Consider the following 113,584-nt stretch of genomic DNA (forward strand, 5'->3'; position numbering starts at 1 on the left):
TGTGGAAGCGCAGTAATGCGTTAAGCTAACCGATACTAATTGCCCGTGAGGCTTGATCCTATAACACTGATGGTTATTGACCTGGTGATGTAGCGTTCCAAGTGTCGTTCAATACAAAATCTGGCTGCACCGTCGGCAGCCAGCCAACACCAATTACACCCCATCGTGCGTGATCATCGAGTCTGACTCTGATCGCCACGCGTTGTGTTTCTTCCAAGATTGGAGCCGTTGCCTCACCGCAGCCGCTCAACCAGTTACGCTTGACGACCATAGCGAGTTGGTCCCACTCCTTCCCATCCCGAACAGGACAGTGAAACGACTTTGCGCCGATGATAGTGGACGGACGTCTGTGAAAGTAGGTCATCGTCAAGCTTTTATTCCGCAGAACCCCACAGGTAACCCCTGTGGGGTTTTGTCTTTGTGAGAGCCCATGGCGGCCGCCTGTCGAGACTTGCTCCAGGCGCATTCATCGGTCTCTCGACAGGATTGGAGCGTTTGCCCAGGCAGGGCAGGCACTCAAGCAGTTACGCCTGACAACCATAGCAAGGTGGTCCCACTCCTTCCCATCCCGAACAGGACAGTGAAACGCCTTTGCGCCGATGATAGTGGACGGACGTCCGTGAAAGTAGGTCATTGTCAGGCTTTGATTCCAGGAACCCCGCAGCTCGCGCTGCGGGGTTTTTTCTTTGTCGCGGGCGCTGCTGCCAGGCGTGCGCACTGTCTGACGGTGGCAGACGCGTGAGCGCGTGGCACGGGCTTTTGCTTGGTGCTTGCGCACCGTCAATCAGGCTGCAAGCCGCGCCAGCATTGAATGTGCACAAATAACAACGGCCGTGGGCGGGGTGGCTTTGTGCGGTAAGATTGACCGAGTCAATTCGTTGGAGCGTTATCGTGAGTGATCCCCAGACCCCCGTGCCCGGAACGACGTTAGACCTGCGCACGCTGACCCACGTGGCCTATGGCTTGTACGCCCTGGGCTTCCTGACGAGTGGATTCCTGGGCATCGCCACGCTGGCGGCCGTTGTGCTGATGTATTTGAAGCGCTCGGACGCCGCAGGCACCGTCTATGCCGCTCATTTTGACTGGCTGCTGCGTACTTTCTGGTGGGCCTTGCTGTGGCTGGCCATCAGCGGTATTGCGACCTTGATCTTCATCGGCTGGATCGGCTTGGCCGCGACCGTGATCTGGGTGCTGTATCGCTTGATCAAGGGCTGGCTGTCGCTGCTGGAAGGCTCCGCGCCGACCACCTACGCCTGAAGGCGTGCGTTCAAGCAAAAGGCCGGCACATGCCGGCCTTTTGTTTTGCTGGGCTTGCACCACGGCTGCGCGCCTATCGTGCGCGTGCGTGCAGCAGCGAACAAGAGACAGGCGCGCGGTTCAGGACCTTGCGTGAGCCTGCAGGCGCAGGAGCTTGCCCGTGCATGGCGCCGCGCATGTGGATGCTCGTGACGCCGCCGAGCCTGGGGTTGTCCGCGCAGCTACCAGCCGCTAGATGCAAGCTTGCAAGAAGCGCTGCCAACTGCCTGAAGAGGCGCGCCAGGCTTGGCTTTCGGGGAATGCTGGTGTGGGGAATCGGGCCATGCCGGTGAGGTGGCGGCGTGGCTGTCGCGATGCTTGAAAGCTGCGCTGGGGAGGCGAGCTCGCCCAGGAATGAACCGGGGCGTCGCGACGATATGTAGGCAGGGACGTACGGGGTACGCCCTTTGCCTGCTTACTTCAGATGTGCGTTGACCAGCTTGGTCAGTTCGAACATCGTGACCTGATCTTTGCCGAAGATCGGGCGCAGCTTGGCATCGGCGTTGATGTTGCGCTTGTTGCTGGCATCTTGCAGGTTGTGCTTCTTGATGTATTCCCAGATCTTTTTGGTGACCTCGGTACGCGGCACGGCTTCCGAGCCGATGACAGCAGCCAGTTCGGCGCTGGGGGTCAGGGGCTTCATGAATGCAGCGTTCGGCTTGCGCGCGGTCGCGGGTTTGGAGGTTGTGGCCATAATGCGGCGCTCCTTCTCTGGCTGTTGGAAAAATTGTCCTGCGGCCGGAGCATAACGTGTCTCTCCCGTAAAGACAAAGGCATTTATCCTCTGTAGCAACTAAAATGCACGGACTGTCCTCCCTACATCGTCATTCTGTAACCTCCTATGTACGCACGATCTCCTTTGGAATCAATTCGCCTTTTTCATGACGAATTGACGGCGCTGCGGCGCGATTTGCACGCGCACCCCGAACTGGGCTTCGAGGAGGTACGGACTTCCGGCATCGTGGCCGGCGCGCTGGAGGCGCTGGGGATCGAGGTGCATCGCGGCATCGGCAAGACTGGCGTGGTGGGTGTCATCCGCGGCAAACGCTGCGACAGCGGGCGCATGATAGGCCTGCGCGCCGACATGGATGCCTTGCCCATGACCGAGGACAACGACTTCGGCCACAAGTCGACCAAGCCCGGCCTGATGCACGGCTGCGGCCACGACGGCCACACCGCGGTGCTTATTGGCGCGGCCAAGTACCTGTCGCAGACGCGCAATTTCGACGGAACGGCAGTGCTGATTTTCCAGCCCGCCGAAGAGGGCCGCGGCGGCGCGCGCGCCATGCTGGAAGACGGACTGTTCGATACCTTTCCGTGCGATGCGATCTATGCGCTGCACAACTGGCCGGGCTTGAAGCCGGGCACGATAGGCATCAATCCCGGGCCGATGATGGCCGCGGCGGACCGCTTCGAGATCCTGATCACCGGGCGCGGCGGCCACGGCGCGCATCCTTACCAGACTATCGATCCCGTCACGATCGCCGGGCAGATCATCACGGCCTTGCAGACCATCGTGTCGCGCAACGTGAATCCGCTGGATTCGGCGGTGGTGTCCATTGGATCCTTGCAGGCGGGCCATCCCGGCGCGATGAGCGTGATTCCGCGCGAAGCGCGGATGGTGGGCACGGTGCGCACCTTCCGCAAATCCGTCCAGGAAATGGTGGAGAGCCGCATGCGCGAACTGGTGTCAGCTATCGCGAGCGCCTTCGGCGGCAGCGCCGAGGTGACTTACGAACGGATCTATCCGGCGACCTTGAACACGCCGCAGCATGCCAATCTGGTGGCCGACATCGCCACCGAGATGATAGGCAAGGAGAACGTCGTGCGCGATCTGACGCCATCGATGGGCTCCGAGGATTTCTCTTTCATGTTGCAGAGCAAGCCTGGCGCATACTTCCGGCTGGGCCAGGGCGGAGCCGATTCCGGCTGCGTGCTGCACAACTCGCATTTCGATTTCAACGATGCCGTCATTCCCTTGGGCAGCGCGATGTTCAGCGCGCTGGCCGAACGGGGCATGCCGCTGGCAGATTAAGAAGCCTAACCATGTCTACTCAAAATACGACTCAGCTCACCATTACCCGCCCGGACGACTGGCATCTGCACCTGCGCGACGGCGCTGCCCTGGAGGCCGTGGTGGCGGACAGCGCGCGCCAGTTCGCGCGGGCCATCATCATGCCCAACCTGAAGCCGCCGGTCACGACCACCGAGCAGGCGCTGGCTTATCGCGGCCGCATCCTGGAGGCCTTGAAGAAGGCGGGTGGCAACCCCGACGCCTTCACGCCGCTGATGACGCTGTACCTGACCGACAACACCACGTCGGAAGAGATCTTCCGCGCTTACGAGTCGGGCCAGGTCTACGCCGTGAAGCTCTATCCCGCAGGCGCCACCACCAACTCGGACGCCGGCGTGACCGATCTGCTGGGCAAGTGCGCCAAGGCGCTGGAAGCGCTTGAAAAATGCGGCATGCCGTTGTTGGTGCATGGCGAGGTCACGGACCCGTCGATCGACCTGTTTGACCGTGAGGCGATCTTCGTCGAGCGCGTGATGAAACCTCTGCGCCGCGCCTTTCCCGCCTTGAAAGTGGTGTTCGAACACATCACGACGAAAGAGGGTGCCGAGTACGTGCGAGACGCCGAAGGCCCGATTGCCGCCACTATCACGCCGCAGCACTTGCTGTACAACCGCAACGCGATTTTCCAGGGCGGGGTGCGGCCGCACTTCTACTGTCTGCCCGTCCTCAAGCGCGAAACCCACCGCCTCGCTCTGGTCGAAGCGGCCACTAGCGGCAGCCCGCGCTTTTTCCTGGGAACCGACAGCGCCCCGCATGCGCGCGGCCTGAAGGAGCATGCCTGCGGCTGCGCCGGCTGCTATACGGGCTTGCATGCCATGGAGCTGTACGCGACGGCTTTCGACGCCGTCGGCAAGCTGGACAAGCTGGAAGGTTTCGCCAGTTTCCATGGCCCGGACTTTTACGGCCTGCCGCGCAACACCGGCACGCTGACGCTGGTGCGCGAGGCCTATGTGGTGCCCGAGGAGATCCCGTTCGGCAACACGACGCTGGTTCCGCTGGCGGCAGGCGAGGCGCTGGCCTGGCGCGCACGCGGCTAGGCGGCAGGTCCGAGACGTGAAAATGCCCCCGAATTTTCGGGGGCATTTTTTACGCGCCTCTATATGTATATAGAGACAAGCTGATTACAGCGCGCCTTCGCGCCGTGCTTCCAGCAGTTCCCAGCGGGCGAAGCGCTCTTCGAGTTCGCTTTCCAGCTTGGCCAGTTCGCCGTTGATGCGTTCGACCTCGGCCGGCGCGTCGCGGTACAGGCTGCCGTCGGCGAGCTTGCCGGCGAGCTCGGCCTGTTGCGCCTCGAGCGCGGCGATGGCGTCGGGCAGCCCCTCCAGTTCGCGCAGTTCCCAGGAGTTCATCTTGGAGGACTTAGCGGGTTTGGGGCGGGCTGCCTTGGCGCGCGCGGCGGCGTCATCGGCAAGCCGGGCGGCAGGGGCGGTCTCTTCGGCGGGGGCCGCCGGCGCGGGCCGCTGGGCGACCCACTCGTCGTAGCCGCCTACGTAGTCGCGCCAGCGGCCGTCACCTTCGTAGGCGATGGTTTGCGTGACGACGTTGTTCAGGAAGGCGCGGTCGTGGCTGACCAGCAGCACCGTGCCTTGGTATTCCTGCAGCAACTCTTCCAGCAGTTCCAGCGTTTCGATGTCGAGATCGTTGGTGGGCTCATCCAGCACCAGCACGTTGGCGGGACGGGCGAACAGCCGTGCCAGCAGCAGGCGCGCGCGCTCGCCGCCGGACAGGCTGCGCACCGGCGAGCCGGCGCGGGCGGGCGAGAACAGGAAGTCGCCGAGGTAGCTCATGACGTGCTTGCGGGCGCCGCCGATTTCGACCCATTCGCTGCCCGGGCTGATGATGTCGACGAGTGTGGCGTTTTCGTCCAGCTGCGCGCGCATCTGGTCGAAATACGCGACCGCGACATTGGTGCCCAGGCGGGTCGTACCGCTGTCCGGCTGTATTTCGCCCAGGATCAGTTTGAGCAGGGTGGTCTTGCCGGCGCCGTTGGGGCCGATGATGCCGATGCGGTCGCCGCGCAGGATGGTGGTGGAGTAGTCGTCCACCACGATTTTGTCGCCAAAGGCCTTATTCACATGATCGAGTTCGGCGACCAGCTTGCCGGAGCGTTGGCCTTCGGCAAGCGCCAGCGAGACGTCGCCGACGCGCTCGCGGCGTTCGGCGCGATCGACGCGCAGCTGTTCGAGGCGGCGCACGCGGCCCTCATTGCGGGTGCGGCGGGCTTCCACGCCCTTGCGGATCCAGATTTCTTCCTGCGCCAGCAGCTTGTCGAAGCGGGCTTGTTCCAGGCGCTCGGATTCCAGCCACTGGGCCTTGCGCTCCTGCCACTGCGAGAAGTTGCCGGGGAAACTCAGCAGCCGCCCGCGGTCGAGTTCCACGATGCGGGTGGCGACGGAATCCAGGAAGCGGCGGTCGTGGGTGATGATGACCGCAGCGCCTTTCCAGGAGCGCAGCATGTCCTCCAGCCAGGCAATGCCTTCGAAGTCCAGGTGGTTGGTGGGTTCGTCCAGCAGCAGCAGATCCGGCTCATCGACCAGGGCGCGCGCCAGCGCGACCCGCTTGCGGGTGCCGCCAGACAAGCCGGCGATCTGCACGTCGGCCGGCAGGCCGAGTTTTTCGAGCACCGAGCGCACGCGCGACGGGCGTTGCCAGTCTTCATGATCGCCCTCGACATTGCAGACGACATCGAAGACGGTGGCGTTTTCGTCCAGCTCAGGTTCCTGCTCGACGGTGGCCACGCGCAGTCCGGAGCTGCGGGCGATATCGCCGTCGTCCGGCTGGGTCCTGCCGTCCAGCAGTCTCAACAGGGAGGACTTGCCGGCGCCATTGCGGCCGATGAGGCCAATGCGCTCGCCAGCCTGGATGGCGAAATCGGCGTGATCCAGCAGCGGATGGTGGCCATAGGCCAGCTGGATGTCGGTAAGGGTGATGAGCGTAGCAAGGGCCATGTGATGGGTAGTGTCTGCGGCGTCTGACTGAATCAAGGCGTATTGTCGCAGGAACCCCGCAACGCCGTTTACACGGCGCGCGCCGCAGCCGCTTCGGGGACAGAGCCGGCGGGTGTAATAGAATACGCACCGCAAGGCGGGTCGGGCGATCGCGGTGGATGCGAATCCATCGAGGAAGGTCCGGACTCCACAGGGCAGGGTAACGGCTAACGGCCGTCCGGCCGCGTCTTCGGGCGCGGTTGAGGAATAGGGCCACAGAGACGAGTCTGCGGGGTGGGCGCGCATCGCGCGCACAGATACGGCCATCTCCGTATCGCGCCGTCCGGCAACGGGCGGCGGCATCGCAGGGTGAAACGCGGCAACCTCTACCCGGAGCAACATCAAATAGGCATGCGTGCGGTCTTCGGATCGCGAAGGGCGGCTCCGTCCGAGCATGCGGGTAGATGGCTAGAGCGGCTCAGCAATGATCCGCGCAGAGGAATGATCGTCCGCCAGGGAAACCTGGTGTACAGAATCCGGCCTATAGACCCGTCTTGCAACTCATTCTCAACGCGAGCGAGGTTCGAACCGGAGCCTGGCATCGCGTGGGCCGGGTCGGCCACTTTTTCGATCGTCACAATCCCGGAGTCCGGCGGAAAGCCTCGCCAATCGGAGCAATCGACCGATCGTAAAACAATGCAAAGCCATTGTTAGCTGCCACTTCTGAAGAAGGACTTTTAGATAGTGCCGCAACCTCCTGATTTATTGGGAGGTTTTTCTTTTTGCGGATTTACATATTGATCTAAGTCCTTGTTGTGATTGAAAAAATTGCAACCACGCGCTTGACCGCCCTGATCCCATACCGTAGAGTGGGAAATAGTAGGAAATTGTGCAATTAAGTGGGGTAAAAGTGGTGTTTCAGGGAAGCAGCGCGCTCACGCTGGATGCCAAGGGACGGATCTCGATTCCGACCCGGCATCGTGACGCGCTCATGTCGCAGGCCGATGGCCGGCTGACCCTGACACGCCACCCTGACGGCTGCTTGCTGGTCTACCCGCGGCCGGAGTGGGAAAAGAAGCGCGAGCAGATTGCCGCCTTTCCCATGACGGCGCGCGCGTTGCAGCGGCTGTTGCTGGGCAACGCTCAGGACGTGGAACTGGACGGCTCCGGCCGGGTCCTGATCGCTCCTGAACTGCGCAACGCTTCCGGTATGACGCGCGATGTGATGCTGCTCGGTCTGGGCGCGCACTTCGAGCTGTGGGACGCCGCTACCCTGGCCAGCCGCGAGGCTGAGGACCTGGCCAAGGGTATGCCGGATGTGTTGAATCAGTTTTCGTTCTGAAAAAGTTATGGAATTCGAACATCGGCCCGTTCTGCTGGAGCCGACGGTGGACGCGTTATTGCTGCCCGACTTCGGCGGCAAGGGCGCGACACGGTCGCATCAGCAGGCCGGGCCGGCTACGGCTACGCGAGCGGAGGACGGCGTCTTCGTCGACGGCACCTTCGGGCGTGGCGGGCACAGCCGCGAACTTTTGGGCCGTCTGGGCAAGGCTGCCAGGCTGGTGGTGTTCGACAAGGACCCGGAGGCGATCGCCGTAGCCAATGCGTTGGCGGCAGCGGACCCGAGGGTCACCGTGGTGCATGGCGGCTTTGCCACCATGGCCGAAGAATTGGAGCAGCTCGGCATCGGCAAGGTCGATGGCGTGATGCTGGATCTGGGCGTTTCCTCGCCTCAGATCGACGATGCCGAGCGCGGTTTCTCGTTCATGCGAGACGGCCCGCTCGATATGCGGATGGACACCACTCGTGGTCCCACGGTGGCGGATTGGCTGGCGCAAGCCAGTGTGGATGAGATGCGGGAGGTCATAGCGGATTATGGCGAAGAACGGTTTGCTTTTCAGGTTGCAAAGGCGATTGCTGCTCGCCGCGCAACAAGGCCGCTGCGCACCACGCTCGAACTTGCCGAGTGCGTCGCCAGCGCCGTCCGCACGCGCGAAAAGGGGCAGCATCCGGCCACACGCACCTTTCAAGCTCTACGGATTTACATCAATCGGGAACTCGAAGAGCTCGCGCGCACCCTCGCGGCAGCTCTAGACCTGCTCGCCCCGGGAGGGAGGTTGGCGGTGATCAGCTTTCATTCGCTTGAAGACCGCATGGTCAAGCAGTGCATCGCGGCGGCGGCTCGTCCGGCTGCCGCGCATGCGCGCCTGCCCCTGCGGGAAAGCGAAATGCCGCAGCCGGTCCTGCGTTCCCTGGGGCGCGTGCTGGCCGAAGACGATGAGGTCTCGGCCAACGCCCGCGCCCGCTCCGCCGTCCTGCGCGTTGCCGAACGCACCGAAACGCCGCTGCCCGCCGAGGGCGGCTTTGCGTTCGTGAAGATCGGCTCGCTGCCGGGCAGCGACCTGGCTCCCGCGCCGCGCCGCGGCAAGGGGGGGCGTCGCTAATGGGTCGCGTCAACCTGATCGTTGCGGCTTTACTGATGCTGTCGGCCATTTCCCTGGTCACCAGCCGGTATCAGTCGCGCCAGCTCTTTATCGAGCTGGGCCGCGATCAGGCGCACGCACGCGACCTTGAAACCAGTTGGCGGCGTCTGCAGCTGGACCGCGCCGAACTCGCCCGCAACGCGCGGGTGGACGCGATTGCGCGTGACGGCCTGAAGATGATTTCCATCGTTCCGGACCGCACGCTGTACATGAATCAGGCGCCTGTCTCCGCCAGCGGAGGCGCGCAATGAAACGCGTCCCCTTCTTCGACAACCCCGTGCTGCGCGGGCAATTGCCCACGTGGCGCGCGCGCCTGGTGCTGATCCTGCTGTTCGGCGGGTTCACCGTGCTGGCCGGCCGCGCGCTGTTCCTGCAGGGGCTGTCCACCGAATTCCTGCAGCAGCAGGGCGAGCGACGCTATGAGCGCACGCTGACCCTGGCCGCCACGCGCGGCAAGATCATGGACCGCAATGGTGCGGTGCTGGCCTCCAGCGTGCCGGCGCGCGCCATCTGGGCGATTCCCGAAGACGCCAAGCAGGCCACCCCGGCGCAGATGGATACTTTGGCGAAGCTGCTGGAAACGCCCTTGGCCGATCTGCGCCACCGCCTGGTCGACGAAGACAAGAACTTCGTCTACCTGAAGCGCCAGGTCTCGATGGACGTGGCCGACAAGATCAAGCAATTGGGCATGCCGGGCGTGCACCAGCAGCCGGAGACCCGCCGCTATTACCCGGACGGCGACGTGATGGCCCACGTGGTGGGCTTCAACAGCGTCGAGGACCAGGGACAGGAAGGCGTCGAATTGACGTTCAACCAGCAGTTGTCCGGCCGCCCCGGCAGCCGCCGCGTCATCAAGGACCGGCTGGGCCGCGTGATCGAGGACGTGCAGGCCGTGACCCTGCCAGTGGATGGCCGCGACCTGCGCCTGTCCATCGACACGCGCTTGCAGTACCTGGTGTTCAAGGCGTTGAAGGACGCCATGGACAAGCACCAGGCCAAGGGCGCGACCGCCGTGGTGGTGGACGTGCACACGGGCGAGATCCTGGCCCTGGCCAACGTGCCTACCTTCGATCCGAACAAGCGCGAAACCTTTCATGGTTCCAAGCTGCGCAACCAGGCCATTACCGACACGTTCGAACCTGGCTCGATCATGAAGCCCTTCACCGCCGCGCTGGCGCTGGACCTGGGTCGCATCAGCACCAAGACGCTGTTTGAAACCGGCAATGGCCGCTTCCAATACCAAGGCAGCACGATCAGCGACGTGAGCCGCAACGGCACGCTGGACGTGGCCGGCGTGTTGCGCAAGTCCAGCAACATCGGCATGACCATGATTTCCGAGAAGCTGGAATCCCGCGAGATGTGGGACCGCTTCACCGAATTGGGCCTGGGCCAGGCGCCCCAGGTGGGATTTCCCGGCGCGGCGCCCGGCCGCCTGCGCCCCTGGGACCGCTGGCGCCTGATCGAAAAGGCCACGATGGCGTACGGTTACGGCCTGTCGGTGTCGCTGCTGCAGGTGGCGCGCGCCTATACCGTTTTCGCCCGCAATGGCGACATGGTGTCGCTGACGCTGGTCAAGCGCGACAGCGACCCTACCAGCGTCAAGATCTATACGCCCAAGACCACCGAAATGGTGCGCGGCATGCTGGAAGCAGCCGCTGGTCCTGAAGGCACCAAGGCTGCCCAGGTGCAGGGCTATCGCGTGGCCGGCAAGAGCGGCACGGCGCGCAAGATCGTCGACGGTAAGTACAGCATGCAGCGCTATCGGAGCTCCTACGTGGGCTTTGCTCCGGTGTCGGATCCGAAGATCGTCGTGGCCGTGTCCATCGACGAGCCGACGGTTGGCGGCTATTACGGCGGCGCTATCGCCGCGCCCGTGTTCTCCCAGATCGTGGGGGGGAGCTTGCGGCTGATGGGGGTGCGCCCGGACGCGCCCTTCGAATCCACAATTGTTGCTGGTCTTAAGGAGCCAGGCAGATGAGCGCCAAAGGCTTCCTCTTCAACCCTGTCGCCACGGTTGCCGAAACCGTGGCGTGGTTGCATTCGCGCGTGTCGTTGACCGCGCACCTCAAGCTGGACTCCCGTGATATCGAGCCGGGCGATGTTTTCGTCGCCTGCCCGGGTCTGTCCAGCGACGGACGTCTCTATATAGAGAAGGCGTTGGCGCTGGGCGCCAGCGCGGTGTTGTTCGAAGCCCCCGCCAACGATGCCGTCGCGGCCGTGGCGGACCAGGCCCCGATGCTGCCGGTGACCGGCCTGCGCGCCCTGCTGGGCGAGCTGGCCGACACCTGGTATGGCCGGCCGTCGGCCGAGCTGGCAGTCGTGGCGGTGACTGGCACCAACGGCAAGACCTCATCGGTGCAGTGGATCGCCCACGCGCTGAGCCGCAATGACAAGCCCTGCGGCACCATCGGCACCCTGGGCGCCGTGCTGCCCGACGGGCGCACGCTGGGCGGCGACCTGACCACGCCTGACGTGCTGACCGTGCATCGCACGCTGGCCGCCATGCGCGACGCCGGCGCCAAGGCCGTGGCGATGGAGGCATCCTCCATCGGCATCGAGCAGGGCCGGATGGACGGCGTGCGCGTTGCGCTGGCCGCCTTCACCAATCTGACCCGTGATCATCTGGACTATCACGGCACGATGGAACGGTACGAGGCCGCCAAGGCGCGCCTGTTCCGTTGGCCGGGGCTGACCGCTGCCGTGATCAACGCCGACGACGAAGCCGGACGCCGCCTGATCGCCGGTCTGCCCGCGGGCATGGCGATGGGCTACAGCCTGAGCGCCGACCCGGAGATTCCCGCCGGCATGCGCGCGCGTGATCTCCAGGCCACCGCCCAGGGCCAGATCTTCACGTTGGTGTCGCCGCATGGCGAGGCCCAGATCGTGACCCGCCTGCTGGGCGCGCACAACGTGTCGAACCTGTTGTTGGTGGCGGGTGTGCTGTATCAACTGGGCTTGCCGTTTGCGCAGATCGCGCGCGAACTGGCCGCGACGGATCCCGTCGACGGCCGCCTGCAGACCGTCGAGCCGGTGGCGCACAGCACCCAGGCCGCCACGGGCCGCGGCGCGTTGGTGGTGGTGGACTATGCGCATACGCCCGACGCGCTGGCGCGTGCGCTGTCCGCCCTGCGCGCCGTCGCGACCGCACGCTCGGGCCGGCTGATCTGCCTGTTCGGTTGCGGCGGCGAGCGCGATCCGGGCAAGCGTCCCGAGATGGGCCGTATCGCCGCCGACCTGGCCGACCACGTGGTCGTGTCCAGCGACAACCCGCGCACCGAATCGCCCGAAGCCATCGTCGAACAGATCCTGGCCGGTATTCCCGACAGCGTGCGCCCCGACGTGCAGGTGGACCGCGCGCGCGCCATCATGCAGACCATCTGGGCGGCAGCACCCGATGACGTGGTGCTGCTGGCCGGCAAGGGACATGAAACCTATCAGGACATCGGGGGCGAGAAGCTGCCCTTCGATGACCGCGAATGGGCGCGGCTGGCGCTGCTGGTGCCGCAGGTCAAGGGCGTGTCCACCGACACCCGCCGCATCGGCCAGGGCGAATTGTTCGTGGCGTTGGTGGGCGAGAACTTCGACGCTCACAACTATCTGGACCAGGCCGAGGCGCGCGGCGCCTGCGCGGCCGTGGTGGCGCATGCCGTGCCCGATGCCAAGCTGCCGCAACTGGTGCTGGGCGACACGCGCATCGCGTTGATGCGCATCGGCGCCGCCTGGCGTGCGCAGTTCGCGCTGCCCGTGGTGGCGGTGACCGGCAGCAACGGCAAGACCACCACCAAGGAAATGATCTCGGCCATGCTGGCTGAGTGGCAGGGCGAGGCGGGCCGCCTGGCGACCGCCGGCAACCTGAACAACGACATCGGCGTGCCGCTGACTCTGCTGCGCCTGCGGCCGGAGCACCGCGCAGCCGTATTCGAGCTGGGCATGAACCACCCCGGCGAGATCGCGCAATTGGCCGCCATCGCCGCGCCCACGGTGGCGCTGGTGACCAACGCCCAGCGCGAGCACCAGGAATTCATGCACAGCGTGGAAGCCGTGGCCCATGAGAACGGCGCGGCCATCGCGGCGCTGCCCGAGGATGGTGTCGCGGTTTATCCCGGCGACGAACCCTATTCGGCGATCTGGGACGCCTTGGCCGAGCCGCGCCGGGTGCTGCGCTTCGGCCTGCAGCCCGGCCTGGACGTGTATGCCGAACAGATCCTCGCGGACGTCCACGCTACGCGGTGCCGCGTGGTCACGCCGATGGGCGTCGCCGACTTGACGCTGCCGGTGCCGGGCCTGCACAACCTGCGCAACGCGCTGGCGGCCATCGCCAGCGCGATCGCCGCGGGGGCGCCGCTGGAAGGCGCGGTGCGCGCCCTGTCCGGTTTCAGCCCGGTCGCGGGCCGCATGCAGCACAAGCATATGAGTGACGGAACGTTGCTCATCGATGACACCTACAATGCCAACCCCGACTCGGTGCGCGTGGCCGTGGACGTGCTGGCCCGCATGGCCGGCAAGCGCGTCCTGGTGCTGGGCGACATGGGCGAGGTCGGGGACAACGGCCCCGCCATGCATGTCGAGGTGGGCAATTACGCGCGCGAGCAAGGGCTCGACGCGTTCATCACGCTAGGCGAAGCCAGCCGGGCGGCCGCGGCCGCATTCGGAGTGGGCGCGCACGCCTGCGCATCGGTAGACGAAGTGGTTGCCGCCTTGCGCGGCTTGCGCGCGTCCTGCGTATTGATAAAGGGATCGCGCTTTATGCGCATGGAGCGGGTAGTGACGGCTTTTTCTACGAATGAAGGTGTGACGGCCAAGGGGCAGGGAGAGCAGAATGCTGCTTGAAATCGCCCGCATGCTGTCTGACGATGTGCGCGCGCTGGGGGTGTTCGAATACATCACCTTGCGCGCCGTGCTGGCGTGCGCGACCGCGCTTTTGATCGGCCTGGTGGCGGGTCCGCGCGTGATCCGCAAACTGACCGAGATGAAGATCGGCCAGGCCGTGCGTTCCTACGGTCCGGAAACCCATCTGGTCAAGACTGGCACGCCCACCATGGGCGGCGTGCTGATCCTTATCTCCATCGCCATCAGCACGCTGCTGTGGGCGGATTGGACCAACCGCTTCGTGTGGGTGGTGCTGCTGGTGACCTTCGGCTTCGGCTGGATCGGCTGGATGGACGATTACCGCAAGGTGGTTTATCGCGATCCGGAAGGCATGCCCGCGCGGCAGAAATTCTTCTGGCAGGCGACCATCGGCATCGTGGCTGCGGTGTATCTGGCGTTCGCCGTGTCGGCGCCCGCCAATACCGAACTGTGGCCCCTGTTCAAGGCCTGGGTCGGCAGCGGCTTCACGATGCCCCTGCCGACGCGCGCCGACCTGATCGTGCCGTTCTTCAAGAGCGTGAGCTACCCGTTGGGCGTGCTGGGCTTCGTGGCGCTGACCTGGGCTGTCATCGTCGGCACCAGCAATGCCGTGAACCTGACCGACGGCCTGGACGGCCTGGCCATCATGCCCACCGTCATGGTGGGCAGCGCGCTGGGCATCTTCGCGTACGTGGTCGGCCGCGTGGACTATTCCAAGTACCTGTTATTCCCCTATATCCCGGGCGCATCGGAATTGATGGTGCTGTGCGCCGCGATCGGCGGCGCCGGCCTGGCGTTTTTGTGGTTCAACGCGTATCCGGCGCAGGTCTTCATGGGCGACGTCGGCGCGCTGGCGCTGGGCGGCGCATTGGGCACCATCGCGGTCATCGTGCGCCAGGAAATCGTGCTGTTCATCATGGGCGGCGTGTTCGTGGTCGAGACCCTTTCCGTGATGATGCAAGTGACTTGGTTCAAGTACACCAAGCGACGTTATGGAACAGGTAGACGCATTTTCCGCATGGCCCCGTTGCATCATCACTTTGAAGTGGGTGGCTGGAAAGAAACCCAGGTGGTCGTGCGTTTCTGGATCATCAGCATGATGCTGGTGCTGATTGGCCTCTCTACCCTGAAGTTGCGATGAATACGATGGAAACCTCCCGCGCAGACGCGCCGCTCGTCCTGATCCTCGGATTGGGCGAGACGGGTGTCGCCGCCGCTCGCTGGTGCGCCCGCCTGGGCGCCCGCTTGCGCGTGGCCGACACGCGCGCCGAACCGGGCGGGCTGGCCGCTTTGCGCGAGTCGCTGGCGCAATGCGAAGTGGAATACCGCCTGGGCTGCGATCAGTCCTTCGATACGGCGCTGCTGGACGGCGTGAGCCAACTGGTGCTGAGCCCCGGCCTGGCGCCCGCCCAGCCTCCTGCGGCGGATCTGCTGCGCGAGGCCGAGGCCCGCGGCATCGAGATCGTTGGCGAAATCGAATTGTTTGCGCGCGCGCTGGCCGACCTGGCCGAAACGCGCGAGTACCGGCCGCGCCTGTTGACCGTGACCGGCACCAACGGCAAAACCACCGTCACTGCGCTGACGCGTCAACTGATCGAGGCCAGCGGCCTGTCGGTCGTGGCGGCGGGCAACATCAGCCCCGCGGCGCTGGCCGCGCTGATGGATGCGCTGGATGCGGAATCGCTGCCACAAGTCTGGGTGCTGGAGTTGTCCAGTTTCCAGCTGGAAACCACGCGCTCGCTGATGGCCGACGCAGGTGTCGTGCTGAACGTCACCCAGGACCACCTGGACTGGCATGGCAGCATGGAAGCCTACGCCCAGGCCAAGGCCCGTCTGCTGAAGATGGCGCGCGTGGCCATCGTCAACCGCGACGATCCCTACACCGTGGACATGGTAGCCACCCTGAACGCGCTGAACGTGCGCAGCTTCGGCCGCGACGTGCCGGAGCTGGTCGGCGACATGGGCCTGGAACTGGGCCAGGGCGTGGCCTGGCTGGTGGCCTGCGAACCGAACGATTTCGATGAGCCCGCGCCGCCGGTGCGCCGCAAGAAGGACGCGCCTGAACCTGTGCGCGCCAAGGGCCGCATGAGCCGCCTGATGCCGGTGGACGCCTTGCGGATCCGCGGCATCCATAATGCCTTGAACGCGCTGGCCGCGTTGCAACTGGCCCGCTGTCTGGATCTGGGCTGGGGCGCGATGCTGCGCGCGCTGCGCGAATACACGGGCGAACCGCATCGCGCGGCCTTCGTCCGCACGATCGGCGGCGTTGACTACATCAATGACAGCAAGGGCACCAACGTGGGCGCCACTGTCGCCGCGCTGGAGGGCCTGGGCCAGCAGGTCGTGCTGATCGCCGGCGGCCAGGGCAAGGGCCAGGATTTCTCGCCGCTGATTCCGGGGGTGACGCAGCATGCGCGCGCCGTGATGCTGATCGGCCAGGACGGTCCCGAAATTGGCCGCGTGCTGGCGTCGACCGGGGTGCAGTGCGTCATGGTTGAAACGTTGCGCGACGCGGTGCGCGGCGCCGCCGAACTGGCCCAGCCCGGCGATGCCGTGCTGCTGTCGCCCGCCTGCGCCAGCCTGGACATGTTCCGCAACTATCCGCATCGCGGACAGGTGTTCGTGGAAGAGGTCGAAGACCTGGCCCGCGACCGTGGAGAGGTCGCATGAGCCTGATCGCCGATCTCACCGCCAGCGTCAACGCCGTACGGCCCGGCCGTACCCGCATGCGCAATTTCGATCTGCCGCTGGTCATCGCGGCGTCGACCTTGCTGCTGCTCGGCCTGCTGATGGTGTATTCGGCATCGATCGCGCTGGCCGACGGCCCGCGCTATGCGTCCTATGGCCGCTACTACTTCGTGATCCGCCACGGCCTGTTCATCAGTGCCGGGCTGCTTGCCGCCGCCGTGGTGCTGGCGGTGCCGATCCGTGTGTGGCAGCGTCTGGCCGTGCCCCTGTTCGTGGTCGCCAACGTGCTGCTGGTGGCTGTGCTGATTCCCGGCATCGGCCGCGAAGTCAACGGCGCGCACCGCTGGATTCCGCTGGGTCCGCTCAACTTCCAGCCTTCCGAGCTGATGAAGTTGGCCGCGCTGCTCTACGCCGCCGATTACACCGTGCGCAAGCAGGAACACATGCAGGCGTTCGCGCGGGGCTTCCTGCCCATGGCGTTCGCGCTGGCCGGCGTCGGCATGTTGCTGCTGCTCGAGCCCGACCTGGGCGCTTTCATGGTGATCGTGGCGATCGCCATCGGCATCCTGTTCCTGGGCGGCATCAACGGCAAGTACTTCAGCAGCCTGCTGGCGGTGCTGGTCAGCACATTTCTGATGCTGATCTGGCTGTCGCCGTGGCGCCGCGCACGCCTGTTCGCCTACCTGGATCCCTGGAACGAAGACAATGCCTACGGCAGCGCCTACCAGTTGTCGCATTCGCTGATTGCCCTGGGCCGCGGCGAATGGCTGGGCGTGGGCCTGGGCGCCAGCGTCGAAAAGTTGCACTACCTGCCGGAAGCGCACACCGACTTCCTGATGGCGGTGGTGGGCGAGGAACTGGGCTTTGCCGGCGTGATGCTGGTCATCACCCTGTTCGCCATCATCGTCTACCGCGGATTCGACATCGGCCGCCAGGCCATCGCCATGGAACGCACCTTCGCGGGCCTGGTGGCGCACGGCGTGGCGATGTGGTTCGGCGTGCAGGCCTTCATCAATATGGGCGTCTGCCTGGGCCTGCTGCCCACCAAGGGCCTGACGCTGCCCCTGATGAGCTACGGCGGTTCGGGCGTGGTGATGAACCTGTGCGCCCTGGCCATGTTGATCCGGGTCGACGTGGAAAACCGCATCATGATGCGTGGGGGGCGGGTATGACGGCCTCGCGCACCATCCTGATCATGGCCGGCGGCACAGGCGGCCACATCATGCCGGGCCTGGCCGTGGCCGATGTGCTGCGCGAGCGCGGCTGGCGCGTGCTGTGGCTGGGCAATCCCGAAAAGATGGAAGGCCGGCTGGTGCCGCCGCGCGGCATCGAGCTGGTTCCGTTGCGCTTCCAGGGCGTGCGCGGCAAGGGCGCCTCGGCGCTTCTGAAGCTGCCGTTCCTGCTGCTGCGCGCGTTCGGGCAAGCCTGGTCGCGTTTGTCCGATGTGCGGCCCGACGTGGTGCTGGGCATGGGCGGCTACGTGGCTTTCCCGGGTGGCGTCATCGCGGCGCTGCGCGGCACGCCGCTGGTCGTGCATGAACAGAATGCCGTCGCAGGCACCGCGAACAAATGGCTGGCCCGGATGGCCCGCCGCGTGCTCAGCGGCTTTCCCGGCGTATTGCCCAAGGGCGAGGCCATGGGCAATCCGGTGCGCGCGGACCTGTGCGCGCTGCCGGACCCGACGGCGCGTTACGCCGGCCGCAGCGGTCCGCTGCGGGTGCTGATCGTGGGCGGCAGCCTGGGCGCCCAGGCGCTGAACACGACTTTGCCGCAGGCGCTGGCGCGCCTGCCGCAGGAAAGCCGGCCGGTGGTGGTGCATCAGGCTGGCGAACAACATTTGCCCGCGCTGCAGCAGGCCTACGCCCAGGCGGGCGTGGAAGCCGACTGCCGCGCATTCATCGATGACATGGCGGGCGCCATGGGCGATGCCGACCTGCTGATCTGCCGCGCGGGCGCCATGACGGTGTCCGAAGTGGCCGCGGCAGGCGTGGCGGCCTTGTTCGTGCCGTTCCCGCATGCCATCGATGACCACCAGACCGCCAACGCGCGCTTCCTGAGCGATGCGCAGGCCGCCTGGCTGCAGCCGCAGACCGGCCTGACGCCCGAATGGCTGGCGCAGTGGCTGGGCCAGCGCTCCCGACAAGAACTCCAAGCCGTGGCCGAACGGGCCCGCGCGCATGCGCGTCCCGAAGCCGCGGCTCATATCGCCGACGTCTGTGAACAAGCAGCGGGGCGTTCATCATGAAACACAGAATTCAACACATCCATTTCGTAGGCATAGGCGGCTCGGGCATGAGCGGCATTGCCGAGGTGCTGCTCAACCTGGGCTACACCATCAGCGGTTCCGACCTGAACGAGTCGGCGGTGACGCGCCGCCTGGCCGGCCTGGGCATGAAGATCGCGATCGGCCACGTGGCCAGCAACGTCACCGGCGCCGCCGCCATCGTCACGTCCACGGCAGTGGCGGGCGACAACCCTGAAGTGATCGCCGCCCGCGCGGCGCGCATTCCGGTGGTGCCGCGCGCCCTCATGCTGGCCGAGCTGATGCGCCTGAAGCGCGGCATCGCCGTTGCCGGCACGCATGGCAAGACGACCACGACCAGCCTGGTGGCCAGCGTGCTCGCCGCCGGCGACCTGGATCCGACCTTCGTGATCGGCGGCCGCCTGAATTCCGCGGGTGCCAATGCGCGCCTGGGGCAGGGCGACTACATCGTGGTCGAAGCCGACGAATCCGACGCCTCGTTCCTGAATCTGCTGCCGGTGATGGCCATCGTGACCAACATCGACGCCGATCACATGGACACCTACGGGCACGACGTGGCGCGCCTGAAGAGCGCCTTCATCGAGTTCACGCAGCGCCTGCCGTTCTACGGCAGCGCCGTGCTGTGCTCGGACGACGCCAATGTGCGTGAAATCATGCCCTTCGTGTCGCGGCCGATCACGACCTATGGCCTGAACGAAGAGGCGCAGGTGCGCGCCTACGAAGTGCAGCCGGCAGGCACGCGCATGCGCTTCAACGTGCAGCGCACGCATCGCGACACCTTGCTGCCGCCGCTGCAGGTCGAACTGAACCTGCCGGGCCTGCACAACGTGCGCAACGCGCTGGCCGCGATCGCCGTGGCGACCGAGCTGGGCGTGGCCGACGAGGCCATCTGCGAGGCATTGTCTTCCTTCCACGGCGTGGGCCGTCGCTTCACGCAAACGGGCGATTTCCCCGTGCCGGCCAACCATGGCGGCGGCACCTTCACGGTGATTGACGACTACGGCCATCACCCGGTGGAAATGGCCGCCACGCTGGCCGCCGCGCGCGGCGCCTGGCCCGATCGCCGCATCGTGCTGGCCTTCCAGCCGCATCGCTACACGCGCACCCGGGATTGTTTTGAAGACTTCGTGCGCGTGCTGGGCACCGCCGATGCCGTGCTGCTGACCGAGGTTTACGCCGCGGGCGAACCGCCTTTGGTGGCGGCGGACGGCCGGGCCTTGTCGCGCGCTTTGCGCGTGGCCGGCAAGGTCGAGCCGGTGTTCGTCGAGGACGTGGCGGAGCTGCCGCAGGCCGTGGTCGATTTCGTGCGCGACGGCGACGTGGTGATTGTTATGGGAGCGGGTTCGATCAGCAAGGTCCCCGCCCAAGTTGGAGAACTGGCATGAGCACGCAATTCGGCAAAGTGGGTGTGTTGTACGGCGGGCGCTCCGCCGAACGCGAAGTGTCCTTGATGTCGGGCGCGGGCGTGCACCAGGCGCTGCTCAGCGCCGGCGTGGACGCGCACCTGTTCGACACGGGCGAGCGCAGCCTGTCCGAGCTGGCCGCCCAAGGCTTCGACCGCGTGTTCATCGCTTTGCACGGCCGCTATGGCGAAGACGGCACCATCCAGGGGGCGCTGGAACTGCTGGGCATCCCCTACACCGGCAGCGGCCCGCTGGCGTCCGCGCTCGCCATGGACAAGACCATGACCAAGCGCGTGTGGCTGCAGCACGGCCTGCCCACGCCCGACTTTGAATTGCTGGATGCCGACACCGAACTGCGCCTGGTGCCGGACCGCCTGAGCCTGCCGCTGATCATCAAGCCACCGCACGAAGGATCGACGGTGGGCATTACCAAGGTGGTGGGCTATTCCGACATGAAGGAAGCCTACGCCGCAGCGGCCCGTTTCGACGCCGAAGTGCTGGCCGAGCAGTTCATCACCGGCCGCGAGCTGACCGTGGCGGTGCTGGGCGGCGGCAAGACCGCGCGCGCGCTGCCCGTCATCGAGATCGCCGCGCCTGGCGGCAATTACGACTACGAGCACAAGTACTTCTCCGATGACACGCAGTACTTCTGCCCGGCCACGCTGCCGCCCGAAGTGGCCGCGGAAGTCGCCGAGATCGCGGTCCAGGCTTACCAGGCGCTGGGCTGCGAAGGCTGGGGCCGCGCCGATTTCATCCTCGACCGCGACAACCGGCCGTGGCTGCTTGAAATGAATACCTCGCCTGGCATGACCAGCCATTCACTCGTTCCCATGGCCGCCAAGGCGGTGGGAATCAGCTACGCCGACCTGTGCGTGGCGATCTTGTCCGAGGCCGCGTGCAAAGTGCGCAGCCCGGCCCGTAACGCTTGACCCGGATACTCTGTGTGGAACGACGCTCGCACCACCAACCTGATCGCCAACACGCTGGCCGTGCTGGCGGTTTGCGCCATGCTCGTCGCGGGCGTGGTGTGGGTGGTGCAACGCCCGTTCTTCACGCTCTCGGCCATCGAGCTGGAATCGATGCCGGACACCGAGCTGCACTACGTCTCCACGGGGGCGGTGCGGTCGGCGATCGCGGGCCGCTTCAAGGGCAATTTCTTCACGGTCGACCTGGACGACGCGCGCGAGATCTTCGAGTCGGTGCCGTGGGTCCGGCACGCCACCGTGCGGCGGATCTGGCCCAATGTGCTGCGCGTGCGGATCGAGGAACAGCAGCCTCTGGCGCTGTGGAACGAGAACCAGATGATCAACACCTGGGGCGAAGCGTTCACGGCCAATACGGGCGAGGTGGACGACGAGACCGTGCTGCCGCAGTTCTCCGGTCCGGAGGGCACCGAATCGCTGGTCGTGCAACGCTACGCCGAACTGGCCCGCTGGTTCGCGCCGCTCGATATGCACGTGACGCAGCTGGATCTGAGTCCGCGCTACGCCTGGCGCGTGGTGCTGTCCAACGGCATGTCGCTGGACCTGGGCCGAGATCCGGGCGCGGACGCGCCGGATCCGCATGGCCTGCCGGGCGCTCTGCCGTTCGCGGCCCGAATTCAACGTTTTGTGCAGGCGTGGCCCGCCGTGTCGGGGCGCCTGGAAGGGCGCACCGTGACGCAGGCCGACCTGCGCTATCCCAATGGTTTCGCCCTGGCGCTGGCCCCGTTGCCGCCGTCGGAAACCAAATCCAAATCCATACCGAAACCTCCCAAGAAACGCTAACGCCATGACCCGTGACATCAAGGACCTTATCGTCGCCCTCGATATCGGCACCAGCAAGGTGGTGGCTGTGGTGGCTGAAATTTTGCCTGAAGGGCGATTCGAAGTGCTAGGCCTGGGCCAGCACGAATCGCGCGGCATGCGCAAGGGCGTGGTCGTAAACATCGAGACCACTGTGAATTCCATCCAGCGCGCGCTTGAAGAAGCCGAGCTGATGGCAGATTGCAAGATTCGCGACGTCTACACCGGCATTGCCGGCAGCCATATCCGCAGCTTCAACTCCAGCGGCATGGTCGCCGTGAAAGACAAGGAAGTCACCGCCACCGACGTTGCCCGCGTCATCGAGACCGCCAAGGCGGTGAACATCCCGACCGACCAGCAGGTGCTGCACGTGCTGACGCAGGAGTTCATCGTCGACGGCCAGGAAGACATCCGCGAGCCCATCGGCATGAGCGGCCTGCGCCTGGAAGTGCGCGTGCACATCGTGACGGGCGCGGTCAGCGCCGCCCAGAACATCGTCAAGTGCGTGCGCCGCTGCGGCTTGGAAGTGCAAGACCTGATCCTGCAGCCCCTGGCGTCCAGCCTGGCCGTGCTGACCGCCGATGAAAAAGAACTCGGCGTGGTGCTGGTCGACATCGGCGGCGGCACCACCGACGTTGCCATCTTCACCGGCGGCGCGATCCGTCACACCGCCGTGCTGCCGATTGCCGGCGACCAGATCACCAACGACATCGCCGCGATGCTGCGCACGCCCACGCCCGATGCCGAGGAAATCAAGCTGCGCTACGGCGTGGCCAAGCAGGTGCTGGCCAGCCCGGACGAGTCCGTGGAAGTGCCGGGCCTGGGCGACCGCGGTCCGCGCCAGGTCAAGCGCCAGGCGCTGGGCGCCGTGATCGAACCGCGCGTGGAAGAACTGTTCACGCTGGTGCAGCAGGTCGTGCGCGATTCCGGCTACGAGGACCTGCTGGCGTCCGGCGTGGTCCTGACCGGCGGCTCGGCGCAACTGCCGGGCATGATCGAACTGGCCGAGGACGTGTTCCTCAAGCCGGTGCGCGTGGCAGTGCCCGAATACGAAGGCAGCCTGGCCGACGTGATGCGCAATCCGCGCTTCTCGACGGTGATGGGCTTGTTGCAGGAAGCACGGATGCAGCGCGTGCGCGGCCGCAAGGTCGCCGCCCAGACCGGCAATTTCAAGAGCCTGCTGGCGCGCATGAAGGAATGGTTCATGAACTGAGTTTCAAGGGGCAGGTTGGGGCCTGTCCTTGGTGCGGTTCGCAGCGGTAACGCGGATCGGGCCAGAAGAGGGGAGGCGCTTCAAACCCGTTGCGGGCCCGTCCGGCGACGAGTTTGAGGCGATTCACAAAACATAGGTTGGTTGGGGAATTTTTGTGATTTGCGAAATCGGACTTGTGAGGGAGTCATCATGATGAACTTTGAGATGCTTGAGAACAACACCAAAGGGACCGTTATCAAGGTCGTTGGTGTGGGCGGTGCGGGCGGCAATGCCGTGGCGCACATGATTCGCAGCGGTGTGCACGGGGTGGATTTCATCTGCGCCAACACCGATGCGCAGGCACTGGCGGCGACCAACGCCCCGGTGCAGATCCGTCTGGGCCGTACCGGCCTGGGCGCGGGCGCCAAGCCCGAGCAGGGACGTGCGTCGGCTGAAACCGCGCGCGAGGAGATCCGTGCCGCGCTGAATGGCGCGCACATGGTCTTCATCACCGCCGGCATGGGCGGTGGCACCGGCACCGGCGCAGGTCCGGTCGTGGCCGAAGTCGCGAAGGAACTGGGCATTCTGACGGTGGGCGTGGTCACCAAGCCTTTCACCTTCGAAGGCAACAAGCGCCTGAAGATGGCCGAGGACGGTATCTCGGAACTGGCCAAGCACGTGCATTCGCTCATCGTGGTGCTCAACGAGAACCTCTATGAACTGATGGACGAGGACGCGACGCAGGAAGACTGCTTCCGTTCGGCCGACGACATCCTGCACAACGCTTGCGCGGGCATCGCCGAAATCATCAACGTCGAAGGCAACGTCAACGTCGACTTCGAAGACGTCAAGACGATCATGGGCGAGCAGGGTCAGGCCATGATGGGCACGGCGTCGGCTTCGGGTGCGGACCGCGCCCGCGTGGCCGCCGAGCACGCCATTGCTTGCCCGCTGCTGGAAGGCGTGGACCTGAACGGCGCTCGCGGCGTGCTGGTCAACATTACCGCCAGCCGCTCGCTGAAGATGCGCGAAACGCGCGAAATCATGGAAACGATCCGCAGCTACGCTTCGGACGACGCGACCGTGATCTTCGGCACCGCCTACGACGAATCCATGGGCGAAAACCTGCGCGTGACCGTGGTGGCAACTGGCTTGGGCCGTGCGCAAGCGCGTCCGCAGCTGGTGCAGAACACCGCTGAAGTGCTGCGTACCGGCACCGACAACATGCCCATGGGCGCGATGCCGGCTGGCGGTCAAGGCGATTACCGCAATCTGGACATGCCGTCTGTCATGCGCAACCCGCGCAGCCAGGCGTCGGCCCAGGTGCGTGCTCTGGAAAGCTCGGGCATGGATCATTTCGACATCCCGGCATTCCTGCGCAAGCAAGCGGATTGAACCTAGGAGCCGATTTCTGGCTCTAATTGCACTCCCTCATCTCCGGCCTGCCTGTCCCCACAGGCAAGCCGGAGGCAGAGCGGTCCGTGTTTCCCTTGCACGGTTTCAATAAGGGACGGAGGTATCGGTCGATCCGGACGCCAAATGGCGCCAGGGATCGGACAGAGTTACAATACGTCAGTTACGCCGGCAATCTGCTCGTCTTCTTGCCGGCTTCCTGGCTCAAAACACCCAAGTCTCATGTTCCGACAGCGCAGCATTCAGAATCTCGTCCGCACGACAGGCGTCGGCGTCCACTCCGGACGGCGGGTCGAGCTCACCTTGCGCCCGGCACAACCGAATACGGGCATCGTGTTCCATCGCGTCGATCTGCCGCAGGTCGTGGATCTGCCCGCACAGGCCACCGGCGTGGGCGATACGCGCATGGCATCGGTGCTGCAGCAGGGCAATGTCCGCGTGTCCACGGTGGAACACCTGATGTCGGCGCTGGCCGGCCTGGGTATCGACAACCTGCATATCGACCTCACTGCCGAAGAAGTCCCCATCATGGACGGCAGTGCGGCTACGTTTGTCTATCTGCTGCGCTCGGCAGGCATCGTTGAACAGAACGCGCCCAAGCAATTCATCCGCGTGTTGAAGCCGGTGGAAGTGCGCGAAGGCGAAGGCCGCAACGAGAAATGGGCCCGCCTCGAACCCCATGAGGGCTACGCGCTGGCGTTCTCGATCGATTTCCGCCACCCCGCCATCGACTCCACGGCCAATTTTGCCGAGATCGATTTCGCCACGCACTCGTATGTGCGTGAAATCGCTCGCGCGCGCACCTTCGGTTTCGTCAATGAAGTCGAGGCCTTGCGCTCCATGGGCCTGGCCCGCGGCGGCAGCCTGGACAACGCCATCGTCATGGACGAGTACCGCGTGCTCAATAGCGACGGACTGCGCTACGACGACGAATTTGTAAAACACAAGATCCTGGACGCTATCGGCGATCTGTATCTGCTGGGCAAGCCCCTGGTGGCGCGCTACGTCGCGTGCAAGTCCGGCCATGGCCTGAACAACCAGCTAGCCCGTGCGCTGCTGGAGCAACGCGACGCCTGGGAACTGATTACCTACGAATCCCAGACTGAAGCACCGCAGGCGTTCCGCCAAGAGTGGCAGCTGGCCTAGAGCCACGCCCACTCCCTACCCGCTGACGCGGGCCCCCTCCAGGGGCGACGTCTGCGGACCGGCAAAGCCGGCTCCGCGACGTCCGCGCTATCATCTTGCGCGGCTAGGTCCCTGAGGACTCCCAGAGGATGTGACGGTCGTCATCCTCTAGCGCTTTAGGCGCAAACCGGCGGCAAACCATAGGATGGATCCGTCCGAGAACTTGGTTTCGCTTCGTTTCCGGGAGGCCCGGATCACGGACAACCCGGCTGGCTTCAGCTACTCTTGTGGTGCTTCAGCAGCTTGGCGACCGCGTCGGCCAGAGGGCCTGGCCGCAGGTTGTCGTGCAGGGTCTCGAACGCGCCCAGGGCGGTGTCGCCCAGTGGTTGCGCCTCTTTGGGAGGGCGCGGCTGGCGGGCGCCAGGTTTGGGCAAACCCGCTTGTACCTTGACGGCGATTTCGTTAAGGTTCCAGCCTTGGTCTGCCAAGGTCCGCGCGATGCGCGGTGCCAATTGACGCATCTTGGCCGCATGCGCGGCACTCGGCACCACCAGGTGCAGGCACTGGTTTTCCAGCTTGCCCACCTGGCATACGGCGCCCAGCGGGGCGGGCAGAACCGCCGCCACCGCGTACTGGATTTGCAAGTGCTTGCGGGCGGTCGCCAGAACGCCGGCGCCCCGCATGTCATGACCCAGCCATCCCAGGGCGGTATCTTCTTTCCGCCGGCTGGAACTGGAACGTTGACGGTATGAAGTGGGTCTATTCATGCCGGCTCTAAGAATTAGGAAGCAAACCTTGAAAATCGTGATTATGCACGCCCGCGACGGGCGGGACGGGCATTTCACCCTGGGCGGCGCGCGCCTCGCGCTGTTTCTGGGGGGCGCCTTGATCACGGCCGCCATCTTTGGCGCCGCGTTACAACGATACCTTACTCCGATCCTGCCGGCCGTACATACCGTGGGCTGGCCGCTGGCGGGCCAACCCGGGCGCGACGCCGATTTCCTGCGCGGAAACATGAATCTGCTGGCCGCCAAGGTGGGGGCGCTGCAGGCCAAGCTGGTAAGCATCGACGGCCTGGGCCAGCGCGTGGCCAAGGTGGCCGGCGTGGCTTACACCGATCCCGAGCTGGCCAAGCAACTGGCCGTGGCGCAGCCCGAGGCGCTGACCCAGCCCGAAGCCACCCAGGTCATGGACGATCTGTTCACCGACCACCCGCCGCCCAGCGCGGCCTCGGCCGAGGCGCTAGGCCGCCAGCTCGACGAGATCCAGGCCAGGCTGGCCCAGCAGTCGGACAATCTGAAGCTGCTGGACGCGGCGCTGACCAAGCGGTCGGCGGACCAGGCGCGCATGCCGACCGCCATGCCCATCACCGATTACCCCTATCTCAGTTCCTCGTACGGTTGGCGCCGCAACCCCGTGACCGGCCGCAGCGCCATGCACGAGGGCCTGGACTTCGCCGCGCCTCCGGGTACGCCCATCCTGGCGGCCTCGGGCGGGGTGGTGCTGGAGTCCAAGTTCCAGCCGGGCTACGGCAATATGGTCGAGATCGATCATGGGGACGGTTTGATCACCCGTTATGCCCACGCTTCCTCCCTGATGGTGAAGCAGGGGCAACTGGTCGAACGCGGCCAGCAGGTGGCCCGCGTAGGCAGTTCCGGCCGTTCCACTGGCCCGCATCTGCACTTCGAGGTCCGCCTGGCCGGGCAGCCGCTGGACCCGCGCCTGTTCCTGGGACCGCATCAGACTGCGCCGCCTTCCGCGGTGGCCCACGCCGGGCAGTGAACCTGGGCGGTCCGCGCCGGTCAAACCGGCCGGCAGTGCTACCCTGTCCATAGGTTCAGGCTATTGCGCTCCAGGTGCGTTAAACTGGTTCGTTTTCCAGCGGACCCCCGCTCAACCAATAACATCAAGTCACGGGTGACGCTGCTCCGGCCTTTTGCGGGCGCGGCGTGGCTCGTGCGGCCGACATACGCATGGTTTCTCTGCTCAAAAAACTCATAGGCAGCCGCAACGACCGGCTGCTTAAGCAGTATCGCAAGCTGGTAACCCAGATCAATGGGCTCGAACCCAAGATCTCCGCGCTCTCCGATGCGGAGCTGGCGGCCAAAACCGAGGAATTCCGTTCCCGCCACGCCCAGGGCACATCCCTGGACGATCTGCTGCCCGAAGCGTTCGCGGTTGTGCGCGAAGCGGGCAAGCGGGTGTTCGGCATGCGCCACTTCGACGTGCAGATGCTGGGCGGCATCGCCCTGCACAGCGGCAAGATCGCCGAAATGCGCACGGGCGAAGGCAAGACGCTCATGGCGACCTTGCCGGTCTACCTGAATGCGATCGCCGGCAAGGGCGTGCACGTGGTCACGGTGAACGACTACCTGGCCCGCCGCGACGCCGAATGGATGGGACGCCTGTACCACTTCCTGGGCCTGAGCACGGGCGTGGTGGTGCCGCAGCAGCCCAACGAGGAAAAGAAGGCGGCTTACCTCGCCGACATCACCTACGGCACCAACAACGAATTCGGCTTTGACTACCTGCGCGACAACATGGAATACCGTGTTGAAGACCGTCGCCAGCGCGGGCTGTTCTACGCCATCGTCGACGAAGTGGACTCGATCCTGATCGACGAAGCTCGCACGCCGCTGATCATCTCCGGCCAGGCCGAAGACCACACCGAACTCTACGTCCGCATGAACGCGGTGCCGCCGCTGCTCAAGCGCATGGCCCACGAGCCCAAGCCGCAGGAGCCGGAACCCGAAGGCGACTACTGGGTCGACGAAAAGAGCCAGCAGGTCTACCTGTCCGAAGCCGGGCACGAGAACGCCGAAGGCATCCTGTCGCGCCTGGGCATCCTGCCCGAGGGCGAATCGCTGTACGACCCGCGCCATATCGCGCTGATGCACCACCTGATGGTGGCGCTGCGCGCCAACACGCTGTTCTTCCGCGACCAGCAGTACGTGGTGCAGGACGGCGAAGTGGTGATCGTCGACGAATTCACCGGCCGCCTGATGGTGGGCCGCCGCTGGTCCGATGGCCTGCACCAGGCGGTCGAGGCCAAGGAAGGCGTGAAGATCCAGCACGAGAACCAGACGCTGGCGTCGATCACGTTCCAGAACTACTTCCGCATGTACGAAAAGCTGTCCGGCATGACCGGCACGGCCGATACGGAAGCCTACGAATTCCAGGAAATCTACGGGCTCGAAACGGTCATCATCCCGACCAACAAGCCCATGGTCCGCAAGGATCAGAACGACCAGGTCTTCAAGACCGACGGCGAAAAGTACAACGCCATTCTCGAAGACATCCGCGACTGCCACGAACGCGGCCAGCCGGTGCTGGTGGGTACCACCAGCATCGAAAACTCCGAGCTGCTGTCGGGCCTGCTGAAGAAGGCCAAGCTGCCGCACGAAGTGCTGAACGCCAAGCAGCACGCCCGCGAAGCCGAGATCGTTGCCGAAGCCGGCAAGCCTGGCCACATCACCATCGCCACCAACATGGCGGGCCGCGGCACCGACATCGTGCTGGGCGGCAGCGTCGACAAGCAGGTCGATCTGATCCGCGCCGACGAGTCGCTGTCCGAAGCCGAAAAGGAAGCCCGCATCGCGAAGGTGCGCGCCGACTGGAAGCCGCTGAACGAGCAGGTCAAGGCCGCCGGCGGCCTGCGCATCATCGGCACCGAACGCCACGAATCGCGCCGTATCGACAACCAGCTGCGCGGCCGTGCCGGCCGCCAGGGCGATCCGGGCTCGTCGCGCTTCTATTTGTCGCTGGAAGACTCGCTGATGCGCATCTTCGCGGGCGACCGCGTGCGCGCCATCATGGAACGCCTGAAGCTGCCCGAGGGCGAGCCCATCGAGGCCGGCATGGTGACGCGTTCGATCGAGACCGCGCAGCGCAAGGTGGAAGGCCGAAACTTCGACATCCGCAAGCAATTGCTGGAGTACGACGACGTCGCCAACGACCAGCGCAAGGTGCTGTATTCGCAGCGCAATGACGTGCTGGAAGCCGCCAGCGTGGGCGCCACCGTGCAGAACCTGCGCGATGCCGCCGTGGCCGAGATGGTCAACACCTACGTGCCGCCGGAATCGGTGGAAGAACAGTGGGACGTGCCGGCGCTGCAAAAGGCGCTGGAAGCCGACTGGCACGTGCAGTTGCCGCTGACCGAAATGCTGGAAAAGGAAGCCAGCCTGACCGACGACGACCTGCGCGAGCGTGTCGTTGGCGCGGCGCGCGACGCCTACCAGGCCAAGGTCGACCAGGTGGGCACGGAATCGTGGTCGCAGTTCGAGCGTTCGATCATGCTGCAGGCGATCGACACGCATTGGCGCGAGCACCTGTCGGCGCTGGATTACCTGCGCCAGGGCATCCATCTGCGCGGCTATGCGCAGAAGAATCCCAAGCAGGAGTACAAGCGCGAAGCCTTCGAACTGTTCTCGGGCATGCTGGACCGCATCCGCGACGACGTGGTCCGGGTGCTGATGACGGTGCGCGTGCAGTCGCAGGAACAGGTCGAACAGGCCGAGGCCGAAGCGGCGCAGCCGCACGTGCAGAACGTGCAGTATCACCATTCCGATTACGACGAAGCGCTGGCCCAGTCCGAACCGGAAAGCGGCGCCCAGCCCGTGCGCAATGCCTTGCCCAAGGTCGGCCGCAACGACCCGTGCCCTTGCGGCAGTGGCAAGAAGTACAAGCAGTGCCACGGCAAGCTCGTCTGATCCAGGAGCCATCATGCTGCATTCCGTCGGCCGCACTGAATTCGACCATGCCGTGGTCATGGTGCGCGACCGGCTGGATGCGCTGGCCCCGCATTTCGAACGCCAGGGGTTCCACCTCAGCGACAAGGCGGTGCACAACCTGGGGTCGTGCAACCGGCTGATCGTGCTGGAAGGCACGTATGTCGAACTGCTGGGCTGGCCGGCCGGCGCGCCGCCCGCCCGCAAGGAAATCGCCGATTCGCCATTCGGGCTGGAAGCGCTGGTGTTCCGCACCTATGATGCCGAAGCCACTCGCGAGCGCCTGCTGGCCGCCGGGTTTGCCGTCAACCCGGTCCAGGAACTGAGCCGTCCCGCCATGCTGGACGGCCAGGAAGTCCAGGCCCGTTTCCATACCGTGCGCTTCGCCGAGCAGCCCTTGCCCGGCATCCGCATGTATTTCTGCCGCCATCTGACGCCCGAGTGCGTGTGGTCGCCTGAACTCATGGCGCACCCCAACGGCGCCCGCAGCCTGGTGCGCATCGATGCCCGGGCGCAGGATGCGCGCGCGGTCGCACAGCGGCTGGCGCTGGTGGCTGGCGTGGATGCCGAGGCCGCAAACGGCGGCTGGGACGTGCCGCTGGCGAATCTGCGCATCCACGTGAGCCAGGATGCGGCAGCAGCAGCGCCCACGCTCTCGACATTGACCCTGGAAAACAAGGACGGCGCCCACTACACGCTGGACACCGGCCTGTAAGCGCCAGGCGGCAGGCGCCGCCGCAGGAACGAATGGCCCGCAATGTCCGCATTGCGGGCTTTTTTTCGCCCTGCGTTTGCCTCGCTCAGGGGCGGGTAGGGAGGTCGGCTTACGGGGAAACCCGGGTTGTTGCGCCAACTGTATGCACTTTAGTATGCATTTCATTCCCGGCCATCCAACCGAGCGCAGGTGAGCAGGCATGACCCAATCCTCAATCGCAATCCGGCCCGCGGCGCGCACCAAGGAAGCGCAGGCGGAGCTGTATAACGCGGTCAAGGCGATGGCAGTGCGCTTTGACTTCAAACCCGGCGAACGCATCAACGAGGTGGAGCTGGCCCGCAGGCTGAACGTCAGCCGCACGCCGCTGCGCGAAGTCCTGAACCAGCTGATGGTCGAGGGCTTCCTGACCCGCTCGGTCAATCGCGGTTTCATTGCCCGCCTGCTCGACGCCAAGCAGATCCACAGTCTCTACGAGTACCGCGCCGTGCTGGAGGCGGGCATCGTGCGCGCGGCCTGCGAGCGCGCCAGCGACGAAGAGCTGGCCAGCCTGCGGGAGTTCGTCGAGCGGTCCCGCGACCTGCCCGAGGACAGCGACGCCACCCGCCTGCTGGAACTCGATGAGGCTTTCCATCTGACGCTGGCGCGCTACTCGCGCAACGAGGAGTTCGTGCGCGCGCTGGAAAGCGTCAACGCCCGCATTCACTTCGTGCGCTGGATCGACATGCAGCAGGGGCGCCGCAGCCACACGCAGAGCGAGCACCTTCGCATCGTCGAGGCGCTGGAACGGCGCGACATCGATGCCTTGCCGGACCTGATGGGCGCGCATATCGGCCGCCGCCTGGATCAGATCACCGACGTCATACGCACCGGTTTTTCCACGATCTACATGCGGGACCAGGTCGAACCCGCCACGGCAGCGCCGGCCAACACCATACAAGCAGGGGAAAATCTATGAATCACGGGATCAAGCGCGGACTGGCTGCGCTATGCATGTTGTCCGCCACGGCAGGTGCTTTCGTCACGTCGCCGGCTACCGCCGCAGAGGAACGGCCGCTGATACTGGTCGTGCCGTATCCCCCCGGAGGCAGTACCGACATCCTGGCGCGTATCCTGCAGCCGCGCCTGTCGCAGCAATTGGGCGGCCGCGCGGTGGTGGTCGAAAACCGGCCGGGGGCGGCCAGCCAGATCGCCACCGCCTTCGTGGCGCGCGCCGAACCGGACGGCAACACCTTGCTGGTCAGCTTCGACAACCACGGCATCAACCCCGCCGTGAAGCCCAAGCTGCCCTACGACACGTTCAAGGACTTCGTCGCCATTTCGCAGACGGTGCGCTTCCCGCTGGTGCTGGGCGCCAATCCCGGCGTGCCTGGGGATAACCTGAAGGAATTCCTCGCCGCCGCGGCCAAGCAGCCGCCCAACAAGTTCAACTACGCCTCGACCGGCGTGGGCTCGTTGAACCATTTGGCGCCCGAAGAGCTCAAGCGCCTGTCGAAGGTCGAACTGCTGCATGTGCCGTACGGCGGCGGCGGACCGGCCATCCAGGCGGTGGTGGGCGGCCAGGCCAGCATGACCTGGTTGAGCTTCGCCGCCCTGCGCGGCCAGATCCAGGCCGGCAAGATCAAGCCGCTGGCGGTGGCGGGCGACAAGCGCCTGGCCGACCTGCCCAATGTGCCGACGGTGGCGGAATCCGGCTTCCCGGGCTTTGTCGCCTATTCCTGGAGCGGCATGTTCGCGCCCAAGGGCACGCCGGACGCAACGGTAAAAAAGCTGACCGCTGATTTCAAGGCCGTGCTGGCCGATCCGGAAATCCGCAAGAAGGTCACGGACGCGGGCTTCGAAATCGTGGCCTCCGACGGTCCGGCGCTGGACGCCTACGTGAAGTCGGAATACGACCGCTGGAGCGCCTTCATCAAGAGCAGCAACATCAATCTGGACAACTGAACCACGCGCGGCCGGCGGAGTGCCGCCCGGCCGCGGCGCGTGCAACACAAGTGGAGATGACATGGAAAATATGACCGGCGCCGAAGCCATGGTGCGCATGCTGCAGCACAACGGCGTCAAGCACATATTCGGCCTGTGCGGCGATACCAGCCTGCCGTTCTACGACGCGCTGTACCGGCTGGACCACGGCATGCAGCACATCCTGACGCGCGATGAGCGCAGCGCCGGCTACATGGCGGACGCCTATGCCCGCGTGACCGGCAAGGTCGGCGTGTGCGAAGGCCCCAGCGGCGGCGGCGCGACCTATCTGCTGCCCGGCCTGGTGGAGGCCAACGAATCGTCGATCCCGGTGCTGGGCATTACCTCGGACGTGGCGGTGGGCTCGCGCGGCAAGTATCCGCTGACCGAACTGGACCAGGAAGCGCTGTACCGTCCGCTGACCAAATGGAACCGCACCATCGACCGCGCGGACCAGATCCCCGGTATGGTGCGCGCCGCCTTCCGCGCCATGACGACCGGCAAGCCCGGCGCCGCCCATCTGTGCTTTCCGTATGACGTGATGAAGCAGCAGGTGGAGGCGTCCGATGTCTGGGCCCAGCCCGAGCACGGACGTTTCCCGGCCATGCGCTATGCGCCGGATCCGCTGGACGTCGCGCGCGCCGCGCAGCGGCTGGTCAGCGCGCGGGCGCCGGTGATCATCTGCGGCGGCGGCGTGGTCATCGCCGGCGCCAGCGGCGCCTTGCAGGAATTGGCCGAATCGCTCAAGGCCGCGGTCTGCGTGACCGTGAGCGGGCAGGGCAGCCTGGCCGACAACCATCCCTTGAATGCGGGCGTGGTCGGCTCCAACGGCGGCGTGATGGCGACGCGCGACGTGGTGGCCGCGGCCGACGTGGTGCTGTTCGTCGGCTGCCGCGCCGGTTCGACCTCCACCGAGCACTGGCGCTTTCCGAACCGCGACGTGCCCATCCTGCATATCGACATCGATCCCATGGTGATCGGCGCCAACTACCTGACCGAAGTCGGCATGGTGGGCGACGCCAAGCTGGCGCTGGAGGCCCTGGGCGTGGAGGTCGCGGCGCGCCTGGCGCACCGTCCCGCGGATGCCGCCGACGGCGCGGTGCTGGCTGGCCGCGCCAAGGAGGCCCGCCGGGCGCAGCTGGAGCCGCTGGCCCACAGCCTGGACGCACCCATCCGCCCGGAGCGCGTGGTGCAGTCCCTGAACCGCCTGCTGCCGGACGACGCGGTGGTCTGCGCCGACCCCGGCACGCCTTGCCCGTATTTCTCCGCCTACTACGACGTGTCGCGCCCCGGCCGTCATTTCATCACCAACCGCGCGCACGGCGCGCTGGGCTTCTCCATGTCGGCCGCGCTGGGCGCCTGGGTCGGCCGGCCGCAGTCCAAGTGTGTGTCGGTGATGGGCGACGGCAGCTTCGGCTTCACCGTGGGCGAACTGGAAACCATCGTGCGGCACAAGGCGCCGCTGCTGATGGTGGTGTTCTCCAACTCGGTCTATGGCTGGATCAAGGCCAGCCAGAAGGCGGGCTACGACAAGCGCTACTACAGCGTGGACTTCAACCGCACCGACCATGCCCGCATCGCCGAAGCCTATGGCGTCAAGGCCTGGCGCGTGGAGGATCCGGCCAAGCTGGACGCCGCCATCAAGGCGGCAATGGAGCATGACGGCCCGGCGCTGATCGACGTGGTGGCGCAGCCCTTGCAGGATGCGGCGGCGCCGGTCAGCCAGTGGATGGGCTGATACAGCAGTCCTATACTGGTCCGCTTTGGCGGAGTGCTCCGCCAAAGCGCAATGACAGGAGAGTCGGGCATGGATCTGGGGATCGGCGGCAAGACGGCACTGGTATTCGGCGGCAGCCGCGGCATGGGTCGGGCGTGCGCTCTGCAATTGGCGCGGGAAGGCGTGGCGGTCACGATAGCCGCCCGCAACCCGGCCACGCTGGAGCAGGCCGCGGCCGAGATATCGCATGAAACCGGAATCGGGGTGGGCTGGGTGTCGGCCGACCTGACGCAGGCGCCGGGCCGGGACGCGGCCATGGCCGCCTGTCCGCATCCCGACATCCTGATCAACAATGCGGACGGCCCGCTGCCGGGCGACTTCCGCAACTGGAGCCATGACGACTGGATCGCCGCGCTGGACGCCATGATGCTGGGCCCCATCGACATGATCCGCCGGGTGGTGGACGGGATGATGGAGCGGCGCTTCGGGCGCATCGTGAACATCGTGTCGCGCAGCGTCAAGGCGCCGCATGCCGAGCTTGGCCTGTCCAATGGCGCGCGTTCGGGCCTGATCGGCTTCGTCAGCGGACTCGCGCGGCAGACCGTGCGCCACAACGTCACCATCAACAACCTGCTGCCCGGCGCCTTCGCCACGGATGCGCAGGTCAGGCACATACAAGGCATGCTGGATCAGTCCGGCGGCAAGAGCTTCGAGCAGCTCTGGGACGAGCGCGGACGCGCGAATCCAGCCGGCCGCTACGGCCAGCCCGAGGAGCTGGGCGCGCTATGCGCCTATGTCTGTTCCGCGCAGGCCGGCTACATGACGGCGCAGAACATCCTGATCGACGGCGGCGGCTACCCCGGGACCTACTGAAGTCCGGCGCCCGGCGGGCGCAAGCTGGACGCGGGCAGGCGGAACAGGCAACATTGGGGCCGATCCAGCCGAGGAAACCCATGGACCAGACGGACATCAAGATACTGGCCTTGCTGCAGAAGGACGCCACCTGTTCAGTCGCCGAGATCGCCGAGCAGGTGCACCTGTCCGTCACACCCTGCTGGCGCCGCATCCAGAAGCTGAAGGATGACGGCGTCATCGCCCGCAATGCCATCTTGCTGGATCCCTGCGCGCTGGGCCTGAACCTGACGGTCTTCGTGTCCATCAAGACCAGCCAGCACAACGAGAAATGGACCCAGAGCCTGATCAACGCCGTGATGGCCCTGCCCAACGTGGTGGAGTTCCACCGCATGGCGGGTGACGTCGATTATCTGCTCAAGGTCGTAGTCGAGGACATGGCGGCCTACGACCGCTTCTACCGCCGCCTGATCGGCGCCGTGGATCTGCTGGATGTCAGCGCCAGCTTCTCGATGGAAGTCATCAAAAGCACCACCGAATTGCCGCTGGACGCGGTGTAGGCGGGCGCGCGCAATTTTTTTTCCATGGCGGGGGCTGCCGGGGATGCAAATTCCATTCGGCCCGCCGGCCGGCCTCCATCACGCAATTCTTTTGCGCGGGCTACGGCGTAGGATATCCCCACTCCCATTATGGGATGAATCGGGATATCAGAGGACCCTATGTCGTTGGCAGTACCCGCCGGCTGCGCCGGTACGGAAACTTCGCGGCGCGCGCTTTCGGTGGATGACCTGCTGGTCGGCTGGAACGGCGTCGACGATCTGTGGGTGTTCGCCTATGGATCCCTGATATGGCACCCCGGCTTCACCTGGCGCGAGCGCCGGCTGGCGACGGTGCGCGGCTACCACCGGTCCCTGTGTCTGTGGTCGCACGATCATCGCGGTTCGCCCGACAATCCCGGCCTGGTGTTCGGCCTGGACCGCGGCGGCTGCTGCCGCGGCGTGGCTTTCCAGATCGCCGCCTGCGACGTGCCCGCGGTATTCCAGGCGCTATGGCGCCGCGAGATGATCACGGGCGCGTACTCGCCGCGCTGGCTCACCTGCCATACCGAAGCCGCGCCGGTGCGCGGGCTGGTGTTCCTGTTGAACCGGGCTTGCCAGGAGTACGCGGCAGGCCTCAGCGACGATCGTCTGCTGGCGTCGGTGCGCAATGCCGTCGGCCATTCGGGGCCTTGCCTGGACTATGTCGTGGAGACCGAGCGTGCGCTGCGTGCGCACGGCATCGACGACTGGCGCTTGGGCGATCTGGTGCGCAGGCTGGGCCAGGCCTTCTGAGGCCTGCGAGCGCTTCAGAAGCTCCAGCGGCCGAACATGAACAGCACGTTGCCCGCGCCGGCGGAACCCGGGATGTAGGTCGCGTATAGCATCGCGTCCTTGTAGCCCGCGCTCACCAGCGGCAGGATGCCCGGAAACGGCACGTAGCTCATGATGTCGTGGCGCGCCGTCAGGAAGACGGTATAGCCCGCGCCCAGGCGAAAGTTCTCGCTGACCCGCCCGATCTTCAGGAAGCCGTAGCCGGCGATCGGTTCGACCTTGCTATGCGAATCGAGAAAGGCCATGGCGTACAGGCCCTGCCAGTCGCCGTCTTCGTCGTAGATGCTGCGGCCGTAGCCGCCGCCCCAGGCCAGCTCGTTGAAGCTGTCGATCTTCTCTTTGCTGTAGGTGGCCCGGTTGTGCCACGAGTAGCCGGTGAAGTACAGGTCGTTGCCGCCCTCGTTCCAGATCTGGTCAAGGCGGTTGCAGGCCGACTGGGCCCATGAGGGCATGCTGTCACAGGCTTGGGCGGTGGCGGCGAAGGTGGCGAGCAGCAGGCAAAGCATTGCCGCCCGGAATCTTGCAGTCATTGTGGATGCAGAAAGGGTAGAGATGACAATTCCATTACTGTAATGGAACGATCGTTATCTACCCTGTCAGCTAGCTGTCAACCGGGCGCCGCCAGAGGGAAGCCGATTTTCTTGACCGTTGTATCCGGGCTACAGCAGGAAAATCGTCGCCAGGCCCAGAAAGATGAAGAACCCCAACGAATCGGTGGCAAAGGTCAGGAGCACTGACGAGCCCATCGCCGGATCCTTGCCGAAGCGGGCGCGCACCATCGGCACCAGCACGCCCACCGACGCGCCGACCAGCATATTGCAGATCATGGCGGCCATCATCACCAGCGCGATGGACAGCGAATGCGAAATCGCCCAGGCGAACAATGCGGCGACCAGGCTGCCGCACAGCCCCACCATCAGGGTGACGAGGAGTTCGCGCTTGACCAGCTGCCACAGGTTGCGGCCCGTGATCCGGCCCATGGCCAAGGCCCGGATGATCAGGGTCATGGTCTGGTTGCCGGAGTTGCCGCCGATGCCGGCCACGATGGACATCAGGAACGCCAGGATGACGATCTGGCTGACCGTGCCCTCGAACTGGGAGGCCACGAAGGACGCCGTGGCGGCGGTACAGAGGTTGAACAGCAGCCAGGGGGCGCGGTTGCGCAGGGCCGTGGCGACGGGCGCAAAAATGTCTTCTTCCTGCAGGCCGGCGCGCGACAGCGCCTGTTCCTGGGAGTCTTCGCGCATCACGTCCACCACGTCGGCAATGGTGACCCGGCCAATCAGGCGGCCCTGGTCGTCCATGACCGGCGCGGAGACCAGGTCGTAGCGTTCGAAGGCGCCGGCGGCATCGGCGTCGGAATCCAGCGGGTTGAGCGCCAGGAAATCCGAGTTCATGACCGCGCTCACTTCGGTTTCGGGCTCGCTGACCAGCAGCTTGGACAGGGGCAGGATGCCTTGCAGCTTGTCCTGGCGGTCCACCACGAAGATCTGGTCGGTGTGGTCGGGTAGTTCGTGCAGCCGGCGCAGATAGCGCAGCACCACTTCCAGCGTCACGTCCTCGCGCACCCGGACCATCTCGAAGTCCATGATCGCGCCCACGCTGTCTTCCGGATAGCCCATGGCTTCCAGCAGCTGCGCGCGTTCCTCTTCGGTCAGGCCTTTCTGGACTTCGGCCACCACGTCGGGCGGCAGGTCGGGCGCCAGGTCGGCCAGCTCGTCGGCGTCCATGTTGCCGGTGGCGGCAACCAGGTCCTGGCGGTCCATCGCCTCGATCAGCGATTCCCGCACCCAGTCTTCGACTTCCAGCAGCACGTCCGCGTCGTGCTCGGGGCTGACCAGTTTCCAGATGGCCTGCCGTTCGTCCTTGGGCAGCGATTCCAGGATGAAGGCGATGTCGGCCGGATGCAGGCCGTCCAGCAGGGTCTTGAGTTCGGCTTCGTGCTGGCGGTGCACCAGGTCCTCGACCAGCGAGGCCTTGGAATCGCCTTCTTCCTGGCGATGCACCAGGTCGGCGACCAGTTGTTGGCGGCGCAGGCGTTCCTGCACTTCCGCCAGCGCGTGTTGGGCGTCTTCCGGGTCGAGGCGGCGGGGCGTCGCGGGCGGTTTCTGCGCGGCGGCGGACTGCGTCATGCGTTACGGCTCAAAGAGTAGGAAGGGGACGGCGCCGGCGGGCTTCGTCGGTGGCGACGTAGGTCAGCGTGGCCTCGGTGACCTTGACGATCTCGGCGTCCAGCCGCTGACGCTCCGCGTAGACCTCGACGGACACCGTGACCGAGGTCGTGCCGGTCTTGGTGATGGCTGCGTAGAAACTGAGCAAATCGCCCACGAACACCGGCTCTTTGAACTGGAAGGCATTGACCGCGACGGTGGCCACGCGCCCGGCGGCGCGGCGCGCGGCGGGGATCGATCCGGCGATGTCGACCTGGGACATGATCCAGCCGCCAAAGACGTCCCCGTGGATATTCGCGTCCGCCGGCATCGGCATGACGCGCAACACCGCATCGCGATCGGCGGGCAAAGTCGTAAACGGGGTTTTGGTGCTGGAGGTCATGCGGCCGACTCCACTGCTAGGGAACCAGCCGATTATGCAGGAAAAACGCGACAGCGGCGTGCATGCGCAAAGCCCGCCGCGCCTCTGGGCGCGGCGGGCCGGGGATCAGGACGCCAGCTTGACGATGCCGTAGCCGCCGACCAACAGCCAGAGGTACAGGATCAGGCCCAGCGCCATCACCCGGGGACCGGCCTTGCGGATCTGGGCGAAGCGGGTTTCGATGCCCAGCGCGGTCATGGCCATGGTCAGGGCGAAGACGTCCAGGCGGCGGATGGCGGCCACCGCGTCGGCGGGGATGATGTTCAGCGAATTGATGATGGCCAGCACCAGGAAGCCCACCGCGAACCAGGGGATCGGCAGCTTGCCGCCTTTGCCCTGGCCGCCGGCATGCGAGGCTGCGCTGCGCAGATACATGCCCAGGATCAGCAGGACCGGCACCAGCAGGGCCACGCGGGTCATCTTCACGATGGTGGCGACTTCGGTGGTGGCGGGGTCGACGTTGCTGGCCGCGCCGACGACCTGGGCCACTTCATGGATGGTGCCGCCGATATAGATGCCCAGGGCCTGGGTGTCGAAGTTCAGCCAGCCCGCGTGGTAGAGCACCGGGTACAGGAACATGGACAGGGTGCCGAACAGCACCACGGTGGCCACGGCCACGGCGCTCTTGTGGGGAGCGGCCCGCAATGTGGGTTCGAAGGCCAGCACGGCGGCGGCGCCGCAGATGGCGCTGCCGGCGGCCGTCAGCATGGCGGTGTCGCGGTCCAGGCCCAACAGACGCTGGCCCACCACCGTGCCGAGCACCAGGGTGCCCACCACCACCGCCACCGAGACCGCCAGCCCGGGCAGGCCCACGGCGGCGATCTGCTGGATGCTGATGTTCAGGCCGTAGAAGGCCACGGCGATGCGCAGCAGGCGCCGCGCGGTGAAATTCACGCCCGCGCTCCAGTCGGCGGGCATGGTGCCGCGCAGGAAGTTGCCGTAGAGCATGCCGCAGACAATGCCCACGACCAGCGGCGAGAAACCCAGCTGGCGGATGGCGGGCAGGTCCGCGAGCTGCATCACCGCGGCGGCCATCAGGCCGACGAACAGCACGCCGTTGAGCTTGTCGCGCCAGGGTGTGGCGGCGGGAGACGCCGTCGGCGTGGCGGGGAGGGGGACGGCGGTGCTGGTAGATGTACTCATGGCTGGCCTTTTGGGGGAGGCATATCTAAATAACTTCCCGAAATATTAATTTCCCGCCTACTATTTGAAAAATCTTTATTTCAGATATGTAATATCAGGAATTCTGATATTTAGGCGATCATGACTCCCGATCAGCTGCTTACCTTCGCCAGCGTGGCCGATGCCGGCAATATCAGCCGCGCCGCGCAGCTGCTGAACCTGTCCCAGCCCGCCGTCTCCGGCCAGCTACGGATGTTGCAGGAATGGTTCGGCGAACCCCTGTACCGCCGCAGCGGCCACGGCATCGCGCTGACCGAAGCCGGTGAGCGCCTGGCCGAGCAGGCACGCCAGTTGCGCCAGGTGTACCGGCAGGCGCAGGCGGTGCGCGAATCCTGGCGCGGACTGGAAACCGGCGATCTGCGCCTGGGCGCCAGCACCACCCCCGCCAGCTATCTGCTGCCCAGCCTGGTGGCCGATTTCCGCCATGCCTTTCCGGCGGTCAGCCTGCATCTGTCCGATGGCAACACGCGTGAGATCGTCGAGCGCCTGCCGGCCCTGGATCTGGCGTTCATCGAAGGCGACGTGCCTACGGGCTTGCCCGCGGACACGGCCGTGCATGCCTGGCGCCAGGACGAAGTGGTGGCGGTGGTGCGCGCGGACCACGCGCTGGCGGGAAAAGGGGCGGTGACGCTGCGCGACCTGGCGGCGTCAGCGCTGATCATGCGCGAGCCCGGTTCGGGCGTGCGCCGGCTGGTGGAGCGCGCTTTCGCGGACGCCGGCCTGGCGCCGTCGGTGGGCCTGGAGCTGGCTGGCGTGGAGGGGGTGAAGCAGGCGGTGCGGGCCGGACTGGGCGTGGGCTTCGTGTCGGTCATGTCGATGCGGCACGAGGATGGCGCCCTGGCGGCCTTGCGCCTCTTGCCCAGGCCGCTGACGCGGACCCTGAGCATCCTGGTGCCGCATGCCGACGCCGCCGCCCGCGCCGCCGAGCGCTTCCTGGCGATGTGCCTGGCGGTCGGGATGGCGGACGGCGTTTGAGGGTCAGACCTTGGCCAGGCGCTTGAGCGCCAGCTGGACCCAGTAGGTGCCGCCCAGCGGCAGCAGTTCGTCGTTGAAGTCGTAGCTGCCGTTATGCAGCATGCAGGGGCCCAGACCGTGGCCGCTGTCGCGATGGTCGCCGGTGCCGTTGCCGATCCAGACATAACAGCCCGGCAGTTCCTGCAGCATGAAGGCGAAGTCTTCCGCGCCCATGGTGGGTTGCACGTGGTCGTTGACGTTGGCCTCGCCCACGATGTCGCGCAGCACGTCGGCGCAGAACGCGGCTTCCTCGGCGTGGTTGATGGTGGGCGGATAGTTGCGCTGGAACGTGAATTCGACTTCGCAGTCCATCGCCGCGCAGGTGTGGCGCGCGATCTCTTCCATACGGCGTTCGATCAGGTCCAGCACGTCCAGCGTGAAGGTGCGCACGGTGCCGCGCAATTCGGCGTGGTTGGGCACGACGTTGTCGGCGCTACCGGCGTGGATCTGCGTGATGCTGAGCACGGCCGCATCCAGCGGATTGCGGTTGCGCGTGATGATGGTCTGCAGCGATTGCGCCAGTTGCACGGCCGCCATGACCGGATCGATGCCCAGGTTGGGCATGCCGGCGTGCGTGCCCTTGCCCTTCACGATGATGGAGAACTCGTTGCTGGAGGCCATGATGGGACCGGCGGTCAGGCCGAACTGGCCGGGCTTCATGCCGGGCCAGTTGTGCATGCCGAACACCGCTTCCATGGGAAAGCGTTTGAACAGGCCGTCGTCGATCATGCGCTTGGCGCCGCCGCCGCCTTCTTCCGCAGGCTGGAAGATCACGTAGACCGTGCCGGCGTAATCGCGGTGCTGCGACAGGTATTGCGCGGCCGCCAGCAGCATGGCCGTGTGGCCGTCGTGGCCGCAGGCGTGCATCTTGCCGGCGTTGGTGCTGGCGTGCGCGAAGGTGTTGACCTCCTGCATGGGCAGCGCGTCCATGTCGGCGCGCAGGCCCACGGCGCGGTCGCCCGGCAGATTGCCGCGGATGATGCCGACCACGCCGGTGCCGCCTAGGCCGCGGTCGATTTCAATGCCCCATTCCTCGAGTTTCGCCGCCACCACGTCGGCGGTGCGGAACTCTTCGAAAGCCAGTTCGGGATGCGCGTGGATGTCGCGGCGGATCTTGGAAATGTCGTGATGCCACGCGACGATGGGTTCGAGCAGTTTCATGGAGCTCTCGGGCGAAAAAAGGGAACGCAACAAGGGTATCATCAATCAAAAACCAATTTAATGGAGACAAATACCATGACGCGTCCGTGGCTTGCCCATTATCCGCAGGGGGTTCCGGCGGAGATATCCACAGAGGGTTATGCCTCCCTGACTGACTTGCTGGATCGGGCCTGCAAGCAGTACGCCTCGCGCATCGCCTGCACCGCGATGGGCAGCAACATTACCTATGCGCAGCTCGACGCCCATGCGCAAGCGTTCGCCGGCTGGCTGCAAAGCATGGGCCTGGCCAAGGGCGAGCGGGTGGCATTGATGATGCCGAACGTGCCTGCCTATCTGGTCAGCATGCTGGGCACGCTGCGCGCGGGTCTGGTCGTGGTGAACGTGAATCCGCTTTACACCGCTGAAGAGCTGCAGCGACAGCTGCAGGACAGCGGCGCGTCGGCCATCGTCATCCTGGAAAATTTCGCGCACACCTTGCAGCGCGTCACGGACCGCGGACAGCTCAAGCACATCATCGTGACCGGCCCCGGCGATCTGCTCGGCGGGCTGAAGGCGCCGCTGGTGAATCTGGCTGCGCGCTACGTCAAGAAGATCGTGCCCGCATGGCAGATCGATGGCGCCCGCATGCTGCCCGACGTGCTGCGCGACGGCGCGCGCCAGCGCTTTGCGCCGCCGCCGCTGTCGATGGACGACGTGGCGGTGCTGCAATACACCGGCGGCACCACCGGCGTGCCCAAGGGCGCGATGCTGTCGCATCGCAATCTGGTGGCCAATGTGCTGCAGACGGAAGCGGTGGCCCAGCCCGTGGTGCATGACCTCGCGGACCAGCAGCTCACCATCATCAGCGCGCTGCCGCTCTACCACGTGTTCGCGATGACCGTGTGCGGGCTGTATGGGCTGCATGCCGGCATGCGCAACGTGCTTATCATCAACCCGCGCGACCAGCCTTCGCTCATCAACGCGTGGCGCAAGGTGCCGATCAATGTGTTCCCCGGCGTTAATACGCTGTTTAACGCACTGGCGCACAACGACGACTTCGCCCGCCTGGACTTTTCTGCCTTGCGGCTGACCTTGGGCGGCGGCATGGCGGTGCAGCAGCAGGTCGCCGAACGTTGGCTGAAGATTACGGGCAGGCCGCTGATAGAAGGCTATGGCCTGTCGGAAACCTCGCCGGTGGCGACCGTGAATCCCACCAACGCGACCGCGTACTCCGGCTCCATCGGCCTGCCGCTGCCGTCCACCGACGTGGCCATCCTGGACGACGAAGGCCATGAAGTGCCGCTGGGCGAGCGTGGCGAAGTGGGTATCCGCGGGCCGCAGGTCATGCTGGGATACTGGCAGAAGCCCGAGGAAACCCGCCACTCCATGACCGCCGACGGCTACTTCCGCACCGGCGACATCGGCATCATGGATGAGCAGGGCTATACCCGCATCGTCGATCGCAAGAAAGACATGATCGCGGTGTCGGGCTTCAAGGTCTATCCGAACGAGGTCGAGGCCGCAGTGGCGCAGCACCCCGGCGTGCTGGAATGCGCGGCGATCGGCGTGCCGGACGAGCACTCGGGCGAGGCCGTCAAGGTATTCGTGGTGCGGCGGGACCCGACGCTGACCGAGGCGCAGATCCAGGATTGGTGCCGCGAAAAGCTCACGGGCTACAAGCGTCCACGCTACGTGGAATTCCGCGACGAGCTGCCCAAGAGCAACGTGGGCAAGATACTGCGCCGGGAGCTGCGTCCCGATGCGGTTGCGGGCGCACCCACGGGCACCGCGGCGTAAGGGCCGTCAGTCCTTTTTGTCCAGGTGCGGCGCGATCATTTCGTGCAAGGCGCGCTCGATGGCCTTGTTGCCGGCCACGACGCGTCCGCCGATGGGCCAGGGATCCTGCCGGTGCATGTCCGAACACGCGCCGCCCGCTTCGCGCAGGATCAGCGTGCCGGCGGCCACGTCCCAGGGCGCCAGGCCCATTTCCCAATAGCCGTCATAGCGGCCGCAGGCGGTCCATGCCAGGTCCAACGCGGCCGCGCCCATGCGGCGCACACCGCGGGCGCGGTTGATGGCGTCGTGCAGCATGGGCATATATTGCGCGGCGAATGAAAAGTCGCGGAACGGAAACCCGGTGGCCAGAACGGCGTCTTCGATGGTCGGCGTGCGCGAACACTTGATGCGCCGGCCGTTGAGCCAGGCGCCCAGGCCGTGGACCGCGGTAAAGAGTTCCTCGCGGCAGGGGTCGTACACCACGCCGACCACAGGCGTGTCCTCGGCCAGCGTTTCGGTGGCTGATATGGCGGTGCCGGCGTGCGCGATCAGCGCGATCGACACCGCGTAATGCGGAATGTCGTGCAGGAAGTTGGTGGTGCCGTCCAGCGGATCGATATACCAGGTGGCGCTGCCCTGCGGCTTGCCGCCGGTCTCTTCGGCGACGATGCCGAATTTGGGCGTGCGCGCTTGCAGCTCCTGGATAATGGCAGCCTCCGCCTCGCGGTCCGCCTGGGACACGAGATCGTTGCGCGCCTTGCGGTCGATCACGAGATCCGCGCGGTGATGCGCGTAGGATTGCAGTATGGCCGCGCCGGCATGGGCCGCCGTGACTGCCGCGTCGATCGCGGCGCACAGGTCGATGGGCGAGGTCTGCGAGCGGGGCTGATCGTAGGTATCCATGAAACCAGTGTAAGCCCATGTATGCGTCAACTCCGTGGCTGCGCCCCTAAACCGCCGCGCCGCGTGTGGCGTCCGCCCAACGCAGCCGCATCCGATAATCCGCGCTGAGTCCCATTCTCCATTTCGTCCGCCGTCGCCGTTTCCATGTCCTCTAGCTATGCTCCCCTGATCCCCGCCAAGGCTGAGTTCGACGCCGACGGCCGGCTCGACAGTCCCGCTTATGGCGATGTCTACCATTCGCCATCGGGTGCGTTGGGCCAGGCGGAACACGTGTTCCTGCGAGGCAACGGCCTGCCCGAGCGTTGGCGTGGTCGCCGCGGTTTCACCGTTTGCGAAACGGGCTTCGGGTTGGGGCTGAACTTCCTGGCCCTCTGGAAAGCATGGCGCGACGATCCCCTGCGCAGCGCCGCGCTGCACGTGGTGTCGCTTGAAGGGCATCCCTTCGAACGCGAAGACCTGGCGGCTTTGCTGGCCCGCTACGCGCCCGAGTCCCTGGCCGGCCTGGGACGGCAGCTGGCAGAGCGATGGCCGGTCCTGTTGCCCGGATTGCATCGCCTGGAGTTCGAGGGCGGCGCCGTCACGCTGACGCTGGGCTTCGGCGATGCCCAGGTCCTGGCGCCCCGCCTGAACGCGAGCGTGGACGCATTCTTCCTGGACGGCTTCGCGCCGGAGCGCAATCCGCGGATGTGGGAGCTTTCCCTGCTGCGCGACCTGGCCAAGCTGGCCGCACCCGGCGCCACGCTGGCTACCTGGGCCTGCACCGGCGAATTGCGCCAGACCTTGCGGACGGCGGGTTTCGAGGCGCGGCGGGCGCCCGGCTACGGCGGCAAATGGCATATGACCGTGGCGGCTGCCATCGCGCCGGGCTGCGCGGCCCCGAGCGCCCCGGACGAGGATTCCCGCCACGCCGTGGTGGTGGGGGCGGGGCTGGCGGGCGCAGGCATTGCCCAAGCATTGGCCGCGCGCGGGTGGCGTGTGACGGTGCTCGACGCAGGCCTGGCGCAGGGCGCGCCATCGCATGCCGGGCATGTCGCGGCGGCTTTGACTCCGGTGGTGGCGCGCGATGACAACGCGCGGGCGCGTCTGTCGCGCGCGGGCAGTCTGCGCGCGTTGGCGCGATGGCAAAGCCTGCCCGAAGGCGCGGCGCCGCTGGTCTGCGGCACCGTGCAGTTGGAGCGCGACGAAGGCCGGTCCGCGGCGCTGGCCGGCACCCTGGAGACCTTGGCCTTTCCCGGGCACTGGGTGCGCCAGGTGAACCGCGACGAAGCCAGCGCCCTGGCCGGCCTGCCGCTGGCGCGGGGCGGGGTGTATTTCGGACAGGGCATGTTGCTGCAGCCTGGCAGGCTGATAGAGGCGCTGCTGGCGGCGGACGGCGTGACGGTCCTGCCCGGCAAGGTGGCCAGTGTCGACCGCAACGGCGCGGGCTGGAGCGTGCGCGATCTGGCCGGCGCCGAGCTGGCGCGCGCCGATACCGTCATCCTGGCCAATGCGTTCGGCGCGCGCGCCGTGCTGGCCGATAGCGGTCTGCTGGATCCCTTGCCCCGTGTGGCGCAGATGCATGCGCTCGCGGGCGAGGTAACGCTGGTGCCAGCCCGGGCACTGCACGGCGGTCCGCGCTGCATCGTCGGCGGCGAGGGCTATCTGCTGCCCGATGTGGGCACCGGTTGCGTGGCCGGCAGCACTTACGTGCATGGCGCGGCCGAAGTGCGGGTCGGCGCCGAAGGTCAGCGTGTCACCCTGGACAAGGCTGCGGGCCTGCTGGGCGGCGGCTTTCCGGACTTTGATTCCCTGGAGCCTGGCAGCCTGCCGGGTTGGGCCGGCTGGCGGGCCGTGCTGCCGGGGCGGCTGCCGGCCGTGGGCGAGCTTCCTCAGGCCCCGGGTCTGTGGCTGGCCGTCGGTTACGCGTCGCGCGGCCTTTCATGGTCGGCGCTGATGGGCGACCTGATCGCCGCGCGCCTGGCCGGCGAGCCGTCACCCCTGGAAACAGATCTGGCGCAACTTATTTCGCCACGTTGAAAAAAAGCCGGGAAGGGGGAACGGGGGCATCCCGCAGGTGGCGTAGAATGGCAGGAATTGCCAGGATTTGGCGCCAAATTGGCCTGAGTTGGCCGCGAACCTGGCGTTTTGGCGGGTCGAAGGCCGCTCCTTTTGGGGGCGCTGGCCGAAGGCTTTAGACCCCTTTTATGGATGAGTTCGCAATCCAAAAGAGGGACCGAGTTTATTTCAAAGCCCAAATCCGTCAAAATAGCGTCTTTTGATGGTTTTTGGCTTAAGCCGGGGGATGCTCTGTGCCGCCCAAGTTCGACTTTGCCCATACTACCCAGCTCGACAATGTCGAGCTGTTGACGTCCCGCCCCAGTCGCATCGATTTCGACGCGGGTGATGGGTTGCACCTGGTAGTCGAGGCGCATGCGCCTGGTGTTTTTCGCCTGCGCTGCGGCGAGGCGAATCACCTTAATGATGACAAGCCCGGCGCGCGTGCTCGCGCCGTGGCGGAAATGCTGCTCGCGCGCCAAGAGGCCGTGGGCGAAGCCGTTATCGCTCCGCGCGACGACGGGGAAGGCTGGCGGATCACCCAGGGCGACGTCTCCCTGGAAATCCTCTCCAACCCCGTGCGGGTCGCGATCTACCGCAACGACGAGCGGGTGTTCGAGTCCGAGGTCTCCGCGCATACGCCCGCATTCGGGCACAACGCGCTGGATCAGGCCGACGACGCCGTCTGGACGGCGGGCTTTACGCTGCAGTCCGATGAGCGCGTGTACGGACTGGGCGAAACTCCGGGCGACCTGAACCGCCGCGAAGAATCCGTGGTTTCCGACGATCCCGAGCACCGCGCCTTGCCTTTGGCATGGAGTCCGCGCGGCTGGGGCGTCTACGTCAACACGATGCGCCGCGTGGAGCACTCGGTGGGCGTGGCGCCCGCGGATTCCGCCTACGTGCTGACAGTGGACGACGTCGTGCTGGACGTGTTCCTGTTCGCCGGCGAACCCGGTGAAATCCTCAATCAGTACACCGCTCTGACCGGCCGCGCCGGCCAACCCTCGCTGTGGGCGATGGGAGCATGGCTGCAGCAGGCCCCGGGCGAGATGCCCACGGATACCGTGGCCCTGGTAGCCCGCATGCGCGAAAACCAGATTCCGGTGGATGCCGTGACGCTGGCGCAGCCGGCGGCCTGGGGCTTCCAGTCGGACAAGACGGTTTTCGAATGGAATGCCCAGCGCTTCCCTGACGCCAAGCAGATGCTGGCGCTGTTCCATAAGCACCATGTGCATGTCGCCGCTTCCGGCTTCCCCGGCGTGCTGAAGACCAGCCCGCTGTTCGAAGAACTTGAAGACCGTGGCTGGCTGCTGGCCAAGGACGATGGTTCGGCGCAGGTGTTCGACGGCAACGCCGCTACCTCGGGACAGCCCTACGGCCTGCTGGACCTGACCTACCGCGACATCTACAACCTGTGGGTGGAGCGCCATCGCCAACTGGTCGAAGACGGCCTGGACGCGCCCGCGTGCGACGCCCAGATCGCCATCCCTGACGGCGTCACCGCCCGCAACGGCGAAACCGGCCCCGCGCTGCGCAGCATGTATCCGCTGCTGGTGCGCCGCGCGCTGTTCGATGCGGTCGCTGGCCTGAAGGTCCCGCCGGAAGGCGTGGTGCCCAGCTCCGACCTGTTTCCCGCTGCCCAGCGTCTGCCGTGGCAGGTTGGGCCGCAAGCTGAAAACACCTGGGAAGGGCTGCGCCACACCCTGCGCACCGCCTTGTCGATCGGCGCCAGCGGCTTGCCCGTCCAGGTGCACGGCATCGGCTCGGCCGCGCGCGACCGCGCCAGCATGACGCCGGAACTGTATCTGCGTTGGCTGACCGCCGGCGTGTTCTCGTCGAACTTCGCCTTCCAGGGCGTGGACGGCCTGATGCCCTGGGACTTCGGCGAAGAAACCCTGGCGCACGCCAAGACCTGGATGCAGTGGCGCTATCGCCTGGTGCCTTATGTGCTGGGCGCCATCGAGGACTCGGCGCGCACCGGCCTGCCGGTGCAGCGGTCCATGGCCATGTCGTTCCCGAACGATCCCGTCTCGCATGATTGGGACTTGCAGTACCTGCTGGGCCCGGCCCTGCTGGTAGCGCCCATCACGGAACCGGGTAAGCAAGTGCGCGTCTACCTGCCCAAGGGCGAAGCCTGGTGGGACCTGAATACGGGGCACCGCTATGAAGGCGGCACCACCTGGACTATCGATTGCGAATTGGGCCAGTTCCCGGTGTTCGGCCGCGAAGGGCACATGCTCTGTCTGGGGCCGGCGGCACAGCATACGGGCGAGTTCAACTCCGCCCGCATCCTGGACGAGGTCTGGATGTTCGGCATGCCGGTGCACAACCCGGTCGTCATGCGCAACAAGATCCGCGTGATGCAGATGCAGGGCTCCAGCTACATCAAGGGGCTGGAAGGCCTGCGCATTTCTCCGTCCGAGGGCCTGGAGGTCAAGCGCCGCGGCGCGGAAGTCCGCATCTCGCGCGCACGCTGAACCAACCGGCTGCGGCCGGTCCGGCAAAAACTGGGCAGTCAGGAAGGCTTTCCTTCCTGACTGCCCTTTCCGCGTTATGGCATGTGCTCCATAGGGACGCAACAAGGCGCGGGCGCAGGCTTTTATATTACTTGTAGTTATAAAAAATGAAAGAAACAGTCGTTCTCTGTAGAAGAGAAAAGATACAAAATCGCTTGCCATGATTCAGATCGAGAACCTATCCAAGACCTACGCCACGCCGCACGGAGAATTCCAGGCGCTGCGCGGCATCAACCTGCACATCCAGCAGGGCGAGGTCTTCGGCATCATCGGCCCCAGCGGGGCCGGCAAAAGCACGCTGGTCCAGTGCATCAACCTGCTGGAGCGGCCCAATGAAGGCTCGATCGCCATCGGCGGGCAGTCCCTGACCGGCCTGAGCGAAGCGCAGCTGCGCCAGCAGCGCCGCCGTATCGGCATGGTGTTCCAGGGCTTCAACCTGCTGTCGCGCCGCACGGTGTACGGCAACGTTGCGCTGCCGCTGGAAATCGCCGGCGTGGCCAAGGCCGAGATTCCTGCCCGCGTCGAGCGCCTGTTGGCGCTGGTGGGCCTGGAGCATCTGCGCGACCGCTATCCCAGCCAGATCAGCGGCGGCCAGAAGCAGCGCGTAGGCATTGCCCGCGCCCTGGCCAACAATCCTGACGTGCTGCTCAGCGACGAAGCCACGTCCGCGCTGGACCCGGAAACCACGCACAACATCCTGGCCCTGCTGCGCGACATCAACCGCAAGACCGGCGTGACCGTGGTCATGATCACGCACCAGATGGAAGTCGTGCGCGAGGTCTGCGACCGCGTGGCCGTGCTGTCGCAGGGCGAAGTGGTCGAAATGGGCAGCACGCGCGAAGTGTTCGCGCAGCCGCGCCACGAAGTGACTCGCGCCATGGTGTCGGCCGCCACCGCGTCCGACCTGACCGACGCCACGCTGGCGGCGGTCAAGGAACGCATCCAGGCGCTCGTAGCGGCCAAGCCGGGCCAGGCGGTGCGCCTGCTGCGCCTGTCGTTGACCGGCACCGACGCGTCGGGGTCCTTCCTGTCCGACCTGTACAAACAGTTCTCCCTGGACGTGGGCCTGATCCAGGCGCGCGTCGAAGACATCCAGGGCGTGGCTGTCGGCACGATGTTCGTGCTGGCCCAAGGCGCGCCCGCTTCGGTCAAGGACGCGATTGCCGCGCTGGCCGCCCGTGACATTACCGTTGAAGAAATAGCTCATGAGTCCGCAACTGATCGACCTGCTTATTACGTCGCTGCTTGACACCCTGTTGATGGTGGGTGTGGCCAGCGCCATCGCGGTGGTGGTCGGCATTCCGCTGGGCGTGATCCTGACGGTGACTGCCCGCGGCAACATGCTCGAGAACCAGTCCGTCAACCACGTGCTGGGGGCGGTGATCAATGCCACGCGTTCGGTGCCGTTCGTCATCTTGATGGTCGCGATCATTCCGTTCACGCGCCTGGTGGCCCAGACCTCCATCGGCACCACCGCCGCCATCGTGCCCTTGTCGGTCGCCGCGATTCCGTTCATGGCCCGCATCGCCGAAAACGCCATGCGTGAAGTCGACCCCGGCCTGATCACCGCCGCACGCGCCATGGGCGCATCGCCGATGCAGATCATCATGAAGGTGCTGCTGCCCGAGTCCTTGCCCGGCCTCATCGCCGCCACCGTCGTTACCGTCGTCAGCCTGATCGGCTACTCGGCCATGGCCGGCGCCATCGGCGGCGGCGGCCTGGGCGACCTGGCCATCCGCTACGGCTACCAACGCTTCCAATCCGACGTGATGGCCGCCGTGGTCATCGTGCTGATCGTCCTGGTCCAGGTGATCCAGAGCCTGGGCGACCGCTACGTGCGCCGCATCTCGCATCGCTGATCCCGCGCCCGCCGCACCATTTTCTTCTCACTTCCGACATTCGGGATATCGCAACATGAGCATCAAGGTTTTGAAGTCGCTGGCCGCGTTCGCACTCGGCGCCGCCGTTTTCGCCCAGCCCGCGCTGGCCCAGGACAAGCCGCTGAAGATCGGCGTGACCGCCGGCCCGCACGCCCAGATCTTTGATGTGGTGAAGCAGGAAGCCGCCAAGCAGGGCCTGAACATCCAGGTCATCGAATTCACCGATTACGTGCAGCCCAACGTCGCGCTGTCCGCGGGCGACCTCGACGCCAACAGCTATCAGCATCAGCCTTACCTGGACAATGCCAATGCGGACCGCGGCTACAAGCTGGTCAGCATCGCCAAGACGGTCATCTTCCCCATCGGCATCTACAGCAAGAAGATCAAGTCGCTGTCCGAGCTGAAGGAAGGCGCGCGCATCGCGCTGCCGAACGACCCGACCAACGGCGGCCGCGCCCTGTTGCTGCTGCAGGCCAATGGCCTGATCAAGCTGCGTCCCGACGTGGGCCTGAAGGCGACCCCGATCGACGTGGTCGAGAACCCCAAGAAGCTGCGTTTCATCGAACTGGACGCTGCTCAGCTGCCGCGCTCGCTGGACGACACCGATGCCTCGGCCGTGAACACCAACTTCGCGCTGGAAGCGGGTCTCAACCCCGCCAAGGATGCCATCGCCCAGGAATCGCCCGACTCGCCTTACGCCAACGTGCTGGTCGTGCGTGAAAAGGACAAGGACCGTCCCGAGTTCGCCAAGCTGATCAGCATCTACCACAGCCCGGCCGTGAAGCAGTTCATCGAGACCAAGTACAAGGGCGCCGTGGTGGCCGCCTGGTAAGTCCAAGCGCCTGCCCGAAGTTCCCAGAACGGCCGCCGCGAGCGGCCGTTTTCATTGTGGGCTGGGGGCCTTGTGCAGGGCTGTTGCGTCGAATTTTGACAAACCGCCCCAAATCGGCCATAATTTCTGGCTTCGGTCGGGTTGTTAGCTCAGTCGGTAGAGCAGCGGACTTTTAATCCGTTGGTCGCGAGTTCGAGTCTCGCACAACCCACCACCCCAATTCCCGCAGTACGCAGCAGCGCCGTCCAAGCATTGCTGACCAAGAAGAAACGCCGCTATCTCTAGCGGCGTTTTTCGTTGGTGGCTGGGTTATTGAACCAGTTGGGGCAGGAGTGGCCGAAAGCGGCGCGTGTCGCGATCGGTCCCCCTGCAATTCTCCTACGTCGGTGCCGCGAACGCGATGAGAGCAGGCTCCGCCATGGGCACAGGCCGCGCGGTGACGGACGATGCGGTCTTGAACACTTCGACCGCCTGCAGCAGATCCCGCGCCTGTTCCGCCATCGAAAGCGCCGCCGCTGCGGATTCCTCGACCAAGGCCGCATTCTGCTGCGTCACGGAATCCAGCTGGGCGATGGCCACGTTGACCTGTTCGATGCCGATGGCCTGTTCGCGCGAGGCTGTCGCGATCTCTCCGGTTATTGTCTTCATGCGCATGACCGACGTGACGACGTCCTCCATGTCTTGGCCTGCCCGTACGGCGAGGTCCCGGCCCGCCTGGACCACGGAAGTCGAGGTCTCGATCAGATCCTTGATTTCCCTGGCGGAGGTGGCGCTGCGCTGGGCCAGCGCGCGGACTTCGCCGGCCACCACGGCGAAGCCCCGACCCTGGTCCCCGGCTCTTGCGGCTTCCACTGCCGCGTTCAGCGCAAGTATGTTCGTCTGAAAGGCGATGCTCTCGATCAGCGACACGATCTGCCCGACCTTTTCGGAATTGGTGGAGATCTCTGTCATGGCCGCCAGCATTTCGGATACGACCCCGCCCGCTTTCTCCGCAGCCCTGGCGCCTTCGGAGGCCAGTTCGTCGCCGCTGGCCGCATTGTCCTGATTCAGCCGCACGGTGGACGTCAGCTGTTCGATGCTGGCCGCGGTCTCTTCCAATGACGCTGCCTGCTCTTCAGTGCGGTGCGACAGGTCGGCATTGCCTTGGGCAATCTGACCTGCCGCCGTCGAGATGGACGCGGCGGAAGATTTGATCGCATCGACGATTCTGGACAGGCGCGATCGCATGGTTTCCAGCCCGTGCATCAGGCTGTGGTCATAGCGGGGATCGAGCTGCAGCCGGCTGCTCAGATCGCCATCGGCGATGTTCACCGCCAGAAGCTGCGCATCGCCAGGATCGCCACCCAATTGGCGCAGGATGCTGCGCGCCGTGAGACAGGCTGCAGCCACGCCAAGCAACAGCGCGACCACGACGGTTATTCCCACCGCCCACTGCAATTGGTTCGCGAGGGTCCGGGTATCCGCCGCACGCGCGTCATTGATCTGCGTCTCGAGCGCGGCGAGCGTGGACAGTGTCTCTTGGAGCACGCGCTGCTTGGGCCGCAATTCATCCTCCAATAGGTGCTGCGCGGCCTGCCGGTCACCGTTCATGCCTTCTTCCTGCACGCGAACGAACAGTGAGCGCATGTCTTGTTGTGCGGCCCCAGCGGCGGCGAACAGGCGTGATTCCTCGCTGGTGGTATTGGAACGGCTCGAGAACATGCCGCCCAGCCGATTTCGCGATTCGTTGTAGAGCTTCTCGGCTTCATTCGCCCGCAGCACTTCGGCCTGCAGCACTTTCGGATCTGTGAGGACCAGGATGTTGCGGATCGCGATGGCCTGTTCCTGGACCTGGTAGCGCATATCGATGGCCAGACGCCGCTGTTCATTGTTGATGGCGGTGATCTGGTAGACATCCTGCTCCAACGCCCGGATGCCGAACGTGCCCAGCACGCCAGACACCAACAGCGCCACCATGATCATTGCAAAGCCCATGGCGAGGCGGGTACGCATCTTCAGGTTTGACGGTTTCATTGCTCTTTCGCTTTCAAAGTGGAATTTCTGTATTCGGCTTACTCCGTCCGGACTATACGGATGGGCTGCACGCAGAAAAAGACAGAAATTTTTTTCCACCAAGTACTTTTTTCTATCTTGTGAAAGACCGAGGACCGATGCGTGCGGCGCGTTCTCGCCGCTGTGCGAAAGCGCTCAAGCGTCTTCGGATTGCGTAATGACGCAGTTGCGGCCAGAGGCCTTGGCGCGATAGAGCAACTCGTCTGCTTGCTTCAGCAGGGCATCGATATCGTGGATTTCATCCGCCGGCGCGCAGACCACGCCAAAACTGCTGGTGATGGACTCTATGGTCTTGCCGTCCAGCGGTACCGACAGACGCTCGACGCGGCGGCGCATGCTCTGCGCCATTGCGCTGGCCTGCGCGGTGCTGCGGACCGTGCACAGCACGGCGAATTCCTCACCGCCGATGCGCGCCACGATGTCCGAGCGGCGCCATGTCTGGTGGCAGGCCTGCGCCACGGCCACCAGCACGTTGTCGCCGCCGGCGTGGCCGTAGGAATCGTTGATCCGCTTGAAATGGTCGATGTCGAAGACGATCAGCGTCAGCATCTGTCCTGGCTCATCCAGGCTGGCGCACAAGGCTTCGGCGCGCGCATGAAACGCGCGCCGGTTGAGCAATCCAGTGAGGAAGTCTGTCTCCGCCAACGCGGCCAGGTCGGCGATGAGCCGCTCGCGCTCATGCTCCGTGCGGGACTTGGCGATGGCGTTGTCCTTCAATTTCTGGATGGCATCGAACAGGCCGCGGACCTCCTTGCGATAGCCGGCGGCAGAGATCGGCGCGGGGGCGTTGTCGTTGAGTGAGTTGATGATCTCGGTGGCCACGACGAATGGGCGTATCAGACGCCAGCGGAACTTGGTGAATCCCCAGGTGGCGGCCAGCAGCAGCACGATCGCGACCGTCGTGGTGGTGACCAGTTCCGTCAGCGCATTGACGCGTTGGCGTTCCAGCAGCTTTTGCAATACGTTCAGCACTTCATCGCGGAAGTCGAGAATGGATTGCATCAGGGGAACGTAACGCTCCTGCATGCCAGCCTCGTGAGGCGGCGAGTGGGCCAATGCAGGCGGCGCGTGGCGCAGCGCTGCGATGTACTCCAGGCCCGCGCCAAAGTACTCGTATTGAACCCGCGGATACGCTCGGGTTTCAAGGTCCGCATGGGTGGAAAGCTGTACTTCGAGCAGCGCGCGCAATTGGGCGACGCGGCCCAGTTGTTGCTCGATACGCTGCGTTTCCTCGTCGCTTAAAGGGCGGCGCTGAACCTGTGCAGGCATGAAGGCGGAACCAAGCAGGCCGGCCTGCTCGCGCAGGCCCGCCGCCAGCAAGGCAATGGTCATGAGGCCGGGGCTTTCTACTTCATGGCGGATCACAACGGCGGAGTTGTCGAGCGCGGTTTCCTCAAGCGCGGGAATGAGCCCGGCCATGATCACCACCACGTCGTTGAGCTCCTCGGCACTGATCAGCGTACGTCGCCTGGCAATGAGCCGATCTGCCAGGGCGCGGTGTTGGACCAGGGTTCGCGCGATATGCTGGATGGTGCCTTGCGCGTCCCTGCAGCCGTCGCAGTTGCGAGTCTGGTGCAGCGCCAGCAGCTCGGCGATTCTGCTGTCGCTGGCGCTGCGCGCGAGCTGCAACTCCTGCTGCCTGGCCTCGGATACGGGCTGGCCTTCTATCAGTGCGGCATTCATCGACCCGCGCTCCATCAGGACGGCAGCCATCGCGTCCAGCGTGCCCTGGACGACGCACAGGCTCGACCTGGCATCGCGCGCCGCCGTATGGGCGTGCCAGCTATGGGTCAGTTGGATGCCGATCAGCGCACTGACCGGGATCAGAACGCCGATGACATATGCCACCGTGTAGCGATTCAGGGATTTCAAAAGAACAGTGAAGACGAAGAGATTTCAACGTGCGGAAGGCGTCGGAAAGGAGGCGCTGCGTCGCGTACGCTTTATTCCTTTGCCCCGAGCGTGTCTTGCAGTATGACCTTGTTGAGCGCCAGGATGGCGATCAAGCGCTCTAGGCGATTGCACTCGTTCTCGAGTCTGTTCAACAGTTTCAGTTCGTAGGACGCCAGCCCGTCGTAGTGCACTTTCCATGCGTGGAAAGTGGCTTCGCTCACGCCCATGCGCGTGCAGATATCGGATATCGGCGTGCCTAGCGTTGCCTGCCTCAACGCGTGCCTGATCTGTTCTTCCGTAAAGCCCGACCGGTCCATGTGATGCACCTCCGTATCTTGAGATGAAGCCAACACCTGCCGCGGGGACGGAAGCGTCGGCGCAATCCTTTCGGTTTTCTGTGTCAAGCCGCCTGCAAGCCGCGCAGCGCCTGCAGAACCGCCACCCGGGTCTGCCCCAGCACCATGCCGTGCCAGTTTTCCTCGTTGCAATAAAACGCTTCCAGTGTGGTTTGCAGGATGGTTCTTCGTAGCTCCTGGGAGGCCTCGGGATGCGCGTGCAGCCAGTTCCGGCCGCATAGCGCATGCACCATTGCGTCGAAGCGCACCGCCCCGAACACGATGGCCATCGAGGTCGGCAAGGACAACGGGCAGGCTTGATAGATCAGATCGGCGAGCTGGCCGGAGATATCGACTGACACCGAGTTGCCCTGGTAGGGGACGGTAATGTCGCTGCCCCACCATTGGCGCGCGCGCGATACCTCGGCATCGTCGTGGCGGCCGGCATAGAGCTTTTCGCCATGGCCGCGAGGCCCCCAACCGGTATGCACGTCGATCCAGCCGATATGGGTGCGTGTGCGCGCATGCTCGTGCAGGATTCGGCGCAGGTTCAATAGCGATGCCGCGGGGCGGTCGCCTCCGTAGAACAGGCCGTCGGCGTGCGTATACTGGCCACGCGAGACCGCCTGCGCGAAGGCGGACTGTCCGTGCTCGGCGATGAATTGAGCGATCTGTTGCTGGTTTGATGGCGTGGGAGGCCATTCATCAGGCAGCAGCAGGTCGTGTATCCGCGCATACTCAGGGTTCACGGGCAGCGGCCGCCCATCGAAGGGCAGCCCATTGCGGTTCAGGTCTATATTGCATTCGTCGGTGCGCGCGATCCACGAATAACCGTAAGGGTTGACCGCGTGCACCAGCAGCAAGGCCACGCCAGCCTCGCGTGCCCGGCTCAGCATGACGCTATCGTCCAGCAACGCCAGTTGGCAACCCGAACCGCAGAAACCTTCCACTCCCAATACGGCGGAAGTCATGATGAGCATACGGTCGGCATCGGGATCGCCGATGTAGGCGACATCCGTGGCCAGCGCCTCGCCTTCCCTACCGGCGTGGTCGATGCCATAGGAATGGAACGAATCGGCGAGCGGCCTGGCAGCCAGCGCAAAGCGCTCGCGCGCCTGGGCGTAGCTGCGGGAGAAGTAACTGGCGCTGGTTCGCATCAAGCCTCCTGCAGACCGGAGAGAGCTTGCAGCACGGCGACGCGGCTCTGGCCCAGAATCATGCCGTGCCAATCGGCGGCGTTGCAGTAGAACGCTTCCAGCGTGGCGTTCAGGATGGCGTCGCGCTTGGCGTCGTCGGCCCCAGGATGCGCAAGCAGCCAGTTGCGGCCGCGCAGCGCTTCGATCATGTCTTCAAAAGGCAGAGTGCCGAATTCCAGTGCCATCGGCGTGTGCTGGGCGTCGGGGCAGGTCTGGTAGATCAGGCCGGCCAACTGGCCGGTAATGTCCGCGGAAGCGGAGCTGCCTTCGTAGGGAACCGCGATATCGCTGCCCCACCATTGGCGCGCGCGCGCGACAGCGGCGGCATCGCGGCGTCCCGCGTATATTTTTTCGCCGTGCCCGCGCGGCCCCAAGCCTGTATGCACATCGATCCAGCCGATATGCTTGCTGCGGCTGCCGTGCTGCTGAAGGATATGGCGCAGGTTCAGCAGCGATGCCGTAAGGTGCGTGCCGCCGTAGAACAGGCCGTCGGCATGCGTGTACTGCCCGCGGGTCACGACCTGCGCGAACGCCGACCGGCCATGCTCGGCGATATAGGCATCGATCCGCGAGGCATTCGCAGCCGTGGCTGGCCATTCCGCAGGCAGCAGCAGGTCATGTATCCCCGCGTATCCGGGGTTCTGGGGCAGGGACCGTCCGTCGAAGGTCTGGTCGTTGCGGTTCAGGTCGACATTGTCTTCGTTCGTGCGCGCCAGCCAGGAAAACCCATACGGGTTGATGGCGTGCACGAGCAGCACGGCCACGCCGGCTCTGCGGGCGCGCTCCAGCATGGCGGCATCGTCCAGCAGGGCGAGTTGACAGCCCGAGCCGCAGAAGCCCTCCACGCCATGTGTGGCGGAGGTCATTATCAGCAGCCGTTCAGCGTCGGTCGGGCCGATCAGCGCGACGTCGGTCGCCAGGGCTTCGCCGTGGCGGCCGGCGGGTTCGATGACATAGGATTGAAACTGTGTGGCCAGGGGTTTGGCCGCCAGCACGAAACGATGGCGCGCTTCTTCGTAGCTGCGGGAAAAGTAGCTGGAACCGTGCTGCATTAGGCCTCCTGGCCGTCGATGTCGTCGTGGGTGCGGTCGTCAATCCAGAACAGCACCACCGTGGAGAGGGCTATGGCCACCATCAGGAACCACGCCGGCGCCATGGAATTTCCCGTCACGTGCAGCAGCCAGGTCACGAAGAACTGCGCAAAGCCGCCGAACACGGATATGCCCAATCCATACACGACGGACATGCCGGTCGTGCGCACGGCCTTGGGGAAGAGTTCGGGAAGCATCGTGAATGCAGGCGCCGACTGCAGGGCCACCAGCAGCGCGAACAGGGCGACGAGCAGCATCAGCCGCTCGGTGCTGGGCGCGGCCATCAGCCATTGGAAGCAGGGGAGCAGGACGATCAGGGTGGCGAGGCGCGACCAGAAGATCACGCGCTTGCGGCCGTAGCGGTCGGCCAGCATGCCGACGAACGGGGCAATCAGGAAGCCGACCGCGCCGAACACGACGCTGGCCGATAGCGTGGACGTGGCCGGCAAGCCCAGTTCCCGGTTGGCGTACGCCGGCATGTAGAAGCTGAGGATCTGCGTGCTGACCATGCCACCGATCAACAGCAGGATGCCCTTCAATATGGTGACCTTGTACTCGGCAAAGATGCGGCGCAACGGCTGGTGAGGGGTGGCACGGCGTAGTGCCGCAGGCTGGAATTTGCCGGAGTCCGGGGGCGAGCTCGTCAGTGTTTCCTCGAGGTTGCGGCGGATGTAGGCGCCGACGGGCACGGTCAGGATGCCGATGACGAACGGCACGCGCCAGCCCCAGGCGTGCATCTGCTCGGTGGTCAACCCCATGGTCAGCAGCGTCACGACCAGCGCCCCAAGCATCACGCCTAGCGACTGGCTGCCGAACTGCCAGCTGGAATAGAAGCCGCGCTTGCCGCGCGGCGCGTGTTCGACCAGCAGGGTGGTAGAGGCTCCGACCTCGCCGCCGGCGGCGAAGCCCTGGATCAGGCGGGCCAACACCATCATGACCGGGCCGACCATGCCCAATTGCGCATAGGTGGGCGCCACGGCGATAAGGGCACAGCCCAGGCCCATCAGCCACAGTGTCAGCGTCATGGCCGCGCGGCGGCCGTGGCGGTCGGCATAGGAGCCGATCAGCATGCCGCCCACGGGCCGCATCAGGAACCCCACGCCGAAAGTGGCGGTGGTCAACAGCAATTGGCCGTAGCCCGAGGCGGCCGGAAAGAACAGTGGGCCCAGCACCAGCATCAGGAAAGTGAAGACGGTGAAGTCGAAGAATTCGAGTGCGTTGCCGATGGTGGTGCCGGCGATGACGCGCCGGCGCATGGACGGCGTATGTAGTGAGTTGGTCGCAGCTGCTGCGATTGCGATAGACATGGTTTCCCCTGGTGTCTGTTTGAGGAGGAGCCGATCCGTGGTCCCGGGCCTTGGGCCACTCCCCGAAGGGCACTATACGGATGCCCTGAGATAAGAAAAAGACAGAAAATTTGTTTTGGTGCTCACATTTTTATATAGTGCGGCCCCCTTTTTTTGCACCAAATTTCCCTGATGCCGTTGGCAGTCCGATGGATGGATTGGACCTTGCATTGCATGTGCCTCGGGCTGCGTGGGCAGGATGGCTCTCAGGTTGTCGTGGGCTGCTTCTGGCCCTGCAGCGTCCATTCCCGTTGCAACTTGTCGTCGCGCAGATGGTCGCGCGGCCGGGTCTCAGGCATGGCCATGAATGTGTCGGAGGTGACGGCGCCGATGTCCTGAAGCGCGCGGTACGCCGTTGACTCACGCCAGGCGGCGGCAGCCTGGGGAGTGGGCCAGTGGGTGATCAGCAAATAGACGACACCGCCGGTTTCCGGCGGGGCGTTGTCGGGGCCGATGAGCTGGTAGGGACGGGCTTCGTACTCCCCCGTCAGGGTTTCCAAGGGGGAGGCGCCAATCTCGGCCAGACAGGCCAGGATCTCTGTCAAGGCGCGGAGCTGCGCGTCGGCAAGGGGGCTGGGGACGGCCAGACGAGTTTCGGTCATGACTTTTCCGGTCATGGCTTCACCGGGCGCGGGTTCACGCCATTTGCGCATATAGACCGCTGTCCACCAACGGTCGTACGCCGCCTTCTGGGCAGCCTTGTGCCGCGGGTGGTTATGCCAGGCGTCCATTTGTTCGGCGCTGGCGAAGCGCACGCCTACATACCGCCAGGCTGAATCAAGGATTGCCCCGCCATACACCGATTCAAAGCCATCCTGGCTGACCGCGACGGGATGCAGTGCATCGTTGAAACGGGCGAAACCGTCCTCTTTGCCGGGAACGATCTTGAAGCCGCTCTCCAGCACGGTTCGCGTGGACTGCACGGGTGATTTCGTCATGTGATCCTCAATGTTGAAGGGAAATTCGGGCTTTACGGAATCACGCAGCCTGCGCGTCGATGTCGTCATGGGTGCGGTCGTCTATCCAGAACAGCACCAGGGTTGAAAGCGCCGTTGTCACCATCAGGAACCACGCTGGAGACATGGGGTTTTCAGTGGCATGCAGCAGCCAGGTCACGAAGAATTGCGCGAAGCCGCCGAACACGGAGATGCCCAGTCCGTACACTACCGACATGCCGGTCGTGCGCACGGATTTTGGGAAGAGTTCAGGCAGCATCGTGAAGGCCGGCGCCGACTGGAGGGCCACCAACAGGGCGAAGGCAGCGGTGAGCAGCATCAGCCGTTCGGTGCTGGGCGCGGCCATCAGCCAATGGAAACCGGGCAGCAGGATGGCAAGCGTTGTGACGCGAGACCAGAAGATCACGCGCTTGCGGCCGTAGCGGTCGGCCAGCATGCCGATGAAGGGGGCGACTGCGAAGCCGAGAGCGCCGAACACGACGCTGGCTGACAGCGTGGAGGTGGCAGGCAGACCCAGTTCCCGGTGGGCGTAGGTTGGAATGTAGAAGTTGAGGATCTGCGTGCTGACCATGCCGCCAATTACCAGCAGCATGCCTTTGAGTACGCTTGCTTTGTGCTCGGTGAAGATCCGGCGCAGGGGCTGATGCGTGGCGGCGCGATGCAAGCCCTTGGTGTGCGCCGGCTTGGCGGCCGGGGGCTCGACGGTCAGGGTTTCTTCCAGATTGCGGCGGATGTAGGCGCCTATCGGCACGGTCAGGATGCCGATGAAGAACGGGACCCGCCAGCCCCAGGCCTGCATCTGCTCCGTGGTCAGCCCCATGTTGAGCAGCATCACGACCACTGCTCCGAGCGTGACGCCGAGGGCCTGGCTGCCGTATTGCCAGCTGGAATAGAAGCCACGCTTGCCGCGCGGCGCGTGTTCGACCAGCAGGGTGGTCGAGGCCCCGACCTCGCCGCCGGCGGCGAAGCCCTGGATCAGGCGGGCCAGCACCATCATGACCGGGCCGACCATGCCCAATTGCGCATAGGTGGGCGCCACGGCGATCATGGCACAGCCCAGGCCCATCAGCCACAGCGTCAGGGTCATGGCCGCGCGGCGGCCGTGGCGGTCGGCATAGGAGCCGATCAGCATGCCACCCACGGGCCGCATCAGGAACCCCACGCCGAAAGTGGCGGTGGTCAACAGCAATTGGCCGTAGCCCGAGGCGGCCGGAAAGAACAGTGGGCCCAGCACCAGCATCAGGAAAGTGAAGACGGTGAAGTCGAAGAATTCGAGTGCGTTGCCGATGGTGGTGCCGGCGATGACGCGCCGGCGCATGGATGGCGTATGTAGCGCGCTGGGCGCGGCTGCGGCGATTGCGATAGACATGGTGTCCCCTCGTGTCTGTTGAGAGGGGTCGGCTCGTGATTCCGGGCCTTCGACTCCTCTTCGAGGGCACTATAAGGACGCCTTGGAATAAGAAAAAGACAGAATTTAAGTTCTAATGAATACTTTTTTTTATAGGGTAAATTACCCAGGAAATTCAGTGCAGATACCGGGGCGAGTGGCGTTTCTACCCCTGGGGACGCCGTAGCTGCCTAGCCGAGGCGGCGCTTCTGCCGCAGGCCGGCCTTGACTTCGGACCCGGGACTTCCGCTCGCAGGCGCCATACGGTTGCCATAGAATCAAAAAGACAGAAATCGGGTGCTGCGATCTGTTTTTTTTATATCTCCACAAATCCGCCGGAGTCGAACGCATGAACCTACGTCAATTGCGCGCCTTCACGCTGATTGCCGAGCATGGCAGCATCCGCGCCGCGGCACGCGCGCTCTCAGTAACGCAGCCTGCCGCGACACGCAGCTTGCGCGAACTGGAGCAGAGCGTGGGTGTCGAGCTGGTACGCCGCAGCGTCAAGGGCGTGGAACTGACGACCTACGGCGAAGCGTTGTACAAGCGGGCCATCGTCATCATGCAGGAGGCCCGGCGGGCTCGCGAGGAAATCGGACAGATGCGCGATGGCGAGGGCGGCACGTTGAACTTGGCCGTGAGCTCGGCGGCGCTGGTGGTCGTGCCGGACGCGCTGGTCGCTTTTCGCGCACGCATGCCGCGCGTGGCGGTTTCGTTCAATGAAGTGGCGCCGCCCTACAGCCATGAGCAGCTGGAGTCGGGCCGCTACGATTTTCTCGTGCAGACCGAGTACGACGGGGAGATCAGCGACGGCTTCGCGCACCGGCCGCTGTTCACGCTGCCGCTCGCGGTCGGTGCGCGTCTGGGCCACCCGTTGCGCAGGGCGCGCAGTCTGGCGGAACTGCATGACGCGCCTTGGCTGGTGCCAGGCAATTCGGAAGCTCCTGCAAATCTGTTGAGGATGGCCTTCGCCGCGCACGGCCTGTCCCTGCCGCGCGACACCATATCCTGTCATTCGGTGGCGGTTGCGTTGGCCATCATGGCCAAAAGCGATGCGCTGGGCATCTTCGTGCGCCCATTGTTCGAGCACGATCTCCTGCCGTCGAACATGCGCATGATGGCATTGGCGCACGAGCTTCCCTCTGCCCGGATCTCGATCCTGGCGAGGAAGGAATCGCCGCCCACGCCAGCCGCCGAGTGCTTTATCGATTGCCTGATCGCCACTCGGGACGCCATGGCCACCTCCAGCAAGGAAGGCCGTCCGGCGCGCAAGAATCCGGTCTACATGGACCTCGCGGAACCTGTTCGTCCATGAGACCGGCATGCGGGGCGCGGGTCAACGCGCCGCCCTGCTGCGTTTGGGCATGCTCGCGCCCAGCAGCACCATGAGTTCCCGATGGTTGCGTACGCCCAGGTGCTGGAACGCCCGGTAGCGATACGTCAGCGCGGTGGTCTCCGATACGCCCATTTCGCGAGCGGCCTCCCGGGTGGTCAGGCCGTCCAGCACATGCGTGACCAGTTGCCGTTCGCGGCCCGATAGCTTGGTCATGAGCTGTACCTGCAGCGGCTGGTCAGCGGGCGCGCGCCGGGTCACCTGGACATGGCGCATGACGGCCGCCGCAATCAGGGGAGCGTGCTGCGACATGCGCTCGAAATCCTTGGGGCCATAGTCGGGATATGAGAAATTCCGGTGCAGGCTGACCGCCACCCGATAGCCGTCGGGAAACACGGCCAGCAGCGACATGCGCTCGCGGATGCCGGGGTCGTCGTAGCAGACGCGGCGGTAGTGCGCATCCGCGACCTCTGCCGCGAACTGGTGCCCGATCCACAGCTGGCGCGCTTTCGCCGGCTTGCGCCTGGACAGCCAGATCATGTTTGAGTCCTGCTTGTCGAAGCCCAGGCGCATGTATTCGATGGCGGTCAAGGTCGCCACTTCGCCGATGGCGCTGGCGCTGGAAACGGCTTCCACGCGGCCGCTGCTGCGCAGCGCGAATACCGTGCAATGGCTGGCGGGCACCGTAGCGCCCAATGCGTCCAGCACCTCGGCGGCGAAGTTCTCGGCGCCGATGGCATTCATCAGCGCGACACTCAGATCCTGGCCGGGAGGCGGGGGGCGCGGCGGAAGCGGCAGCAGTTTCATAGCGGGTTAGCCTGTCCTGATTAATTAGGACATATTAACGAGTCCGCCCCAGCAGAATATGACGCAAGCCAATACGGTTGTTTGATGACACGATCAGGACTTGCGCATGCCCCTAGAAAGAATCGGACCCTTCGAGTACCGGCGCTTCCCGCCCTCGCTTCCCCAGCTCGCGCCGCCAGGCGAGGAGGCCCGGCATCATCGCGTGCTGATCGCAGGCGGTGGTCCGGTGGGGCTGGCGGCAGCGTTGGGATTGGCCAGGCTGGGCATGGACAGTGTCGTGATCGAGGCCGACGACTCGGTCTGCGAGGGCAGCCGCGCAGCCTGTATTTCGCGCCGCAGCCTTGAAATCCTGGAGCGTCTGGGCGTGGCGCCGGCCTTCATGGAAAAGGGCCTGGCCTGGACGCAGGGCCGCAGCTATTACGGCACCGAGGAAGTGCTGGTGTTCGATATGCCGTCGTCGCAGGGCGACAAGTACCCGCCGATGATCAATCTGCAGCAGTACTACATCGAACAGTTCCTGCTGGATGCCATCGACGAAATCAACCGCCGTTTCCCGGGACGGGTGGATATCCGCTGGGCCAGCAAGGTGACCGAGTGCAGGCCCGACGCGACCGGCGTGACGCTGCGGATCGAAAATCCGCTGGGAAGCTACGACACACGCGCCGATTGGCTGCTGGCCTGCGATGGCGGCCAGAGCTTCATACGCGCCAGCCTGGGCCTGGAGCTGAAAGGCACCGGCTACCAAGGCCGCTATGCAATCGTCGATATCGAACTGGCGAGCGAGCATCCGGCGGAGCGCCGCGCCTGGTTCGATCCGCCCTGGGCGCGCGGAACCACCATATTGATGCACCGTCAGCCGGACAACATCTGGCGCGTGGACTACCAATTGAAGGCCGGCGCGGACGCTGCGCAAGCCTTGCAGCCGGACCCGGTGCGCGCCTTTGTGCAGACGCATCTGGATGCCATCGGCGAAGGGCATCTGCCGTGGACGCCTGTGTGGACCTCGGTGTACCGCGCCGGCGCGATGACGCTGGATGCCTATCGTCATGGCCGCATCCTGTTCGCGGGCAACGCCGCGCATGCCATGCCGATTTTCGGCGTGCGCGGGCTGAACTCGGGCTTTGACGACGCCGACAACCTAGTCTGGAAGCTCGCAGCCGTGCTGCAAGGGAAAGGCACGGAAGCCTTGCTGGACAGCTATTGCAGCGAGCGGCGGCAGGCCTTCCACGTCAATGCCGAGAATGCCATGCGCAGCACCGAATTCATGTCGCCGCCGCATCGGGGCTTCGATCTGATGCGCGAGGCCAGCCTGTCGCTGGCTGGCCGGCATCGGGGGATTGGACGTCTGGTCAATCCGCGGCAGACGCAAGCCCTGGCCTATGCGCATTCGCCGCTGTCGACGGAAGACGAGGGTGGCGGCGCATGGGCGCCTGGCGCGCCGTTGGTGGATGGCCAGACTGCGGATGGCCGACACCTGACCGATCTGCTGACGCCCGGCGGTTTTACTTTGCTGGTGTTCGCGGCATGGCCGGGGCAGGACGCGCTGGAAGCGGTGACGACCTCGGCGGCGTGGCGATTCCTGCCTTGCCGCTGCGTCGCGGTTGCGGCCCCGGATGCGATGCGGCCCGGGTCCGAGAGCGGCATGGCCTACCTCTTGCGGCCTGACGGCCATGTTTGCGGCCGATGGCGTTCGCCGTCGCTGGACACGGTGCTATCCGCCATCCAACGCGCCTGCGGCGCGCAAGGAGCCATCCAATGATTGAAGACGCCGCGGTCCAGGATCGCATCTACGCCCGTTGCAGTAACGCCATCGCTACCGCGGGGCGCGGACGCGAGTCCCTGTTTTTGGCACGCCTGGCCTTGCTGCTGTTCGAGCAGGTCCAGGACGAGCAGCGTTGCCTGGACGCCATCGAGCAAGCCTTGCGCGATTTGCCCAACCCTTCGCTTTCAGCCGATTGACCGGCGACGACCATTCAAAAGGAGACAGACTTGAATCGACGCCATTTCCTCGAGGCGCTGGCGGCCACGGCCTTGACGGCTGCCACGCCGCTGGCCCGCGCCCAGGGCAAGTATCCAGAACAATTGATCAAGTGGGTGGTGCCGTATCCCGCCGGCGGCGGCACCGACAATCTTGCGCGCACGCTGGCGGAGTCCATGCGCGCCGCGTTGGGGCAGCAGATCATCATCGACAACCGGCCGGGCGCCGCGACCAACATTGGCGCGGAGCAGGTCGCGAACGCCAAGCCCGATGGCTATACCGTCATGTCGGCGGACAATGGCGTGTTGGCCTTCAACGAGCACCTGTTCCGCAAGCTGGCTTTCAGTCCGGAAAAGGATTTCACCTACATCGGCGCCATCGGCAAGTTTCCGCTGGTGCTGGTGGTTCACCCGGCGTTTCCCGCCGCGGACTTCAAAGCCTTCATGGCGCGCGTGCAGGCCGAGCCAGGCAAGGTGGACTATGCCTCGGTCGGCAACGGCTCGCCGCATCATCTGGCCATGGAACTGTTCCAGAGCCGTACCGGGGCGCGCCTGACGCACGTGCCTTACCGTGGCGCCGCCCCGGCCATGCAGGACGTGATGGGCGGGCAGGTTCCGGTGATGTTCCTGGACCTGGCTTCTGGAGCGTCGATCATCAAGGCCGGCAAGGTCAGGCCGCTGGCCATCGGTTCGCAGGTCCGTTCGCCGTTGTTGCCGGACGTACCGACACTGGCCGAACTGGGCGTGCCGGACGCGGAGGTTTTCGCATTCCAGGGCATGCTCGGCCCCAAGGGGATGCCGGCGCCAGCGGTCGCGCGCCTGAACCAGGAACTGAACGCCGCCCTGGCCAACCCCAATGTGGTCAAGCGTTTTGCCGAGTTCGGCTTTGAACCCCTGCCTGGAACTCCCGATGAATTCAGGGCGCTGGCGCGCGCCGAATCGGCCCGTTGGGGCGAAGTCATCCGCGCCAACAAGATCTCGCTCGATTGAGGAACCCTATGGACCATACTGCCGCCCGTCCCGTGCAGGGACTGCATCATTTCGCCTGGCGCTGCCGGGATGCCGAGGAAACCCGGCGCTTCTACGAGGACTTGCTGGGCTTGCCGCTGGTGCATGTCATCAAGAAGGACTCCGTACCCAGCACCGGGGAATTCTGCCCGTACGTGCACATCTTTTTCCGCATGCGCGACGGCTCCTGCATCGCGTTCTTCGACCTGGGCGACCAGACCGCGGCGCTGCCGTCGCCGAACACCCCGGGGTGGGTCAACCACATCGCCCTGCGGGTGCCGGAGCGCGACGATCTGCTTGCCATGAAAGCCAGGCTCGAAGCCCATGGCGTCGAGGTGGTCGGCGTCACGGACCACGACAGCTACATCGAATCGATCTACTTCTTCGATCCCAATGGCTTGCGGCTGGAGCTGACGGTCGAAGTGGCGGCGCCGGAGGTTGTCGAGGGTTACGAGCGCGAGGCCCGTGCGGCGCTGGACCTCTGGACCCAGGATAAGCGCGGCTTCGCGCCAGCGCCGGGGAGCTTGGCATGACGCAGGCGGCTTTGCCATTGCGCGTGGCGACGCGCAGGAACGGTACGCGCGACGGGGAATTGATGCTGGTGAGCGCTTGCGGGCAGCGCTGGGCATCCGCCAGGGCCGGCGCCGCCACGTTGCAGGCCCTGCTGGATGATTGGGATGCGCTGGCGCCGCAGCTCGTCCGCCGCAGTCAGGAACTCGACACGAGCGAGTGGGCCGGCGCCGGTGCCGGTGCGTTCGATGGGGGCCAATGCATGGCCCCGCTGCCGCGGGCCTACCAGTGGGCGGATGCCTCGGTCTACCGGAATCATGCGCGGCTGATCTACCAGTGGCGCCGGGAGCCCATTCCGCCGCGCTATGAGGAGGAGCCGCTGGTGTACCAGGGCGGGTCGGACGTGATGCTCGGGCCGGAAGAGCCCATTGTGGCGGTCGACGAGGCCCATCTGATCGACCTGGAAGCCGAGGTTGCGGTGATTACCAAGGATGTGCCCATGGGCGCCAGCGCGGCGCAGGCAGCCGGTCTGATTGCCCTGGTGGTCCTGCTCAACGACGTTTCCCTGCGCGGGCTGATTCCGAGCGAACTTGCCAAGGGTTTCGGCTTCTACCAGAGCAAGCCCGCGACCAGCTTCGCGCCCATCGCGGTGACGCCGGACGCGCTGGGCAGCGCCTGGAAGGATTGCATGCTGGACCTGCCCGTGCGTATAGAGATCAATGGCGAGCGTTTCGGCGAGCCCCATGCGAATAGCGAGATCGTCTTCAATTTCGCCCAGATCATCGCGCACCTGGCCAGGACGCGCAGCCTGGCGGCCGGCAGCATCGTCGGCGCGGGGACCATCAGCAATGCGGATCCCGCCGCGGGCAGCGCCTGCATCACCGAAGCGCGGGTCCGCGGCCAGCTCGACGGCATGCCTGAAGAGCGCCTGCCGCCCTATCTGCGGCGCGACGACCGGGTCCGCATCTACGCGCGCGGGCCGGATGGCGGCATGCCCTTCGGCGCCATCGACCAGCGCGTGGAAATCGCAGGGGGAGGGCGCTGACGGGGGGATGTCAGGACAGGGTGCGGGCCGGCATGGCCGAGAGATCGTGCAGGCTCAGGCCGCAGCTGCGGGCGCGCTCCGCCATCAATTCGCTATGCGCCAGGGCGCGCCGGCTTTCCTCCAGCAGCACGTCGAGCTGTTCCTGCAGGCTGGCCGCCATGGTCCAGGCGCGCTCGGCGAACAAGGCCGAGAAGGTGTCGGCGCAAGTCTTGCAGATGGCTGCGCCGTTCTTTTCGAGCAGCGGGGCGCCTTGCGCAAGCGTCGATTGGCAAAAAATGCAGGCGAGAGCGCGGTTCATGCAGGGCGGCCGGTCCTGAGGTTGGAGGGGCGCGCCACCCGGCGGGTACTTGCGCCATCACATCAATGGACTACGGCGCTGGCGGCCAACTCTTAAGCCGACGGGCTCCTTAGTCCACGATGAAGCCTCCCGGGCCCGACTGGCCCAGCAGTTCTCGGGCGCATTGCGCGGCCTGGCCGACGGTGGCCACGGCCAGGAACGGCACGCCGAAGGCGCGGGTCATTTTTTCGCCGCGCTTGCGGATCTTGTCCAGCGTTTCGGCGTCGCCTTCCACCGCGATGAATGCGCGGCAGCGGGCCTTCAGGCGCGGCATGTTGGCGGTCTGCCATTCGATCATGGCCTTGCGGTCGGCTTGGCCGGCTTCCTGTCGCATGTCGGGCACCACCATGACGAAGTGCCGGGGGTTGTCCACCAGCATCTCCATTTCGCGTATCCAGCTGGCGGAATAGCCGTCGGGCGCGCCGCCATGCCTGGCGGTGACGATGGGAAACTGGGACAGGTCGTGGAAGAAAAACTGTTCGTGGTTCATTCGAATTCTCCGTGAGGAAGGGCGGCGGCGTCTTTGCCGCAGCCGCAGTGGCCGTAAAGCACCAGGCTGTAGGAGTCCAGCAGAAAGCCGCTGTGCTTGGCGATCTTCCTGACCAACTGGCCCATGGCCGGGTCGCTGGACTCCAGGACCCGTCCGCAATCGGTGCAGACCAGATGGTCGTGGTGCCCCTTGTCATTGAGCTCGTACACCGTGGTGTGGGAGTCGAGCTGAGTACGTTTGAGCAGGCCGGCGCCTTCAAGTTGCGTGATGACGCGATAAACCGTGGCCAGGCCGATGTTGCTGTGGTCCGAGAGCAGGTGGCGGTATATGTCGGCCGGGCTCATGTGCAGGCCGGCGTGCTGATAGAAGAGATCCAGGATCTTCATCCGCGGGAAGGTGGCCTTGATGCCGGCATGGCGCAGCCTTGAGTGGTCCATGGGGGTTCTCCTTGCGGGGCTGATATCCAGGTGAGAATGATGTACATTTCCAACTGGATCCGCTCGCCGGAAACCGTCAACCTGTAGCTCAAACCTGCCAACCATGCTTCATGTGGCCGTGGCGCCTCCCCTGCCGGACGTATTGCTGACGCCGTTCAGCGTCCAGGGGCGGCGCGAATCCAAAGGTATTGCCGTGCCCTCTCATGTTCATGACGAGGGCATGCTGGTGCTGGTGCACGAGGGGCTGGTGGTGGTGCAGGCGGGCGCTCAGGTCTGGACGGTGATGCCGGGCAGCCTGGGCTGGATTCCGCCGGGCGTGCAGCATGGCGCACGCTGGTTCGGTGAGGCGCGCGGCTCGTTCCTGTATGTGCGCCGCGATGCCTGCGGGCGCCTGCCGGACCGCTGCCGGTCCTGGCCTGCGTCCCGGTTGATCGAAGCCTTGATGGAGCGCTTTACCTCGGTCCAGCCGAACACCACGTTGTCTCCCGCCTACCAGCAGCAGCTGTTCGACGTGCTGCTGGAAGAGCTCAAGCAGCGCGAGCATGAGCCCGTGCTGCTGCCGATGCCCGCCGATGCGCGCTTGCAGGATCTGGCGAATACCTTGCTGGACCGGCCCGACGACACTGCCGGCATCGACGAATGGGCGCAGCGGCTGAACATGTCCTCGCGCACGCTGATGCGCCGCTTCCGCCAGGAAACCGGCGTCACGCTCGGACAGTGGCGCCAGCAGGCCCGCCTGCTGCGCGCCCTGGAGTTGCTGTGCCGCGGCGGCTCGGTCACCGAGGCCGGCTTGTCGGTGGGCTACGAGAGCACCAGTGCCTTCATCGGCAGCTTCCGCGCCGCATTCGGCGTGACGCCCACGCGCTACCTGGCCGAACGCGAGTAGCGCGGCCCCTGCTGCGGGCTTTACGGATCTTCACGGTTCTCCGACAGTTTTGCCGATCTTCCCGAGCACCCCTTGCCTAGTATGACGCCAGGGTTGGACAGGACTTTTCGTCCTGCCCGCCATGCATCAGGGGTGTTTCATGAATGACTTGTTTTTTCTTGCGTTGGCGCCGGCCAGGAGCGCGCCGTGAGCCAGCAACGCGTCGGCGCGCTGCTCATCCACGGCTTGGGCGGCACCGAATTCGACATGGGCGCCATGCACAAGGTGCTGGCGCGCGCCGGGATCGAGCCCCACGGCGTGACCTTGCCCGGCCATGCCGGCTGTCCGGAAGACCTGCTTGATGTGCGGGTCGAGGACTGGATGGCGGTGGTCACGCAGCGCTATCGCGAACTCTGCGCGCAGTACGAGGTGCTGCACGTCATCGGGATGTGCCTGGGCGCCTTGCTGGCGGTGGAACTGTGCAAGCGCGAATCGCACACGCGGGGCGCGCTGGTGTCGCTGTCCGCGCCGGTATTCCTGGACGGATGGAGCACGCCCTGGTATCGGGCCTTGCGTTATCTGGTGTACCGCCTGCCGGGCCTGCCGCGCCGGATGCGGGTGCGCGAAGAGGATCCATACGGCGTGAAGAGCGAGCTGGTGCGCGCTTTCATCAAGGCGGGATTTGCCCGCGGCGACGGCTTCCATTATCAATGGGTGCCGCTGGCTTGCGTGCGCCAGGTGGACCGGCTGCGCGGCATGGTCCAGCGGGGGCTGGAGCGCATGCGCTGTCCCACCTTGATCATGCACGCGGAAGAGGATGAACTGACCAGTCCGCGTTCAGCCCGTTTCCTGGCGCGGCGCATACCGGAGGCGACGGTGGTGATGCTGCAGGACAGTTATCACATGATCTGTGTGGATCAGGAGCGCGAGCGCGTGATGCGCAACGTCCTGGGATTTTTGGGCAAGGACCCGGACATCGTCCGGATGCGCAGACGTTCGCGCGTGCCCGACGCCGATACCCATCCCACGCCGGCCATGCTGGCGCAAGCCAGCCATTCCTGCGCGGGCTGAAAGCTGTTGCCTCAGGCTGCGGCGGGCTGGTCGGGGTGCATGGGGCCTTGCGGGTCGTTCTCGGCGTCCGGCCGCGGCGGCACCGGGGACAGCCCCAGCGTCAGCCGCAGACGTTGGCAATCGGGGTTGGGCGAACCGTCGGGCATCCAGATGTCGAATTCCCGGCAAGGCGTGGGGCGGTTCTCGTAAATGGCGCAATGGATGCCGGGCTGGCCGAGTTCGCCGCGCAGCGAGATGCAGCGGCCGCCGCCGGTTTCCGTGCCCTTCATGCAGGCGCGCAGCGGACTCATCTGGGTGACCAGCTCTACCGGCACGTGGCCGCCGTTTTCGCCGGCCAGTTCGCCGCAATAGAACGACACCCTGAAATGCGCGCAGCATGCCCCGCAGTCCAGACAGGGGTTGGCGGCCGGATCGTCGCCTGCCAGCACGGCGGGGGAGACGAAGGAGATGAGCGAGGACTCTAGCAGGGTCATGGAGCGCGGAAGGCTGAAAACCTGTCCAGGCCCCGGCAAGCTCGCAAAACGGGCCGCGTGTCGCGGACCCCCATACAGCGCCGGGACGCGCGTGGACAGGGCCGGCGCGGGATCAGGGCTGCAAATATTAGCGGGATATGATCGGCGGCCGCCATGATTTTTTTGCCCTTTTATCGGGGACGTTGCTGCGGTAGCATCGGTAGCCCCGATAGCGGCCAGGAGCCTGCCCTTGAACGCCAAAACCGAATCCCCCGACGGCCTGGTCCGTTGCGGCTGGGTGGACACGTCCGCCGAATACATGGCCTACCACGATACCGAATGGGGCTACCCCGAGGGCGACGACCGGGCGCTGTTCGAGCAGCTCTGCCTGGAGGGGTTCCAGTCGGGCTTGAGCTGGCGCACCATCCTGTCCAAGCGCGACGCGTTCCGCCGCGGTTTCGCCAACTTCGAACCCGCCAAGGTGGCGCGTTTCGGCGAAAAAGAGGTGCTGAGGCTGCTGGGCGACGCGGGCATCGTGCGCCATCGCGGCAAGATCGAAGCCGTGATCAACAATGCCGCCCGCGCGCTGGAGATGATCGAGCGGGAGGGCTCGCTGGGCGCCTACCTGTGGCGCTTCGAAGCGCCAAAAGGGGCGCCGTCCACGCGTGGCGCCTCGACTTCGGCGCAATCCGAGGCCCTGTCCAAGGCGTTGAAGAAACTGGGCTGGAAGTTCGTCGGGCCCACCACGGTCTACGCCTTCATGCAGTCGGTGGGCATGGTGAATGACCACAGCCCCGATTGCCATTGCCACGCCGCCAGCGAAAAGGCCCGCAAGGCGTTCAAGCGGCCGGCGTAGCGGCCGCCGGGCGGGGGTTCAGGCGGCCGGCTTTTCGCTGGAGCCGGACGATTCGGCAGCCTGGCCTGGCAGGCTGTAGCGGCCTTCGCGATAGGCCCAGCTGGGCCACAGCGCATGCGCCAGCGCTTCGGCGGCCAGGTCCGGATCCAGCGGCATGGGCGCGTATTCCTCGGGCGCCGTATAGCGGTACTGCAGCGGCGTCTTGTTGGGCGCCATCACCAGCAGCTCGTCTTCCTTCAGGTAGCCGTAGGTGCTGTCGTATTGCATGATGGCCCGGCCCGGCGTGCTGCGGGTGAGGTCATGGCCGATCATCGGATGCTCTGTGTCCACGCCTATCAGCGACAGCAGGGTCGGCGCCAGGTCGATCTGGCTGATCAGGCGGTCGTCGCGCCGCGGCTCGATGCCGGCGCCCAGGATGACGGCCGGAATGTGGAAGTGGCGCACGGGCACCAGGCTGGCGCCGAAGACGCGGGAATCGTGGTCAGCCGCTACCAGGAACACGGTGTTCTCCCAGTACGGCGAGGCCTTGGCGCGTTCGAAGAACCGGCCCAGCGCCCAGTCGGCGTAGCGCACGGTGTTTTCCACGGTGGCCGGGTTGCCGTCGGTCTGGATGCGGCCCGCCGGGTACTCCCAGGGCGAATGGTTGGACACGCTGAAGGCCAGCGTGAAGGTGGGCTGGTCGCCGTCTTCGCGCAGCAGCCGGTCCAGCTGGTTGAACATGTCCTCGTCCGAGGCGCCCCAGGTGCCGACGAAGGCCGGATCCACGAAGTCGGAGCGGTCCACGATCTGCTTGAAGCCGTTGCCCAGGAAGAAGCCCTTCATATTGTCGAAGTGCGATTCGCCGCCATAGATGAAGCGCGAGTGGTAGCCATGGCGTCCGAGCAGGTCGGCTAGCGAGAAGAAGCCGCGCTGCGAGCGCGGCAGCTTCAGCACCGCCTGGGCGGGGGTGGGCAGAAAGCCGGTGACCACCGCTTCCAGTCCACGCACCGAGCGGGTGCCCGTGGCGTAGGCGCGGGTGAAGGTCCAGGCCTCGCGCGCCAGGGCGTCCAGCTCCGGCGTCAGGTCGGCGCCACCCAGGCCGGCGCAATACTGCGCGCCCAGGCTTTCTTCCAGGATGATCACCAGGTTGAGCGGCCGCGCCGTCTTGCGGCTGGCCGGCTGGCGGTGCAGGCTGGGGTAGTCCGGGTTGGCGGGCGGGTTGGGCAGGCCGGCCTGCGCCAGCACCAGCCCGTGCATCTTGTCGTCGTCCATGCCGCCGTACACGGCCGAGGCGGACTTTTCGTTCTTCATGCTGTAGACGGCGTAGAACACGTTGTAGAGCGAGTTCAGCGCCAGCGTGTTGAGCATGCCGTCCGAGCTGTAGGCGACCGAGGACGGGTTGATGGGGCGATGGCCCAGCGTGCCGCGGATGGCGAGGATGACGATGGCCAGGATCGCCAGGCTGGCCAGCGGCATCTGCCACCAGCTCAGCGGCGCGTCGGGCTGGGCGTGGCCGAACAGGCCGTAGGCGCCCCAGCCGATCAGCGCCACGACCGCCAGGCCGCCCACCAGCGCGCCCTTGTAGCCGCGCCAGAGCATGCCGGAGACTTCGCGGGGATGTTTCAGATACTCGACGAACAGCCGGTTGGGGCGGGAGTCGTATTCGATGATGAAGGGCGGCGTGGCCACTTCCAGGAAGGCCAGCAGGATGAAAGCGACCAGGTACCAGTAGCCGGCCAGGGTGGCGGCCAGCGGGATGTGGCCGAACAAAGGCGACAGCACGGCCGGCAGCGCCGCCAGCACGGCGATCTGGTGCGCATCGATGCGCAGTCCGCCCAGCAGCAGGGGGATCAGCCCCCCGGCATCGCGCACGCGCTTGGACTGCCAGGCGGCCAGCGCCAGGCGGCTGAGCGTCAGCAGCGCAAACGCCGCCACCACGAAAATCAAGGTCGAATGCCGCATCGGGCCTCCAGGTTGTTCTGCTGCCCGGTCCGATGGGCCGGGGTCTGTCGTTCAGGCATTTGAGCGGTGCCGGCGTCGAAAATTCGGTAGGCGCCAGTGCTCGGGTCACATTTCGCAGCGCGCAGCCATTTCGTTTTGTAACTGGCAACTGCGCGGCCAGGCACGCGCCATGCTGGGCAAACCCCGGGCAACGCGTGCCGAGCGGCTTCGCGAGGGCGCCGAGCCTGGAAAAATCCGCACACATTATGGGGCCGGCAACGCCGGACCAAGCCGCGGGCCGCGATACCCTTGGAGGTAACAGGAGCCGGCAGCGGTACGCCGGCCGCAATGCCAAGGATAATAACCATGACGCGCTCTGGAAAAATAGCGATCGGGATTGTAGGGGGAGCGGCGCTCCTCGTGGCGGTACTGGTGGTGGTGATCGCCACCTTCGACTGGAACCGCGCCAAGCCCTTCATTAACGAGCGGGCCAGCGCCGCGATCGGACGCCCCTTCGCCATCAACGGCGATCTCAGCGTTGAATGGGGGCGTGATTCCGACGGGGGCGGCTGGCGCGCCTGGGTGCCATGGCCGCACATCATCGCCAACGACATATCGGTGGGCAACGCGCCCTGGGCCAAGGCGCCGCAGTTCGCGACCCTCAAGCGCGGGGAGCTCAGCCTGGCGCTACTGCCGCTGCTGCGCCAGCGCGTCGTCATCCGCCGCATCCAGCTGACCGAACCCGCCGCCGACCTGCAGCGGTTGGCCGACGGCCGCGCCAACTGGGAGTTCACCCTGCCGGAAACCGGCGAACCGTCGCCTTGGGTGCTGGATATCAACGAGATCGGCTTCGACAAGGGCCGTGTGGGGCTGGTGGACGAGGTCCTCAAGGCAGACCTGACCGTGCTGGTGGATCCCCTGGGCAAGCCGGTGCCGTTCGCGGACGTGGCCGGCGCGGCCTTCGCGGCGGAAGAGGGCGGCGCCGCGCCGTCGCCGCGCGACTATGTGTTCGGCTGGAAGCTGGACGGCAAGTACAAGGGCCTGGTCACCAAGGGCGAAGGCAAGGTCGGCGGCATGCTGGCCCTGCAGGACGCCAGGCAACCCTTTCCGGTGCAGGCGGACGTGGCTATCGGCGGCACCCGGGCGTCGGTGGCCGGCACCCTGACCGACCCGGTCAACCTCGGCGCGCTGGACCTGCGGCTGAAGCTGTCGGGCGCATCCATGGCGCAGCTGTATCCGCTAACCGGGGTCACCCTGCCGGACACGCCGCCGTATTCCACCGACGGCCATCTGGTGGCCAAGCTGCGTAATCCCGGTGGCGCGGTGTTCGACTACAAGGGCTTCAACGGCAAGGTGGGCAATAGCGATCTGCATGGCGACATCAGCTTCGCGCTGGGCATGCCGCGGCCCAAGCTGACCGGCAAGCTTTCCTCCAAGCAGTTGCGCATGGAGGACTTGGGGCCGCTGATCGGCGTGCCGTCGGGCAAGGTCGCGGGCGCGGCAACGGACCAGGCCAAGGACGCGCCGGCCAAGCCCAAGGGCGGCAAGGTGCTGCCTACCCAGGCCTTTCGAACCGACCGCTGGCGCGACATGGACGCCGACGTCTCGCTGGATGCGGGCCGCATCGTGCACGACAGCAAGTTGCCGCTGTCGGACCTGTCCGTGCATCTGGTGTTGCAGGACGGCAAGCTGGCCCTGGAACCCCTGCGCTTCGGGATGGCCGGGGGCAACATCAACTCCACCATACGCCTGGATGGCTCCGGCGCGACCCTGACCGGGCGCGTCGACATCAGCGCGCGCCGCCTGCGGCTCAAGCAGCTCTTTCCCGGCACCGCCGCCATGCAGAAAACGCTGGGCGAGCTGAATGGAGACATGGCGGTGAGCGGCGCCGGGAATTCGGTCGCCGCCTTGTTGGGCACGGCGACGGGCGATGTGAAGATGCTGGTCAATGACGGCGTGATCAGCCGCAGCCTGATGGAGATCGCGGGGCTCAACGTGGGTAACTACGTCGTTTCCAAACTGTTCGGCGACGACGAGGTGAAGATCAACTGCGGCGCGGCCGACCTGGAAATGAAGAGCGGCGTCATGACGCCGCGGGTGTTCGTGTTTGATACCGAGAACGCGCTCATCAGCATCACCGGCACGGCCGACTTCAAGAACGAGAAGCTGGACATGGACATTACTCCGGACAGCAAGGGCTTCCGTATCTTCTCGCTGCGCTCTCCCTTGTACGTCCGCGGCACCTTCGGCTCGCCGGACGTGGGCGTGCACGTGCTGCCTTTAGCCGCGCGCGGCGCGGGCATGGTCGCTTTGGGGGTGTTGCTGACGCCGGCTGCCGGTCTGTTGGCCCTGGTCGCGCCCAGCACCACGGACGAGAACGCCTGCGGCCCCTTGCTCGAACAGATGCGCAAGCCGCCCAAGGCGCCCGCGCCCGCCACGGCGAAGGGCAAATAGGCGACTCAGCCCGGCGACGCCATGCGCGCGCCGGCCTGGGCGTTGTCGTCCGCGACGCAGACCGCGTTGCGGCCATGGTTCTTGGCGTAATAGAGGGCCTGATCCGCGCGTTGCAGGGTGGCGTCGAGCGTCGCGCCGTGTTCCGGGTAGGCCGCGACGCCGGCCGAAATAGTGAGCGGAATGGCGATCACACCGGGCTCGGCTGCGATACGCAGGCGCAGCCGTTCCACCAGACCGATCGCAGCCTCCAGCGGCGCGCCGGGCAGCAGCATGACGAATTCCTCGCCGCCTGCGCGCGCAAGGGTGTCACCGCTGCGCGATCCTTCACTCATCAATTGCGCCAGCTCACGCAGCGCGCGATCGCCCGCCGCGTGGCCATGGCGGTCATTGATGTGCTTGAAGTGGTCGATATCGATGGCCACGATCGCCACCGGTTGTTCCTCGGCCTGCAACAGCGCCAGGGCCTCGTTCAGGCCGCGCCGGTTCAACAAGCCAGTCAAGGTGTCCGTGGTGGTCTCGCGGCGCAGGTCGCGGATCTTGTGGTGGATCGAGGCCAGCCCCATCAGCAGCGCGCGCTTTAGCTGCGCGGCTTCCGAGTACCACGAGCGCACATGGCGGATGCGGTCCGCCGAGTCCGGGTTCTGCATATGCGTGGCGATGCTGGCCAGTTCCCCCAGCGGCCGGGCGATCCAGCGCGACAACAGCCAGATGGACGCCAGCGACAGCAGCAGCAGCGGCAAGGTCTGGCGGGCCGTGGCCAGCAGCAGATCGCTCAGGGGCTGCAAGGTGGCATCCACCGGGCGTTGAGCGATGATGCTCCAGCCCATGCTCGGCACGGGCGCATAGCCTGCCAGCATTTCGCGGCCATGTTCATCCGTGTAGCGCATTTCACCAGTTTCGCCGCGCAGGGCGGCGGCGAAGTCGCTTGGCGAAGGGACGATCCGCCCCAGGCTGCTGCGATCGGAATGGTAGATCTGCGCGCCGTTGCGATCCAGGACGTACAGCGAGGACTCGCCACGATAGAAATGCTGATTCAGCAGATGGTCCAGCGCATTGTGCTCATGCAGGTAGAACGCGCCGCCGAAAAAGCCCAGGTAGCGGGCGTCGGCCGAAAAAATCGGGTGGGTGTAGAGAATCATCCAGCGGTTCTGGCGGCCTATGTAGGCGGCGCCGACAGTCGGGCGCTGATTGGCTATCGCCTCTTTGGTCGCTTCGCTGCGCAGCTGCTGCCCCAGCAAATCCTGGCCCGACGTCGATGTCGCCAACACCTTGCCTTGAGGCGAGACGATAAAGGTGGAGTTGAAGTGGGCCAGCTGCCGCTCCTGCCGCAGCGTCTCGGCCGCCATGTGTTCGGGATGGGTCTCCATGTCGGCCAGCATTTCGGCGCTATATGACAGATAGCGCCTCAGATCGGTCAGGAAGATCTCGGTGGTGGATGCCAGCTTGGAGGCATAGGCCCGGTTGAGTTCCAGTGCGGTATGCAGCAGCAGGTCGCGCTGCACCACGTAGCTCGCGTGCAGGCTGCCAACCAGCGCCAGGACGACCGAAAAAAGGCAGATCCACAGGATGAGACGCCGCAGATCGATCCGGAACATGACGCGATCCATCAGGCGCGGACCCGGCCTTGCGGCAAGCCGGAGGACGGCGGGCTCGCGGTCAGCGCATCCCAGGCGCACATCGCCTGTCTGGCCACGGCTTGCAGGGTTTTGCGGGTGGCGCCGTCGCGCGCCTGGATCGACATGCCGTGCAGCACGGTGGTGTAGAAGGCGGCCAGGCTCTTGAGGTCGGCGCTGGCCGGCAGTTCGCCATGGGATGCGCCGGCATTGAGGCGGGCCAGGATGCGGCTTTGCATTTCGCGGCGGTTGTCGCCCAGGAAATCGCCCACGCCGGTCTGATTCATGCAGCCTGCCGGCGCGCCCAGCACGATCATGCAGCCAGACGGCGTGCCGGGAGCGGTAAAGCGTTCCGCCGATGCCAGCAGCATGGACTGGATGGCTTCGCGGGCGGTGGGCGCGTCTTGCAGCGCGCGCCGCGCCGCGCCGCCCTCGGTTTCGCGGTAGAGCTCAACCGCTTCGCGGAATAGTCCTTCCTTTGAGCCGAATGCCCCATAGAGGCTGGGCGAATTGATGCCCATCGCCGCCGTGAGGTCGGTCAGCGATGCTCCGTCATATCCCTTCGACCAGAAGACGTCCATGGCCTTGTGCAAGGCCTGGGCCCGGTCGAAGTTCCGGGGGCGCCCACGTTCTGCCATGGGCATGATTTTACCCGGCAGGGATTTTTGTGGTGATTGATAAAAAAATAGTTGACGGACGTTGGCTGGCTCGGCGAATATATTTGTACTGATCACTACAAATATAGGTATGCCAATGTCGAACCTGACTGGAAAAGTTGCTTTTGTCACCGGTGGAAGCCGGGGTATCGGCGCCGCCATCGTGCGCCGCCTGGCGGCCGACGGGGCCGACGTGGCTTTCACCTACGTGAGCGCTTCCTCGGCCGCCACCGCGCAGGCGCTGGCGCGCGAATTGTCCGTGGACGGGCGCCGCGCGCTGGCCATCCAGGCGGACGCCGCGGATGCCGCCGCCGTCCGGGGCGCGGTCGAACGGGCCATTGCCGAGCTCGGACCTATCGACGTGCTGGTCAACAATGCCGGCATCTTTCTCACCGGCGCCATCGGCGAGACGAGCCTCGACGACTACGAGCGCACCATGGACATCAACGTGCGGGCGCCCTTCGTCGCCATCCAGGTGGCGCAGGCTTCCATGCCGGACGGCGGCCGCATCATCAACATCGGCAGCTGCCTGGCCGGCCGCGCCGGCCGCGCCGGCGTCGCGCTGTATGCCGCCAGCAAGTCCGCGCTGGTCGGCCTGACCCAGGGCCTGGCGCGCGACCTGGGCGCACGCGGCATCACCGCCAACGTGGTGCACCCCGGTCCCATCGACACCGACATGAATCCCGCCGACGGCGCGCATGCGGCAGATCTGGTGGCTGTGCTGTCCCTGCCGCACTACGGCGAAGCCCGCGACATCGCCGGCATGGTGGCGTTCCTGGCCGGGCCGGAAGGGCGCTACGTCACGGGCGCGAGCTTGTCGGTGGACGGCGGCTACGCCGCCTGATGCGGCCTGTTTGAAAGTTTTTTCGGGGCGACTTGCACAAACCAAAAAAGCTGCATATAATCTTGCTTCTTCGCACTACACACGTAACGAAGCGCAGCAGCAGCGGATTAAAAAACGCGCAGCAAAGCGGACGAAATTGAGTGAAGTTGCAGGGCTGTTAGCTCAGTTGGTAGAGCAGCGGACTCTTAATCCGTAGGTCGAGTGTTCGAGCCACTCACAGCCCACCAGAATTCCCAAAGGCCGTTGACGTCACCGTCAACGGCCTTTATGTTTTTCCTGTTCAAGCGCGCGGCGGCAGGCTGTGCGGCTCGCGGGAGCCATGAAAAATGCATGCGCTGCGCCATTGAGAAAAGCGGGATGGCGGGACACGGACTTTTGATATGATTGCTAATCATTCTTATTTCCAAATCCCGACGCGCGTGCCATGTCCGCTCCCGATACTGCCCGCCACGCGGCCTTGTTGACCTGGTACAGCGATCATCACGGTTGGCTGGTCGGATGGCTGCGCCGCAAGCTGGGTTCGTCCTGCGATGCGGCCGACTTCGCGCAGGATACCTTTGTGCGGCTGATCGGCCGCGACGATCTGGCGGCGATCAGGACGCCGCGCGCTTATCTCACAACGACCGCAACCCGCCTGGTGATCGACGACGCGCGCCGGCGCAAGCTCGAGGCGGTGTGCCTGGAGAGCTGGGCCATCCTGCATGGCGGCGAGGCGGCGCCCGCGCCTGAGCAGTTGCTCGAAACCGTGGAGATCCTGGCGGCGTTGGCGCGCATGCTCGATACCTTGCCCGCCAAGCCGCGCAGCGCCTTCCTGCTGCACAGGCTGGAAGGGCGGAACTACGGCGAGATCGCCGCCGAACTGGGCGTATCCACCAGCATGGTGAAGCAGTATGTTGCGCGCGCGCTCGCTCATTGCTACCTGGCGATGGAGGCGGCGTGAAGGCCGGTGCCGTTCCTGCCATCGTGGAGCACGCCGCGCAATGGATGGCCACGCTGCGCGATGAGGGCGCCAGCGACGCCGACCGCGAGGCCTGTCGGCGGTGGCGGGCGGCGGATCCGCAGCATGAGAAGGTCTACCGCCGGCTCGAGGATCTTTGGGGCAGTTTCGACCAGGCGGCAGCCTTTGATTCTCCCGCGGCGGCCCGGCGCATCCTGGAGCAGTCCAGCCGCAAGCCGCGGACTGGCCGCCGCGCCCTGGGTGCGGCGGCGCTGGCTCTGCTGGTCTGCGGTGCCGGGCTCTGGCGCATGGCGCCGCCGGCCTGGCTGTTGGCCGATCACCGCAGCGGAGTCGGCGAGTGGCGCGTCATCGAACTGGACGACCATAGCCGCATCACCCTGAACAGCGATTCGGCCATCGACGTGCGCTTCGATGCCCGCCAGCGTCTGATCACCTTGCGGCAAGGCGAAATCCTGGTCGACGTGGCGCACGAGGCCGCGGGACGGCCCTTCGTGGTGCGGACGCCGGACGGCACCGCGCAGGCGCTAGGCACCCGCTATGCCGTGCGGCGCGGCGAGGGACATACCGACGTCATCGTGCAGCAATCCCGCGTGCGGGCCTGCGCCCAGGCGTCCGCACCGGTTTGCGCCGACCTGGCGGCCGGGCAGCGCGTGCGCATGGGCGGCGGTCAGGTCGGCGAGGTCGAATCCGTCGATCCGGAGCAGGCGCTGGCCTGGACGCGGCGCAGCCTGGTGGTGGACAACCAGCCGCTGGCCGACGTGCTGGCGGAGCTGGGCCGCTACCGCAAGGGGCGGCTGCAATACGACGCAGGCGCGCTCGACGGCTTGCGCGTGTCGGGGGTGTTCCCGCTGGAAGCGCCTGATCAGGCGCTGGCCTCGCTGGCGGCCAGCCTCCCCATTACGGTCAGCCGATACACCCCTTGGCTGGTGCTGGTGCAGCGCCGTTGAAAAAAAATCCTGCATTCCGCTGCCCCTGGCGCGGTTTGCTTCGTCATGACTCATGAGTAGCCATCAATCTGGAGAGGGTCGTCCGCTCATGAGTCATTCCAAGTCTGCTGCGCGCGCCTTGCGCGCGCTGTCCGCCGCGGCCGCGTTGGCCGCGTTTCATCCTGTCTGGGCGCAGCCGCTGGCAGCGCCATCCGCGACGGCCGCCCGCGCGGTCGATGTGCCGCCCGGCCCGTTGGCGCCAGCGCTGAACCGTTATGCCGAACAGGCTGGCCTGATCCTGTCGTTCGATCCGGCGTTGACCGCCGGGCTGCAAAGCCCGGGCCTGTCCGGCACGGTGGCGCCCCGCGAGGCGTTCGCTGGGCTGTTGGCCGGCACCGGCCTGGAGGCGGTTGCGCGCGGCCAGGCCGGATACACCATCAGGCGCGCGCCCGGCGCCTCCACCAGCACGCTGGAGCCGATCACCGTGCATGGCAGCGGCGAGCAGGCCTGGGGGCCGGTCGACGGTTATGTCGCGCGCAGGAGCGCGACAGCCACCAAGACCGATACGCCGCTGATCGAGACGCCGCAGTCGATCAGCGTCATCTCGCAGGCGCAGATGGCGGCGCAGGGCGTCAGCCGCGTGGACGAGGCTTTGCGCTACAGCGCGGGCGTGCGTACCGAGCCCATCTATGACACGCGCCGCGGCACTTACTACGTGCGTGGCTTCAATGTCGCCAACAACGGGCAGTATCTCGACGGCCTGAAGCTGGCCTACTCAGGCGGCTACGGTGGCTGGGAAGTCGATCCCTACACGCTGGAACGCCTGGAAGTCCTGCGCGGCCCCTCGTCCGTGTTGTACGGGCAGACCGTGCCCGGCGGTCTCGTCAACCAGGTCAGCAAGCGTCCGCTGGAGACGCGCAGTGGCGAACTGGCGGTGCAGTACGGCAGCTTTGATCGGAAGCAGGTTTCGGGCGACTTCACCGGCCCGCTGGACGATGCGGGCCATTGGCTCTACCGTCTGACGGCGGTGGGGCGCGAGGGTGGCACGCAGACCAATCACGTCGACGACGACCGCGTCCTGCTGGCGCCGTCGCTGACCTGGAAGCCGAGCGCGGCGACCTCGATCACGCTGCTGGCGCAGTACCAGCACGACCGCACAGGCAATACGGCCAACTTCCTGCCGGCGGCAGGCACGCTCTGGCCTGTTGCCAACGGCCATATCCCCGTGGACTTCTTCACGGGCGACCCGACCTTTGACCAGACCGACCGGCGCAAGGCGCAAATCGGCTACCAGGCCGAGCACCGGGTCAACGACCAGCTGACGCTGCGCCAGAACCTGCGCTATTCCACGCTGGACGTCGATTACCGCAGCCTGGGGGCGAACGGCGGCTGGGTGCAGACGCGCGAGCCCTACACGGACCTGCGCCGCATTTCGCTGGTCAGCAAAGAGGGCTTCCATTTGTTCACGCTGGACAACCAGGCGCAGTTCAACCTGTCTCATGGACCAGTGGCGCATACATTGTTGTTGGGCGCGGATTACCAGGAATCGCGCTTCGACCGGCTTTACGGCTTGCGCACGGCCGCGGTGGACCCGATCAATGTGTGGAACCCGGCGTATGGCCGGCCGTTTCCCGGCGCGACGCCGCAGGCGTCCAACGACACCAACCAGGTGCGCCGGCAGTTCGGCCTGTATGCGCAGGACCAGATCAAGTTCTACGACAAATTGGTGCTGCAGTTGGCCGGCCGCTACGATTGGGCGCGTTCCACCACCGGTGAGACGATCCTGCGTACCGGCGTGGAAACCACGACGCGCACCAATGACGAACAGTTCAGCGGCAAGGTCGGGCTGGTCTATCTGGCCGACAACGGTCTCGCGCCCTACGCGTCGTACACCGAGTCCTTCGAGCCGGTGGCGGGCGCGGGCTACGGCGGCACGCCATTCGAACCCACGCGCGGCAAGCAGTATGAGATCGGCCTGAAGTATCAGCCGGCCGGCGCCCGCAGCTTCGCGCAAGTCTCGCTCTTCGATCTGCGCCAGACCAATGTGTCGACGGCGGACCTGGCCCATCCCGGCTTCAGCGTGCAGACCGGTGAAATCCGTTCGCGCGGCATCGAGCTGGAAGGCACCTGGGAAGTCACGCCGCAGTTGAACCTGCTCGCGTCCTATACATACAGTGATGTCAAGGTGACCAAGGCGGCGCGGACGGCGGTCAATCTGGGCAAGCGTCCGCCCTACATTCCCGATCACATGGCGTCGCTGTGGGCTGATTACCGCCTGTCGGCCACGGGACCGCTGGCCGGCCTGTGGTTTGGCGCGGGCGTGCGCTACATGGGTTCGACCAATGACATCCCGGACGCGGTGCAGGTGCCTGCCTACACGCTGGTGGACGCTGCGCTGCGCTATGACATGGGGAGCTACCAGTTCTCGTTGAACGCCAGCAACCTGTTCGACAAGCGCTATGTGGCGGCGTGCGACAGCGTGACCAACTGCTATTACGGCCTGGAGCGGACTGTCATGGCGCGGGTGGCTTACCGCTGGTAGGGCGATTAAGTTCAGGCTTAATGGTGGGTAAACGCAGGTTGAATCACAGCGGCTCCGATGCTCTTTATAGTGGCTCCGTACCCGTCCGAGAGAGCCGCACATGTCCAGTACCGTCCTTTTACCCGCCTATCCCCGCGCCGTGTTGTTCGACCTGCTGACGGCCTTGCTCGACTCCTGGACCGTATGGAACCGCGCCGCCGGCTCCGAGGCCGCCGGGCGGGCCTGGCGCGCGGAGTACCTGCGCCGCACCTATGGCTGCGGCGCCTATCAACCCTATGAGCGCCTGGTGCAGGAGGCCGCGTCCACGGTCGGCCTGCCGGCGGCGGCGCCGGCCGCGCTGGAAGCGGGCTGGGACGAACTGCCTGCATGGGACGGCGCCCGAGAACTGTTGCAGGGCTTGCGGCCGCATTGCCGTCTGGCCGTGGTCACCAACTGTTCCGCCCGCCTGGGGCGGCGCGCCGCCGGCTTGCTGGGGGTGGATTGGGACGTGGTGGTGACGTCGGAGGAAGCAGGTTTCTACAAGCCCGATCCGCGCCCCTATGAACTGGCATTGGCGCAATTGCAGGTGCAGCCCTCGCAGGCCGCATTCGTCGCCGGGTCCGGTTATGACATGTTCGGCACCAGCAAGGTGGGCTTGCGCACGTATTGGCACAACCGGGTGGGACTGACGTTGCCGGAAGGCGCGGCGCGGCCTGAAGTGGAGTCCGCGCGGCTGGATGCGGCGCTGCCCTGGCTGGAACGGTTCGGCGCAGGCTGACGGCGAGCAATCCCTGGGGGCATGCCGCGCTTTGCCGGCGCGTTCCCGGCATCATCCCGCCGGCAACGAAATCGCATCTCCCAACCCTTTGACCTCCTTCAGCACAAAGGAGGTGTAGACCTCCTTCACGCCCGGCAAGGCGCCAAGTACGTAGCGCGCCAGATCGCCGAAGGCGTCCAAATCGCGGGCGATCACCGTCAACTGGTGATCGTAGCGACCCGACACGCAATGGCAGGTCAGTACTTCCGGCACGTCCTTGATGGCGTCCTCGAACGCCTTGACGTGCTCCGCACCCTTCATGTCCAGCGAAATCCAGACGAACGCGGTCACGCCGAAGCCCAGCTTCTTGACGTCGACCTCGGCCCGGTAGCCGCGAATCACGCCCTCGTCTTCCAGGCGCTTGACGCGCCGCCAGCAAGGGGAGGGAGTGAGCGAAACGCGTTCGGCCAGATCGGCGCTGGACAGCCGTCCGTCGACCTGCAAGGCGGCCAGGATCTGCAGGTCTGTGGGGTCGAAATTCTTGTTTTGCACGATTTTTCCAAGAAATCCAGGATTTCGCCAATTTCAATCCAAAATATTACACGTTGACGTCAAAAATTCGGAAATATTCGCGATTCGGCTCCGGTATCTTTGTTTGGCTGTTTGAGGGGGCGTCGACACGATGAATGCTCCCGGTTTGAACACTATGGAGCAGACATGAAAGATTCGAATCCGATACGCAAGGCACTCCTGGCCCTGGAGCCTTCCGAGGGCTGCTGGCTGACTTTGGCGAGCCCGGCCGTGGCCGAGGCGATTGCGCATTGCGGCTTCGATTGGCTGGTCGTCGACATGGAGCATGCGCCCAATGATGTGGCGGGCCTGACGGCGCAATTGCAGGCCATCGATGCGGCGCGCGCGCATGGCGCGGCGGCGTATCCGATCGTGCGCGTGACGGTTAACGATGCGGCGCTGGTCAAGCGCGCCATGGACTGCGGCGCCAAGACGATCATCTTCCCGAACATCGACACGGCCGAGGACGCGCGCCGCGCCATCGCGGCCATGCGCTTTCCTTTCGAAGGCAATGGCGGCGTGCGCGGGGTGGCGGGGCTGGTGCGGGCCGGCATGTATGGGCAAGACCCGTCCTACGTCAAGCTGGCCAATGAGCAGGCCTGCGCGGTCCTGCAGATCGAATCGGCGCAGGCGGTGCGCAACGTGGAAGCCATTGCCGCCCTGCCTGGGGCGGATTGCCTGTTCGTCGGCACGGCCGATCTGGCGGCCAGCCTTGGCCGCCTGGGCGACATGGCCCACGCCGAGCTGCGCGAGGCCGTGAGCCGCGTGATTGAGGCCGGCCGGGCGGCGGGCAAGGCGGTCGGCATTTTCGCCAACGATCCCGAAGAGGCGGCGCGCTACCGCAAGCTGGGGGTGCAGTTCATCGCCTTGCACTCCGACGTGGCCTGGCTGGCCCGGGGCGCCCGTCAGGCGCGCGCGCAGTTCGACGCGGCGTGCCGCTGAGCGAGCGGCGCGATCTCTTTCTTCTGGCAAGACAGGAACAGGTATGAACACAGCAGTATCTTCCGGCGGCTTCAGCGCCACCGCGCGCGCTAGCGTGCAGACCTTGCGTTCGTCGCAAATCCGCGAAGTCGCCAATGCAGGCATGGGCCGCGCCGACGTGCTGCCGTTCTGGTTCGGCGAGCCCGACGAGCAGACGCCGGCAGCATTCCGCGACGCGGCGATCGCCCATATCGCTTCCGGGCAGACGTTCTACGTCCAGACCCTGGGTGTGCCGGCGTTGCGTGAACGCCTGGCCACGTATGTGAGCGGCCTGCACGGCCAGCGCGACGTGGACAACATCGCGGTGACCAGTTCGGGCACGTCGGCGTTGATGACCGCCGTGCAGGCCGTCGTGGGCGCGGGCGACCACGTGGTTGCCGTGACGCCGCTGTGGCCCAACCTGGTGGAAATGCCCAAGGTGCTGGGCGCGCGGGTGACGACCGTGGCGCTGTCGTTCTCGGAGAGCGGCTGGCGCCTGGATCTGGACGCTTTGCTCAGCGCCTTGACGCCGGATGTGCGGGCGCTTTTGGTGAATTCGCCGAACAATCCCACGGGCTGGGTGATGACCGCCGAGCAGCAGCGCGCGGTGCTGGAGCATTGCCGCAAGCACGGCATCTGGATCATCTCCGACGATGTCTACGAACGCTACTACTACGACGGCGCCGTGGCGCCCACGTTCCTGGACATCGCCGCGCCGGATGATCGCGTGGTCAGCTGCAACTCGTTCTCGAAGGCCTGGCTGATGACGGGCTGGCGCGTGGGCTGGGTGGTGACGCCACGTGGACTGCTGCCGGAGATCGGCAAGCTGATCGAATACAGCAACACCTGCACGCCCGGCTTTGTGCAAACCGCCGCCTTGTGCGCGCTGGAACAGGGCGAGCCCGTCATCGCGCGCACGGTGCAGCGGCTGCGCTTGGCGCGCGACCATCTGGCGGCGAGGCTGGGCGAGGTGCCTGGGGTCGAGCTGGCCGGCGCGGCGCCGGGCGCGATGTACACCTTCTTCCGCGTCCGCGGCGTCTCGGACAGCCTGGCGTTCTGCAAGGACCTGGTGGTGCGCGGCGGCCTGGGCCTGGCGCCGGGCGTGGCTTTCGGTCCCGAGGGCGAGGGCTATCTGCGCTGGTGCTACGCCAGCGCGCACGAACGCCTGGATGAAGGCGTGGCTAGACTATCGCGCTTTCTGGACGCGGCCCGGGGCCAGGCAGCCTGAGCGCCGGCGCCGGACCTCAACATTAGGGCAAGACCCATGAATACTCCTGAGCTTCCCCGTTCCCTGGAATGGATAGAACGGCTGGTGCGCTTCGATACGACCAGCCGCCTGTCGAACCTGGGCCTGATCGAAACGGTGCGCGACCACGTGGCGGCGGCCGGGCTTGCGCCCAGGCTGATCTACAACGCCGACGGCAAGAAGGCCAACCTCTTCGTGACCGTCCCCGCGGCCGACGGCGGCACTCAGGGCGGGGTGGTGCTTTCGGGCCATACCGATGTCGTGCCGGTGGACGGCCAGGCCTGGAGCAGCGATCCGTTCGCGCCCGAAGTGCGCGATGGCCGGCTGTACGGACGCGGCACCTGCGACATGAAGGGTTTCATAGGGACGGCGCTGGCCATGCTGCCCTCGTTCACGTCGCGGCGCCTGCGCGTGCCGCTTCATCTGGCGCTGAGCTACGACGAGGAGGTCGGCTGCCTGGGCGCGGACGCCATGCTGCGCGAGCTGGCGAAGCTGGAGATCCGGCCCGATAGCTGCATCGTGGGCGAGCCGACCGAAATGCGCGTGATCTCGGCGCACAAGAGCAGCAATCTGTACCGCTGCACCGTGCATGGGCATGCCGCGCATTCTTCGCTGACACCGCGGGGCGTCAACGCGATCGAATACGCGGCGCGCGCCATCTGCCACATCCGCGATATGGCCGACAGCCATCGCCAGAACGGACCGTTCGACCAGGACTTCGAGGTTCCGTACACCACCGCCAACACCGGCACGATCTCGGGCGGCCTGTCCGTCAACACGATCCCGGACCGCTGCCAGTTCGAGTTCGAATTCCGCTCCATCCCGGGCGTGCTGGCGCCGGACGTGATCGGCGGCCTGCGCCGCTACATCACCGGCGAACTGCGCGACCGCATCAAGGCGGAGCACCCGCAGGCCGACATCGAGCTGGAGGCGATGGCGGAAGTGCCGGGTTTCGATACCGCCGCGACCGCCGAGATCGCGCGGCTGGCGCAGGCGCTGACCGGTACGCGCGGCACCGAGAAGGTGGCGTATTGCACCGAGGCGGGCTTGTTCCAGCGGGCAGGAATGACGGCCGTGATTTGCGGTCCGGGCAATCTGCAGCAGGCGCACCGGCCCGATGAGTATGTGGCGCTGTCGCAGATCGGCCTGTGCGAACAGTTCATGGAAAAGCTGGCGGGCCATCTTGAGATAGCCCGTCCATAAGTTGATCGATAGTTAATTCTTCAAAAAAACAGAGGGAAAAATGGCTTACTCGGAGAAGACAACGTGGAATGCGGCGGCCGCTGCCCGCGACAAGGCGGCGCCATCAGGCGACCGGCGCGCCCAGGCGCGGCGCGCGGTGATCGCCGCGTCCATCGGCAATGCGCTCGAATGGTTCGACATGATCGCGTACGGCACTTTCGCGCTGATCATTGCCAAGCTGTACTTTCCGTCCGCCAGTGAGAGTTCCTCGCTGCTGCTGGCGTTGGCCACGTTCGGCGTGTCGTTCCTGATGCGGCCGCTGGGCGCCATCGTGCTGGGCAGCTATGCCGACCGGGCCGGGCGCAAGGCGGCGCTGACGGCTTCCATTTTCCTGATGATGATAGGCACGTTGATCATCGTGGTGGTGCCCACGCACGCGCAGATCGGCGTCGCCGCGTCGATCATCATCCTGGTCGCCCGGTTGATCCAGGGCTTTTCGGCGGGCGGAGAGTTCGGCAGCGCGACGGCCTTCCTCATCGAATATGCGCCGGATCGGCGAGCCTACTATGCGAGCTGGCAGGTCGCCAGCCAGGGCGCCGCGATCCTGCTGGCGGCGCTGTTCGGCGCCGTGCTCAACGCGACCTTGACCCAGGCGCAGCTGGAAAGCTGGGGCTGGCGCATTCCGTTCGTGTTCGGCCTGCTGATTGCGCCGGTGGGCTACTACATCCGCCATCACATGGATGAGACGCCGGAATTCAGCGCGGCGCAGGCTTCGGCTTCGCCCCTGAGCGACATGTTTGCGGGCCAGAAATTGCGCCTGCTGGTGACGGTAGGCTTCGTGGCGCTGGGCTCGGTGGGCAACTACCTGGCGCTGTATATGCCCACGTACTCGATTCGCCAGCTGGGCCTGCCGCCGACCATCGGCTTTCTGGCGACGCTGGTCACGGGCGTCATCATGACGGTAGGCGCGCCTTTTGTGGGCGCGCTGGCTGACCGGATCGGACCCGCGCGCATCATGACGGCCGCGGCCCTGTTGACCGCAGTGCTGTGCTATCCCTTGTTCTATCTGCTGGTGTCGTATCCGACGGTGGGCGTGCTGATGATCGTCCAGGTCATTCTGGGCTTGTTGGCGACGCTGTACTTTGCGCCCATGCCGGCGCTGATGTCCGCGATTTTCCCGGTGCAGGTGCGCACCACGGGCCTGTCATTGGGCTACAACATCGCGGTGACGATCTTCGGCGGCTTCGCGCCGTTCATCCTGACCTGGCTGATCGCGACCACCGATTCCAAGCTGTCGCCGAGCTACTACCTGCTGGCCATCGCGCTCATGGCCATGGTGTCGCTGAACGTGGCGCGCCGGACGTTCCAGCAGCGCTAGGCGCCAGGCGCCGGCCTTCGCCTTGAAGGCCGGCCCGCGGCGGGCGGAATGTAGCCCATTGTTGCGGGATTGCGCGCCTTTCCGCCCCAGCTGGGGCCGTGCCGTACAGCGCGGCCGCGCTATCTTCAGGACCCTGCTGATAGTACAAAATGTTGCCTGCCTCCCGTCCCGCGCTTGCTAGCATGGTCTGGCCGGAATGATCCGGCACACCGACGGAATAAGTGGAGGTTGCCATGAGCTCAAGAACAATATTCAACCGGATCGCAGTTGTCGCGGCCACGGGTGCCTTGCTGGCGGGATGCGCCACGCAGCAGCAGACCAACACGGCCGTGGGTACGGGCGCCGGGGCGGCCATCGGCGCTGGCATCGGCGCCTTGATCGGCCACGGCAAGGGCGCGGCCATCGGCGCCGGCATCGGCGCGGTGGCGGGTGGCCTGGTGGGCTACAACTGGAAAGTGGTCAAGGAAGACGTGCAGAAGTCGGGCGCTTCATCGTTGGGTATCGACGTGGTGGAAATGCCCGATGGCAGCCTGAAGGTCAACATTCCCAGCGGCGTGTCGTTCGATACCGACAAGACGCAGCTCAAGCCCGCGTTGCTGCCGGTGCTGGACAGCGTGGCGCGTTCGCTCAACCAGCATCCTGAATTGCGGGCCAAGGTGGTCGGCCATACCGACAGCACGGGCGCGTTGGCGCACAACCAGACGCTGTCGGTCAATCGCGCCAAGAGCGTCACGGACTACCTCGGCAAGCAGGGCGTGGCAGCCGGCCGCCTGACGGTCGAAGGCCGCGGACCGAACGATCCGATCGGCGACAATGCGACCGCCGAAGGCCGCGCGCTGAACCGCCGCGTGGAAATCTACCTGTACGCGGTCCAGCAGTAAGCCTGGGCCAGCCCAGTGTCCGAGGCGGCTGGCGCAACGCGCCGCCGCCTTTTTTTTCCGGAGTCCGTCATGAGCATGTTTCCTCCCGCCCGCGTCGGCACCGATACCGCCGTGGCCGCTTTGTCAGGTTGGCAGGCGGTTGCGATGCGCGACGCCATCGAAAAGCGCTTCCGCTTTCCCAATTTCAATGCGGCATTCGGCTTCATGGCGCGCGTCGCCATGTTCGCGGAGAAGCTGAACCATCATCCCGAATGGACCAACGTCTATAACCGTGTGGACGTGACCCTGACCACGCATGACGCTGGCGGCGTGACCGAATTGGACGTGCGCATGGCGCAGTTCATGGATGAGGCGGCTGCGCAACTGGGCGCGACCGCGCCTAAGGGCTAGGACCTGAGCGAGTTGCAATCGCGGCTGTGGGCTAGTCTTCCGCCCCGTCCGCGTCCGGCTGCAGATGGCCGATCACGCGGTCCAGCATGTCGCCCAGCAGGCGTTGCTCGTCGTCGCTGAGGCAGTTGAAGATCTCCTCATTGCGGCGGGCGATCAGGTCGATGACGCGCTGGTATTGCGCCAGGCCGGCCGGGGTCGGCGCCAGCACCACGCCGCGCCCGTCGGAGGCGGACATGGTTTTTTCGACCAGACCGCGTTCCACCAGCGCCTGCGCCGAGCGGCTGGCCTGGCCTTTGTTCAGATTGGCCGCGCGCGCCAGGTCGTTGACCGACAGGGGCGCGTAGCGGCCGATGGCCGCCAGGCAGCGCGCCTCGCCTAGCGGAATGCCGCAGTCTTCCAGATAGGCGCGATTCGTGTCCCTGTCCGTGATCTTGTTAAGCACGTGCAGGCGGTAGGTCAGGAATCGTTCGAGGGCGGGCGGGTTCACGTCGGGCGGGTAGAAGCAGAGGCGGGACAGTGTGCCACAGGGTCGTTGGCCAGGCAGGCGGCTTCCGCCTGGGCCAGCAGCGCGGCGGCGTCGCGCGCATCGCTTAAGCGGGCCAGCAGCGACAGGCTCAGGATCGACAGGAAGAGCGACGCTTGCTCTTCGCCGACGCGCGTCAGGGCTTGCGCCATGGCGGTATAGGTCTGGTCCAGTTCATCGTTGTTCATGCTTGGTCTTCCTTGGGCGCATCCAGGGCGATCGAGGGGTAGTAGGGCCGGAGGGCGGCGCGCAGGGTGGCGGCCGCGGGGGTGATCCAGCGGCCCAGTACGTAGCCGTCCGGCCGCAGCAGGTAGACGGCGCTGCCTTGGGCGCCATAGCGCTGGCGCAGTTGCCCGTGCGTGTCCTGCAAGGCGTCGGCGCCCGTCTTCAGCACGCGCAGCGGCTGGGGGGCATCGCGAGTGGCAGCGGCCAAGGCCTCCAGTTCCGCTGCCAGCCTGGCGTCGGGTTCGAGCGCCAACGCCACGAAGCCTGCGCCGAAGCACGCGCTGAGATGCAGCGGCGCGCCGCGATCCTGCAGCAGCGCTTCGGGCGCGGGCTGGCCGGGCGCGGCGGCGGCGCCGGCTTGCGGCGCGCCGTCAGCCAGATTCAAGGGCGAGGCATCGTAGGAGATGGGCGCCGACTGCCGCGGGTTGATCAACTGGCGCACTCGCTCGTCCGAGAGGGCCAGACGCAGGGCGGCCTCGCGCATCAGGCGGAAGCCGAAATCCGGCGGAGCCATGAATTCGGTGCTCTTGGCGCCGTAGGCCAGGTTCTGGCGGGTGGCGTGGACGCGCTCCACGCTGTAGCTGTCCAGCAGGCTGTCGGGGGCCTGGCCTTGCAGCACCCAGGCCAGCTTCCAGGCCAGGTTGCCCGCGTCGTCCAGCCCCGAGTTCAGGCCCCGCACGCCGAAGATCGGCACCAGGTGGGCGGCGTCCCCGGCGAACAGCACGCGTCCGTGGCGGTAGCTGTCCAGCGTCAGGCACTTGGCGTTGTAGATGGAGATCCACAGCGGCTTCCAGGGCGCGGTCTCGCCGATCATGTCCAGATGGCTCTGCACGCGCGGCAGTACGTTCTCCGGCTTGACGGCCTCCTCGGGATCTTCGTCGTCGCGGATCTGGTAGTCCACGCGCCAGACATTGCCGGGCTGGCGATGCATGAGCAGGGTGGAACCGGGATTGGACGGCGGATCGAACCAGGCCAGGCGCTCCACCGGACGGCTGGATGCCTGTTCGATGTCGACGATGACGTAGCGCCCTTCGTACTGCATGCCTGTCAGCTTCAGGCCCATGGCTTCGCGCACGGTGCTGCGGCCGCCATCGCAGGCGATCAGCCAGTCGGCGCGCACGGTGTGGCGGCCGCCTTCGGCTTCCACTTCGGCCGTGACGCCGTCCGCGTCCGTCTGCAGGCCTGCAAGCCGCGCCGACCAGCGCAGCGCGGCCCGTTCCGGATGGCGCTGCATGGCCTGGTGGGCGTACTCCTCGACGGCGTACTGCTGGATATTGACCATGGGGGCGTAGCGTTGTAGCGGGTCGTGCGGCATTTCGAAGTGCAGCACCTCGCTGTTGCGGTAGTAGCTGCGGCCTCCGGTCCAGGCCAAGCCGGTGGCGGTCAGGGGGCGGTCGGCGCCGACCCAGCCCATGATTTCCTGCGACCGCCGCGAAATGCAGATGGCGCGGCTGCCGCTGCAGTAGTCGTCGTCCGCCTCCAGGGTCAGCGTAGCGATGCCGTATTCCGCCAGCAGGGCGGCCAGCGCCAGGCCGACGGGGCCGCCGCCGGCGATCAGGACGGGAACGTGCGCGGGTAGCGGCATGCTGTCTCCGGATATTGGTTGTTTGCGCAACTATATTCTCAAAAAGGTTGTACGCGCAACCATATTGTTGGGGCAAAAAAAACCCGCCGGATCAGGGCGGGTCGTCGGGCTGTAGGGGCGTTTCAGTTGCGCACGTAATAGATACGCATCGCCTGCTGTTTCTGCGCGCCGTCCAGTACGCGCAGCACCACGACCTTGGCCGTGAAACCATCGGGCAGCTTCAGTTGGCCCAGCGCGTAGTCGTAACGGTCGACGTTCAGGGCAGGGCCTTCGGGCGTGACGGTGGCGGCGCGGCCATTGGGATAGGTGCCGTCGATGGAGAAGGTCAGCGTGCCCTTGAACGGGGCTCCCTGGCGCTCTTCGCGCATGACCAGCACCTGGTAATCCAGCAGGCCGGGCGCGCGCTTGAAGGTGGCGGAGCGGATGCCCAGGTTGCCGCCGCGCGGGTCGGCCGGCATGGCGTCCTGGAACAGCACCAGTTCCTTGTTCAGCGTGTCGATCTTGCTGCGGGCGTCAGAAAGGTCGGCGGTCAGTTTTTCATGGCCGGACTTGTTGGCGTCGCGCTGCTGGGTGGCTTCCTCGAGCTGGCTTTGCAGGCGCTGGCGCTCAAGATTGGCCGTGCTGAGTTCGCTGTGCAATTGCTCGGACTGTTCCACGGTCAGGCGTTGCGGACCGTAGTTGGTCTGCAGGAAGAGCACGCCGCCGGCGCCCAGGGCGATGCCCACCAGCAGCAGGACCAGCCAGCGCGGCATGCGGCGCGTGCGTTGGCCGGGCTGGTATACGGAGGGCTTGAACACAGCCCGTTGCGATCTTCCGAACATCCCCATTCCTAGAAAACTTCCTGTATGTTTGCTCGCCCGCGCGCAGCGCGCGCAGGTCAAAGCGCTAGAGAATACCCCGTTAGCCGGGGCGGTTGGGTGCGCGGACAAGCCTGGTTGCGCACCTTGATATTGTGAAATATGTGGACATCAGCGGCCCTGTCCGTTGAGTTCGGCATCCAGGTCCGCCAGCCGCTGCGGCGTGCCGACATCCGTCCATTTGCCCGCATGGCGCGCGCCGCGCACCAGGCCTCGGGCCATGGCCTGCCGCAGCAAGGGAGCCAGGGGCGCCGCCGCGCCCCGGGGGACGTCGGCGAACAACGAGGGATGGTAGACGCCGATGCCAGCAAAGGTCAAACGAGGTTCGCCCTGGGCATGGACGCTGCCGTCGGCCTCCAGCCGGAAATCGCCGGCCGGGTGCTGCGGCGGATTGTCCGCCAGCAGCAGCCAGGCGCCGCCGTCGGGGAGGGCGCCTGCCAGATCCTTCGCCGCAGCGGGATCCCAGTCGCACCAGACGTCGCCGTTGATGACAAGGAAAGGCTCGCCGCCCAGCAGGGGCAGCGCCTGGGCGATGCCGCCAGCGGTTTCCAGCGCGGTCGCTTCCGCCGAATAGCGGATGCGCACGCCGTGCGCGGCGCCATCGCCCAGCGCCCGCTCGATCTCGTGGCCGAGCCAGGCATGGTTGATGACGACGTCGCGGATGCCGGCGGCCGCCAGCCGGCGCAGGTGCCAGACGATAAGCGGCTGGCCGCCCACGGCCAGCAGGGGCTTGGGCAGGCTGTCAGTCAGCGGGCGCATGCGTTCGCCGCGCCCCGCCGCGAGGATCATGGCCCGCATCAGAACGTGTACCCGACGCTGACCTGGCGGTCGTCCAGCTTGTCCAGCAGGCGCAGCAACGGCGTGAAGACGCTGTAGCGCTGGGCCACCTGGCGCACGTAGCCGTTCATGCGCGGCATGTGGGCCAGGTAGTGCGCCTTGCCGTCGCGGTGGTTCAGGCGGGCGAACACGCCCAGGATGCGCAGATTGCGCTGCAGGCTCATCCATTCATAAGCGCGGTGGAATTCGGCGAAATCCGGATCCACCGGCAAGCCTGCCGCCCGCGCCATTTCCCAGTAGCGGATGGCCCAATCCAGTTGCTGGGGCTCTTCCCATGTGGTGCGGGCGTCGGTCACCAGCGAGGCCAGATCGTAGGTGATGGGACCGATGAGCGCATCCTGGAAGTCGATGATGCCGGGATTGGGGCCGTATTGCGGCTGGTCGCAGACCATCAGGTTGGGCGAGTGGTAATCGCGGTGCACCAGCACCTGGGCCTGTCCGCCATTGCTGGTGGACAGCAGCGCGAAGATCTTTTCCAGCGCGTTCGCGGTCTTGTCGTCCAGCGTCACCCCGTGGTGCTTTTGCACGTACCACTCGGGGAACAGCTTGAGCTCGTCGGCCAGACGGGTCGTGTCGTAGGTGCCCAGGCCGGTGGTGGATGCCTGCTGCAGGCGGACCAGCGCGGCCAGGGCCTCGCGGTACAGCGTCTGCAGTTCGCTGTCCGGCAGTCCCGCCTGGATGCGCTGGTAATAGGTCTGTTCGCCCAGGTCGGACAGCAGCAGCAGGCCCTGGTCCAGGTCCTGTTCCAGCACGGCGGGCACGTTCAGCCCGACGTCCGCCAGCAGGCGGTCCACGTGCAGGAAGGGGCGGCAATCCTCGTGCGCGGGCGGGGCGTCCATGACTATCAGGGTGCGCTCGCCGGCGTCCAGCCTGAAATAGCGGCGGAAGCTGGCGTCGGCCGACGCCGGACGCAGCGTGTCGATGGCCAGGTTCAGGCTGGCGGGCAGGCTGCCCAGCCAGTTGCGGATCAGCTCCAGGCGGGGGTCGTGATCGTTTTTCAAGGAAGATCCGTGTCAGAAAGGCAATATTGCTGAGAATTGTGTTCCGAGCACATAAGTCTGGGCCTATGGCGCGGCTTCTCTATAATACCGGCTCGTTTCCGTTAGCATTGGCCCTCCGTGGGTGCCGGTGTCGCGTTCCCACCATCGTCAAAAAGGGCTGTTTTCACTCGTGCGCAAGGTTCGATGGTTGATCCTCTCTGCTGTCAGTGTCGCCGCCGGCGCCGTTCAGGCCCAAGGTAGCCAGGGCAGCGTTCCCGCCGCGTCGTCGACCTCGGCGACTCCCGTGTTGCGCACTTCGCCGGGCTTGCGGATGCACCGCCTGCCGGACGACAGCATTCCCGCCTTCATGGAGGCGGACTCCATCGATGGCGATCCGGATTCCGACCTGACCCTGACCGGCAACGCCCAGGTGCGCCGCATCGACAGCGTGATCAAGGGCGATCGCATCAACTACCGCAAGGACACGGGCGAAGTCGACGTCCAGGGCAGCGCGCGCATGATGCGCGACGGCACCCTGGTGATCGGGCCGAACGCCACATTCAACGTGGACAAGTCCTCGGGAGAGATCGAAAAGCCCAATTTCTGGATGGGCGCCAACGGCGGCTTCGCCGTCGCCGAGCACGCGGACATATTCAGCCGGTCGCAGATGCGGCTGCACACAGTGACTTACAGCGGCTGCGCCTGCGAAACGCCGTCCTGGTACATCAAGGCCAAGACCGTCGACATCGACTTCGACGAGAACGAAGGCGTGGCGCGCAGCGGCGTGCTGTATTTCAAGGACGTGCCCATTCTGGCGTCGCCCTACATGACCTTCCCGGTCAAGAAGGAGCGCAAGTCGGGCTTTCTGATGCCGACTTACGGCACGACCAGCCAGGGCGGCTTCGATTTTTCGATTCCGTATTACCTGAATCTGGCGCCGAACTATGACATGACCGTGCAGCCGCGCTACTTCTCCAAGCGCGGGCTGCAGATGGGCGGGGAGTTCCGCTACATAGGATCTGGCTATGGCGGGTTCGCGATTGGCACCTACTTGCCGAACGACAATCTCACCGGTGAGGACCGTTGGATGTACTGGTGGCGTCACCAGCAGCTGTTCTCCAATGGGTTCTACGCGGACTGGGACGTCGCCAAGGTCTCGGACGACAACTATTATCGCGATATTTCCCAGTTGGGCCTTAACCAGGCGTCCACGACCTATCTGCCGCAGCGCGGACGTGTAGGCTGGGGCTCCAGGTACTGGAGCGCCTACGCCGAGGTCTACAAGTACCAAACCCTGCAGGACCCCGATGCGCCATTGGCGCCTCCGTATGACAAGGTGCCCGAGCTGTACCTGCGCGGGGCGCGCTACGACTGGGGTGGATTTGATCTGGATTGGACGTCGACTGCGGTCCGGTTCCGTCGACCGGATCTTGGCGGTGTCCGCTATCCTGATGGCGACCGCCTGCAATCCTATCTGACTGTGTCGCGCCCGATCGTCCGGCCGGGCTGGTTCGTCGTTCCCAAGGCGGGTATCAATTTCACCCAATACCAGACGAAATGGTATGGCGTGGATGCGCTTGGGCTGACTGGAGGGGCGGGAGCGGCCAGCCTGCCGGATTCGCAAGCGCGTACCGTGCCGATCATGTCGCTGGATTCCGGCCTGATCTTCGAACGCGACACCACGCTGTTCGGTAAGGCGTCCACGCAGACCCTCGAGCCCCGCCTGTACTATCTATATGTGCCGTACCGGGACCAGTCCAAGCTTCCCGTTTACGATACGTCCCTGGCCAATTTCAGCTTTGCGCAGGCGTTCGACGAGAACATCTACACCGGGGGCTGGGACCGCATCGCCAATGCGAACCAGTTGACGGCGGCGTTGACCACCCGCTGGCTGGACGCCAATACCGGCTTCGAGCGCATGTCGCTGGCCGTGGCGCAGCGCCTGTACTTCGCGGACCAGAAGGTCACGCTGCCGTATGAAACGCCGCGCACGAACGTGCGTTCCGACTTCCTCGTGGGCGCCAGCGCGGCCCTGACGGATACGCTCAGTACCGAGATCGCGGCGCAGTACAACCCGTATGACAACAACTGGTCACGCGGCCTGGTGAGCGCGCGCTGGTCGCCACAACGTCTGACCACGGTGGCCTTGTCCTATCGTTACCAGCGCGATCCCCAGCCGGGCGTGGCCTATCAACCCCAAGGCCAGAACCAGATCAGCATGGCGGTCCAATGGCCGTTCAGCAAGCGCTGGTATGGTGTTGGACGGGTGGACTATTCCTTGCGTTCCGGGCCTTCCAGCACGCTCGTCGATACGACGGACTCCCCCCGCGTGACGCAGGCCATCGCAGGCCTGGAGTACAAGGGAGATTGCTGCTGGGTGGGCCGCGTGGTCTACCAGCGGTACGCTGTGTCGGCCACGGACGCCAACTCCGCAGTGTTCTTCCAGCTTGAGCTGACCGGCCTGGGTTCCCTCGGAACCGACCCGATGAACCTGCTGAACAGAAGTATCCCCGGCTACTCGCGCATCACGCCGCCAGTGCCCGCCGGGACCACATTTGAAAGGTATGAATGATGCGTAGGTTGCACTCTTTGCGCCGCCTCTCCGGCAATGCGCTGCTGTTGGCCGTGTGCGCCGGCTTGCCCGTGGCCCATGCGGCCGAGCAGGGCGGCAAGGCCGCGAGCAATGGCGCCAAGCCGAATTCCGCCGCGCAGAAGAATGCCGCGCCGGCGCCCGCGCCGCAGCGCGAGCAATTCGTCGACGGCATTGCCGCCGTGGTGGACAAGGACGTGATTACGTTGCGCGAATTGCGCGACGCGTCCCAGCGTATTTCAGGCGAGTTGAAGTCCCGCGGCATCCAGGTGCCCGATGACCAGACCCTGCAGCATCAGGTGCTGCAACGCCTGATCATGGAGCGCGTGCAGCGCCATGAAGCAGACCGTCTGGGCATACGGGTGGACGATGCGCAAGTCGATCAGGCGATCCAGACCATCTCCGCCCGCAACAAGATCACCGTGGCCCAGTTGCGCCAGGAAATCGAAAAGTCCGGCACGAACTGGGATGGCTACCGCAAGTCGCTGCGCGACGAAATCCGCACCGATCGCCTGCGCCAGCGCGCGGTGGATTCGACGATCGTGATTTCCGATGCCGAGGTCGACGCTTTCCTGAAGGACCAGCGCCGCAATCCGGCGTTCGGCGCGGCGCCGCAGGCGGCCCCGCAGCCGCAGGCCCAACCGCAGGCTCAGCCGCAACCCGAACCCCAGCAGGCCGCCGCGCCGTCGGGTCCGATGCTTTACGCCCTGGCCCAGATCCTGGTGCGCGTGCCTGAAGGCTCGTCGCCCGAGCAACTGGCCGCGCTGCGCAAGAAGGCCGAAGGCCTGCTGGCGCAAGCCAAGCGCGGCGACGACTTCGCCAGCCTGGCCGCCGCGGCCTCGGACGGTCCCGAAGCCTTGCAGGGCGGCGTCATGGGTGTGCGCCCGCTGGACGGCTGGCCCGACCTGTTCGTGCAGGCCGTCAGCAATCTGCAGAAAGGGCAGGTCAGCAGCCTGATCCAAAGCGGCAACGGCTTTCACATCATCAAAGTGATGGACCGCGGCACCGCCCAGCCCGCGCCTGCCCGCACGGCCCGCGCCCCGGCGCCGGCCCAGGCTCCGCTGCCCGCCGCCGCGCCCGCGCAGGCGCCTGCGCACCAAGGCCCGGTGGAAGTGATGCAGACCCGCGCCCGCCACATCCTGATCAAGACCTCCACCGTCATGAGCGACGAACTGGCGCGTCAGCGCCTGGAGCAGGTCCGTCAGCGCCTGGTGAGCGGCGGCGCCAAGTTCGAGGACATGGCGCGCCAGTATTCGCAGGACGCCACCGCCCCGCAAGGCGGCGAACTGGGCTGGCTGAACCCGGGCGAAACCGTGCCGCCGTTCGAGGCCGCCATGAACGCCTTGAAGCCGGGCGAGATCAGCCAACCGGTGCAATCGCCCTTCGGCTGGCACCTGATCGAAGTGGAAGAGCGCCGCCAGCATGACGCCACGGACGATATGGCCCGCATGAAGGCCCGCCAGATCCTGTTCGAACGCCGCGCCCAGCCCGCATTCGAAGATTGGCTGGAGCAGCTGCGCGCCCAGGCATACATCGACAACCGCCTGGAAAAGCAGCAGAAGATCCAGCAGAACAACCGTTAAACGCATTACAGGCTTTACATGTCACAGCACCAGGCGCGCAAGCGTTTCGGCCAGAACTTCCTGACCGACGAGAGCGTGGTCGAGTCCATCGTCCGGGCGGTGTCGCCCGCCCGCGACGACACCGTGGTCGAGATCGGCCCGGGCTTGTCCGCGCTTACCCGGCCGCTGCTCGAACGTCTGGATCATCTGACGGCAGTCGAGATCGATCGCGACCTGGCGGCGCGCCTGCGCAAGCAGTTCGACGCCAGCCGCCTGACCGTGGTCGAGGCCGATGCCTTGACCGTGGATTTTTCCCAGTTCGGACCGGCGCTGCGGGTGGTGGGCAATCTGCCCTACAACATCTCTAGCCCGTTGCTGTTCCATCTGATGACCTGGGCCGGGCACGTCCGCGACCAGCACTTCATGCTGCAGCGGGAAGTGATCGACCGCATGGTCGCGCAACCCGGTTCAGGCGACTTCAGCCGCCTGTCGGTGATGCTGCAATCGCGCTACCGCATGCACAAGCTGTTCGATGTGCCGCCGGAAGCCTTCGATCCGCCGCCCAAGGTGGTGTCGGCGATCGTGCGCATGGTGCCCTTGCCGGCGGACCGCCTGCGTCCGGTCAGCGAGCGGGCCTTTGAAACAGTGGTGGCGCGCGCGTTTTCACAGCGGCGCAAGATGTTGCGCCGGGTGCTGGCGGACTGGGCTGCGCAAGTGCCTTGGGAAGCGCTGGATATCGCGCCCACGGCACGCGCCGAGGATATTTCGGTGGATCGCTATATTCGCCTGGCGGACGCACTGGTGGCGGCTGGAGTGCTGCAGGCCGGTTGAAGCTGGTCCCCCAAAACCGAAAAGCCCGCTACAGCGGGCTTTTTTCAATTCAGTGCCTAGAGCATGCGTTTTTGCGCGGTCATCCAGAGTTGCATGACGTCGCGGGCGCGGTCGGCCAGCAGTTTTTCGGCATCGGTGAGCGCCTGTTGCAGCGTGATGGGGCCGGGGGCCAGGCTGAAGGCCGCGCTGATGCCGCAGGCATGCAGCGCTTCGTAGCCTTCGCCTAGCGATCCGGCCAGCGCCACGACCGGCACGCCCGCGCGCTGCGCGATCTTCGCCACGCCGGCGGGGGTCTTGCCGCGCAGGGTCTGCGCATCCATGCGGCCTTCGCCGGTGAACACCAGGGTAGCGCCCTCGATCGCCTGAGCCAGGCCGCCCAGTTCCGCGACAATCTCCACCCCGGGGCGGAAACTGGCGTTGAGGAAGGCCTTGGCCGCGAAGCCCAGGCCGCCCGCGGCGCCCGCGCCGGGTTGGCCGCGGTGGTCGGTGCCCAGGTGCTGCGCGCACACGTCGGCGAAGTTCGTCAGCATCTGGTCCAGGATCTGCACTTGTTCGGGCGTCGCGCCCTTTTGCGGGCCGAACACGTGCGAAGCGCCCTGCGGGCCGCACAAGGGGTTGTCCACGTCCGAGGCAATGTCGATGCGGATCTCGCCCAGGCGCGGATCCAGGCCGCGCGCATCGATGCTGGCCAGCTTGCCGAGAGCGCCGCCGCCAGGCGGCAGGCTGCGGCCATCCGCATCCAGCAGGCGCACGCCCAGGGCTGTCAACATGCCGGCGCCGGCATCGTTGGTGGCCGAGCCGCCCAGGCCCAGGATGATGCGCTTGGCGCCCGCGTTCACGGCGGCCAGCATCAGTTCGCCCACGCCATGACTGCTGGCGCGCATCGGATCGCGCTTGGAGGGGGCGATGAGTTCGAGGCCCGCCGCCGCGGCCATTTCGATCACCGCCGTGCCATCGTCCAGCAGCCCCCACACGGCGTCGACCTTGTAGCCCAATGCGTCGTTCACCGTCAGCTGCTGTTCCTTGCCACCGGTTGCGGCGAGCACGGCTTCCACCGTGCCTTCGCCGCCGTCGGCCATCGGAATGCAGACCGTGTGGGCGCCGGGGATTGCGGCCTTTACGCCGCGCGCTATGGCTGCCGCCGCATCGGGCGCGGAAACGCTTTCTTTGAAAGAGTCGGGGGCGATGACGATTTTCACGGGTTCAGTCGAGCTCGTTTTTCGGTTGGGGTGATGCCCATGATACCTGCGTGAGCGCGGCCGGCGTACCATAGCGTTTTTGTCGTTTTAGCGAGAGTGGATCGTCATGCCCGTATTGCGCCGCACCAAAATTGTCGCCACCCTGGGACCCTCGACTTCGACGCCCGAACGCATTGAAGCGCTGATCCGCGCGGGCCTGGACGTGGCCCGCCTGAACTTTTCGCACGGCAGCCCGGACGACCACCGCGAGCGCGCTCGCATGGTGCGCGAGATCGCCGCCAAGCAGGGCCGCTTCGTCGCCATCATGGGCGACCTGCAGGGTCCCAAGATCCGTATCGCGCGCTTCACGGACAAGCTGGTCCAACTGCAGGTCGGACAGCCGTTCACGCTGTCGCGCGTGCATCCCAAAGAGGCCGGCACGGCCAGCATCGTCGGCATCGACTACCCCGAACTGGTGCAGGATTGCCGCGTCGGCGACGAGCTGCTGCTGGATGACGGCCGCGTGGTGCTGGTGGTGGACAGCGTCGAAGGCGACGAGGTCCACACCACCGTGACAGTGGGCGGCCCGTTGTCGAACAACAAGGGCATCAACCGCCGCGGCGGCGGCCTGTCCGCGCCCAGCCTGACCGACAAGGACCGCGTCGACATCAAGCTGGCCGCGGAAATGAATCTGGAATACGTGGCCGTGTCGTTCCCGCGTTACGGCAGCGACATCGACGAGGCCCGCACGCTGCTGGCGGCCGCCGGCAGCCAGGCCTGGATCATCGCCAAGATCGAGCGCGCGGAAGCCGTGGCCGACGATGAAGCGCTGGATGCCCTGATCCGCGCCAGCGACGGTGTGATGGTGGCGCGCGGCGACCTGGGCGTGGAAGTGGGCGATGCCGAACTGGTGGGCATCCAGAAGCGCATCATCCAGCACGCGCGTACCCTGAACAAGGTCGTCATTACCGCGACGCAGATGATGGAGTCCATGATCTCCAGCCCCATGCCCACGCGTGCCGAAGTGTCCGACGTGGCCAACGCGGTGCTCGACTACACCGACGCGGTCATGCTGTCGGCGGAGAGCGCATCGGGCCAGTATCCGGTGGAAACCGTGCAGGCCATGGCCCGCGTCTGCCTGGGCGCGGAAAAGCACCCCACCTCGACCAAGTCGCATCATCGCCTGGGCGAGACCTTCACGCGTTGCGACGAGACCATCGCGCTAGCGGCCATGTACGCGGCCAATCATTTTCCCGGCGTCAAGGCCATCATTGCGCTGACGGAAAGCGGCCATACGCCGCTGATCATGTCGCGCATCCGTTCGGGCGTGCCGATCTATTGCTACAGCCCGCATAGCGCCACGCAGAACCGGGTGGCTATGTTCCGCGGGGTCTACACCGTGCCGTTCTCGCCGTCGGACTACGAGCCCGCCGACCTGAGCAACGCCGCCATCGACGAACTGCGCAAGCGCAATCTGGTGCAGACCGGGGATTGGGTGATCCTGACCAAGGGCGACTTCTACCGCGACAGCGGCGGCACCAATGGGATGAAGATCCTGCTGGTGGACTGACACGAGAAGGGCAGGGGCGCCATGCCGGCGTTTCCTGCCGCCCCGACGAGTCTCAGCCGAAGAACCAGTAGCACACGCCGATGGCCGCCAGCACGCCGGCCAGGTCGGCGATCAGGGCGCAGCCCACCGCATGGCGGGCCCGCAGAATGCCCACCGATCCGAAGTACACCGCCAGCACGTAGAAGGTGGTTTCGGTGCTGCCCTGGACCACAGCGGCCAGCAACGCCGGAAAACTGTCCACGCCGAAATGCGCCATGGTTTCCAGCATCATGGCGCGCGCCGCGCTGCCCGAGAAGGGCTTGACCAGGGCGGTGGGCAGGGCGTCCACGAAGCGCGTGTCCCAGCCGGCTTGCACCGCCAGCCAGCGGATGCCGTCGAGCAGGAAATCCAGCGCGCCCGAGGCGCGCAGCACGCCCACCGCGCACAGCATCGCGACCAGATAAGGCAGCAGGCTCTTGGCGATGTCGAAACCTTCCTTGGCGCCTTCGATGAAGGCCTCGTAGACCGGCACCTTCTTCCAGGCGCCCGCGATCAGGAAGGCCAGCAGGATGCCGAACAGCGTCAGATTGCCCAGCAGCGACGACAGCGAGGCGATGGCGGCGGCCGACATGCTGGCCAGCAGCGCCATGAAGCCGCCCATGAGCAGCGCCGCGCCGCCCAGCCACAGCATGACGACGGGATCGATCAGGCGCAGCCGCTGGCAGGCCGCCACCGCCAGGAAGCCCGCCAGGGTCGATGCGCTGGTGGCCAGCAGGATGGGCAGGAACACCAGCGTCGGGTCCGCCGCGCCCTGCTGCGCGCGGAACATGAACAGCGTCACCGGCAGCAAGGTCAGCGACGAGGCGTTCAGCACCAGGAACAGGATCTGCGCGTTGCTGGCGGTTTCAGGCGTGGGATTCAGCGATTGCAGTTCGCGCATGGCGCGCAGCCCGATGGGCGTGGCGGCATTGTCCAGCCCCAGCCCGTTGGCGGCGAAGTTCAGCGTGATCAGGCCGATGGCTGGATGGTTGCGCGGCACCTCGGGCATCAGGCGCGCGAACAGCGGCCCCAGCACGCGCGCCAGCCTTTCCACCAGCCCGGCACCCTCGGCGATGCGCAGAAAGCCCAGCCACAGCGTGAGCGTGCCGAACAGCAGCACCATCACTTCCACCGACACGCGGGCCATGTCGAACAGGCTGGCCACCATCAGGCGGAAAACCTCGGGGTCGCCGATGATCAGCCAGCGGTACAGCGCCGCCGCGGCCGCGGTAAGGAAAAAGCCCAGCCAAAGTTTGTTCAGCATGCGGAGACTGCCCGGATAGCGATGGATTGCGCGCTGCGCGCCGTCGCCCATTGTCGCAGAGTCGGTAGGCCGCAGCTTGGCCCGGCGCCGCCAATTCTGGTACTTTGACCTGATACGCCCTGAGGCCTGGGGCCATAACAGTGAGGAAAACTCATGGACTTCAATGCCTGGCGCCGCCGCCGCATCTCGGAACCCGCTTATCGCTGGGCGCGCAACGCGCTGCCGGCCATGTCGGCCACGGAGCGCGAGGCCATCGAAGCCGGAGACACCTGGTGGGACGCAGACCTCTTCACCGGCAACCCCAATTGGCGCAAGCTGCTGGACGTGCCCGCCGCCACGCTGACCGCGGACGAGCAGCGCTTCATCGAGGGCCCGCTGGCGCGGCTCTGCGCCATGCTGGACGAATGGGACATCACCTGGAACCGCCGCGACCTGCCGCCCGAGGTATGGGACTTCCTGAAGGCCGAACGCTTCTTCGGCATGATCATTCCGCGGCGCTACGGCGGCCTGGGTTTTTCGCCCTATGCGCACTCCGAGGTCGTGCGGCGCATTTCGGCCTATTCCATCACCGCGGGCGTCACCGTCATGGTGCCCAATTCGCTGGGGCCGGGCGAATTGCTGATGCAGTTCGGCACGCCGGCGCAGCGCGATTATTGGCTGCCGCGGCTGGCGGACGGCCGCGAGGTGCCGTGCTTCGGCCTGACCAGTCCCGAGGCCGGTTCGGACGCCGCATCGATGGTGGATACCGGGGTGGTCTGCCGCCAGGTGGTCGATGGGCGCGAACTGATCGGCATCCGGCTGAACTGGCACAAGCGCTACATCACGCTGGGACCGGTGGCGACGGTGCTGGGCCTGGCCTTCAAGATGTCGGACCCGGACGGCATCCTGGGCGGTCCCAAGGACATCGGCATATCGGTCGCGCTGGTGCCGACCGAAGCGCCGGGCGTGGAGATCGGACGCCGCCATCTGCCCGCCATGCAGGTCTTCCAGAACGGCCCCAACCGCGGGCGCGACGTGTTCGTGCCGCTGGACGCGCTGATTGGCGGCGCGGAGCGCGCCGGACACGGCTGGCAGATGCTGATGAGCGCGCTGGCGGCGGGCCGCGGTATTTCGTTGCCTTCGCTGTCGGCCGCCGCCGCCGCGATGTGCGCGCACACCACGGGCATGTATGCCCGCGTGCGCGAGCAGTTCGGCATCCCGGTGGGCAAGTTCGAGGGCGTGCAGGAAGGCCTGGCGCGGCTGGCGGGCAATGCCTACCTGGTCGAAGCGGCCCGGCGCCTGACCTGCGCCGCGCTGAACCAGGGCGTCAAGCCGGCGGTGGTCTCGGGCATCATGAAGTACCACGCCACCGAGCGCATGCGCGGCTCGGTCAACGACGCGATGGATATCCATGCCGGCCGCGCCGTCATCGACGGCCCCAGTAACTACCTGGGCGCGCTCTACCGCGCCGTGCCCATCGCCATCACGGTCGAGGGCGCCAACATCCTGACGCGCAACCTGATCATCTTCGGCCAGGGCGCGATCCGCGCCCATCCCTACCTGATGCCGGAAATCCTGGCGCTGGGCAATCCCGACGAAGAACGCGGCATGGAGGTCTTCCACGACGTGTTTTGGCGCCACCTGCGCCACACCGGACTCAACGCGCTGCGCGCCATCGGCCGCGCATGGACTGGCGGGATGCTGGCGCCCGCGCCTTCATCCGGTCCCGTGGCCGGGCACTACCGGCGGCTGGGGCGCTATGCCTCGGGCTTCGCGCTGCTGGCCGATGCCACGCTGGCGCAGCTGGGCGGTGGCCTGAAGCGCCGTGAGATGATCTCCGCGCGCCTCGGCGACATCCTGTCCGAGCTGTACCTGCTGTCGGCGGTGCTCAAGCGCTGGGAGGACGAGGGCCGCAAGCATGACGACCTGCCGCTGGTTCGGTGGTGCATGGAGCAGGGCTACGCCAGCATCGAGAAAAGCATGGACCAGGTCCTGCGCAATTTGCCGGGCCGCGTATTGTCATGGGGGCTGCGCGCCGCCATCCTGCCGCTGCGCCTGGCCAAGGGACCGGACGACGCCTTGACCCGGGAATGCGCGGAACTGCTGCTCAAGCCGTCGCCCACGCATGTGCGCCTGGCGGCCGACCTGCACCGCGAGGCCGGCGCGGCCGGTGACGATCCAGTGGGCCTCTTGACCCGCGCGTTCGCGCTGGCGGACGCCGTGCAGCCGCTGCGCGACCGGGTGCGTCAGTCCGGCGTGCGTGATTGGCGCGAAGCCCACCAGCGCGGCGCCATCACCGACGCGCAGGCGGCCGAACTGGAACAGGCCGAGGCCTTGGTGTCGCGAGTGCTGCAGGTGGACGATTTCGCGCCCGAGGAGCTGTCGCCGCAGGCCGCCAAGGCGGACCCGGGCGAGGCTTAGGCTAGAGACGCAGGCTCCCGCAAGGCGGGAGCGAGGCCTCAGTCGTCCTGGTTCGGATCCATGTCCGGGAACAGGATCTCGGTGAATCCGAACTTGCTGAAGTCCTGGATGCGCGACGGATAGAGCCGGCCGATCAGGTGGTCGCATTCGTGCTGCACCACCCGGGCATGGAAGCCGTCGGCTTCGCGCTCGATGAGCTGGCCGTAAGGGTCGCGTCCGCTGTAGCGGATGCGGCGGTAGCGCGGCACCAGGCCGCGCAGGCCTGGCACTGACAGGCAGCCTTCCCAGCCGTCTTCCATCTCGTCGGACAGCGGCGTGATGACGGGATTGCACAGAATGGTCTGCGGCACGGCGGGCGCGTCGGGATAGCGTTCGTTGCGGTCGAAGCCGAAGATCACCAGTTGCAGGTCCACGCCGATCTGCGGTGCGGCCAGGCCCACCCCTTGCGCGGCGGCCATGGTTTCGAACATGTCGTCGATCAGCGCGTGCAGCTCGGGGGTGTCGAAGCGTTCCACGGGCGCGGCCACGCGCAGCAGCCGCGGATCGCCCATTTTCAGGATGGTGTGGATCATGGGGTGTCTTCCTGCCGTCCGCCGCGCGGGGCTCAGTCCTGGCGGCCTTTCTTCTGGATGAATTCGATCTTGTAGCCGTCGGGGTCCTCGACAAAGGCGATGACCGTCTTGCCGTGCTTCATCGGGCCGGCTTCGCGCGTGACCTTGCCGCCTTTTTCCTTGACCTTGTCACAGGCTTCGTAGGCGTTGTCCACTTCCAGGGCGATGTGGCCGTAGCCGGTGCCCAGGTCGTACTTGTCCGTGTCCCAGTTGTGGGTCAGTTCGATGACGGCGCCTTCGGTTTCGTCCTGGTAGCCGACGAAGGCCAGCGTGAACTTGCCGTCGGGGTAGTCGTTGCGGCGCAGGACGCGCATGCCGAGCACGTTGGTATAGAAGTCGATGGACTTGTCGAGGTTGCCGACTCGCAGCATGGTGTGGAGCATACGCATGGGATGTTTTCCTTAAGCGGTGAGGGGGAGCGGGAAGAATCCGCCGTTGCCGGCGGCTTCCCGGGTGATGCCGATGTCGCGCAGCGCGCCGCCCATGGCGTCGACTGCTTGCCGCATCTGGTCGGGCCCGAAGGCGCCGATGCAGCCGACCCGGAACGAAGGTTGTTCGGTGTTGTAGAAGTTGCTGAGCACGTAGCCGCGGCGCTTGAGGGCGTCCACGAACAATTGCAGGTTCCAGGTCGGGGCGTCCGGGGCGCGGACGTTGACGACGATGGGGCCCTGCAAGGCAGGCGGCAGGTACGGGGTCAGGCCCAGCTCCCTGACGCCATCATATAGCGTGCGCATATTGGCCGTGTAGCGCGCCAGGCGCGCCTCGCGGCCTTCCTCAAGGTGCAGCGCCAGCGCCACGGCCAGCGCGGCCAGCGTGGGCGCGGGCGGCGTGAAGCGCGGGCCGGCGTTGGGCTGCAGGCTTTGCTGATAGATGTCCGCCAGGTCCAGCGACCAGCTGCCAGCGACGCCGCGCGCGGCTTCCAGGCTGTCGCGCCGGGCCACCACGAAGGCGGCGCCGGGCATGCCTTCCAGGCATTTGTTGGCCGTGAGCACCACCGCTTCCACGGCGGGCAGGGCGCGCAAGTCCAGGGGCAGGGCGCCGAAGGCGGACACGGCGTCGACGATGACGCGGCGGCCCAGCATGTGCGCGATGCGCGCCAGTTCAGGCACGTCGTGGCAGATGCCGCTGCCGGTTTCGCTGTAGACCAGCGCCAGGTGCGTGAGCGTGGGGTCTTGTTCCAGCGCCTTGGCGACTGCTTGCGGATCGATCCGCTCGGTGGCGCCCACGGACAAGGGTACGGCCACACGGCCCGCGTCGCCGGCCAGTTTCTGCAGGCGGGTGGCATAGGCGCCGGTGGAGGGCGCCAGCAGGCGGCCGCCGGCGGGGATGAAGCTGCGGATCGCGGCTTCCACCGCGAAGTGGCCGCAGCCCGGCAGCGCCAGCGCGGCGTGCTCGTCGGGGGACGCCTGCGCCGCGTGCAGCACGCCGTCGCAGACCTGCCGGTAGGTCTGGCGGAAATCATTGTCCCACGGCGCATAGTCTTGCGCCATGGCGGCCTTCACCCGCGCGTCGGTCGTGACCGGGCCCGGAATCAGCAGCAACATTTTCGTGTCTCCTGGATGCCTCAGAACTGAGGCAAGGATGCGGGGTCGTGGCGCCGCAGGATGTTCTTGGCGTCTTCGAAGTCGGGCAGGATCTGCCCCACTTCGCGCCAGAAGTCCTGACTGTGGTTCATTTCGCGCAAATGGGCAAGCTCGTGCGCGATGACGTAGTCGATGATGGCGGGCGCGAAATGGATCAGGCGCCAGTTCAGCATGATGTTGCCGTCGCTGGTGCAGGAGCCCCAGCGGGTGGCGGCCGACGACAGGCGCCAGCGTTGGATCTTCAGTCCGCTGACCTGCAGGAAATGGGCCAGGCGGGCGCCGAACCAGGCGCCGGCGCGCTGCTGCAACCAGGCTTGGGCCGAATCGCGGATACGGCCCTGGTCCGCCGAGGACGGCAACGCCAACCAGAGGGTGTCGCCATCCTGGGGGGCGTCCGCATCGCCGGACAGGTTGGCCTGGCGGCTGTCGCCGCCCACGCCGATGACGATGCGCTTGCCCAGATAGGGCAGCTCGCCGCCGGGCTGCCAGCGCGTATGCGCCATGGCCAGTTGCTGCTTGCGGGCGTGCCATTCGCGCAGCTTGGCCAGGATCCAACGGGCCTTTTCGCGCACGGCGTCGTCCACCTGCGTCAACGTGACCCAGTTGGGGGCCGTGACGCGCAGGCCGTCGTCGGTGATCACGAAGCCGATGCTGCGGCGGCGCGAGCGCAGCAGCACGAAGCCTATGGGTTGTTGCTCGGTCGAAACCTCGCGCCAGCGCGCGCCGGGCGGCAGCGGATCGGGGCAGGGCGTGGGGACGCGCGCCGCCGCGTTGGGCGAGGGCGTCAGCAAAGGTTCGCTCGTGGCCGCGGTGGCTGGCGGCAGATCGGGGAAGAGGGGCTTGGGCGGTGTTGCCCGGGGCGGGGCCGGCGGCTTGGGCGCGGCGCTCAGCGGCGGCGCGCCCGCGGGCGCGTCGTGCTGCTGTTCATCGAACAGGAGTTCGAGCTGATCAGTGCTGGCCATACCTTTCTGGATTGAGACGCCGCATTTCCCCTTCGATCCAGTCCTGAACCTTCTGGTTCAGTTCGTCGGGGGAGAGTCCCTTGGATTCTATCGCGGGACCGATGGAGACGGTAACCATGCCGGGATACTTTATGAAAGCGTTGCGGCGCCAGCATTCGCCGGCATTGTGCGCCACCGGGATGACGACCGCGCCGGTGCGCGATGCCAGCAGCGCGCCGCCCATCTTGAAGCGGCCGGTCTTGCCGGGCGGGACCCGGGTGCCCTCGGGAAACAGCAGGGGCCAGCGGCCTTCGTCCAGGCGGGTCTGGCCTTGCTTGACCACCTGTTCGAAGGCGTCGCGGCCTTTGGCGCGGTCGATCGGGATCATGCGCAGCAGCGCCAGGCCCCAGCCGAAGAACGGCACCATGTGCAGTTCGCGCTTGTAGACGAAGCAGACTTCGCGCGGCATGTGGGCCGGGAAGAACAGCGTTTCCCAGGCCGACTGGTGCTTGGACAGCAGCACCGCGGGGCCGTCAGGCAGGTTTTCCCAGCCCTTGACCTGCCAGCGGATGCCGCAGAAGAAGCGCGCGCCCCAGATGGCCAGGCGCGGCCAGCCCACGG

General features: G+C 65.9%; 99 protein-coding genes, 2 tRNA genes, 2 rRNA genes and 1 other RNA gene (1 of these 104 cut by a window edge). 65 read left to right on the forward strand and 39 right to left on the reverse strand.

Features of this window, described 5'->3' with window-relative positions:
- Positions 1-259 precede the first annotated feature (259 nt).
- The 3 genes from rrf (AC3WOB_RS19860) to AC3WOB_RS19870 all read left to right on the forward strand — a co-directional run bounded on the left by rrf (AC3WOB_RS19860) (position 260) and on the right by AC3WOB_RS19870 (position 1,257).
- Positions 260-372: ribosomal RNA gene (gene rrf / locus AC3WOB_RS19860) — 5S ribosomal RNA — on the forward strand.
- A 157-nt stretch (positions 373-529) separates the two neighbouring features.
- Positions 530-642, forward strand: a 5S ribosomal RNA gene (gene rrf / locus AC3WOB_RS19865).
- A gap of 249 nt (positions 643-891) precedes the next feature.
- A complete protein-coding gene (locus AC3WOB_RS19870) occupies positions 892-1,257 on the forward strand; it encodes a DUF4870 family protein (protein WP_013391517.1) in 366 nt (121 codons plus the stop codon).
- Positions 1,258-1,711: 454 nt separating this feature from the next.
- Here the strand turns inward: AC3WOB_RS19870 and AC3WOB_RS19875 are convergent, their stop codons facing one another.
- Positions 1,712-1,990 carry an SWIB/MDM2 domain-containing protein gene (locus AC3WOB_RS19875; protein WP_006217453.1) on the reverse strand — a complete coding sequence of 93 codons (279 nt, stop codon included), beginning with the start codon at positions 1,988-1,990 and terminating at the stop codon, positions 1,712-1,714.
- Positions 1,991-2,137: 147 nt separating this feature from the next.
- Between AC3WOB_RS19875 and AC3WOB_RS19880 the strand changes: the two genes are divergently transcribed.
- Positions 2,138-3,331, forward strand: coding sequence for a M20 aminoacylase family protein (locus AC3WOB_RS19880; RefSeq protein ID WP_013391518.1), 1,194 nt, complete (start codon positions 2,138-2,140; stop codon positions 3,329-3,331).
- An 11-nt stretch (positions 3,332-3,342) separates the two neighbouring features.
- Positions 3,343-4,407, forward strand: a complete 1,065-nt coding sequence (gene pyrC / locus AC3WOB_RS19885) for a dihydroorotase (protein ID WP_492275959.1) — start codon at positions 3,343-3,345, stop codon at positions 4,405-4,407.
- A gap of 84 nt (positions 4,408-4,491) precedes the next feature.
- Here the strand turns inward: pyrC and AC3WOB_RS19890 are convergent, their stop codons facing one another.
- Complete coding sequence (locus tag AC3WOB_RS19890; protein ID WP_492275960.1) at positions 4,492-6,318, reverse strand: ATP-binding cassette domain-containing protein; 1,827 nt, start codon at positions 6,316-6,318, stop codon at positions 4,492-4,494.
- Positions 6,319-6,451: 133 nt separating this feature from the next.
- On the opposite strand from AC3WOB_RS19890, the gene rnpB reads away from it, so the two are divergent.
- From rnpB to lpxC, 16 genes are all read left to right on the forward strand, one after another.
- Positions 6,452-6,857: RNase P RNA component class A (rnpB, locus tag AC3WOB_RS19895), an RNA gene on the forward strand.
- Between the two features lie 353 nt (positions 6,858-7,210).
- Positions 7,211-7,639 (forward strand): division/cell wall cluster transcriptional repressor MraZ, encoded by a 429-nt coding sequence (gene mraZ, locus AC3WOB_RS19900; RefSeq protein WP_006226256.1) that lies wholly within the window; start codon positions 7,211-7,213, stop codon positions 7,637-7,639.
- A 7-nt stretch (positions 7,640-7,646) separates the two neighbouring features.
- Positions 7,647-8,741 carry a 16S rRNA (cytosine(1402)-N(4))-methyltransferase RsmH gene (gene rsmH / locus AC3WOB_RS19905; protein WP_013391521.1) on the forward strand — a complete coding sequence of 365 codons (1,095 nt, stop codon included), beginning with the start codon at positions 7,647-7,649 and terminating at the stop codon, positions 8,739-8,741.
- The gene (gene ftsL, locus AC3WOB_RS19910) at positions 8,741-9,031 is read left to right on the forward strand and encodes a cell division protein FtsL (protein WP_207472113.1); all 291 of its coding nucleotides are present in this window, start codon (positions 8,741-8,743) and stop codon (positions 9,029-9,031) included. Before rsmH ends, ftsL begins: the two co-directional genes overlap by 1 nt.
- Positions 9,028-10,758 carry a peptidoglycan D,D-transpeptidase FtsI family protein gene (locus AC3WOB_RS19915; RefSeq protein WP_013391523.1) on the forward strand — a complete coding sequence of 577 codons (1,731 nt, stop codon included), beginning with the start codon at positions 9,028-9,030 and terminating at the stop codon, positions 10,756-10,758. Before ftsL ends, AC3WOB_RS19915 begins: the two co-directional genes overlap by 4 nt.
- On the forward strand, positions 10,755-13,610 hold the full coding sequence (gene murF / locus AC3WOB_RS19920) for a bifunctional UDP-N-acetylmuramoyl-L-alanyl-D-glutamate--2,6-diaminopimelate ligase MurE/UDP-N-acetylmuramoyl-tripeptide--D-alanyl-D-alanine ligase MurF (protein ID WP_492275961.1): 2,856 nt from the start codon (positions 10,755-10,757) through the stop codon (positions 13,608-13,610). The genes AC3WOB_RS19915 and murF overlap by 4 nt, the downstream gene beginning before the upstream one ends.
- Positions 13,600-14,769: a phospho-N-acetylmuramoyl-pentapeptide-transferase gene (gene mraY, locus AC3WOB_RS19925; protein ID WP_013391525.1), complete on the forward strand. Its 1,170-nt coding sequence runs from the start codon at positions 13,600-13,602 to the stop codon at positions 14,767-14,769. Before murF ends, mraY begins: the two co-directional genes overlap by 11 nt.
- On the forward strand, positions 14,766-16,298 hold the full coding sequence (murD, locus tag AC3WOB_RS19930; RefSeq protein ID WP_492275962.1) for a UDP-N-acetylmuramoyl-L-alanine--D-glutamate ligase: 1,533 nt from the start codon (positions 14,766-14,768) through the stop codon (positions 16,296-16,298). The genes mraY and murD overlap by 4 nt, the downstream gene beginning before the upstream one ends.
- Positions 16,295-17,488, forward strand: a complete 1,194-nt coding sequence (ftsW, locus tag AC3WOB_RS19935) for a putative lipid II flippase FtsW (RefSeq protein WP_013391527.1) — start codon at positions 16,295-16,297, stop codon at positions 17,486-17,488. Before murD ends, ftsW begins: the two co-directional genes overlap by 4 nt.
- Positions 17,485-18,561 carry an undecaprenyldiphospho-muramoylpentapeptide beta-N-acetylglucosaminyltransferase gene (gene murG / locus AC3WOB_RS19940; protein WP_492275963.1) on the forward strand — a complete coding sequence of 359 codons (1,077 nt, stop codon included), beginning with the start codon at positions 17,485-17,487 and terminating at the stop codon, positions 18,559-18,561. The genes ftsW and murG overlap by 4 nt, the downstream gene beginning before the upstream one ends.
- Entirely contained in the window at positions 18,558-19,964 is a 1,407-nt protein-coding gene (gene murC, locus AC3WOB_RS19945) for a UDP-N-acetylmuramate--L-alanine ligase (protein WP_013391529.1), read from the forward strand. The genes murG and murC overlap by 4 nt, the downstream gene beginning before the upstream one ends.
- Complete coding sequence (locus AC3WOB_RS19950; RefSeq protein WP_013391530.1) at positions 19,961-20,911, forward strand: D-alanine--D-alanine ligase; 951 nt, start codon at positions 19,961-19,963, stop codon at positions 20,909-20,911. The genes murC and AC3WOB_RS19950 overlap by 4 nt, the downstream gene beginning before the upstream one ends.
- Positions 20,912-20,923: 12 nt before the next feature.
- A complete protein-coding gene (locus AC3WOB_RS19955; RefSeq protein WP_013391531.1) occupies positions 20,924-21,748 on the forward strand; it encodes a cell division protein FtsQ/DivIB in 825 nt (274 codons plus the stop codon).
- A 4-nt stretch (positions 21,749-21,752) separates the two neighbouring features.
- Complete coding sequence (gene ftsA, locus AC3WOB_RS19960) at positions 21,753-22,979, forward strand: cell division protein FtsA (protein ID WP_006217473.1); 1,227 nt, start codon at positions 21,753-21,755, stop codon at positions 22,977-22,979.
- Between the two features lie 189 nt (positions 22,980-23,168).
- The gene (ftsZ, locus tag AC3WOB_RS19965; RefSeq protein ID WP_054457598.1) at positions 23,169-24,353 is read left to right on the forward strand and encodes a cell division protein FtsZ; all 1,185 of its coding nucleotides are present in this window, start codon (positions 23,169-23,171) and stop codon (positions 24,351-24,353) included.
- A gap of 240 nt (positions 24,354-24,593) precedes the next feature.
- On the forward strand, positions 24,594-25,517 hold the full coding sequence (gene lpxC / locus AC3WOB_RS19970) for a UDP-3-O-acyl-N-acetylglucosamine deacetylase (protein WP_492275964.1): 924 nt from the start codon (positions 24,594-24,596) through the stop codon (positions 25,515-25,517).
- Between the two features lie 254 nt (positions 25,518-25,771).
- Here lpxC and AC3WOB_RS19975 read toward each other — a convergent pair whose 3' ends face one another.
- A complete protein-coding gene (locus tag AC3WOB_RS19975) occupies positions 25,772-26,179 on the reverse strand; it encodes a DciA family protein (protein WP_013391534.1) in 408 nt (135 codons plus the stop codon).
- Positions 26,180-26,306: 127 nt separating this feature from the next.
- Between AC3WOB_RS19975 and AC3WOB_RS19980 the strand changes: the two genes are divergently transcribed.
- The 9 genes from AC3WOB_RS19980 (at position 26,307) to AC3WOB_RS20020 (ending at position 36,797) form a co-directional block, all read left to right on the forward strand.
- Positions 26,307-27,278: a M23 family metallopeptidase gene (locus AC3WOB_RS19980; protein WP_013391535.1), complete on the forward strand. Its 972-nt coding sequence runs from the start codon at positions 26,307-26,309 to the stop codon at positions 27,276-27,278.
- Positions 27,279-27,469: 191 nt separating this feature from the next.
- Entirely contained in the window at positions 27,470-30,205 is a 2,736-nt protein-coding gene (gene secA, locus AC3WOB_RS19985) for a preprotein translocase subunit SecA (protein ID WP_492275965.1), read from the forward strand.
- Between the two features lie 13 nt (positions 30,206-30,218).
- The gene (locus tag AC3WOB_RS19990; protein WP_492275966.1) at positions 30,219-30,938 is read left to right on the forward strand and encodes a VOC family protein; all 720 of its coding nucleotides are present in this window, start codon (positions 30,219-30,221) and stop codon (positions 30,936-30,938) included.
- A 199-nt stretch (positions 30,939-31,137) separates the two neighbouring features.
- On the forward strand, positions 31,138-31,893 hold the full coding sequence (locus AC3WOB_RS19995) for a GntR family transcriptional regulator (RefSeq protein WP_492275967.1): 756 nt from the start codon (positions 31,138-31,140) through the stop codon (positions 31,891-31,893).
- The gene (locus AC3WOB_RS20000) at positions 31,890-32,879 is read left to right on the forward strand and encodes a tripartite tricarboxylate transporter substrate binding protein (RefSeq protein WP_492275968.1); all 990 of its coding nucleotides are present in this window, start codon (positions 31,890-31,892) and stop codon (positions 32,877-32,879) included. Before AC3WOB_RS19995 ends, AC3WOB_RS20000 begins: the two co-directional genes overlap by 4 nt.
- 61 nt (positions 32,880-32,940) lie before the next feature.
- Entirely contained in the window at positions 32,941-34,635 is a 1,695-nt protein-coding gene (locus tag AC3WOB_RS20005) for a thiamine pyrophosphate-binding protein (RefSeq protein WP_013391541.1), read from the forward strand.
- A 69-nt stretch (positions 34,636-34,704) separates the two neighbouring features.
- Positions 34,705-35,487, forward strand: coding sequence for an SDR family NAD(P)-dependent oxidoreductase (locus AC3WOB_RS20010; protein ID WP_013391542.1), 783 nt, complete (start codon positions 34,705-34,707; stop codon positions 35,485-35,487).
- Positions 35,488-35,567: 80 nt separating this feature from the next.
- Positions 35,568-36,026 carry an Lrp/AsnC family transcriptional regulator gene (locus AC3WOB_RS20015; protein WP_013391543.1) on the forward strand — a complete coding sequence of 153 codons (459 nt, stop codon included), beginning with the start codon at positions 35,568-35,570 and terminating at the stop codon, positions 36,024-36,026.
- A 159-nt stretch (positions 36,027-36,185) separates the two neighbouring features.
- Complete coding sequence (locus tag AC3WOB_RS20020) at positions 36,186-36,797, forward strand: gamma-glutamylcyclotransferase (protein ID WP_013391544.1); 612 nt, start codon at positions 36,186-36,188, stop codon at positions 36,795-36,797.
- A 14-nt stretch (positions 36,798-36,811) separates the two neighbouring features.
- Here AC3WOB_RS20020 and pagP read toward each other — a convergent pair whose 3' ends face one another.
- From pagP to AC3WOB_RS20040, 4 genes are all read right to left on the reverse strand, one after another.
- Positions 36,812-37,366 (reverse strand): lipid IV(A) palmitoyltransferase PagP, encoded by a 555-nt coding sequence (gene pagP, locus AC3WOB_RS20025; protein ID WP_207472148.1) that lies wholly within the window; start codon positions 37,364-37,366, stop codon positions 36,812-36,814.
- A 129-nt stretch (positions 37,367-37,495) separates the two neighbouring features.
- On the reverse strand, positions 37,496-38,968 hold the full coding sequence (mgtE, locus tag AC3WOB_RS20030; RefSeq protein WP_492275969.1) for a magnesium transporter: 1,473 nt from the start codon (positions 38,966-38,968) through the stop codon (positions 37,496-37,498).
- A gap of 10 nt (positions 38,969-38,978) precedes the next feature.
- Positions 38,979-39,389 (reverse strand): acyl-CoA thioesterase, encoded by a 411-nt coding sequence (locus AC3WOB_RS20035; RefSeq protein WP_013391547.1) that lies wholly within the window; start codon positions 39,387-39,389, stop codon positions 38,979-38,981.
- 105 nt (positions 39,390-39,494) lie between these two features.
- Complete coding sequence (locus tag AC3WOB_RS20040) at positions 39,495-40,571, reverse strand: YeiH family protein (RefSeq protein WP_013391548.1); 1,077 nt, start codon at positions 40,569-40,571, stop codon at positions 39,495-39,497.
- 120 nt (positions 40,572-40,691) lie between these two features.
- On the opposite strand from AC3WOB_RS20040, the gene AC3WOB_RS20045 reads away from it, so the two are divergent.
- Positions 40,692-41,585 carry a LysR family transcriptional regulator gene (locus tag AC3WOB_RS20045; protein WP_492275970.1) on the forward strand — a complete coding sequence of 298 codons (894 nt, stop codon included), beginning with the start codon at positions 40,692-40,694 and terminating at the stop codon, positions 41,583-41,585.
- 3 nt (positions 41,586-41,588) lie between these two features.
- Here the strand turns inward: AC3WOB_RS20045 and AC3WOB_RS20050 are convergent, their stop codons facing one another.
- Positions 41,589-42,785: a M20 aminoacylase family protein gene (locus AC3WOB_RS20050; protein ID WP_492275971.1), complete on the reverse strand. Its 1,197-nt coding sequence runs from the start codon at positions 42,783-42,785 to the stop codon at positions 41,589-41,591.
- A 75-nt stretch (positions 42,786-42,860) separates the two neighbouring features.
- Between AC3WOB_RS20050 and AC3WOB_RS20055 the strand changes: the two genes are divergently transcribed.
- Complete coding sequence (locus AC3WOB_RS20055; protein WP_013391551.1) at positions 42,861-44,561, forward strand: AMP-binding protein; 1,701 nt, start codon at positions 42,861-42,863, stop codon at positions 44,559-44,561.
- 6 nt (positions 44,562-44,567) lie between these two features.
- Here the strand turns inward: AC3WOB_RS20055 and AC3WOB_RS20060 are convergent, their stop codons facing one another.
- Complete coding sequence (locus tag AC3WOB_RS20060) at positions 44,568-45,443, reverse strand: inositol monophosphatase family protein (RefSeq protein ID WP_013391552.1); 876 nt, start codon at positions 45,441-45,443, stop codon at positions 44,568-44,570.
- Between the two features lie 144 nt (positions 45,444-45,587).
- On the opposite strand from AC3WOB_RS20060, the gene mnmC reads away from it, so the two are divergent.
- The 6 genes from mnmC to AC3WOB_RS20090 all read left to right on the forward strand — a co-directional run bounded on the left by mnmC (position 45,588) and on the right by AC3WOB_RS20090 (position 52,922).
- A complete protein-coding gene (gene mnmC, locus AC3WOB_RS20065) occupies positions 45,588-47,459 on the forward strand; it encodes a bifunctional tRNA (5-methylaminomethyl-2-thiouridine)(34)-methyltransferase MnmC2/FAD-dependent 5-carboxymethylaminomethyl-2-thiouridine(34) oxidoreductase MnmC1 (protein ID WP_492275972.1) in 1,872 nt (623 codons plus the stop codon).
- A gap of 272 nt (positions 47,460-47,731) precedes the next feature.
- Positions 47,732-49,957: a glycoside hydrolase family 31 protein gene (locus AC3WOB_RS20070; RefSeq protein ID WP_492275973.1), complete on the forward strand. Its 2,226-nt coding sequence runs from the start codon at positions 47,732-47,734 to the stop codon at positions 49,955-49,957.
- A 199-nt stretch (positions 49,958-50,156) separates the two neighbouring features.
- On the forward strand, positions 50,157-51,245 hold the full coding sequence (locus AC3WOB_RS20075) for a methionine ABC transporter ATP-binding protein (RefSeq protein ID WP_492275974.1): 1,089 nt from the start codon (positions 50,157-50,159) through the stop codon (positions 51,243-51,245).
- A complete protein-coding gene (locus AC3WOB_RS20080) occupies positions 51,202-51,855 on the forward strand; it encodes a methionine ABC transporter permease (RefSeq protein ID WP_013391556.1) in 654 nt (217 codons plus the stop codon). The genes AC3WOB_RS20075 and AC3WOB_RS20080 overlap by 44 nt, the downstream gene beginning before the upstream one ends.
- A gap of 55 nt (positions 51,856-51,910) precedes the next feature.
- Positions 51,911-52,708, forward strand: coding sequence for a MetQ/NlpA family ABC transporter substrate-binding protein (locus AC3WOB_RS20085; RefSeq protein WP_013391557.1), 798 nt, complete (start codon positions 51,911-51,913; stop codon positions 52,706-52,708).
- Positions 52,709-52,846: 138 nt separating this feature from the next.
- Positions 52,847-52,922, forward strand: a tRNA-Lys gene (locus AC3WOB_RS20090).
- Positions 52,923-53,086: 164 nt separating this feature from the next.
- On the opposite strand, the gene AC3WOB_RS20095 is transcribed toward AC3WOB_RS20090, so the two are convergent.
- The 8 genes from AC3WOB_RS20095 to AC3WOB_RS20130 all read right to left on the reverse strand — a co-directional run bounded on the left by AC3WOB_RS20095 (position 53,087) and on the right by AC3WOB_RS20130 (position 62,946).
- Complete coding sequence (locus AC3WOB_RS20095; RefSeq protein ID WP_492275975.1) at positions 53,087-54,721, reverse strand: methyl-accepting chemotaxis protein; 1,635 nt, start codon at positions 54,719-54,721, stop codon at positions 53,087-53,089.
- A 174-nt stretch (positions 54,722-54,895) separates the two neighbouring features.
- Positions 54,896-56,473 carry a GGDEF domain-containing protein gene (locus tag AC3WOB_RS20100; RefSeq protein ID WP_492275976.1) on the reverse strand — a complete coding sequence of 526 codons (1,578 nt, stop codon included), beginning with the start codon at positions 56,471-56,473 and terminating at the stop codon, positions 54,896-54,898.
- A 230-nt stretch (positions 56,474-56,703) separates the two neighbouring features.
- Positions 56,704-57,057, reverse strand: a complete 354-nt coding sequence (locus AC3WOB_RS20105; RefSeq protein WP_492275977.1) for a transposase — start codon at positions 57,055-57,057, stop codon at positions 56,704-56,706.
- The gene (locus AC3WOB_RS20110; RefSeq protein ID WP_492275978.1) at positions 57,054-58,145 is read right to left on the reverse strand and encodes a M14 family metallopeptidase; all 1,092 of its coding nucleotides are present in this window, start codon (positions 58,143-58,145) and stop codon (positions 57,054-57,056) included. Before AC3WOB_RS20110 ends, AC3WOB_RS20105 begins: the two co-directional genes overlap by 4 nt.
- Positions 58,145-59,236: a M14 family metallopeptidase gene (locus AC3WOB_RS20115; protein ID WP_492275979.1), complete on the reverse strand. Its 1,092-nt coding sequence runs from the start codon at positions 59,234-59,236 to the stop codon at positions 58,145-58,147. Before AC3WOB_RS20115 ends, AC3WOB_RS20110 begins: the two co-directional genes overlap by 1 nt.
- A complete protein-coding gene (locus AC3WOB_RS20120) occupies positions 59,236-60,582 on the reverse strand; it encodes an MFS transporter (RefSeq protein ID WP_492275980.1) in 1,347 nt (448 codons plus the stop codon). The genes AC3WOB_RS20115 and AC3WOB_RS20120 overlap by 1 nt, the downstream gene beginning before the upstream one ends.
- 245 nt (positions 60,583-60,827) lie before the next feature.
- Positions 60,828-61,628, reverse strand: a complete 801-nt coding sequence (locus tag AC3WOB_RS20125) for an antibiotic biosynthesis monooxygenase family protein (protein ID WP_492275981.1) — start codon at positions 61,626-61,628, stop codon at positions 60,828-60,830.
- On the reverse strand, positions 61,600-62,946 hold the full coding sequence (locus AC3WOB_RS20130) for an MFS transporter (RefSeq protein WP_492275982.1): 1,347 nt from the start codon (positions 62,944-62,946) through the stop codon (positions 61,600-61,602). Before AC3WOB_RS20130 ends, AC3WOB_RS20125 begins: the two co-directional genes overlap by 29 nt.
- 367 nt (positions 62,947-63,313) lie before the next feature.
- On the opposite strand from AC3WOB_RS20130, the gene AC3WOB_RS20135 reads away from it, so the two are divergent.
- Positions 63,314-64,279: a LysR substrate-binding domain-containing protein gene (locus AC3WOB_RS20135; protein ID WP_013391566.1), complete on the forward strand. Its 966-nt coding sequence runs from the start codon at positions 63,314-63,316 to the stop codon at positions 64,277-64,279.
- Between the two features lie 21 nt (positions 64,280-64,300).
- On the opposite strand, the gene AC3WOB_RS20140 is transcribed toward AC3WOB_RS20135, so the two are convergent.
- A complete protein-coding gene (locus AC3WOB_RS20140; protein WP_013391567.1) occupies positions 64,301-65,104 on the reverse strand; it encodes a helix-turn-helix transcriptional regulator in 804 nt (267 codons plus the stop codon).
- A 106-nt stretch (positions 65,105-65,210) separates the two neighbouring features.
- Here AC3WOB_RS20140 and AC3WOB_RS20145 point away from each other — a divergent pair, with 106 nt between their 5' ends.
- Genes AC3WOB_RS20145 through AC3WOB_RS20165 form a run of 5 tightly spaced genes read left to right on the forward strand, consistent with a single transcriptional unit; the run spans position 65,211 to position 69,644 of the window.
- Positions 65,211-66,863 (forward strand): FAD-dependent monooxygenase, encoded by a 1,653-nt coding sequence (locus tag AC3WOB_RS20145; RefSeq protein ID WP_492275983.1) that lies wholly within the window; start codon positions 65,211-65,213, stop codon positions 66,861-66,863.
- Positions 66,860-67,063 (forward strand): hypothetical protein, encoded by a 204-nt coding sequence (locus AC3WOB_RS20150; protein WP_013391569.1) that lies wholly within the window; start codon positions 66,860-66,862, stop codon positions 67,061-67,063. Before AC3WOB_RS20145 ends, AC3WOB_RS20150 begins: the two co-directional genes overlap by 4 nt.
- A 30-nt stretch (positions 67,064-67,093) precedes the next feature.
- The gene (locus AC3WOB_RS20155) at positions 67,094-68,071 is read left to right on the forward strand and encodes a Bug family tripartite tricarboxylate transporter substrate binding protein (RefSeq protein ID WP_492275984.1); all 978 of its coding nucleotides are present in this window, start codon (positions 67,094-67,096) and stop codon (positions 68,069-68,071) included.
- An 8-nt stretch (positions 68,072-68,079) separates the two neighbouring features.
- A complete protein-coding gene (locus tag AC3WOB_RS20160; protein ID WP_492275985.1) occupies positions 68,080-68,622 on the forward strand; it encodes a VOC family protein in 543 nt (180 codons plus the stop codon).
- Positions 68,619-69,644: a fumarylacetoacetate hydrolase family protein gene (locus AC3WOB_RS20165; RefSeq protein ID WP_492275986.1), complete on the forward strand. Its 1,026-nt coding sequence runs from the start codon at positions 68,619-68,621 to the stop codon at positions 69,642-69,644. The genes AC3WOB_RS20160 and AC3WOB_RS20165 overlap by 4 nt, the downstream gene beginning before the upstream one ends.
- A gap of 10 nt (positions 69,645-69,654) precedes the next feature.
- Here AC3WOB_RS20165 and AC3WOB_RS20170 read toward each other — a convergent pair whose 3' ends face one another.
- From AC3WOB_RS20170 to AC3WOB_RS20180, 3 genes are all read right to left on the reverse strand, one after another.
- A complete protein-coding gene (locus tag AC3WOB_RS20170; protein ID WP_492275987.1) occupies positions 69,655-69,942 on the reverse strand; it encodes an MSHA biogenesis protein MshH in 288 nt (95 codons plus the stop codon).
- 109 nt (positions 69,943-70,051) lie between these two features.
- Positions 70,052-70,471, reverse strand: coding sequence for a hypothetical protein (locus AC3WOB_RS20175; protein WP_492275988.1), 420 nt, complete (start codon positions 70,469-70,471; stop codon positions 70,052-70,054).
- Positions 70,468-70,908: a Fur family transcriptional regulator gene (locus AC3WOB_RS20180; protein WP_492275989.1), complete on the reverse strand. Its 441-nt coding sequence runs from the start codon at positions 70,906-70,908 to the stop codon at positions 70,468-70,470. Before AC3WOB_RS20180 ends, AC3WOB_RS20175 begins: the two co-directional genes overlap by 4 nt.
- A 103-nt stretch (positions 70,909-71,011) precedes the next feature.
- On the opposite strand from AC3WOB_RS20180, the gene AC3WOB_RS20185 reads away from it, so the two are divergent.
- Positions 71,012-71,794 (forward strand): helix-turn-helix domain-containing protein, encoded by a 783-nt coding sequence (locus tag AC3WOB_RS20185; RefSeq protein ID WP_492275990.1) that lies wholly within the window; start codon positions 71,012-71,014, stop codon positions 71,792-71,794.
- A 186-nt stretch (positions 71,795-71,980) separates the two neighbouring features.
- Positions 71,981-72,844, forward strand: coding sequence for an alpha/beta hydrolase (locus AC3WOB_RS20190; protein ID WP_013391577.1), 864 nt, complete (start codon positions 71,981-71,983; stop codon positions 72,842-72,844).
- An 11-nt stretch (positions 72,845-72,855) separates the two neighbouring features.
- Here AC3WOB_RS20190 and AC3WOB_RS20195 read toward each other — a convergent pair whose 3' ends face one another.
- Complete coding sequence (locus AC3WOB_RS20195) at positions 72,856-73,317, reverse strand: YkgJ family cysteine cluster protein (protein WP_013391578.1); 462 nt, start codon at positions 73,315-73,317, stop codon at positions 72,856-72,858.
- A 229-nt stretch (positions 73,318-73,546) separates the two neighbouring features.
- Between AC3WOB_RS20195 and AC3WOB_RS20200 the strand changes: the two genes are divergently transcribed.
- Positions 73,547-74,152 carry a DNA-3-methyladenine glycosylase I gene (locus AC3WOB_RS20200; protein ID WP_013391579.1) on the forward strand — a complete coding sequence of 202 codons (606 nt, stop codon included), beginning with the start codon at positions 73,547-73,549 and terminating at the stop codon, positions 74,150-74,152.
- 18 nt (positions 74,153-74,170) lie between these two features.
- Here AC3WOB_RS20200 and AC3WOB_RS20205 read toward each other — a convergent pair whose 3' ends face one another.
- Positions 74,171-76,093 (reverse strand): LTA synthase family protein, encoded by a 1,923-nt coding sequence (locus AC3WOB_RS20205; protein ID WP_013391580.1) that lies wholly within the window; start codon positions 76,091-76,093, stop codon positions 74,171-74,173.
- Between the two features lie 345 nt (positions 76,094-76,438).
- Here AC3WOB_RS20205 and AC3WOB_RS20210 point away from each other — a divergent pair, with 345 nt between their 5' ends.
- Positions 76,439-78,526, forward strand: coding sequence for an AsmA family protein (locus AC3WOB_RS20210; protein WP_492275991.1), 2,088 nt, complete (start codon positions 76,439-76,441; stop codon positions 78,524-78,526).
- Positions 78,527-78,531: 5 nt separating this feature from the next.
- On the opposite strand, the gene AC3WOB_RS20215 is transcribed toward AC3WOB_RS20210, so the two are convergent.
- Together AC3WOB_RS20215 and AC3WOB_RS20220 are read right to left on the reverse strand one after the other, a co-directional pair.
- On the reverse strand, positions 78,532-80,121 hold the full coding sequence (locus AC3WOB_RS20215; protein WP_492275992.1) for a diguanylate cyclase: 1,590 nt from the start codon (positions 80,119-80,121) through the stop codon (positions 78,532-78,534).
- An 11-nt stretch (positions 80,122-80,132) separates the two neighbouring features.
- Positions 80,133-80,777, reverse strand: coding sequence for a TetR/AcrR family transcriptional regulator (locus AC3WOB_RS20220; protein WP_492276172.1), 645 nt, complete (start codon positions 80,775-80,777; stop codon positions 80,133-80,135).
- A gap of 115 nt (positions 80,778-80,892) precedes the next feature.
- Here AC3WOB_RS20220 and AC3WOB_RS20225 point away from each other — a divergent pair, with 115 nt between their 5' ends.
- The 6 genes from AC3WOB_RS20225 (at position 80,893) to AC3WOB_RS20250 (ending at position 86,822) form a co-directional block, all read left to right on the forward strand.
- Positions 80,893-81,639: an SDR family NAD(P)-dependent oxidoreductase gene (locus AC3WOB_RS20225; RefSeq protein WP_492275993.1), complete on the forward strand. Its 747-nt coding sequence runs from the start codon at positions 80,893-80,895 to the stop codon at positions 81,637-81,639.
- 151 nt (positions 81,640-81,790) lie between these two features.
- Positions 81,791-81,866: transfer RNA gene (locus tag AC3WOB_RS20230), tRNA-Lys, on the forward strand.
- A gap of 197 nt (positions 81,867-82,063) precedes the next feature.
- Positions 82,064-82,579: a sigma-70 family RNA polymerase sigma factor gene (locus AC3WOB_RS20235; protein ID WP_492275994.1), complete on the forward strand. Its 516-nt coding sequence runs from the start codon at positions 82,064-82,066 to the stop codon at positions 82,577-82,579.
- On the forward strand, positions 82,576-83,544 hold the full coding sequence (locus AC3WOB_RS20240; RefSeq protein ID WP_492275995.1) for a FecR family protein: 969 nt from the start codon (positions 82,576-82,578) through the stop codon (positions 83,542-83,544). Before AC3WOB_RS20235 ends, AC3WOB_RS20240 begins: the two co-directional genes overlap by 4 nt.
- A gap of 88 nt (positions 83,545-83,632) precedes the next feature.
- Positions 83,633-86,065, forward strand: coding sequence for a TonB-dependent siderophore receptor (locus AC3WOB_RS20245; RefSeq protein ID WP_492275996.1), 2,433 nt, complete (start codon positions 83,633-83,635; stop codon positions 86,063-86,065).
- Positions 86,066-86,165: 100 nt separating this feature from the next.
- Entirely contained in the window at positions 86,166-86,822 is a 657-nt protein-coding gene (locus AC3WOB_RS20250; RefSeq protein WP_492275997.1) for an HAD family hydrolase, read from the forward strand.
- A 51-nt stretch (positions 86,823-86,873) separates the two neighbouring features.
- Here the strand turns inward: AC3WOB_RS20250 and AC3WOB_RS20255 are convergent, their stop codons facing one another.
- Positions 86,874-87,353, reverse strand: a complete 480-nt coding sequence (locus AC3WOB_RS20255) for an Lrp/AsnC family transcriptional regulator (protein WP_013391589.1) — start codon at positions 87,351-87,353, stop codon at positions 86,874-86,876.
- A gap of 165 nt (positions 87,354-87,518) precedes the next feature.
- On the opposite strand from AC3WOB_RS20255, the gene AC3WOB_RS20260 reads away from it, so the two are divergent.
- The 6 genes from AC3WOB_RS20260 to AC3WOB_RS20285 all read left to right on the forward strand — a co-directional run bounded on the left by AC3WOB_RS20260 (position 87,519) and on the right by AC3WOB_RS20285 (position 93,408).
- Positions 87,519-88,313 (forward strand): HpcH/HpaI aldolase family protein, encoded by a 795-nt coding sequence (locus AC3WOB_RS20260; RefSeq protein ID WP_492275998.1) that lies wholly within the window; start codon positions 87,519-87,521, stop codon positions 88,311-88,313.
- A gap of 43 nt (positions 88,314-88,356) precedes the next feature.
- The gene (locus AC3WOB_RS20265) at positions 88,357-89,559 is read left to right on the forward strand and encodes a pyridoxal phosphate-dependent aminotransferase (protein WP_492275999.1); all 1,203 of its coding nucleotides are present in this window, start codon (positions 88,357-88,359) and stop codon (positions 89,557-89,559) included.
- 36 nt (positions 89,560-89,595) lie between these two features.
- Positions 89,596-90,780, forward strand: coding sequence for an acetylornithine deacetylase (gene argE, locus AC3WOB_RS20270; protein ID WP_492276000.1), 1,185 nt, complete (start codon positions 89,596-89,598; stop codon positions 90,778-90,780).
- Positions 90,781-90,820: 40 nt separating this feature from the next.
- Positions 90,821-92,137 carry an MFS transporter gene (locus tag AC3WOB_RS20275; protein ID WP_242702715.1) on the forward strand — a complete coding sequence of 439 codons (1,317 nt, stop codon included), beginning with the start codon at positions 90,821-90,823 and terminating at the stop codon, positions 92,135-92,137.
- Between the two features lie 233 nt (positions 92,138-92,370).
- Positions 92,371-93,018, forward strand: coding sequence for a YiaD family glycine zipper/OmpA-like lipoprotein (locus AC3WOB_RS20280; protein WP_013391594.1), 648 nt, complete (start codon positions 92,371-92,373; stop codon positions 93,016-93,018).
- A 69-nt stretch (positions 93,019-93,087) separates the two neighbouring features.
- Positions 93,088-93,408 carry a 4a-hydroxytetrahydrobiopterin dehydratase gene (locus AC3WOB_RS20285; RefSeq protein ID WP_013391595.1) on the forward strand — a complete coding sequence of 107 codons (321 nt, stop codon included), beginning with the start codon at positions 93,088-93,090 and terminating at the stop codon, positions 93,406-93,408.
- A 31-nt stretch (positions 93,409-93,439) separates the two neighbouring features.
- Here AC3WOB_RS20285 and AC3WOB_RS20290 read toward each other — a convergent pair whose 3' ends face one another.
- From AC3WOB_RS20290 to AC3WOB_RS20315, 6 genes are all read right to left on the reverse strand, one after another.
- A complete protein-coding gene (locus tag AC3WOB_RS20290) occupies positions 93,440-93,895 on the reverse strand; it encodes a MarR family winged helix-turn-helix transcriptional regulator (RefSeq protein WP_013391596.1) in 456 nt (151 codons plus the stop codon).
- Positions 93,892-94,119: a hypothetical protein gene (locus AC3WOB_RS20295; protein ID WP_492276001.1), complete on the reverse strand. Its 228-nt coding sequence runs from the start codon at positions 94,117-94,119 to the stop codon at positions 93,892-93,894. The genes AC3WOB_RS20290 and AC3WOB_RS20295 overlap by 4 nt, the downstream gene beginning before the upstream one ends.
- The gene (locus tag AC3WOB_RS20300) at positions 94,116-95,741 is read right to left on the reverse strand and encodes an FAD-dependent monooxygenase (RefSeq protein ID WP_492276002.1); all 1,626 of its coding nucleotides are present in this window, start codon (positions 95,739-95,741) and stop codon (positions 94,116-94,118) included. Before AC3WOB_RS20300 ends, AC3WOB_RS20295 begins: the two co-directional genes overlap by 4 nt.
- A 122-nt stretch (positions 95,742-95,863) precedes the next feature.
- Positions 95,864-96,562 carry a DUF6776 family protein gene (locus AC3WOB_RS20305; RefSeq protein WP_013391599.1) on the reverse strand — a complete coding sequence of 233 codons (699 nt, stop codon included), beginning with the start codon at positions 96,560-96,562 and terminating at the stop codon, positions 95,864-95,866.
- A 147-nt stretch (positions 96,563-96,709) separates the two neighbouring features.
- Positions 96,710-97,396, reverse strand: a complete 687-nt coding sequence (murU, locus tag AC3WOB_RS20310; protein WP_492276003.1) for an N-acetylmuramate alpha-1-phosphate uridylyltransferase MurU — start codon at positions 97,394-97,396, stop codon at positions 96,710-96,712.
- Positions 97,396-98,436, reverse strand: coding sequence for an aminoglycoside phosphotransferase family protein (locus tag AC3WOB_RS20315; protein WP_492276004.1), 1,041 nt, complete (start codon positions 98,434-98,436; stop codon positions 97,396-97,398). The genes murU and AC3WOB_RS20315 overlap by 1 nt, the downstream gene beginning before the upstream one ends.
- 169 nt (positions 98,437-98,605) lie before the next feature.
- Between AC3WOB_RS20315 and AC3WOB_RS20320 the strand changes: the two genes are divergently transcribed.
- From AC3WOB_RS20320 to rsmA, 3 genes are read left to right on the forward strand one after another with little or no spacing between them, the layout of a single operon-like run.
- Positions 98,606-100,987 (forward strand): LPS-assembly protein LptD, encoded by a 2,382-nt coding sequence (locus tag AC3WOB_RS20320; RefSeq protein WP_492276005.1) that lies wholly within the window; start codon positions 98,606-98,608, stop codon positions 100,985-100,987.
- The gene (locus AC3WOB_RS20325; protein WP_492276006.1) at positions 100,984-102,588 is read left to right on the forward strand and encodes a peptidylprolyl isomerase; all 1,605 of its coding nucleotides are present in this window, start codon (positions 100,984-100,986) and stop codon (positions 102,586-102,588) included. Before AC3WOB_RS20320 ends, AC3WOB_RS20325 begins: the two co-directional genes overlap by 4 nt.
- Positions 102,589-102,606: 18 nt before the next feature.
- Complete coding sequence (rsmA, locus tag AC3WOB_RS20330) at positions 102,607-103,398, forward strand: 16S rRNA (adenine(1518)-N(6)/adenine(1519)-N(6))-dimethyltransferase RsmA (protein ID WP_013391604.1); 792 nt, start codon at positions 102,607-102,609, stop codon at positions 103,396-103,398.
- A gap of 56 nt (positions 103,399-103,454) precedes the next feature.
- Here the strand turns inward: rsmA and AC3WOB_RS20335 are convergent, their stop codons facing one another.
- Positions 103,455-104,597, reverse strand: a complete 1,143-nt coding sequence (locus AC3WOB_RS20335) for a glycerate kinase (RefSeq protein WP_492276007.1) — start codon at positions 104,595-104,597, stop codon at positions 103,455-103,457.
- A 106-nt stretch (positions 104,598-104,703) separates the two neighbouring features.
- On the opposite strand from AC3WOB_RS20335, the gene pyk reads away from it, so the two are divergent.
- The gene (pyk, locus tag AC3WOB_RS20340) at positions 104,704-106,146 is read left to right on the forward strand and encodes a pyruvate kinase (protein ID WP_013391608.1); all 1,443 of its coding nucleotides are present in this window, start codon (positions 104,704-104,706) and stop codon (positions 106,144-106,146) included.
- A 52-nt stretch (positions 106,147-106,198) separates the two neighbouring features.
- On the opposite strand, the gene AC3WOB_RS20345 is transcribed toward pyk, so the two are convergent.
- Positions 106,199-107,428: a nucleoside recognition domain-containing protein gene (locus AC3WOB_RS20345; protein WP_041654907.1), complete on the reverse strand. Its 1,230-nt coding sequence runs from the start codon at positions 107,426-107,428 to the stop codon at positions 106,199-106,201.
- Between the two features lie 153 nt (positions 107,429-107,581).
- Between AC3WOB_RS20345 and AC3WOB_RS20350 the strand changes: the two genes are divergently transcribed.
- A complete protein-coding gene (locus AC3WOB_RS20350) occupies positions 107,582-109,828 on the forward strand; it encodes an acyl-CoA dehydrogenase (protein ID WP_492276008.1) in 2,247 nt (748 codons plus the stop codon).
- Between the two features lie 38 nt (positions 109,829-109,866).
- Here the strand turns inward: AC3WOB_RS20350 and def are convergent, their stop codons facing one another.
- The 5 genes in view from def to AC3WOB_RS20375 are tightly spaced (at most 32 nt apart) and all read right to left on the reverse strand, a layout consistent with a single transcriptional unit that may run on beyond the window.
- A complete protein-coding gene (gene def / locus AC3WOB_RS20355) occupies positions 109,867-110,400 on the reverse strand; it encodes a peptide deformylase (protein WP_013391611.1) in 534 nt (177 codons plus the stop codon).
- Positions 110,401-110,432: 32 nt separating this feature from the next.
- A complete protein-coding gene (gene gloA / locus AC3WOB_RS20360) occupies positions 110,433-110,828 on the reverse strand; it encodes a lactoylglutathione lyase (protein WP_013391612.1) in 396 nt (131 codons plus the stop codon).
- A gap of 12 nt (positions 110,829-110,840) precedes the next feature.
- Positions 110,841-111,983: a 2-aminoethylphosphonate--pyruvate transaminase gene (locus AC3WOB_RS20365; RefSeq protein ID WP_492276009.1), complete on the reverse strand. Its 1,143-nt coding sequence runs from the start codon at positions 111,981-111,983 to the stop codon at positions 110,841-110,843.
- 20 nt (positions 111,984-112,003) lie between these two features.
- On the reverse strand, positions 112,004-112,984 hold the full coding sequence (locus tag AC3WOB_RS20370; RefSeq protein WP_492276010.1) for a M48 family metallopeptidase: 981 nt from the start codon (positions 112,982-112,984) through the stop codon (positions 112,004-112,006).
- A protein-coding gene (locus tag AC3WOB_RS20375; protein ID WP_492276011.1) for a lysophospholipid acyltransferase family protein crosses the window boundary here: on the reverse strand, positions 112,971-113,584 show its 3' portion. It continues 115 nt past the right edge of the window; only the last 614 of its 729 coding nucleotides appear in the window; its start codon lies beyond the right edge, outside the window; the stop codon is at positions 112,971-112,973. Before AC3WOB_RS20375 ends, AC3WOB_RS20370 begins: the two co-directional genes overlap by 14 nt.

This window comes from Achromobacter sp. FW305-C-30-7 (assembly GCF_058783105.1).

Bases quoted from the DNA above. Each gene is read 5' to 3' on its own strand.
- AC3WOB_RS20370 (WP_492276010.1), bottom strand. From the start codon at position 112,984: ATGGCCAGCACTGATCAGCTCGAACTCCTGTTCGATGAACAGCAGCAC.
- AC3WOB_RS20215 (WP_492275992.1), bottom strand. From the start codon at position 80,121: ATGTTCCGGATCGATCTGCGGCGTCTCATCCTGTGGATCTGCCTTTTT.
- AC3WOB_RS20280 (WP_013391594.1), top strand. From the start codon at position 92,371: ATGAGCTCAAGAACAATATTCAACCGGATCGCAGTTGTCGCGGCCACG.
- AC3WOB_RS20165 (WP_492275986.1), top strand. From the start codon at position 68,619: ATGACGCAGGCGGCTTTGCCATTGCGCGTGGCGACGCGCAGGAACGGT.
- AC3WOB_RS19990 (WP_492275966.1), top strand. From the start codon at position 30,219: ATGCTGCATTCCGTCGGCCGCACTGAATTCGACCATGCCGTGGTCATG.
- AC3WOB_RS19875 (WP_006217453.1), bottom strand. From the start codon at position 1,990: ATGGCCACAACCTCCAAACCCGCGACCGCGCGCAAGCCGAACGCTGCA.
- argE (WP_492276000.1), top strand. From the start codon at position 89,596: ATGAATACTCCTGAGCTTCCCCGTTCCCTGGAATGGATAGAACGGCTG.
- AC3WOB_RS20275 (WP_242702715.1), top strand. From the start codon at position 90,821: ATGGCTTACTCGGAGAAGACAACGTGGAATGCGGCGGCCGCTGCCCGC.
- AC3WOB_RS20045 (WP_492275970.1), top strand. From the start codon at position 40,692: ATGACTCCCGATCAGCTGCTTACCTTCGCCAGCGTGGCCGATGCCGGC.
- AC3WOB_RS20110 (WP_492275978.1), bottom strand. From the start codon at position 58,145: ATGCGAACCAGCGCCAGTTACTTCTCCCGCAGCTACGCCCAGGCGCGC.
- secA (WP_492275965.1), top strand. From the start codon at position 27,470: ATGGTTTCTCTGCTCAAAAAACTCATAGGCAGCCGCAACGACCGGCTG.
- AC3WOB_RS20220 (WP_492276172.1), bottom strand. From the start codon at position 80,777: ATGGCAGAACGTGGGCGCCCCCGGAACTTCGACCGGGCCCAGGCCTTG.
- murC (WP_013391529.1), top strand. From the start codon at position 18,558: ATGAAACACAGAATTCAACACATCCATTTCGTAGGCATAGGCGGCTCG.
- AC3WOB_RS20075 (WP_492275974.1), top strand. From the start codon at position 50,157: ATGATTCAGATCGAGAACCTATCCAAGACCTACGCCACGCCGCACGGA.
- AC3WOB_RS20150 (WP_013391569.1), top strand. From the start codon at position 66,860: ATGATTGAAGACGCCGCGGTCCAGGATCGCATCTACGCCCGTTGCAGT.
- AC3WOB_RS20050 (WP_492275971.1), bottom strand. From the start codon at position 42,785: ATGAAACTGCTCGAACCCATCGTCGCGTGGCATCACGACATTTCCAAG.
- AC3WOB_RS20365 (WP_492276009.1), bottom strand. From the start codon at position 111,983: ATGTTGCTGCTGATTCCGGGCCCGGTCACGACCGACGCGCGGGTGAAG.
- rsmA (WP_013391604.1), top strand. From the start codon at position 102,607: ATGTCACAGCACCAGGCGCGCAAGCGTTTCGGCCAGAACTTCCTGACC.
- AC3WOB_RS20035 (WP_013391547.1), bottom strand. From the start codon at position 39,389: ATGACCTCCAGCACCAAAACCCCGTTTACGACTTTGCCCGCCGATCGC.
- mnmC (WP_492275972.1), top strand. From the start codon at position 45,588: ATGTCCTCTAGCTATGCTCCCCTGATCCCCGCCAAGGCTGAGTTCGAC.
- AC3WOB_RS20100 (WP_492275976.1), bottom strand. From the start codon at position 56,473: ATGGCTGCCGTCCTGATGGAGCGCGGGTCGATGAATGCCGCACTGATA.
- AC3WOB_RS20295 (WP_492276001.1), bottom strand. From the start codon at position 94,119: ATGAACAACGATGAACTGGACCAGACCTATACCGCCATGGCGCAAGCC.
- AC3WOB_RS20350 (WP_492276008.1), top strand. From the start codon at position 107,582: ATGGACTTCAATGCCTGGCGCCGCCGCCGCATCTCGGAACCCGCTTAT.
- AC3WOB_RS20040 (WP_013391548.1), bottom strand. From the start codon at position 40,571: ATGAGTACATCTACCAGCACCGCCGTCCCCCTCCCCGCCACGCCGACG.
- AC3WOB_RS20000 (WP_492275968.1), top strand. From the start codon at position 31,890: ATGAATCACGGGATCAAGCGCGGACTGGCTGCGCTATGCATGTTGTCC.
- AC3WOB_RS20345 (WP_041654907.1), bottom strand. From the start codon at position 107,428: ATGCTGAACAAACTTTGGCTGGGCTTTTTCCTTACCGCGGCCGCGGCG.
- murD (WP_492275962.1), top strand. From the start codon at position 14,766: ATGAATACGATGGAAACCTCCCGCGCAGACGCGCCGCTCGTCCTGATC.
- AC3WOB_RS20115 (WP_492275979.1), bottom strand. From the start codon at position 59,236: ATGCAGCACGGTTCCAGCTACTTTTCCCGCAGCTACGAAGAAGCGCGC.
- AC3WOB_RS19950 (WP_013391530.1), top strand. From the start codon at position 19,961: ATGAGCACGCAATTCGGCAAAGTGGGTGTGTTGTACGGCGGGCGCTCC.
- AC3WOB_RS20130 (WP_492275982.1), bottom strand. From the start codon at position 62,946: ATGTCTATCGCAATCGCCGCAGCCGCGCCCAGCGCGCTACATACGCCA.
- ftsW (WP_013391527.1), top strand. From the start codon at position 16,295: ATGAGCCTGATCGCCGATCTCACCGCCAGCGTCAACGCCGTACGGCCC.
- ftsZ (WP_054457598.1), top strand. From the start codon at position 23,169: ATGATGAACTTTGAGATGCTTGAGAACAACACCAAAGGGACCGTTATC.
- AC3WOB_RS20145 (WP_492275983.1), top strand. From the start codon at position 65,211: ATGCCCCTAGAAAGAATCGGACCCTTCGAGTACCGGCGCTTCCCGCCC.
- AC3WOB_RS20010 (WP_013391542.1), top strand. From the start codon at position 34,705: ATGGATCTGGGGATCGGCGGCAAGACGGCACTGGTATTCGGCGGCAGC.
- AC3WOB_RS20055 (WP_013391551.1), top strand. From the start codon at position 42,861: ATGACGCGTCCGTGGCTTGCCCATTATCCGCAGGGGGTTCCGGCGGAG.
- AC3WOB_RS20175 (WP_492275988.1), bottom strand. From the start codon at position 70,471: ATGAACCACGAACAGTTTTTCTTCCACGACCTGTCCCAGTTTCCCATC.
- AC3WOB_RS19880 (WP_013391518.1), top strand. From the start codon at position 2,138: ATGTACGCACGATCTCCTTTGGAATCAATTCGCCTTTTTCATGACGAA.
- AC3WOB_RS20125 (WP_492275981.1), bottom strand. From the start codon at position 61,628: ATGACGACATCGACGCGCAGGCTGCGTGATTCCGTAAAGCCCGAATTT.
- AC3WOB_RS20225 (WP_492275993.1), top strand. From the start codon at position 80,893: ATGTCGAACCTGACTGGAAAAGTTGCTTTTGTCACCGGTGGAAGCCGG.
- def (WP_013391611.1), bottom strand. From the start codon at position 110,400: ATGATCCACACCATCCTGAAAATGGGCGATCCGCGGCTGCTGCGCGTG.
- pagP (WP_207472148.1), bottom strand. From the start codon at position 37,366: ATGACTGCAAGATTCCGGGCGGCAATGCTTTGCCTGCTGCTCGCCACC.
- AC3WOB_RS19890 (WP_492275960.1), bottom strand. From the start codon at position 6,318: ATGGCCCTTGCTACGCTCATCACCCTTACCGACATCCAGCTGGCCTAT.
- AC3WOB_RS20235 (WP_492275994.1), top strand. From the start codon at position 82,064: ATGTCCGCTCCCGATACTGCCCGCCACGCGGCCTTGTTGACCTGGTAC.
- AC3WOB_RS20205 (WP_013391580.1), bottom strand. From the start codon at position 76,093: ATGCGGCATTCGACCTTGATTTTCGTGGTGGCGGCGTTTGCGCTGCTG.
- AC3WOB_RS20160 (WP_492275985.1), top strand. From the start codon at position 68,080: ATGGACCATACTGCCGCCCGTCCCGTGCAGGGACTGCATCATTTCGCC.
- AC3WOB_RS20015 (WP_013391543.1), top strand. From the start codon at position 35,568: ATGGACCAGACGGACATCAAGATACTGGCCTTGCTGCAGAAGGACGCC.
- AC3WOB_RS20185 (WP_492275990.1), top strand. From the start codon at position 71,012: ATGCTTCATGTGGCCGTGGCGCCTCCCCTGCCGGACGTATTGCTGACG.
- AC3WOB_RS20250 (WP_492275997.1), top strand. From the start codon at position 86,166: ATGTCCAGTACCGTCCTTTTACCCGCCTATCCCCGCGCCGTGTTGTTC.
- ftsA (WP_006217473.1), top strand. From the start codon at position 21,753: ATGACCCGTGACATCAAGGACCTTATCGTCGCCCTCGATATCGGCACC.
- murG (WP_492275963.1), top strand. From the start codon at position 17,485: ATGACGGCCTCGCGCACCATCCTGATCATGGCCGGCGGCACAGGCGGC.
- gloA (WP_013391612.1), bottom strand. From the start codon at position 110,828: ATGCGTATGCTCCACACCATGCTGCGAGTCGGCAACCTCGACAAGTCC.
- AC3WOB_RS20095 (WP_492275975.1), bottom strand. From the start codon at position 54,721: ATGAAACCGTCAAACCTGAAGATGCGTACCCGCCTCGCCATGGGCTTT.
- lpxC (WP_492275964.1), top strand. From the start codon at position 24,594: ATGTTCCGACAGCGCAGCATTCAGAATCTCGTCCGCACGACAGGCGTC.
- AC3WOB_RS20260 (WP_492275998.1), top strand. From the start codon at position 87,519: ATGAAAGATTCGAATCCGATACGCAAGGCACTCCTGGCCCTGGAGCCT.
- AC3WOB_RS19915 (WP_013391523.1), top strand. From the start codon at position 9,028: ATGAAACGCGTCCCCTTCTTCGACAACCCCGTGCTGCGCGGGCAATTG.
- ftsL (WP_207472113.1), top strand. From the start codon at position 8,741: ATGGGTCGCGTCAACCTGATCGTTGCGGCTTTACTGATGCTGTCGGCC.
- AC3WOB_RS20135 (WP_013391566.1), top strand. From the start codon at position 63,314: ATGAACCTACGTCAATTGCGCGCCTTCACGCTGATTGCCGAGCATGGC.
- AC3WOB_RS20325 (WP_492276006.1), top strand. From the start codon at position 100,984: ATGATGCGTAGGTTGCACTCTTTGCGCCGCCTCTCCGGCAATGCGCTG.
- AC3WOB_RS20085 (WP_013391557.1), top strand. From the start codon at position 51,911: ATGAGCATCAAGGTTTTGAAGTCGCTGGCCGCGTTCGCACTCGGCGCC.
- AC3WOB_RS20300 (WP_492276002.1), bottom strand. From the start codon at position 95,741: ATGCCGCTACCCGCGCACGTTCCCGTCCTGATCGCCGGCGGCGGCCCC.
- AC3WOB_RS19975 (WP_013391534.1), bottom strand. From the start codon at position 26,179: ATGCGGGGCGCCGGCGTTCTGGCGACCGCCCGCAAGCACTTGCAAATC.
- murF (WP_492275961.1), top strand. From the start codon at position 10,755: ATGAGCGCCAAAGGCTTCCTCTTCAACCCTGTCGCCACGGTTGCCGAA.
- AC3WOB_RS19980 (WP_013391535.1), top strand. From the start codon at position 26,307: ATGCACGCCCGCGACGGGCGGGACGGGCATTTCACCCTGGGCGGCGCG.
- mgtE (WP_492275969.1), bottom strand. From the start codon at position 38,968: ATGACGCAGTCCGCCGCCGCGCAGAAACCGCCCGCGACGCCCCGCCGC.
- AC3WOB_RS20245 (WP_492275996.1), top strand. From the start codon at position 83,633: ATGAGTCATTCCAAGTCTGCTGCGCGCGCCTTGCGCGCGCTGTCCGCC.
- AC3WOB_RS20005 (WP_013391541.1), top strand. From the start codon at position 32,941: ATGGAAAATATGACCGGCGCCGAAGCCATGGTGCGCATGCTGCAGCAC.
- AC3WOB_RS20305 (WP_013391599.1), bottom strand. From the start codon at position 96,562: ATGTTCGGAAGATCGCAACGGGCTGTGTTCAAGCCCTCCGTATACCAG.
- AC3WOB_RS20060 (WP_013391552.1), bottom strand. From the start codon at position 45,443: ATGGATACCTACGATCAGCCCCGCTCGCAGACCTCGCCCATCGACCTG.
- AC3WOB_RS20120 (WP_492275980.1), bottom strand. From the start codon at position 60,582: ATGTCTATCGCAATCGCAGCAGCTGCGACCAACTCACTACATACGCCG.
- AC3WOB_RS20020 (WP_013391544.1), top strand. From the start codon at position 36,186: ATGTCGTTGGCAGTACCCGCCGGCTGCGCCGGTACGGAAACTTCGCGG.
- mraY (WP_013391525.1), top strand. From the start codon at position 13,600: ATGCTGCTTGAAATCGCCCGCATGCTGTCTGACGATGTGCGCGCGCTG.
- AC3WOB_RS20180 (WP_492275989.1), bottom strand. From the start codon at position 70,908: ATGGACCACTCAAGGCTGCGCCATGCCGGCATCAAGGCCACCTTCCCG.
- AC3WOB_RS20195 (WP_013391578.1), bottom strand. From the start codon at position 73,317: ATGACCCTGCTAGAGTCCTCGCTCATCTCCTTCGTCTCCCCCGCCGTG.
- AC3WOB_RS20265 (WP_492275999.1), top strand. From the start codon at position 88,357: ATGAACACAGCAGTATCTTCCGGCGGCTTCAGCGCCACCGCGCGCGCT.
- pyk (WP_013391608.1), top strand. From the start codon at position 104,704: ATGCCCGTATTGCGCCGCACCAAAATTGTCGCCACCCTGGGACCCTCG.
- AC3WOB_RS20210 (WP_492275991.1), top strand. From the start codon at position 76,439: ATGACGCGCTCTGGAAAAATAGCGATCGGGATTGTAGGGGGAGCGGCG.
- rsmH (WP_013391521.1), top strand. From the start codon at position 7,647: ATGGAATTCGAACATCGGCCCGTTCTGCTGGAGCCGACGGTGGACGCG.
- AC3WOB_RS20285 (WP_013391595.1), top strand. From the start codon at position 93,088: ATGAGCATGTTTCCTCCCGCCCGCGTCGGCACCGATACCGCCGTGGCC.
- AC3WOB_RS20170 (WP_492275987.1), bottom strand. From the start codon at position 69,942: ATGAACCGCGCTCTCGCCTGCATTTTTTGCCAATCGACGCTTGCGCAA.
- AC3WOB_RS20080 (WP_013391556.1), top strand. From the start codon at position 51,202: ATGAGTCCGCAACTGATCGACCTGCTTATTACGTCGCTGCTTGACACC.
- AC3WOB_RS20140 (WP_013391567.1), bottom strand. From the start codon at position 65,104: ATGAAACTGCTGCCGCTTCCGCCGCGCCCCCCGCCTCCCGGCCAGGAT.
- AC3WOB_RS19995 (WP_492275967.1), top strand. From the start codon at position 31,138: ATGACCCAATCCTCAATCGCAATCCGGCCCGCGGCGCGCACCAAGGAA.
- murU (WP_492276003.1), bottom strand. From the start codon at position 97,396: ATGCGGGCCATGATCCTCGCGGCGGGGCGCGGCGAACGCATGCGCCCG.
- pyrC (WP_492275959.1), top strand. From the start codon at position 3,343: ATGTCTACTCAAAATACGACTCAGCTCACCATTACCCGCCCGGACGAC.